General features: G+C 38.1%; 98 protein-coding genes, 1 tRNA gene and 2 riboswitches (2 of these 101 cut by a window edge). Of the genes, 64 read left to right on the top strand and 35 right to left on the bottom strand.

Annotated elements, in window-relative coordinates; translation table 11 throughout:
* The 3 genes from ABXZ36_RS12700 to ABXZ36_RS12710 all read right to left on the bottom strand — a co-directional run.
* Positions 1–139 carry the 5' portion of a deoxynucleoside kinase gene (locus ABXZ36_RS12700; protein WP_354616053.1) on the bottom strand. 476 nt of this gene lie to the left of the window's left edge, so 139 of the gene's 615 nt are visible here — the first part of the coding sequence; it begins with the start codon at positions 137–139; the stop codon falls past the left edge of the window.
* Positions 140–339: 200 nt separating this feature from the next.
* Positions 340–1,026: a response regulator transcription factor gene (locus tag ABXZ36_RS12705; protein ID WP_354616054.1), complete on the bottom strand. Its 687-nt coding sequence runs from the start codon at positions 1,024–1,026 to the stop codon at positions 340–342.
* Positions 1,027–1,030: 4 nt separating this feature from the next.
* A complete protein-coding gene (locus ABXZ36_RS12710; protein ID WP_354616173.1) occupies positions 1,031–1,306 on the bottom strand; it encodes a sensor histidine kinase in 276 nt (91 codons plus the stop codon).
* A 323-nt stretch (positions 1,307–1,629) separates the two neighbouring features.
* Between ABXZ36_RS12710 and metK the strand changes: the two genes are divergently transcribed.
* The 19 genes from metK (at position 1,630) to ABXZ36_RS12805 (ending at position 28,959) form a co-directional block, all read left to right on the top strand.
* Positions 1,630–2,886 (top strand): methionine adenosyltransferase, encoded by a 1,257-nt coding sequence (gene metK, locus ABXZ36_RS12715; protein WP_354616055.1) that lies wholly within the window; start codon positions 1,630–1,632, stop codon positions 2,884–2,886.
* 75 nt (positions 2,887–2,961) lie between these two features.
* Positions 2,962–3,072, top strand: a riboswitch (SAM riboswitch).
* Between the two features lie 125 nt (positions 3,073–3,197).
* Positions 3,198–4,493 (top strand): O-acetylhomoserine aminocarboxypropyltransferase/cysteine synthase family protein, encoded by a 1,296-nt coding sequence (locus ABXZ36_RS12720; protein WP_354616056.1) that lies wholly within the window; start codon positions 3,198–3,200, stop codon positions 4,491–4,493.
* 50 nt (positions 4,494–4,543) lie between these two features.
* Positions 4,544–7,930, top strand: a complete 3,387-nt coding sequence (thrA, locus tag ABXZ36_RS12725; RefSeq protein ID WP_354616057.1) for a bifunctional aspartate kinase/homoserine dehydrogenase I — start codon at positions 4,544–4,546, stop codon at positions 7,928–7,930.
* A 2-nt stretch (positions 7,931–7,932) separates the two neighbouring features.
* A complete protein-coding gene (locus ABXZ36_RS12730; RefSeq protein WP_354616058.1) occupies positions 7,933–9,096 on the top strand; it encodes a trans-sulfuration enzyme family protein in 1,164 nt (387 codons plus the stop codon).
* A gap of 78 nt (positions 9,097–9,174) precedes the next feature.
* Positions 9,175–9,585 (top strand): RrF2 family transcriptional regulator, encoded by a 411-nt coding sequence (locus ABXZ36_RS12735; RefSeq protein WP_354616059.1) that lies wholly within the window; start codon positions 9,175–9,177, stop codon positions 9,583–9,585.
* 189 nt (positions 9,586–9,774) lie between these two features.
* Complete coding sequence (locus tag ABXZ36_RS12740) at positions 9,775–10,038, top strand: DUF2061 domain-containing protein (protein WP_354616060.1); 264 nt, start codon at positions 9,775–9,777, stop codon at positions 10,036–10,038.
* A gap of 37 nt (positions 10,039–10,075) precedes the next feature.
* Positions 10,076–10,702, top strand: a complete 627-nt coding sequence (locus ABXZ36_RS12745) for a phosphoadenosine phosphosulfate reductase domain-containing protein (protein ID WP_354616061.1) — start codon at positions 10,076–10,078, stop codon at positions 10,700–10,702.
* Between the two features lie 93 nt (positions 10,703–10,795).
* A complete protein-coding gene (gene cysD, locus ABXZ36_RS12750; RefSeq protein WP_354616174.1) occupies positions 10,796–11,713 on the top strand; it encodes a sulfate adenylyltransferase subunit CysD in 918 nt (305 codons plus the stop codon).
* Between the two features lie 86 nt (positions 11,714–11,799).
* Entirely contained in the window at positions 11,800–13,047 is a 1,248-nt protein-coding gene (locus tag ABXZ36_RS12755) for a sulfate adenylyltransferase subunit 1 (protein WP_354616062.1), read from the top strand.
* A 110-nt stretch (positions 13,048–13,157) separates the two neighbouring features.
* Positions 13,158–15,248 carry a ferredoxin-like domain-containing protein gene (locus tag ABXZ36_RS12760; protein ID WP_354616063.1) on the top strand — a complete coding sequence of 697 codons (2,091 nt, stop codon included), beginning with the start codon at positions 13,158–13,160 and terminating at the stop codon, positions 15,246–15,248.
* A complete protein-coding gene (gene cobA, locus ABXZ36_RS12765) occupies positions 15,241–16,011 on the top strand; it encodes a uroporphyrinogen-III C-methyltransferase (protein ID WP_354616064.1) in 771 nt (256 codons plus the stop codon). The genes ABXZ36_RS12760 and cobA overlap by 8 nt, the downstream gene beginning before the upstream one ends.
* The gene (locus ABXZ36_RS12770; protein ID WP_354616065.1) at positions 16,008–17,072 is read left to right on the top strand and encodes an NAD(P)/FAD-dependent oxidoreductase; all 1,065 of its coding nucleotides are present in this window, start codon (positions 16,008–16,010) and stop codon (positions 17,070–17,072) included. The genes cobA and ABXZ36_RS12770 overlap by 4 nt, the downstream gene beginning before the upstream one ends.
* 134 nt (positions 17,073–17,206) lie before the next feature.
* Positions 17,207–17,360: riboswitch (SAM riboswitch) on the top strand.
* Between the two features lie 179 nt (positions 17,361–17,539).
* Entirely contained in the window at positions 17,540–18,544 is a 1,005-nt protein-coding gene (locus tag ABXZ36_RS12775) for a homocysteine S-methyltransferase family protein (protein WP_354616066.1), read from the top strand.
* A 16-nt stretch (positions 18,545–18,560) separates the two neighbouring features.
* Positions 18,561–21,284 (top strand): methionine synthase, encoded by a 2,724-nt coding sequence (gene metH, locus ABXZ36_RS12780; protein WP_354616067.1) that lies wholly within the window; start codon positions 18,561–18,563, stop codon positions 21,282–21,284.
* A 203-nt stretch (positions 21,285–21,487) separates the two neighbouring features.
* The gene (gene metF / locus ABXZ36_RS12785) at positions 21,488–22,441 is read left to right on the top strand and encodes a methylenetetrahydrofolate reductase [NAD(P)H] (RefSeq protein ID WP_354616068.1); all 954 of its coding nucleotides are present in this window, start codon (positions 21,488–21,490) and stop codon (positions 22,439–22,441) included.
* 113 nt (positions 22,442–22,554) lie between these two features.
* Entirely contained in the window at positions 22,555–23,655 is a 1,101-nt protein-coding gene (locus ABXZ36_RS12790; protein WP_354616069.1) for an acyloxyacyl hydrolase, read from the top strand.
* 64 nt (positions 23,656–23,719) lie between these two features.
* Entirely contained in the window at positions 23,720–24,481 is a 762-nt protein-coding gene (locus tag ABXZ36_RS12795) for a head GIN domain-containing protein (protein WP_354616070.1), read from the top strand.
* A 97-nt stretch (positions 24,482–24,578) separates the two neighbouring features.
* Positions 24,579–25,661 (top strand): serine hydrolase domain-containing protein, encoded by a 1,083-nt coding sequence (locus ABXZ36_RS12800; RefSeq protein ID WP_354616071.1) that lies wholly within the window; start codon positions 24,579–24,581, stop codon positions 25,659–25,661.
* A 139-nt stretch (positions 25,662–25,800) separates the two neighbouring features.
* Complete coding sequence (locus ABXZ36_RS12805) at positions 25,801–28,959, top strand: WD40/YVTN/BNR-like repeat-containing protein (protein ID WP_354616072.1); 3,159 nt, start codon at positions 25,801–25,803, stop codon at positions 28,957–28,959.
* A gap of 88 nt (positions 28,960–29,047) precedes the next feature.
* On the opposite strand, the gene gldA is transcribed toward ABXZ36_RS12805, so the two are convergent.
* Positions 29,048–29,944: a gliding motility-associated ABC transporter ATP-binding subunit GldA gene (gene gldA / locus ABXZ36_RS12810; protein ID WP_354616073.1), complete on the bottom strand. Its 897-nt coding sequence runs from the start codon at positions 29,942–29,944 to the stop codon at positions 29,048–29,050.
* A gap of 486 nt (positions 29,945–30,430) precedes the next feature.
* Here gldA and ABXZ36_RS12815 point away from each other — a divergent pair, with 486 nt between their 5' ends.
* The 4 genes from ABXZ36_RS12815 to ABXZ36_RS12830 are packed head-to-tail and all read left to right on the top strand — an operon-like array spanning position 30,431 to position 34,361.
* Positions 30,431–31,261, top strand: coding sequence for a prephenate dehydratase (locus ABXZ36_RS12815; protein WP_354616074.1), 831 nt, complete (start codon positions 30,431–30,433; stop codon positions 31,259–31,261).
* Positions 31,258–32,403, top strand: coding sequence for a pyridoxal phosphate-dependent aminotransferase (locus tag ABXZ36_RS12820; protein ID WP_354616075.1), 1,146 nt, complete (start codon positions 31,258–31,260; stop codon positions 32,401–32,403). The genes ABXZ36_RS12815 and ABXZ36_RS12820 overlap by 4 nt, the downstream gene beginning before the upstream one ends.
* Before the next feature lie 4 nt (positions 32,404–32,407).
* Positions 32,408–33,268, top strand: a complete 861-nt coding sequence (locus ABXZ36_RS12825; RefSeq protein ID WP_354616076.1) for a prephenate dehydrogenase — start codon at positions 32,408–32,410, stop codon at positions 33,266–33,268.
* Positions 33,269–33,278: 10 nt separating this feature from the next.
* Complete coding sequence (locus ABXZ36_RS12830) at positions 33,279–34,361, top strand: chorismate mutase (RefSeq protein WP_354616077.1); 1,083 nt, start codon at positions 33,279–33,281, stop codon at positions 34,359–34,361.
* Positions 34,362–34,422: 61 nt separating this feature from the next.
* Here the strand turns inward: ABXZ36_RS12830 and ABXZ36_RS12835 are convergent, their stop codons facing one another.
* Positions 34,423–34,863 carry a hypothetical protein gene (locus ABXZ36_RS12835; protein ID WP_354616078.1) on the bottom strand — a complete coding sequence of 147 codons (441 nt, stop codon included), beginning with the start codon at positions 34,861–34,863 and terminating at the stop codon, positions 34,423–34,425.
* A 105-nt stretch (positions 34,864–34,968) separates the two neighbouring features.
* On the opposite strand from ABXZ36_RS12835, the gene rsgA reads away from it, so the two are divergent.
* The 10 genes from rsgA (at position 34,969) to ABXZ36_RS12885 (ending at position 44,260) form a co-directional block, all read left to right on the top strand.
* Entirely contained in the window at positions 34,969–35,919 is a 951-nt protein-coding gene (rsgA, locus tag ABXZ36_RS12840) for a ribosome small subunit-dependent GTPase A (RefSeq protein ID WP_354616079.1), read from the top strand.
* A complete protein-coding gene (dtd, locus tag ABXZ36_RS12845) occupies positions 35,920–36,372 on the top strand; it encodes a D-aminoacyl-tRNA deacylase (protein ID WP_354616080.1) in 453 nt (150 codons plus the stop codon).
* The gene (locus ABXZ36_RS12850; protein WP_354616081.1) at positions 36,372–36,698 is read left to right on the top strand and encodes a nucleotide pyrophosphohydrolase; all 327 of its coding nucleotides are present in this window, start codon (positions 36,372–36,374) and stop codon (positions 36,696–36,698) included. Before dtd ends, ABXZ36_RS12850 begins: the two co-directional genes overlap by 1 nt.
* Positions 36,699–36,796: 98 nt before the next feature.
* On the top strand, positions 36,797–38,029 hold the full coding sequence (locus ABXZ36_RS12855) for a 3-phosphoshikimate 1-carboxyvinyltransferase (RefSeq protein WP_354616082.1): 1,233 nt from the start codon (positions 36,797–36,799) through the stop codon (positions 38,027–38,029).
* Positions 38,030–38,116: 87 nt separating this feature from the next.
* Positions 38,117–39,166 carry a tRNA preQ1(34) S-adenosylmethionine ribosyltransferase-isomerase QueA gene (gene queA, locus ABXZ36_RS12860; RefSeq protein ID WP_354616083.1) on the top strand — a complete coding sequence of 350 codons (1,050 nt, stop codon included), beginning with the start codon at positions 38,117–38,119 and terminating at the stop codon, positions 39,164–39,166.
* A gap of 89 nt (positions 39,167–39,255) precedes the next feature.
* Positions 39,256–40,299 carry a dual-specificity RNA methyltransferase RlmN gene (gene rlmN, locus ABXZ36_RS12865; protein WP_354616084.1) on the top strand — a complete coding sequence of 348 codons (1,044 nt, stop codon included), beginning with the start codon at positions 39,256–39,258 and terminating at the stop codon, positions 40,297–40,299.
* Between the two features lie 186 nt (positions 40,300–40,485).
* Complete coding sequence (locus ABXZ36_RS12870; protein ID WP_354616085.1) at positions 40,486–41,463, top strand: polyprenyl synthetase family protein; 978 nt, start codon at positions 40,486–40,488, stop codon at positions 41,461–41,463.
* A gap of 210 nt (positions 41,464–41,673) precedes the next feature.
* Positions 41,674–42,240: an RNA polymerase sigma factor gene (locus ABXZ36_RS12875; protein ID WP_354616086.1), complete on the top strand. Its 567-nt coding sequence runs from the start codon at positions 41,674–41,676 to the stop codon at positions 42,238–42,240.
* Between the two features lie 91 nt (positions 42,241–42,331).
* A complete protein-coding gene (locus ABXZ36_RS12880; protein WP_354616087.1) occupies positions 42,332–43,096 on the top strand; it encodes a hypothetical protein in 765 nt (254 codons plus the stop codon).
* A 96-nt stretch (positions 43,097–43,192) separates the two neighbouring features.
* Complete coding sequence (locus ABXZ36_RS12885; RefSeq protein ID WP_354616088.1) at positions 43,193–44,260, top strand: porin family protein; 1,068 nt, start codon at positions 43,193–43,195, stop codon at positions 44,258–44,260.
* An 80-nt stretch (positions 44,261–44,340) separates the two neighbouring features.
* Here the strand turns inward: ABXZ36_RS12885 and ABXZ36_RS12890 are convergent, their stop codons facing one another.
* Positions 44,341–44,538, bottom strand: a complete 198-nt coding sequence (locus ABXZ36_RS12890) for a zinc-ribbon domain-containing protein (protein WP_354616089.1) — start codon at positions 44,536–44,538, stop codon at positions 44,341–44,343.
* Between the two features lie 115 nt (positions 44,539–44,653).
* On the opposite strand from ABXZ36_RS12890, the gene dnaG reads away from it, so the two are divergent.
* A complete protein-coding gene (gene dnaG / locus ABXZ36_RS12895; protein ID WP_354616090.1) occupies positions 44,654–46,633 on the top strand; it encodes a DNA primase in 1,980 nt (659 codons plus the stop codon).
* Between the two features lie 62 nt (positions 46,634–46,695).
* Here dnaG and ABXZ36_RS12900 read toward each other — a convergent pair whose 3' ends face one another.
* Together ABXZ36_RS12900 and nadE are read right to left on the bottom strand one after the other, a co-directional pair.
* Positions 46,696–47,325: a response regulator gene (locus tag ABXZ36_RS12900; RefSeq protein ID WP_354616091.1), complete on the bottom strand. Its 630-nt coding sequence runs from the start codon at positions 47,323–47,325 to the stop codon at positions 46,696–46,698.
* 172 nt (positions 47,326–47,497) lie between these two features.
* Positions 47,498–48,286, bottom strand: coding sequence for an NAD(+) synthase (gene nadE, locus ABXZ36_RS12905; RefSeq protein ID WP_354616092.1), 789 nt, complete (start codon positions 48,284–48,286; stop codon positions 47,498–47,500).
* Positions 48,287–48,378: 92 nt separating this feature from the next.
* Between nadE and gldB the strand changes: the two genes are divergently transcribed.
* Genes gldB through ABXZ36_RS12920 form a run of 3 tightly spaced genes read left to right on the top strand, consistent with a single transcriptional unit; the run spans position 48,379 to position 50,168 of the window.
* Positions 48,379–49,341: a gliding motility lipoprotein GldB gene (gldB, locus tag ABXZ36_RS12910; protein WP_354616093.1), complete on the top strand. Its 963-nt coding sequence runs from the start codon at positions 48,379–48,381 to the stop codon at positions 49,339–49,341.
* 47 nt (positions 49,342–49,388) lie between these two features.
* The gene (gene gldC / locus ABXZ36_RS12915; protein ID WP_354616094.1) at positions 49,389–49,724 is read left to right on the top strand and encodes a gliding motility protein GldC; all 336 of its coding nucleotides are present in this window, start codon (positions 49,389–49,391) and stop codon (positions 49,722–49,724) included.
* 57 nt (positions 49,725–49,781) lie between these two features.
* A complete protein-coding gene (locus ABXZ36_RS12920; protein ID WP_354616095.1) occupies positions 49,782–50,168 on the top strand; it encodes a GTPase in 387 nt (128 codons plus the stop codon).
* A gap of 15 nt (positions 50,169–50,183) precedes the next feature.
* Here ABXZ36_RS12920 and yihA read toward each other — a convergent pair whose 3' ends face one another.
* The gene (gene yihA, locus ABXZ36_RS12925; protein WP_354616096.1) at positions 50,184–50,810 is read right to left on the bottom strand and encodes a ribosome biogenesis GTP-binding protein YihA/YsxC; all 627 of its coding nucleotides are present in this window, start codon (positions 50,808–50,810) and stop codon (positions 50,184–50,186) included.
* A 12-nt stretch (positions 50,811–50,822) separates the two neighbouring features.
* A complete protein-coding gene (locus ABXZ36_RS12930) occupies positions 50,823–51,587 on the bottom strand; it encodes an alpha/beta fold hydrolase (protein ID WP_354616097.1) in 765 nt (254 codons plus the stop codon).
* A 266-nt stretch (positions 51,588–51,853) separates the two neighbouring features.
* Between ABXZ36_RS12930 and mraZ the strand changes: the two genes are divergently transcribed.
* The 16 genes from mraZ (at position 51,854) to ABXZ36_RS13010 (ending at position 69,864) form a co-directional block, all read left to right on the top strand.
* Entirely contained in the window at positions 51,854–52,318 is a 465-nt protein-coding gene (gene mraZ, locus ABXZ36_RS12935) for a division/cell wall cluster transcriptional repressor MraZ (protein WP_354616098.1), read from the top strand.
* Positions 52,305–53,201, top strand: a complete 897-nt coding sequence (gene rsmH, locus ABXZ36_RS12940) for a 16S rRNA (cytosine(1402)-N(4))-methyltransferase RsmH (protein WP_354616175.1) — start codon at positions 52,305–52,307, stop codon at positions 53,199–53,201. The genes mraZ and rsmH overlap by 14 nt, the downstream gene beginning before the upstream one ends.
* 37 nt (positions 53,202–53,238) lie before the next feature.
* On the top strand, positions 53,239–53,556 hold the full coding sequence (locus tag ABXZ36_RS12945; RefSeq protein ID WP_354616099.1) for an FtsL-like putative cell division protein: 318 nt from the start codon (positions 53,239–53,241) through the stop codon (positions 53,554–53,556).
* Positions 53,556–55,562: a penicillin-binding protein gene (locus ABXZ36_RS12950; protein ID WP_354616100.1), complete on the top strand. Its 2,007-nt coding sequence runs from the start codon at positions 53,556–53,558 to the stop codon at positions 55,560–55,562. Before ABXZ36_RS12945 ends, ABXZ36_RS12950 begins: the two co-directional genes overlap by 1 nt.
* Positions 55,559–57,022 carry a UDP-N-acetylmuramoyl-L-alanyl-D-glutamate--2,6-diaminopimelate ligase gene (locus ABXZ36_RS12955; RefSeq protein ID WP_354616101.1) on the top strand — a complete coding sequence of 488 codons (1,464 nt, stop codon included), beginning with the start codon at positions 55,559–55,561 and terminating at the stop codon, positions 57,020–57,022. The genes ABXZ36_RS12950 and ABXZ36_RS12955 overlap by 4 nt, the downstream gene beginning before the upstream one ends.
* A 43-nt stretch (positions 57,023–57,065) precedes the next feature.
* Positions 57,066–58,286: a phospho-N-acetylmuramoyl-pentapeptide-transferase gene (gene mraY, locus ABXZ36_RS12960; protein WP_354616102.1), complete on the top strand. Its 1,221-nt coding sequence runs from the start codon at positions 57,066–57,068 to the stop codon at positions 58,284–58,286.
* Positions 58,286–59,620: a UDP-N-acetylmuramoyl-L-alanine--D-glutamate ligase gene (murD, locus tag ABXZ36_RS12965; RefSeq protein WP_354616103.1), complete on the top strand. Its 1,335-nt coding sequence runs from the start codon at positions 58,286–58,288 to the stop codon at positions 59,618–59,620. Before mraY ends, murD begins: the two co-directional genes overlap by 1 nt.
* A gap of 1 nt (position 59,621) precedes the next feature.
* Positions 59,622–60,821 (top strand): FtsW/RodA/SpoVE family cell cycle protein, encoded by a 1,200-nt coding sequence (locus ABXZ36_RS12970; RefSeq protein WP_354616104.1) that lies wholly within the window; start codon positions 59,622–59,624, stop codon positions 60,819–60,821.
* Positions 60,808–61,899: an undecaprenyldiphospho-muramoylpentapeptide beta-N-acetylglucosaminyltransferase gene (murG, locus tag ABXZ36_RS12975; RefSeq protein WP_354616105.1), complete on the top strand. Its 1,092-nt coding sequence runs from the start codon at positions 60,808–60,810 to the stop codon at positions 61,897–61,899. Before ABXZ36_RS12970 ends, murG begins: the two co-directional genes overlap by 14 nt.
* A 19-nt stretch (positions 61,900–61,918) precedes the next feature.
* On the top strand, positions 61,919–63,271 hold the full coding sequence (gene murC / locus ABXZ36_RS12980; RefSeq protein ID WP_354616106.1) for a UDP-N-acetylmuramate--L-alanine ligase: 1,353 nt from the start codon (positions 61,919–61,921) through the stop codon (positions 63,269–63,271).
* Positions 63,261–63,980 carry a cell division protein FtsQ/DivIB gene (locus ABXZ36_RS12985; RefSeq protein ID WP_354616107.1) on the top strand — a complete coding sequence of 240 codons (720 nt, stop codon included), beginning with the start codon at positions 63,261–63,263 and terminating at the stop codon, positions 63,978–63,980. The genes murC and ABXZ36_RS12985 overlap by 11 nt, the downstream gene beginning before the upstream one ends.
* Positions 63,981–63,983: 3 nt before the next feature.
* On the top strand, positions 63,984–65,315 hold the full coding sequence (ftsA, locus tag ABXZ36_RS12990; protein WP_354616108.1) for a cell division protein FtsA: 1,332 nt from the start codon (positions 63,984–63,986) through the stop codon (positions 65,313–65,315).
* 47 nt (positions 65,316–65,362) lie between these two features.
* Positions 65,363–67,342 carry a cell division protein FtsZ gene (gene ftsZ, locus ABXZ36_RS12995; RefSeq protein ID WP_354616109.1) on the top strand — a complete coding sequence of 660 codons (1,980 nt, stop codon included), beginning with the start codon at positions 65,363–65,365 and terminating at the stop codon, positions 67,340–67,342.
* A gap of 100 nt (positions 67,343–67,442) precedes the next feature.
* On the top strand, positions 67,443–67,892 hold the full coding sequence (locus tag ABXZ36_RS13000) for a GatB/YqeY domain-containing protein (protein ID WP_354616110.1): 450 nt from the start codon (positions 67,443–67,445) through the stop codon (positions 67,890–67,892).
* A gap of 17 nt (positions 67,893–67,909) precedes the next feature.
* Positions 67,910–67,983 (top strand) — tRNA-Arg (locus tag ABXZ36_RS13005).
* 351 nt (positions 67,984–68,334) lie between these two features.
* Entirely contained in the window at positions 68,335–69,864 is a 1,530-nt protein-coding gene (locus ABXZ36_RS13010; RefSeq protein ID WP_354616111.1) for a glycoside hydrolase family 32 protein, read from the top strand.
* Between the two features lie 114 nt (positions 69,865–69,978).
* On the opposite strand, the gene ABXZ36_RS13015 is transcribed toward ABXZ36_RS13010, so the two are convergent.
* The 9 genes from ABXZ36_RS13015 to ABXZ36_RS13055 form a co-directional block, all read right to left on the bottom strand.
* A complete protein-coding gene (locus tag ABXZ36_RS13015; protein WP_354616112.1) occupies positions 69,979–70,956 on the bottom strand; it encodes a YpdA family putative bacillithiol disulfide reductase in 978 nt (325 codons plus the stop codon).
* Between the two features lie 2 nt (positions 70,957–70,958).
* Positions 70,959–71,618, bottom strand: a complete 660-nt coding sequence (gene rpe, locus ABXZ36_RS13020; protein WP_354616113.1) for a ribulose-phosphate 3-epimerase — start codon at positions 71,616–71,618, stop codon at positions 70,959–70,961.
* 128 nt (positions 71,619–71,746) lie between these two features.
* A complete protein-coding gene (locus ABXZ36_RS13025) occupies positions 71,747–72,985 on the bottom strand; it encodes a DEAD/DEAH box helicase (protein ID WP_354616114.1) in 1,239 nt (412 codons plus the stop codon).
* Positions 72,986–73,172: 187 nt separating this feature from the next.
* Positions 73,173–75,371 carry a B12-binding domain-containing radical SAM protein gene (locus tag ABXZ36_RS13030; protein ID WP_354616115.1) on the bottom strand — a complete coding sequence of 733 codons (2,199 nt, stop codon included), beginning with the start codon at positions 75,369–75,371 and terminating at the stop codon, positions 73,173–73,175.
* Positions 75,372–75,807: 436 nt separating this feature from the next.
* Positions 75,808–76,596, bottom strand: coding sequence for a PhzF family phenazine biosynthesis protein (locus ABXZ36_RS13035; RefSeq protein ID WP_354616116.1), 789 nt, complete (start codon positions 76,594–76,596; stop codon positions 75,808–75,810).
* Between the two features lie 40 nt (positions 76,597–76,636).
* On the bottom strand, positions 76,637–79,753 hold the full coding sequence (locus tag ABXZ36_RS13040; protein WP_354616117.1) for a beta propeller repeat protein: 3,117 nt from the start codon (positions 79,751–79,753) through the stop codon (positions 76,637–76,639).
* A 471-nt stretch (positions 79,754–80,224) separates the two neighbouring features.
* Positions 80,225–80,803, bottom strand: a complete 579-nt coding sequence (locus tag ABXZ36_RS13045; protein WP_354616118.1) for a GNAT family N-acetyltransferase — start codon at positions 80,801–80,803, stop codon at positions 80,225–80,227.
* 51 nt (positions 80,804–80,854) lie between these two features.
* The gene (locus ABXZ36_RS13050) at positions 80,855–81,286 is read right to left on the bottom strand and encodes a hypothetical protein (protein WP_354616119.1); all 432 of its coding nucleotides are present in this window, start codon (positions 81,284–81,286) and stop codon (positions 80,855–80,857) included.
* Positions 81,287–81,421: 135 nt separating this feature from the next.
* Positions 81,422–81,934 carry a lactoylglutathione lyase family protein gene (locus tag ABXZ36_RS13055; RefSeq protein ID WP_354616120.1) on the bottom strand — a complete coding sequence of 171 codons (513 nt, stop codon included), beginning with the start codon at positions 81,932–81,934 and terminating at the stop codon, positions 81,422–81,424.
* Positions 81,935–82,056: 122 nt separating this feature from the next.
* Here ABXZ36_RS13055 and ABXZ36_RS13060 point away from each other — a divergent pair, with 122 nt between their 5' ends.
* Entirely contained in the window at positions 82,057–82,371 is a 315-nt protein-coding gene (locus tag ABXZ36_RS13060) for a winged helix-turn-helix transcriptional regulator (protein ID WP_354616121.1), read from the top strand.
* 3 nt (positions 82,372–82,374) lie between these two features.
* Here ABXZ36_RS13060 and ABXZ36_RS13065 read toward each other — a convergent pair whose 3' ends face one another.
* The gene (locus ABXZ36_RS13065) at positions 82,375–83,637 is read right to left on the bottom strand and encodes an aminotransferase class V-fold PLP-dependent enzyme (protein WP_354616122.1); all 1,263 of its coding nucleotides are present in this window, start codon (positions 83,635–83,637) and stop codon (positions 82,375–82,377) included.
* A 328-nt stretch (positions 83,638–83,965) separates the two neighbouring features.
* Between ABXZ36_RS13065 and ABXZ36_RS13070 the strand changes: the two genes are divergently transcribed.
* Complete coding sequence (locus tag ABXZ36_RS13070) at positions 83,966–85,270, top strand: serine hydrolase domain-containing protein (RefSeq protein ID WP_354616123.1); 1,305 nt, start codon at positions 83,966–83,968, stop codon at positions 85,268–85,270.
* 115 nt (positions 85,271–85,385) lie between these two features.
* On the opposite strand, the gene rraA is transcribed toward ABXZ36_RS13070, so the two are convergent.
* The 3 genes from rraA to aceB all read right to left on the bottom strand — a co-directional run bounded on the left by rraA (position 85,386) and on the right by aceB (position 89,256).
* A complete protein-coding gene (rraA, locus tag ABXZ36_RS13075) occupies positions 85,386–85,865 on the bottom strand; it encodes a ribonuclease E activity regulator RraA (RefSeq protein ID WP_354616124.1) in 480 nt (159 codons plus the stop codon).
* A 94-nt stretch (positions 85,866–85,959) separates the two neighbouring features.
* Complete coding sequence (locus ABXZ36_RS13080) at positions 85,960–87,585, bottom strand: isocitrate lyase (protein WP_354616125.1); 1,626 nt, start codon at positions 87,583–87,585, stop codon at positions 85,960–85,962.
* Between the two features lie 72 nt (positions 87,586–87,657).
* A complete protein-coding gene (gene aceB / locus ABXZ36_RS13085) occupies positions 87,658–89,256 on the bottom strand; it encodes a malate synthase A (RefSeq protein WP_354616126.1) in 1,599 nt (532 codons plus the stop codon).
* Positions 89,257–89,373: 117 nt separating this feature from the next.
* Between aceB and ABXZ36_RS13090 the strand changes: the two genes are divergently transcribed.
* The 3 genes from ABXZ36_RS13090 (at position 89,374) to ABXZ36_RS13100 (ending at position 95,151) form a co-directional block, all read left to right on the top strand.
* A complete protein-coding gene (locus ABXZ36_RS13090; RefSeq protein ID WP_354616127.1) occupies positions 89,374–90,852 on the top strand; it encodes a helix-turn-helix domain-containing protein in 1,479 nt (492 codons plus the stop codon).
* Between the two features lie 698 nt (positions 90,853–91,550).
* Entirely contained in the window at positions 91,551–92,387 is an 837-nt protein-coding gene (locus ABXZ36_RS13095) for a GLPGLI family protein (RefSeq protein WP_354616128.1), read from the top strand.
* A 49-nt stretch (positions 92,388–92,436) separates the two neighbouring features.
* Positions 92,437–95,151, top strand: a complete 2,715-nt coding sequence (locus ABXZ36_RS13100) for a carboxypeptidase regulatory-like domain-containing protein (protein WP_354616129.1) — start codon at positions 92,437–92,439, stop codon at positions 95,149–95,151.
* A gap of 541 nt (positions 95,152–95,692) precedes the next feature.
* Here the strand turns inward: ABXZ36_RS13100 and ABXZ36_RS13105 are convergent.
* From ABXZ36_RS13105 to rpsO, 7 genes are all read right to left on the bottom strand, one after another.
* Positions 95,693–96,595, bottom strand: a complete 903-nt coding sequence (locus tag ABXZ36_RS13105; RefSeq protein WP_354616130.1) for a hypothetical protein — start codon at positions 96,593–96,595, stop codon at positions 95,693–95,695.
* A gap of 304 nt (positions 96,596–96,899) precedes the next feature.
* Positions 96,900–97,736, bottom strand: a complete 837-nt coding sequence (locus tag ABXZ36_RS13110; protein ID WP_354616131.1) for a peptidylprolyl isomerase — start codon at positions 97,734–97,736, stop codon at positions 96,900–96,902.
* Positions 97,737–97,856: 120 nt separating this feature from the next.
* Positions 97,857–99,281 carry an amidohydrolase family protein gene (locus tag ABXZ36_RS13115; protein WP_354616132.1) on the bottom strand — a complete coding sequence of 475 codons (1,425 nt, stop codon included), beginning with the start codon at positions 99,279–99,281 and terminating at the stop codon, positions 97,857–97,859.
* Positions 99,282–99,415: 134 nt separating this feature from the next.
* Positions 99,416–100,213 (bottom strand): DUF6090 family protein, encoded by a 798-nt coding sequence (locus ABXZ36_RS13120; protein ID WP_354616133.1) that lies wholly within the window; start codon positions 100,211–100,213, stop codon positions 99,416–99,418.
* A gap of 653 nt (positions 100,214–100,866) precedes the next feature.
* Positions 100,867–101,730: a sigma-70 family RNA polymerase sigma factor gene (locus ABXZ36_RS13125; protein WP_062052792.1), complete on the bottom strand. Its 864-nt coding sequence runs from the start codon at positions 101,728–101,730 to the stop codon at positions 100,867–100,869.
* Positions 101,731–101,917: 187 nt separating this feature from the next.
* Positions 101,918–104,140: a polyribonucleotide nucleotidyltransferase gene (locus ABXZ36_RS13130; protein WP_354616134.1), complete on the bottom strand. Its 2,223-nt coding sequence runs from the start codon at positions 104,138–104,140 to the stop codon at positions 101,918–101,920.
* A gap of 229 nt (positions 104,141–104,369) precedes the next feature.
* The gene (gene rpsO / locus ABXZ36_RS13135) at positions 104,370–104,639 is read right to left on the bottom strand and encodes a 30S ribosomal protein S15 (protein WP_354616135.1); all 270 of its coding nucleotides are present in this window, start codon (positions 104,637–104,639) and stop codon (positions 104,370–104,372) included.
* 174 nt (positions 104,640–104,813) lie between these two features.
* On the opposite strand from rpsO, the gene ABXZ36_RS13140 reads away from it, so the two are divergent.
* From ABXZ36_RS13140 to ABXZ36_RS13150, 3 genes are all read left to right on the top strand, one after another.
* Positions 104,814–105,188: a hypothetical protein gene (locus tag ABXZ36_RS13140; RefSeq protein WP_354616136.1), complete on the top strand. Its 375-nt coding sequence runs from the start codon at positions 104,814–104,816 to the stop codon at positions 105,186–105,188.
* A 90-nt stretch (positions 105,189–105,278) separates the two neighbouring features.
* Positions 105,279–105,500, top strand: a complete 222-nt coding sequence (locus tag ABXZ36_RS13145) for a hypothetical protein (protein ID WP_354616137.1) — start codon at positions 105,279–105,281, stop codon at positions 105,498–105,500.
* Positions 105,470–105,760, top strand: coding sequence for a hypothetical protein (locus ABXZ36_RS13150; protein ID WP_354616138.1), 291 nt, complete (start codon positions 105,470–105,472; stop codon positions 105,758–105,760). The genes ABXZ36_RS13145 and ABXZ36_RS13150 overlap by 31 nt, the downstream gene beginning before the upstream one ends.
* 38 nt (positions 105,761–105,798) lie before the next feature.
* On the opposite strand, the gene accD is transcribed toward ABXZ36_RS13150, so the two are convergent.
* Genes accD through tamL form a run of 3 tightly spaced genes read right to left on the bottom strand, consistent with a single transcriptional unit; the run spans position 105,799 to position 110,418 of the window.
* Positions 105,799–106,665 (bottom strand): acetyl-CoA carboxylase, carboxyltransferase subunit beta, encoded by an 867-nt coding sequence (gene accD, locus ABXZ36_RS13155; RefSeq protein ID WP_354616139.1) that lies wholly within the window; start codon positions 106,663–106,665, stop codon positions 105,799–105,801.
* Between the two features lie 34 nt (positions 106,666–106,699).
* Positions 106,700–107,767 carry a class II fructose-bisphosphate aldolase gene (fbaA, locus tag ABXZ36_RS13160; RefSeq protein ID WP_354616140.1) on the bottom strand — a complete coding sequence of 356 codons (1,068 nt, stop codon included), beginning with the start codon at positions 107,765–107,767 and terminating at the stop codon, positions 106,700–106,702.
* Between the two features lie 59 nt (positions 107,768–107,826).
* On the bottom strand, positions 107,827–110,418 hold the full coding sequence (gene tamL / locus ABXZ36_RS13165) for a translocation and assembly module lipoprotein TamL (RefSeq protein WP_354616141.1): 2,592 nt from the start codon (positions 110,416–110,418) through the stop codon (positions 107,827–107,829).
* 24 nt (positions 110,419–110,442) lie between these two features.
* Between tamL and ABXZ36_RS13170 the strand changes: the two genes are divergently transcribed.
* Positions 110,443–111,162 carry a TrmH family RNA methyltransferase gene (locus tag ABXZ36_RS13170; RefSeq protein ID WP_354616142.1) on the top strand — a complete coding sequence of 240 codons (720 nt, stop codon included), beginning with the start codon at positions 110,443–110,445 and terminating at the stop codon, positions 111,160–111,162.
* Positions 111,163–111,170: 8 nt separating this feature from the next.
* Here the strand turns inward: ABXZ36_RS13170 and porT are convergent, their stop codons facing one another.
* Positions 111,171–111,866 carry a type IX secretion/gliding motility protein PorT/SprT gene (gene porT / locus ABXZ36_RS13175; protein ID WP_354616143.1) on the bottom strand — a complete coding sequence of 232 codons (696 nt, stop codon included), beginning with the start codon at positions 111,864–111,866 and terminating at the stop codon, positions 111,171–111,173.
* A 4-nt stretch (positions 111,867–111,870) separates the two neighbouring features.
* Complete coding sequence (ubiE, locus tag ABXZ36_RS13180; protein ID WP_354616144.1) at positions 111,871–112,599, bottom strand: bifunctional demethylmenaquinone methyltransferase/2-methoxy-6-polyprenyl-1,4-benzoquinol methylase UbiE; 729 nt, start codon at positions 112,597–112,599, stop codon at positions 111,871–111,873.
* Between the two features lie 270 nt (positions 112,600–112,869).
* On the opposite strand from ubiE, the gene trkA reads away from it, so the two are divergent.
* Positions 112,870–114,219: a Trk system potassium transporter TrkA gene (gene trkA / locus ABXZ36_RS13185; protein ID WP_354616145.1), complete on the top strand. Its 1,350-nt coding sequence runs from the start codon at positions 112,870–112,872 to the stop codon at positions 114,217–114,219.
* Position 114,220: 1 nt separating this feature from the next.
* Positions 114,221–115,343, top strand: partial view of a TrkH family potassium uptake protein gene (locus tag ABXZ36_RS13190; protein WP_354616146.1) — the 5' portion only. The gene runs 368 nt beyond the window's last position; 1,123 of the gene's 1,491 nt are visible here — the first part of the coding sequence; the start codon lies at positions 114,221–114,223; the stop codon falls past the right edge of the window.

Here is a 115,343-nt window from a genome sequence, read left to right on the forward strand (position 1 = left end):
CCATTTGATTATAAAAATCGTCCAGATAGGGGTTGTCAACCACGTCCTCAAAATGGGCCTCCCATTTGTAATGTTTGGCTAGTAATCTAGTAAGGGTGGTTTTTCCTGCTCCTATATTTCCAGCAACAGCTATATGCATAGTCTTAATTGTTTGTGATTAGTGCTTAATAGTATCAATTTCCAAAACGTGTTTCGGCGCCACAAGATACAAGATATCGTCATGAAGTGAAAGCCTTTAAGAGAATATACGACGAAAAAAGTGGGATTGTTTCTGATCTTTTTTTGTGGATTTCGAAGAATTCAATTTTAAAAATCAAAAAATAGAATGAATCTAATAACCTAATCCTTGCAAATTAGTTTGTACCCAAACCCCCGAATATTTAATATCTTAATGTTTTCATCTTTTTTTAATTTCTTTCTAAGCTTGCTAATAAATACATCCATACTTCGTGTATTGAAGAAATCATCATCTCCCCAAATTTTCTTGAGTATTAAAGAGCGATCGAGTAAATCATTTCTTTTTTCAGCCAAATGAAATAACAATTCTGCTTCTCTATGAGTAAGTCTTGTGGTCTCATTATTGAAAATTAATTCTTGTTTGATATGATTAAAACCATAGTTGCCAATGGTTATAAATTGGTTGGTTTTTGTAAGTCTTATTCTATCAAGTAAGGAATTAATTCGAACGATTAATTCTTCCATACTAAATGGTTTTTTTAAATAGTCGTTACCACCCTGTGAAAATCCCTCTAGAACATCTTTTGTTTGTGATTTTGAGGTCAAAAAGATAATAGGAGTAGTTTTGTCCTCAACCCTTATTTCGCGCGCAAGACTAAAACCATCTTTTTTTGGCATCATTACATCCAGAACTAAAATGTTTGGTTTTTTTGTTTGATATATATCGAGAGCTACTATGCCATTCTCCGCATATAAAACCAAAAAACCTCTGCTTTCTAGGCTTTCTTTTATAATTGTACCTAAAGCAATTTCATCTTCCGCAAGTAATATTGTTATTTGCTCTGTCATTGGGTTATTTTACCAAGGAAATTTTAAATGTTGTCCATGGTTCTTGTGGCAAAAACTCAAGTGTACCATTATGTTTTAAAATAATATTCAGGGCATAATAGAGACCTATTCCAAAACCTTTAACGTCATGTAGATTACCACTTGGCACTCTAAAAAATTTCTCAAAAATATCAGTTTGATAGCTTTTTGGAATACCTTGACCATTATCAGCAATGTAAACTTCGAAACTAGTGGTTGTTTCTTTTGTCGCTACTTGTATTTCTCTATTACCATACTTAATGGCATTGTCTAACCTTTAGATTCTTATTGGGTATTATGAAGGGAAATCCTTAAACTTTCTAAACTATCTGCCTAAACTAACAATTCAGTTAAATATTCAACCGCATATAATTTGTTGTTAAAGATTTTGCGAAGAATTTGAATTCTCCTACTTTTGCTCCACAATTTGAAGAGGAAGGATTTGACTGATTGCAACCTCGAGGTAGAGAACCTTTCTGAATCCTCAAAAATGCTAAAGCAGTTCCTACTGAGGTTCTTTCAGTATGTCAACTTCTTTATCACATTGCGTCAAATCCGTTACTCAATTAAAAATGATTGAAAGTTATGGCGTATTTATTCACCTCGGAATCGGTTAGTGAGGGACACCCAGATAAAATAGCAGATCAAATAAGTGATGCGTTGTTGGACAATTTTCTGGCCTTCGATTCAGAAAGTAAAGTGGCTTGTGAGACCTTAGTAACCACTGGGCAAGTAATTCTTGCAGGTGAGGTAAAGAGTCAAACCTATTTGGATGTACAGCAAATAGCAAGGGATGTGATCAATAAAATAGGATATACCAAAGGGGAATATCAATTTAGTGGGGATTCCTGTGGCGTTATTTCCTTGATACACGAACAGTCAAATGATATCAACCAAGGTGTGGACAGAGGTTCTAAAGAGGAACAGGGAGCAGGAGACCAAGGGATGATGTTTGGGTATGCCACCAAAGAAACTGAGAACTATATGCCTTTGGCATTGGATATTTCACATAAAATACTCCAAGAACTGGCCTTGTTAAGAAGGGAAAATAAGGAAATCACCTACTTAAGACCCGATGCAAAGGCCCAAGTGACCATAGAATATTCCAATGAAAATGTACCCCAGCGCATTGATACAATTGTGGTATCTACCCAGCACGATCAATTTAATGAGGTAGATGAGGTGATGTTGGATAAAATAAAGAAGGATATCATTTCTATACTAATGCCTAGGGTCAAGGCACAATTACCTGAATCACTACAGGTATTGTTTGATGATCATATAACATATCATATCAATCCAACTGGAAAATTTGTAATTGGAGGTCCCCATGGGGATACCGGTCTTACAGGAAGGAAGATTATTGTGGATACTTATGGAGGTAAAGGAGCTCACGGTGGTGGAGCCTTTAGTGGAAAAGATCCTAGTAAGGTAGATAGAAGTGCTGCCTATGCGGCCCGACATGCAGCTAAAAACTTGGTGGCAGCAGGCGTTGCCGATGAAATGTTGGTGCAGGTGAGTTATGCTATCGGAGTGGTGAAGCCAACATCAATCTATGTAGATACCTATGGTACTTCTAAAGTAGATTTAAGCGATGGAGAAATAGCGAAGAAGGTATCAGCATTGTTCGATATGAGACCTTTTGCAATCGAAGAACGCCTTAAACTTCGCAATCCTATCTATTTGGAAACAGCTGCTTACGGCCATATGGGTAAAGAGCCACGGGTGATTAACAAAGTATTTGAATCACCCTATAACGGCAGGATTGAAAAGGTAGTAGAGTTGTTCACTTGGGAAAAATTGGATGCCATAGAAGAGGTGAAAGCGGCCTTCCAATTGTAATTTTATTGAAAAGATTAGGAAATTTAAATTTTCCGAACCTATATTTGCACACCTAAAGTTCAAACACATATTGAATAGTTATCAAGAAAGGCGGAGGGATTAGACCCTATGAAGCCTTAGCAACCCTTTGCTCCAAAAGCAATGAAGGTGCTAAATTCTGCCTAATTTATTTGGGACAGATGACAAAAACAGGTTGCCCATGGCAACGGTCTTTTCTTTTTAACTTATTTGATTTTACCTATTCGCAATGTCCGCGCAGTAGGGTTTGGCTTTTTTAATTTATCAGTTATAATAATTAAAAAACAAAAATCATGAGTAATCAAAAATTTTCAACAAGTGCATTACACGCAGGCCACGATGTGGCTGCCAATGGAGGAACAAGAGCAGTACCTATTTATCAGAGTACAGCCTTTGTATTTAAAAATTCGGACCATGCCGCCAATCTTTTTGCACTCGCCGAGCCAGGGAATATTTACACCAGAATAAATAACCCCACTAATGATATTTTAGAACAGCGATTGGCTGTTTTAGAAGGTGGCATAGCTTCAGTGGTCACAGCCTCAGGAACGGCAGCCATTTCTACCACTTTATTGGTTTTATTAAAAGCGGGAGACCACATTGTGGCCTCCAATAGTTTATATGGGGGTACTTATAATTTGTTGAATGTTACACTTCCAAGACTAGGAATCACGACCACTTTTATAGATCCTTCCGATCCTACAAATTTTGGCAAGGCAGTTCAGGAGAATACAAGAGCCATCTTTGTAGAGTCCCTCGGGAATCCCAAATTAGATGTTTTAGACCTGTCCGCCATATCTAAGGAAGCCAAAGCAGCTAAAGTTCCATTCATAGTAGATAATACGGTAGCTACACCGGCATTGTTAAATCCAATAGCCTATGGCGCAAATATCGTCATCCATTCCTTGACCAAATTTATCAACGGAAACGGTACTGCTCTTGGAGGGGCTATTATAGATGCAGGTACGTTTGATTGGAGCAACGGGAAATTCCCTGAGTTCACAGAACCTTCCGCAGGATACCATGGCTTGGTATATCACGAAGCCTTAGGGCCAGCAGCCTTTATTGCTAAGGTTAGGATTGAAGGTTTAAGGGATCATGGGGCAGCATTGAGTCCATTTAATGCATTTCAGATTATTCAAGGATTGGAAACTTTGGAGATTAGAATTGCAAAACATAGTGAGAATGCGTTGGCCCTAGCCAAATGGTTGGAGAGCCGAGAGGAGGTTGTTTGGGTAAATTATCCTGGTCTGGAAAGCAGTAAATACAACCATCTGGCAAAGAAATACTTACCAAAGGGACAAAGTAGTATTGTAACCTTTGGAGTTAAAGGAGGGTTTGAATCTGCCAAAAAAATTGCGGATGAAACCAAGATTTTCTCATTATTGGCCAATATTGGGGATACAAAATCTTTGATTATTCATCCTGCTAGTACCACACACCAACAATTAGATGCTGCGGCCCAAGTAGCTACAGGGGTAACTACAGATCTTATTAGGTTATCGGTAGGTTTAGAAAATCTAGAGGATCTTAAGGCAGATTTGGAACACGCTTTCAAGACCATTACGCTTACAAATTCCGTAACCTAGTGCTCAATTGGAACCAAAATAATAGTACCAGTAAATTTTAAGATCCGTTTATGTTAAAGCATTTAAAGATTAACAAATACACCACCTATAGCGGAAGCAGTTTGGATATAGTATTGTCCTATCAGCTATTTGGACCAGAATTGCATACGGCCCCTATAGTTTTGGTAAACCATGCACTCACGGGTAATTCTGATGTCGCTGGAGAGCACGGATGGTGGTCTGCCTTAATTGGAGACGATAAGTGCATAGACACCAAAAAATACACCGTGCTTTGTTTTAATATTCCGGGCAATGGGTACGATGGTTTTGTCATAGAAAACTATAAGGATTTTGTGGCAAGGGATATTGCTAATATTTTTTTAGAGGGCTTGAAATTGTTGGATATTAAAAGGCTGTATGCCTTGATCGGGGGTTCCCTTGGAGGCGGTATTGCTTGGGAAATGTCGGTTTTGAATCCTAAGCTCACAGAGCATTTGATACCGGTGGCTTCGGACTGGAAGTCCACGGATTGGTTAATAGCGAACTGTCAGATTCAGGAACAGTTTTTGGTAAATTCCAAACAGCCTGTTCAAGATGCCCGGATGCATGCCATGTTATGCTATAGAACGCCAGAGTCCTTCAAAGAGCGTTTTAAGAGAAGCACCAATGAAGAACTTAAGGTGTTTAATGTGGAAAGCTGGTTGCTACACCACGGGAATAAGTTGCAAGAGCGGTTTCAATTATCGGCCTATAAATTGGCCAACCAATTATTGAAGACTATAGATGTAACTAGGGGTGGAGACGAACGCTTTATAAAATTGCAGAAGAGTGATACCAATATTCATATCATAGGGGTAGATTCTGATCTGTTCTTTACCGCCAAGGAAAATAAGGAGACCTTTAAACAATGGGCACAGGCCAATAGTAAGGTTACCTATGGAGAAATTCATTCCCTGCATGGTCATGATGCTTTTTTAATTGAGTTTAATCAGGTGCAGGAACTTCTAAAAGGTATTTTTGACCAAAATGGAGATTCCAAGAGAATAAAGGTGCTAAAATTTGGTGGTAGATCTTTGGCCAATGGGGAAGGAATAGAACGAGTTTTGGATATTATCACGTCCAAAGTTACAGAGGGAGAAAAAATAGCGATAGTATTATCTGCGCGAGACAAGGCAACGGATCAACTGGAGGCCATTTTGGAAAAGGCTGCAGAGGGAAAAAATTATGCTCAAGATTTTGAAGCTTTTGAAAAGTACCAAAGACACACATACAACAATGTGGACCTATCTAAAGAATTTTCAGAGTTGGTGAAATTATTCGAAGGGGTTTCCCTCCTCGGAGATTATAGTTCTAAAATCAAGGACCAGGTATTATCTTACGGAGAGCTTATTTCCGCCAAATTACTAACCAAGTTATTGATAGGAAGAGGAATAAAAGCCTTGTTGTTAGATTCAAAAAATTTAATCAAGACCGATGCCACTTTTGGTGATGCCCAGGTTTTGGATGGCTTGTCTAGGGATAACGTGGTCTACGAATTTGGTAAATTAAAAACGGACTGCATTCCTATCATTGCAGGTTTTATTGCTTCCAATACAAATAATGTGACCACTACCTTAGGGAGAAATGGCAGTAATTATACGGCCTCGTTATTGGCCAACTATTTAAATGCCGAGGAATTACAAAGTTATACCCATGTGGATGGAATTTTTACGGCCAATCCGGATTTAGTACCGGATGCCAAAATTATTTCAGAACTTTCCTATGGGGAAGCCAATGAGCTTGCGAATTTTGGAACCACGATTTTGCATGCCAAGACTATTATTCCTCTCATAGAGAAGAATATCCCCTTACGAATATTAAACACCTTTAACAATGATAATAAGGGAACTCTTATTAGTGCGAAAACAGACGTAGAAGGAATCAAATCCTTATCTGTATTTGAGCATATGTCCCTAATTAATTTGGAGGGTCGTGGCCTTTTGGGAAAGGTGGGTGTGGATGCCAGAATTTTTAGGGCCTTGGGTGATAATAAAATTAGTGTTAGTATTATTTCACAGGGATCCTCTGAAAGGGGTATTGGATTGGTAGTTGCTACTGATAAGGCCGTTTTGGCAAAAATGGCCTTGGAAGAGGAATTTGAGCACGATTTCCATTCCCAAGATATCAGTATGATTACGGTAGTGGAACACGTCTCCATCATCTCTATTGTAGGAGAGGATTTGAGCACTTTTCACAAGCCCTATAATGCGTTGATAAAAAACCAGATAGTACCCTTATTATTTAATAATACCGTATCAGGGAAGAATGTGAGTTTGGTATTTAAAAAGACCGACCTGCACAAGGCTCTTAATGTAATGCACGGTCAGATTTTTGGAATTAGCAAGAAGGTAAATATTGCTATTTTTGGGCATGGGAATGTAGGGGGAACCTTGATAGATCAAATATTGCAATCTTCCAAGAAGATTGAAAAAAGAAATGGGATACACCTCAATGTCTTTGCAGTAGCGAATTCCAAAAGAGTTCTTTTTAATGCTAAAGGCATATCCAAGAATTGGAAGTCGGATATAGGTGCCAAGGGCATGGAATACCAACTAAAAGACATTTTCGATTTTGCGAAGAACTATCATTTGGAAAACTTGATAGCCGTTGATAATACAGCCAATCAGGATTTTGTGGCACATTATTTCGACTTCGTGGAAAACGGATTCGACCTAGTATCTTCCAATAAGATTGCTAATACCTTGGGATTTGATTTTTACCAATTATTAAGGGAAGAATTGGACAAACATCAAAAACAATATCTGTACGAAACCAATGTAGGGGCGGGGTTGCCGTTAATAGATACTATAAAATTACTGCATATGTCTGGGGAGAATATCACCAGAATAAAAGGGGTATTTTCTGGTTCCTTGAGTTATATCTTTAATACTTTTTCTGAAGAGAATACTACTTTTTCCAGTATCTTGAAGGAAGCAATGGATAAGGGATTTACCGAACCAGATGCAAGGGAGGACCTTTCTGGTAATGACGTAGGTAGAAAATTACTTATTCTGGCCAGAGAGCTCGATCTGAGCAATGAGTTCTCGGATATTGAGATCCAAAATTTGATTCCAAGCGAATTAAGAAACGGGAGTGTTTCAGAATTTTTGCAGCATTTGGAGATATTGGATGAAAAATTTGAGATCATCAAAAAACAACAAAAACCAAATCATGTCCTGCGGTATGTGGGAGATCTTTCAGGGGACTTACAAAAAGAAAAAGGTGTATTGCAAGTAAAATTAGTCTCGGTACCCAAAGAAAGTGCCTTGGGACAAGTGAAGGGTTCTGATTCTATCATTGAGATTTACACGGAATCCTATGGTGAAAAACCTTTAGTAATTCAAGGAGCGGGTGCAGGTGCAGCGGTAACTGCTAGAGGGGTATTTGGAGATATATTACGTATTATTGAGAAAAGTTGATTATGGAAAAAAAGTTTGAAACGGAAGCTATACGCACCCAAACGAAACGAAGTCAGTATTTGGAGCATTCAACACCTATGTATCTGACCTCAAGTTTTGTTTTTGAGGACGCAGAAGATATGAGGGCTTCTTTTGCTGAGGAAAAAGAAAGGAATATTTATTCTAGATATAGTAACCCAAATTCGTCAGAGTTCATAGAAAAGGTATGTAAAATGGAGGGAGCAGAAGAAGGTTTTGCTTTTGCATCGGGAATGGCAGCTGTATTTTCGACTTTTGCTGCCCTTTTGGAAAGTGGAGACCATATTATTTCTTCTCGTAGTATTTTTGGTTCTACACACAGCCTTTTTACCCAGTTTTTTCCGAAGTGGAAGATTGATACCACTTATTTCAAAATTGGGGAGGAAAAAACCATTGAGAGCCTCATCACTTCAAAAACTAAAATTATATATGCAGAATCCCCAACCAATCCAGGAGTAGATATCTTGGATCTTGAGGTGTTGGGCGTAATTGCCAAAAAGCATAATTTGATTTTTATAGTAGACAATTGTTTTGCCTCTCCATATTTACAGCAACCCATGAAATTTGGAGCTCATTTGGTTATACATTCTGGAACAAAACTGATGGATGGTCAGGGTCGTGTAATGGCTGGTATCACCGTGGGAGGTAGGGAGCTAATGGACAAGGTGTACCGTTTTTCCCGCATAACAGGACCGGCTTTATCTCCCTTTAATGCCTGGGTAATATCTAAAAGTTTAGAAACCTTATCCGTAAGGGTAGACCGTCATTGCGAGAACGCTTTAAAGCTTGCCCAATTTTTAGAAGATCATCCTAATGTGAATTGGGTGAAATATCCATTTTTAAAGTCGCACCCCCAATATGAAATTGCTAAAAAGCAGATGAAAGCAGGAGGTTGTGTCGTTGCCTTTGATGTGAAGGGTGGGGTAGAGGCTGGTAAAAAATTCTTTGATGCCATAAAATTACTTTCCTTATCAGCTAATTTAGGTGATGCACGGAGTATTGTTACACATCCAGCATCTACGACCCATAGTAAGTTGACTAGCGAAGAGCGATTGGGTGCGGGGATTACAGATGGCATGGTAAGGGTTTCTGTGGGATTGGAACATATAGATGACATTATTGCTGATATAGACCAAGCACTTAGGTAGAAGCTGGGGTTATAATAGACTAGAAAAACTGAAAATTACCGCCTAACAAGCAATACCAAATTTTGCTATATTCGTATTATGCTTTCTAAGAAAACCAAGTACGGATTAAAGGCGCTCACCTTTTTGGCAAACCAAAGAGATAGGGAGCCCGTTCAAATTGCTGAAATAGCGAATCACGAGAATATTTCCCAAAAATTTCTAGAAAGTATTCTACTAACACTTCGTAAAACTGGTTTTTTAGGTTCTAAAAAAGGAAAGGGTGGAGGTTATTACCTTATAAAAGACCCCAAGGATATTTCAATGACCACCATTATGAGGGTTTTGGAAGGTCCTATAGCCCTAATCCCTTGTGTAAGTATTAATTTCTACGAAAAATGTAGTGACTGTCCCGATCAGGAAGCTTGTTCTGTTCATAAACTTATGATTCAAGTTAGGGATAGTACGTTGCAGGTTTTTGGCAACAATACCCTTGCCGATTTAATGTCCTAAGCCCAATTACTTAAAATGTCTTCAATTATTTAATAAGGATTTCTCAAAAAATAGACTTCGTTTCAATTAATCTATTAAAACTATAGGGTAAAAGTAGTATTTACGATTCTTTTTCATCTATATATAAAAATAAATTTTATTTTTGCTTACTCTACTAAGTCCATAGGATTATAGTTTAATAAATTTCACATGATAGCAGAACAATTGATATTAGGCAAAAAAGCAAGTAGTACTAGCTATAAGTCGGATAGGAAAACAGAGCAACCAAAAAGGAGTATTGTTAAATCTATTAGCTGGAGACTCATAGGTACCATCGATACAATTTTAATTTCTTGGATGGTGACAGGGACGGCAAAAGTAGCCTTTTCTATAGGTTTGGTAGAATTGTTTACGAAGATGTTATTGTACTTTTTTCACGAAAGGGCATGGAACGCCATTAACTGGGGCAAGTAATTTGAGATAAAGTTAAAGCACATCAAATTAAGAAAAAATGAAATTTACGGAACAACAAATAAAGGATCTTAACGCTCAATTCAAAGGGATCCCCCCAGAAGAGATTATTTCTTGGGCCTTTCAATATGCTAAAAATGCTGTGGTAACTACAAATTTTCGTCCTTATGAAGTAGCCATACTTCATGCGGTCACGGATGTTGAAAAGGATGTACCAGTAATCTGGTGCGATACGGGTTATAACACCCCCAATACGTATAGACATGCCGAAGAGCTGATTGCTAAATTGGACTTAAACATAAAGTTATACGTTCCAAAGCAAACAGTAGCGCATAGAGATGCTGTTATGGGTATTCCAGGTATTGAGGACCCTACTAAGCATGATATTTTTACAGAACAGGTGAAATTGGAGCCTTTTAAACGGGCTATGGTTGAACATAAGCCAGATGTATGGTTCACCAATTTAAGAAAGGGTCAGACTGCACTGCGCAATACCCTAGATGTTTTGAGTCTGAGTAAGGATGGGGTCCTTAAGGTGAGTCCATTTTATCATTGGAATGATGTTCAGTTGGATGCTTACCTCGCACAGCGTGGTCTGCCCAATGAACATAAATATTGTGATCCTACCAAGGTGTTAGAAAACCGTGAATGTGGTTTGCATAACTAATAAAAAAGACAAAAATCAACTTTTCTAGATCCTGTTGGGTTAGGAAAATTTAAAATAAATAGTTTGGAAACAGCAATATTAGGTTCACAAAGAATATCAAAAAGTTCAGAAACAAGGGTTTTGCAAACCAATGCCTTAGAAAATGAGGCTATTTACATTTTTAGGGAAGTAATGGCTCAGTTTGAAAGACCTGTGTTGTTGTTTTCTGGAGGTAAGGACTCTATTACCTTGGTTAGACTGGCACAAAAAGCATTTTTTCCTGCAAAAATTCCCTTTCCTTTAATGCATATTGATACTGGTCACAATTTTCCTGAAACCATAGAATTTCGCGATAGATTAGCTAAAGAGTTGGGTGTGGAGCTGATCATTCGTAATGTTCAGGACTCCATTGACCAAGGGAAAGTAGTGGAGGAGTCCGGTAAATATGCTAGCAGGAATATGTTGCAAACCACAACGCTTTTAGATGCTATTGAGGAATTTAAATTTGATGCCTGTATAGGTGGTGCCAGAAGAGATGAAGAAAAGGCAAGGGCAAAAGAACGTATTTTTTCTGTCCGTGACGACTTTGGCCAGTGGGATGAGAAAAATCAACGTCCTGAATTGTTCGATATGCTAAATGGAGAAATCGAAATTGGTCAGAATGTGAGAGTTTTCCCTATCAGCAACTGGACAGAATTGGATGTGTGGAGCTATATCCAAAAGGAAGATATTGAAATACCTTCTATTTATTTTGCTCATCAACGTCATATTTTCGTGAGGGACGGACTGATCTGGTCCGCCGAAGACGGAGTAGTTTTTCGTGCAGAAGATGAAAAGGTAGAGGAAAGAACAGTGAGATTTAGAACCGTAGGGGATATGTCCTGTACGGCTGCCGTTTTATCCCATGCAGATACCATTGATAAGGTGGTTGCTGAAATACGGGAATCAAAAATTTCTGAGCGAGGAGCCCGTATAGATGATAAACGGTCCGAAGCGGCCATGGAAAAACGCAAGCAACAAGGATATTTTTAGACTTAATCCATAATTGGGAGCGTGCAAACCATAATCAAGAGACAATAAAATAATAAATCCTTTCCTCAAGAGAGGTAAATAAAGAAATGGAAGTACTAAAAATAGCAACGGCAGGAAGTGTAGATGATGGGAAGAGTACCTTAATAGGAAGGTTGCTTTACGATACAAAATCACTCACAGATGATAAGCTGGAGGCCATAGAACGAAGTAGCAGGCAGCGAGGCTATGATTATTTAGATTTCTCTTTAGCTACGGACGGACTAGTGGCAGAAAGGGAACAGGGCATTACCATTGATGTGGCCCATATCTATTTCTCTACTCCTACCAAGAGTTATATTATTGCCGATACCCCTGGGCACGTAGAGTATACTAGGAATATGGTTACTGGCGCATCTACCTCCCAAGTTGCCATTATTCTAATAGATGCCAGAAAAGGGGTGATTGAACAGACCTATCGTCATTTCTTCATCAATAACCTTTTAAAGGTAAAAGATGTCATCGTTGCGGTCAATAAAATGGATCTGGTAGATTTTTCAGAAGAAGTGTTCAACGATATCAAAAGGGATTTTGAAGCCCTGAATGCGAAAAGCACCTACCAAGAGCAACATGTGAGCTATATTCCTGTAAGCGCGCTTAAAGGGGACAATATCGTGGTAAAATCTGATGCCATGGCTTGGTACGATGGAAACACGATACTGGGGCATTTGGAAAATTTACAGGCTGTAGATGTATATGAAAAAGGGCAGGTACGTTTTCCGGTTCAAACGGTCATCCGACCCAAAAAAGATGAATATCATGATTTTAGAGGCTATGCCGGTAAAATTTACGGTGGTAGTTTAAAAGTGGGCGACAACGTAACTGTTTTACCTTCCTTGACACAATCCAAAGTAAAGGAAATCTACTTTTTTGATAAAAAATATGATGAAGCTGTTGCTGGCAGTTCTGTTAATATCACCTTGGAAGATGATATCAATATCACTAGAGGGGATATGTTGGTAAAGAGCAATGAACTGCCAAAAATAGATAAGCAGATTTCGGCAACGGTATGTTGGATGGATAGTAAACAATTACAACCTGGAACCAAATACTTAGTACAACATAATACCAATAAGGTGCTTTCCAAGATTGATGCCATTAATAATGTGGTGTCTACGGAATATACTGGGGTGCATGATGCCAATAATAAATTGGCTTTGAACGAAATAGGGGAAGTGATTATCAAACTGAGTAGACCTATTTATTTTGATGCCTACAAAGACAACAAATCCAACGGGTCATTTATTTTAATAGATACCCAATCTAATACAACGGCAGGGGTTGGTTTTATAAACTGATTCCCTTAGTAAATTATTAAAGTGAGATCGTCCTTTTAAATTTATCCTACTAAACACATAGAATAAATAGGGATATTAAAAAAAGCTAATATTAAAAGAGAAGCATTCTTATGCAGAGTTTTAGAACCGAAATAGAAGATCCCATAGTACAAAAGGACATCATTGATTTAGAGTCCAAAATACGCCAGTTCCATGAAGGGAAATTGGATGAGGAAAAGTTTAGAAGCCTTCGATTGGCAAGAGGTGTTTATGGGCAACGTCAGGAAGGGGTACAAATGATACGTATCAAATTGCCTTACGGAAAAGTTTCCTCCAACCAATTGAGAAGGATCTGTGATGTTTCTGAAGAATATTCTACAGGGCGACTTCATATTACCACAAGACAGGATATTCAGATTCATTATGTAGATCTTAACCGTACTCCTGAACTATGGTCCCAATTGGAAAAGGATGATATCACATTGAGAGAAGCCTGTGGGAATACAGTTAGAAATGTAACCGCTAGTGAAACAGCAGGGATAGATACGGAAGAACCTTTTGATGTATCCCCTTACGCACACGCCTTGTTCCAATATTTTTTAAGGAATCCCGTCAGTCAGGAAATGGGAAGGAAGTTCAAAGTTTCTTTTTCTGCCAGTGATGCGGATACGGGACTTTCTTATATGCATGATCTTGGTTTTATCGCCAAGCTCCAAAACAGAGTTCCCGGTTTTAAAGTAATGTTGGGTGGGGGTTTAGGTTCCCAACCACGTCATGCCGATGAATTGTTCTCCTTTTTGCCATCAGATCAGATTATTCCTATGATGGAAGGTGTGGTGAGGGTATTTGACCGATACGGGGAACGTAAAAGTAGGGCCAAAGCGAGAATGAAATTCTTATTAAAGGACTTAGGACTAGATGGCTTTAAGGAATTATTGGAAGCTGAACAAAAGGCTGTTCCCTTTACAACCTATCCAATTGATGCCACAGCTTATCCGCAATCAAAAATTTCTGAAGTAAACGCACCTGAAGTAACCATAGTAAACAAGGAAGCATTTGAAAATTGGAAAGGAACTAATGTTGTACCCCAGAAACAAGAGGGTTTTGTAGCTATTGGAGTGAAGGTGAAATTGGGCGATTTCTATATAGACAAGGCACGTGCTTTGGCAGATGTCGTAGAGAAATACGCTGCAGGTGAAATTCGTCTTTCTCTACGTCAAAATATCCTCATCCCATATGTAAAAGAAGCCTTACTGCCATTTTTTTACACGGAGTTAGAAAAACTTGGATTTGCAGAAGCTGGCTATAACAAAGCCTTGGATATCACCGCTTGTCCTGGAACCGATACCTGTAACCTAGGTATTGCTAGTAGTACAGGTATTGCAGCAGAGTTAGAGCGAGTGATAGCTGCTGAATATCCGCAGTACATTAAAAACCCCGATGTGGTAATAAAAATTAGTGGTTGTATGAATGCCTGTGGACAGCACAATATGGCCAACATAGGTTTTCAGGGTATGTCTATTAGAACTAAGAATAAATTAGTAGCACCAGCATTACAGGTTCTTTTGGGTGGTGGAAATAAAGGGAATGGAAGAGGATTGTTTGCAGACAAGGTGATTAAAGTGCCCAGCAAAAGGGGACCACAAGCTTTGAGATTAATCTTGGACGATTTTGAAGTCAATGGTAACGGACAGTCTTTTATGGATTACTATGTGGAGAAGGGCCAAATCTATTTCTACGACTTTTTGAAACCCTTGGCAGATACTGAGAATTTGACCCAAGATGATTTTATTGATTGGGGTAACACTGATGAATATGTCCAAGCTATTGGTGTTGGGGAATGTGCAGGAGTTGTTATTGATTTAATCGCTACTTTATTGTACGAGTCCGAGGAAAAAATCGCCAATGCGCAAATAGCCTTGGAGGATAAAAAATGGGCTGCTAGTATCTATCATTCCTATGCCTCTATGGTGAATTCAGCGAAAGCATTATTGACATCAGAAAATCATAAAACGAATACACATGTCGGAATTATCAAAGATTTTGATACCGTTTTTGTGTCTTCGGAAAAAATAAGCTTAGATACTTCATTTGAAGTCTTGGCATTGCAATTGAATAAGAATGAACCTACTGAGGATTTCGCTAAAGCATATTTGAAAGATGCGAACACATTTTTGAAAAAAGTGGCAGTCTACAGAAAATTAGAGTTGGAAAATGTATAGGGAGCCTAAATTAACAGTAGTGGGGGCAGGGCCTGGTGATATAGAGTTGATTACCTTAAAGGCAATCAAAGCTTTGGAGTCTGCCGATGTTGTCCTGTACGATGCCTTGGTAGATTCAGAGTTGTTGAAGTATGCCAAGAATTCGGAACATATTTTTGTAGGTAAACGCAAAGGATGTTACGCTTATCAGCAGGACCAGATTAATGAACTTATTGTCAGCAGGGCTTATTCCCACGGACATGTGGTACGCCTAAAAGGCGGTGATCCCTTTGTTTTTGGTAGGGGAGCCGAAGAAATGGAATATGCTGTAAAGGCTGGATTAGAAGTTGCCATGGTTCCAGGAATCTCATCTTCTCTGGCTGTGCCGGCATCCCAAAATATACCCGTTACCAAGAGGGGTGCGGCAGAAAGTTTTTGGGTAATTACAGGAACCACCAAGGAGCATAAGTTGTCTACCGATGTTGCCTTGGCTGCAAAGAGTAATGCTACTGTGGTGATATTGATGGGGATGTCCAAATTGTCCGCAATAGTGGAACTATTCAAGCAAGAAGGTAAATCAGAATTGCCCATTGCAATTATTCAAAATGGTACCCGGCAAGATGAAAAAGTAGGCGTTGCCACTATAGCCACAATAGAAGCGGAGGTGGCCAGACAAAATTTGGCAAATCCAGCGATAATAATAATTGGAGAAGTAGTTAAACATAGGGCGGCTATTTTAGAGGTTGCCCAAGAATATAAACAAGTAGAAAGTCAGACAGTATGATAAAGACGGATATACTAATAATTGGAGCGGGACCTACGGGATTGTTCACTGTTTTTGAAGCAGGATTATTAAAATTAAAAACACATTTAATAGATGCATTGCCTCAACCAGGCGGACAATGTTCTGAGATTTATCCAAAAAAACCTATTTATGATATTCCGGCATTTCCGGAAATCTTGGCAGGCGATCTTGTAAACAACCTAATGGAGCAAATAAAGCCTTTTAATGCAGGCTTTACATTGGGAGAAAGAGCTGAAACCTTAGAAAAATTGGATGATGATACGTTCATCGTTACTACGAATAAAGGAACGAAGCATCATGCTCCTGTAGTGGTTATAGCTGGAGGATTGGGATCCTTTGAGCCAAGGAAACCATTGATTCCAAATATTGCTAATTACGAAGACAAAGGGGTTTCTTATATGATCAAGGACCCAGAAGTATATCGCGATAAAAAGGTGGTGATTGCTGGAGGTGGTGATTCTGCTTTAGATTGGGCCATATTTTTGGCTAATGTAGCTTCAGAGGTTTCTTTAGTACACCGCAGAAATGAGTTCAGAGGTGCCTTGGATTCCGTTGAAAAAGCGGCAGAATTAGCAAAATTGGGTAAGATTAGATTGTTTACAGAAGCAGAGGTGGTTTCGGTTCAAGGATCTGAAACCTTAGAGGCAGTATTAATCAAGCACAACGATACCTCGAAAGGAGAGACCTTTTTGGAAGTGAATGAATTTATACCACTCTTTGGTTTGTCACCAAAACTAGGGCCTATTGGGAACTGGGGATTGGAAATTGAGAAAAATGCAATTAAAGTAGACAATTCATATGATTACCAAACCAATATCCCGGGGGTCTATGCCATTGGCGACGTTAATACTTACCCAGGCAAGCTTAAGTTGATCTTATCCGGATTCCATGAAGCTGCCGTAATGTGCCAAAGTGCCTATCAACGCATAAATCCAGGAAAGAGATATGTAATGAAGTATACCACTGTTGGCGGTGTTGAAGGATTTGATGGCACCAAAAAAGAAGCCAAAAAAGAAGTTGTACAAAGCATATTAGCTTAAGATATACTTGAATTAGTCTAAAAACCTTCCAGAAAAAATGTAATCTTTTTGGAAGGTTTAAAAAAAGCTTACTTTCCTTGTTTTTAATCATGCTGTGGTGTTACTTTGTACCTAGTTCATTATAAAAACTGTAACCGTTATCAAGAAAGGCGGAGGGATTAGACCCAATGAAGCCTTAGCAACCCTTTTTTCAATACCCTTTCCTATAGGGATGAACAAAGAAGGTGCTACATTCTAATCCACGTATTCTTCCTTTTTTGGAATGTTTAGTACGGGAGTAGATAACCTAAAGAAAGACAACATTGTCTGCACCTTTCCTTACTTGATAGTATAATTTTAATAGTCCTTTCGTAATTACGATCTGGGCTCTGACCTGTTCATTGTCTTTTGTTGTAACGAAAAGACAAGAATTACCATTTATATGACCCATTGGGGTTGGATGTTTGGTTGAACACAAAGTGAAGAATATGAAGAATATAAAAGAAATATTAAAAGAGCGTATTCTGATATTAGATGGTGCTATGGGAACCATGCTCCAACGCTATAAATTTACCGAGGAAGATTTTAGGGGCGAACGCTTTAAAGATTGGGGCCATCCCTTACAAGGGAACAATGACTTACTTTCATTGACCCAACCCGATGCCATAGCTGAAGTACATCGCAAGTATTTTGAAGCTGGGGCCGATATAGTAGAGACCAATACATTCTCCGGAACTACCATTGCCATGGCCGATTACAATATGGAGGCATTGGTTTACGAATTAAATTATGAATCGGCCCGTATTGCCAAGAAAGTAGCCGATGAATTCACGAAGAAGAATCCCAATAAACCGAGATTTGTGGCAGGGAGTATTGGACCTACCAATAAAACGGCTAGTATGTCTCCAGATGTCAATGATCCTAGTTTTAGGGCAGTTTCCTTTGATGACCTGAGAATAGCATATAAGCAACAGGTGGAGGCATTATTGGATGGGGGTTCCGATCTTTTATTGGTTGAGACTATTTTTGACACCCTCAATGCAAAGGCAGCCCTTTTTGCGATAGAAGAGGTAAAAGAGGCAAGAGGTATAGATGTGCCTATTATGGTAAGTGGGACCATTACAGATGCCTCAGGGAGAACTTTATCAGGGCAAACGGCCGAAGCTTTTTTAATATCTATTAGTCACATCCCTATCCTTTCGGTAGGTTTTAACTGTGCTTTGGGTGCTAGTCAATTAGTGCCTCATTTGGAGGTGCTTTCTGGAAAGTCAGAATTTTTTGTTTCTGCCCATCCCAATGCCGGGTTGCCCAATGCCTTTGGAGAATATGATGAAACACCTGACCAGATGGCTACTCAGATAAAGGAGTATTTGGAAAAAGGATTGGTAAATATAGTAGGTGGTTGCTGCGGGACCACCCCAGCACATATAAAAGCTATAGCTGAAATTGTAGAGAATTTTAAGCCCAGAAGGTTGTTGGTTGATAGTATATAGTTATTAGGACACGTAAATGAGCATTATAAAAACAAAATATTTAAAATTATCGGGTCTGGAACCCTTGGTCATCACCCCCGAGAGTAATTTCGTGAACGTAGGGGAGCGAACCAATGTGGCTGGATCTAAAAAATTTCTCCGACTCATCAAAGACGAAAAATTTGAGGAGGCCTTGGATATTGCCCGAGACCAAGTGGAAGGTGGTGCCCAGATCATCGATATAAATATGGATGATGGACTCATTGATGGCAAAGAGGCCATGGTAAAATTCCTGAATCTAATAGTTGCCGAACCCGATATTTCGCGTGTGCCCATTATGATTGATAGTTCCAAATGGGAAATCATTGAAGCCGGGCTTCAGGTAGTTCAGGGAAAATGTGTGGTGAACTCCATCAGCTTAAAGGAAGGGGAAGAAGAATTTATCCATCACGCCAAACTGGTAAAAAGGTATGGGGCAGCAGTAATTGTTATGGCCTTTGATGAGAAAGGACAGGCAGATAATTATGAGCGCAGGTTGGAGATCAGCAAACGTTCCTATGATATTTTGGTAAACAAGGTAAAGTTCGCTCCTGAGAATATCATTTTTGATTTAAACGTTTTTCCTGTCGCCACCGGAATGGATGAACACAAGCGAAATGCCCTAGATTTTATTGAGGCTACCGCTTGGGTAAAAAAGAACCTTCCACATTGCAGTGTCAGTGGGGGTGTAAGTAATGTATCCTTTTCCTTTAGGGGAAACAATCCAGTAAGGGAGGCCATGCATTCCGTATTCCTCTATCATGCTATAAAAGCCGGGATGAATATCGGTATTGTGAACCCTACCATGTTGGAGGTATATGATGATATTCCAAAAGATTTGTTGGAGCGAGTAGAGGATGTTATCCTGAACAGGAGGGATGATGCTACAGAGCGCATGTTAGATTTTGCAGAAACCGTTGTTGGTTCTACTAAAGAAAGCAAGGTAGACCTCACTTGGAGAACAGAACCCCTACAAAATAGGATTACCAGAGCCTTGGTAAAGGGCATTGACCAATACATCATAGAGGATGTGGAGGAAGCCAGACAGAGTGTGGACAAACCCATCAAGGTGATTGAAGGCCATTTGATGACAGGGATGAATGTGGTTGGGGATCTTTTTGGAAGTGGTAAAATGTTTTTACCACAGGTTGTTAAATCGGCTCGGGTAATGAAAAAGGCCGTAGCGTATTTGTTGCCTTATATAGAGGAGGAAAAGTTAAAAAATCCCTTAGCGGAAGGAAGTAGTTCCTCAGCAGGAAAAATACTGATGGCCACCGTAAAAGGCGACGTACATGATATTGGAAAGAATATTGTGAGTGTGGTATTGGCTTGTAATAATTATGAGATTGTGGACCTAGGGGTCATGGTACCTCCAGAAAAGATTATCAATGCTGCAAAGGAACACAAGGTTGATATCATTGGTCTTAGTGGCCTGATTACTCCTTCCTTGGATGAGATGGTTTATTTGGCCAAGGAAATGGAACGTCAGAATTTTTCTGTACCCTTATTAATAGGGGGAGCCACTACCAGTAAGGCGCATACAGCAGTTAAGATAGACCCACAGTATAAAAATGCAGTGGTTCATGTGAATGATGCTTCTAGGGCGGTGACCGTAGTGGGGGATCTGTTGCAAAAAGACACATCAAAGACTTATAGGGAATCCATAAAACTAGATTACGAGGAATTTAGAGTTCAATTTGCTAAACGTGGAAAACGAAAAGAGTATTTGTCTCTATCGGAAGCACGTATCAATAAATATAAAATTGACTGGAACCAAAAGGACATCGTAGTGCCAAAAGAATTGGGAATTCAAGTTATTAAGGATTTAGAGCTTCGAAAATTAAAAAATTTTATCGATTGGACCCCATTTTTTAGAAGTTGGGAACTGCATGGAAAGTATCCTGCGATCTTAACCGATGAGGTAGTGGGTAAGGAAGCGAGCGAACTTTTTAAAGATGCACAGGACCTATTGGAAAAGATCTTTGATGAAAAATTGCTCACCGCTAAGGCTGTATTCGGGCTGTTTCCAGCAAATAGTATTAATGACGACGATATAGAGGTGGTAGTGCCACCTGGGCATCATGGCAAAAAGCATCAAAACAAAAAGAAATTTATTTTCAGGACTTTGCGCCAACAATTGAAAAAATATGAGGGTAAACCTAATTTTGCCCTTGCGGATTACATAGCTCCAAAGGAATCTGAGTTACAGGATTATTTGGGCTTCTTTTGTGTTTCTACTGGGTTTGGGACTGCTGAGTTGGCAGCTGCCTATGAGAAGGATTTAGATGATTACAATTCCATTATGATCAAAGCATTATCAGACCGTTTGGCTGAGGCTTTTGCCGAATATTTGCACAAGGAGGTCAGAACGGATCATTGGGGCTATGCTTCCGATGAGCGATTGACCAATGAAGAATTGATTTCAGAAGCTTATAAAGGCATACGACCGGCACCAGGATATCCCGCTTGCCCTGACCATTTGGATAAATTGACCCTTTGGGAATTGTTAAGGGTAAAAGAGCGCATAGGTGTAAAACTAACCGAGAGCCTAGCCATGTGGCCTGCGGCGAGTGTAAGTGGCTACTATTTTGCCCATCCCGAAGCCCGGTATTTTGGGGTTGGTAAAATTAAAGAAGACCAGGTGTATGATTTTGCCAGGCGTAAGGGGATAAAAGAAGAAATGGCCGAAAAATGGTTGGCGCCAAATATTGCAGATGATTAATAGAGTCTTTAGGCAAACTCAATTTTTGAGTTAGGGATAGGAGCGGTATCATTTTTATGAAGGTATAGGTTGCGGAAATAATGAAGAATATTTCTATAAAAATAGTAGGCGGATAGCGCGTTAAAAAGCTCAAAGAGAATTAGGAACAAAGAAAAATAGCCCTAAAAAGCCTTATTTTAGAAAGCAAAGGCAGGGGAAAGGATATGAAAGTAACAGATCACATTGCAAACGCAAAAGGAGAAACCTTATTCTCATTTGAGATTATTCCACCAGTTAAGGGTAAAAATATTCAGGAACTATATGACAACATAGATCCATTGATGGAATTTAAGCCGCCCTTTATAGATGTGACTACCTCAAGGGAGGAATATGTGTATATAGATAGGGATGGCCTTTTGGATAAAAAACTGACCCGTATGCGTCCCGGAACTGTTGGAATTTGTGCGTCTATAAAGCACAAATATGATGTGGATACGGTGCCTCATGTGCTCTGCGGAGGGTTTACAAGGGAAGAAACAGAATATCTTTTGGTAGATTGCCATTATTTGGGAATTCAAAATGTAATGGCCTTAAGGGGAGATGCCATGAAAGAGGAAAAGTATTTTAATCCTATTCAGGGAGGGCATACCTATGCGACTGATTTGGTAAAACAGATCTATAATTTAAACCAGGGGAAATATTTGCATGAAGTAATTGAGACCGATGATTGTGCCGACTTCTGTATAGGGGTGGCTGGGTATCCGGAAAAGCATTTAGAGTCCCCCTCCCTTCAATCCGATTTAAAAAGGTTGAAGGAAAAGGTGAATGCAGGCGCGGACTATGTGGTGACCCAAATGTTTTTTGACAACCAGAAATATTTTGAATTTGTTGAAGCTGCAAAAGCTATGGGCATTAATGTCCCAATCATCCCGGGGATAAAACCCATTGCCATAAAAAGACATCTGCAACTACTACCACAGGTATTTAGGATAGATATTCCACAAGACCTAATAGACGCTATTGATGATTGTAAAAACAATGCTGCTGTACGTGAAATTGGGATAGAATGGGCTATTAAACAATCTAATGAGCTTAAGGCAGCTGGAGTGCCCGTACTACATTATTATTCCATGGGAAAATCGGATAATATTAAGGCGATAGCGAAGGAGGTATTTTAAAGGAAGCTATTTTTCAACAAAGGGTCATACGAGGAGTAGAAATTTGATTCTTTTATATGAATTGGTATTTTCAATGTACAACGACTAAAATCTATTTCCTATTTTTACACCCCATGAATCGAAACCTTATTCTCTCCTTCTTTTTAATTGGTACCCTTTGTTTTTCGCAGACCGATCCTGCCTCTGAAAAATATACAATAGATGTAAATCAGTTTTATGGTTCCATAATTTTACATAATCCGGATATCTCTCACCTGATCTCTGCCCACCCAGGGGGATTGATTCTTGGGGTGAATAGGAAAACCTATGGGTATGAAGAATGGGAGGCAGAGTTCAATTATCCAGACGTGGGTTATTCCTTCATCTATCAGGATATGAACAATAGTACCTTAGGGAAGAATTATGGATTGTATGCGCATTATAATTTCTATTTACTTAACAGAAATCTCCAATTCCGACTGGGACAGGGAATTGCTTACACTTCGAACCCTTATGATAAAGTAGAAAACTTCAGGAATAATGCCTATGGATCAGATTTTTTAAGTTCCACCTATCTTATGCTAAACTACCATAAGGAAAATATTTTTAAAGGTTTGGGATTTAAGGTAGGACTGTCTGTGGTACATTACTCCAATGCCAATTTTAGGGCTCCTAATACCTCTACTAATACTTTGGCCTTTAATGCTGGCCTGGTGTATGACCTTGATGGAGGGAAAACTATAGATTACCTCCCAGCCGTAGAGAAGGAAAAAATAAAAGAACCAATTCGCTATAATTTTGCCTTTAGGACGGGACTAAACGAAAGTGATGTGATCAATTCAGGACAATATCCTTTTTACATTGTTTCTGCCTATGCAGATAAAAGATTGGGAAGAAAAAGTGCACTTCAATTGGGAGGAGATGTATTTTTCTCCAATTTTTTAAAGGAATTGATCAGGTACCAATCCATAGCGTTTCCAGAATTGCAAGTTTCAGCGGATGATGATTATAAAAGAGTGGGGTTATTTGTGGGTCATGAACTTTTTATTAATCAAATTTCTGTGATCTCACAGTTGGGGTACTATGTCTATTATCCCTTTGATTTTGAAGGAAGGGTCTATAATAGAATAGGACTAAAACGATATTTTGGGGATAAATTATTTGCAGCCATCACCTTGAAATCGCACGGAGCGAAAGCAGAAGCTGTAGAATTTGGTGTTGGGATACGATTGTAATAGTAGTCCCTGTATTTTTTAGGTTTAAAATAAATAATATTCGATATCAGTAAAATCAAAAATGATGTTCAAAATATTCAAAGTAGTATCTTTTTTGTTGTTGGTTCTCCTTGCCTCTTGTAACAATGAAAACGCACCCGATTGTTTTCAAAATGCAGGAGATTTAGTATTGGAAGAAGTGTCTGTTCCTGAATTTAACAAAATAACGGTCTACGATAATGTTGAATTGATTCTTAAACAAGGTGATGTTACCATGGTAGAAATAGAAACTGGAGAGTTCTTGCGTAATGAGGTTACGGCTGAGGTAGTAGATGGTAGATTGCTCTTACGGGATACAAACGATTGTAATTTTACCCGCGACTATAACCTCACAAAGATATTTGTTACAGCTCCAAATATTGTGGAGATTAGAAGCAGTACAGGGTTCCCGATATCTAGTGATGGTGTCCTTAATTACCAAAGTATAGCACTACTTTCAGAGTCTTTTACAGTACCAGATGCAGAAAACACAAGTGGTTCTTTTGATTTGGAATTAAATTCCGAAATTGTTCGTATCGTTTCGAACGGAATTTCATTTTTTAAATTAAGGGGAAATACCGTTAACTTCAATATTACTTTTGCTGCTGGGGATTCCCGTTTGGATGCCAATGAATTGATATCGGAAAATATCAGTCTTGATCATAGGGGATCCAATGATATGCTTTTACGTCCTACCCAGTCCTTAAGGGGGACCTTGAGGGGTACGGGAGACGTTGTTAGTTATGAACGCCCTTCCTTAGTGGAGGTTGATGAAATTTATAAAGGTCGACTCATATTCCTAGATTAGGAGATCGCCATCAATCTTAAGCTTCCTATTGTTAATCTAATTAACGCACTTGCATGTAAAAATAGTTTTGATAGGATATACGTATATTTAATGCTATATGACATTTCCCCTTTTTACATATCTCAAGAATTTTTTTGTTTCTAAAAGATTATTAGGAAGAGGAATAGTTCCCGAAAACTTGTTCCAAGCAGATATTTTATTGAAAAGACTTTTTGAAGAAAAAAAGACCCCAGGTTTGGCTATTACGGTTTTAAAAGAAGGGAACATCATTTTTCAAAAAGGGTTTGGGTATGCAGATCTGGACACTAAAAAGCGGATAGACCCAAAGAAAACTATGTTTAGGATTGCCAGTGTCTCCAAGCCCATTGCTGCCACAGCCTTGGCTCATATGGTTGAAGACGGTATAATAGATCTCGACACTTCATTTTATAGGTATGTGCCCTTCTATCCGAAAAAGGAATATGATTTTACCATTCGTCAATTAGCAGGCCATACAGCTGGCATAAGAGGGTATCAAGGCAAGGAACACGGTTTGAACAAGCCCTACTCCATTAAGGAAAGCATTGAAATTTTTAAGGATTCAGAACTGCTCTTTGAACCCGGAACCAGTTACCATTATACGAGTTACGACTGGGTATTGGTATCCCTGGCCATGCAGGAGGCGAGTGGGATTCCGTTTGATGAATATGTTAGAGACAAGGTGCTACATCCTTTAAAACTGCAAAACACATTCCCTGAAGTTGCCCATAAAAGGTATCCCAAGGCGGCAACCTTCTATTCTAAGAATAGACTAGGTTTTAGAAAGTCAATCCCTGTGAATAATTGGTACAAACAGGCAGGAGGTGGTTTTCTTTCCACCTCTGATGATATTGCTAATTTTGGAAATGCCTATCTTCAAAAAAAAGCAGATAGACATTCTTGGTGCCAATTTATTAACACTGAAATGGTGAATGGTAAGCCCACGTATTATGGGTTGGGATGGCAGGTGAGTATGGATAAAAAAGGGAGGCATTTTTATGGGCATATTGGCAACGGAGTAGGAGGTTATTCTAATTTTTTTGTGTATCCAAAACAGCAAGTGGTATTCTCTATCTTGGTGAATTGTACAAATCCGAATATTCAGCAAGAGTTGGATGAGATCATAGATGAAATATTAAACACGCTGTCTCTTCTTGAATAGGTTTTAGCATTCTGGCATTCTAGCCAGATGACTTTCTTACATTCCTCCGAAAAGTTTCTTTATATTTATGCAAACCGACCAAAATGAAATATTTTTTTCATTTGTGTCGTGTAAAATTTATCAATCCAACTAAACTAATATGATACACACCGTTCGTTTACTCCTATTTACCTTTCTTTTATTGCCTTTGTTTTTATATCCTCAACGCAATAAAAAGAAAAACTCCGTACCAGAAACCATATTAATCGATAAAGATTTTAATCAGCTTAAATGGCGAAGTATAGGACCATTTAGAGGGGGTAGGAGTGTTACAAGTACAGGTGTGGTAGACCAGCCAATGACCTATTATATGGGTTCTACCGGAGGTGGGGTTTGGAAAACTGTTGATGATGGCATTACGTGGAAAAATATTTCCGATGGTTTCTTTACGACGGGAACAGTTGGTGCCATGGCTGTTGCCGAAAGTAATTCCAATATTGTGGTCGTGGGTATGGGCGAACATGCCGCTAGAGGGGTGATGACTTCAATGGGTAATGGTGTTTATAAGTCCATGGATGCAGGTAAAACGTGGAACCACATCGGACTAGAGAATAGCAGGCATATTTCTGATGTGGTTATAGATCCCAAAGACCCTAATATTATATTTATTTCCGCCCAAGGGGCGCAATACGGAGCTTCAACGGAAAGGGGTGTTTATCGGTCCAATGATGGTGGTGCTACATGGAAAAAAGTACTTTACGTGAATGATCTTACAGGGGCTTCCTCTTTAAGTATGGATATGAATAACCCTTTAATCCTCTATGCTAGTATGTGGGAACACCAGCGGTTTCCATGGACTATGGTTTCGGGGGGAGAAGGTTCTGGACTTTATAAATCCACGGACGGCGGTACCACTTGGGAAAAGATGAAAGAAGGATTGCCAAAGGAAATGGGTAAATCTGGTATTTCGGTATCACGTGCAAATTCTGAAAGGGTGTATGCAGTTGTGGAAGCCGAAGGAAAGCAAGGTGGGGTATATCGTTCGGATGATGGCGGTAAAAAATGGAAACAGACAAGTAAGGATAGGATCAATATTGCAAGGTCTTGGTATTATATGGAGATTTTTGCGGATCCCCAAAATGAAGACTGGGTGTATGTCCTAAATGCTCCTGTGACTAAATCCATAGACGGCGGTGCAAATTTTAGTCCCATTTCCACACCTCATGGCGACAATCACCATTTGTGGATACACCCAAAAAATCATGATATCATGATCAACTCCAATGATGGAGGTGCCAATGTTTCCAATAATGGAGGCAAAAGCTGGAGTACTCAAGAAAATCAGCCAACGGCACAATTTTATAGGGTCATAACGGATAATTTGGTGCCTTACAACATTTATGGAGGGCAACAGGATAATTCTTCCGTATCCATAGTGAGTAGAACTACAGATAATGGTATCGATTGGAAGGATTGGCAGCCAGCTTCGGGTTGTGAAAGTGCTTATTTGGCCTTTGATCCAAATAATCCGGATGTAATTTACGGTGGGTGTTATCAAGGAATTATTGACAAATTTCACAAGGCTTCCCAGCAATCAAAATCCATTAAAGAGTACCCAGAATTAGGGTTGGGGGTGGCGCCAGCCGATTTTAAGTTCCGCTATAATTGGAATGCCCCAATCATTGCCTCCCCTCATGACTATAATACCATTTATCATGCTGGGAACGTCGTTTTTAAAACCATGGATGGCGGTACTACCTGGGAGACTATTTCTGGTGATCTTACCAGGAATGATAAAAGCAAACAAGGACCGGGTGGCGGCCCTTATACCAATGAAGCTGCAGGGGGAGAAAATTACAATACCATCATGTATTTAGTGGAATCAACTCATGAAAAAGGAGTGCTTTGGGCCGGTTCGGATGACGGACTTGTGCATATTACCAAAGATGGTGGTACTACATGGCAAAATGTGAGTCCACCTGATTTGGGCGAGGGTATTGTAAACCATATTGAGGTTTCCCCACATAATCCTGCTATGGCATATGTGACCGTTATGAAATACAAGTTTATGGACCTTGCTCCTTATATTTATAAAACATCAGATTACGGTGCTACTTGGACTAAGGTGGTTAATGGTATTTCTGACCCACATACCTTCGTACGGGTGGTTAAGGAAGATCCAAAGAAACCGGGACTGCTTTATGCAGGGACAGAAACTGGTCTTTATATTTCCTTTAACGCAGGGGCTAATTGGCAACCTTTTCAATTGAATCTACCGGTGGTGGCCATTAATGATTTAACAATACATGACAATGATCTGATTGCTGCCACGGCAGGAAGATCGTTCTGGATCTTGGATGACCTTAGTGCCCTACAAAATACCGATTTCAATAGGGAAAGTATGATGTTGTTTAAACCTAAGGATACCTATCTTCTTTTTGGTGGTAGCAGTGATGAGCCAGTGCCTGGAATAGGACAGAATCCTAAGGAGGGTGTTACGATGGATTATTACCTGCCGATGGCAGCGGATAGTGTAGATTTAAAATTAGAAGTATTTAGAGGAGATAAGCTCATAAGGACCTATACCAATAAAAAGGCAAAAGATTTTAAATCATGGCCTGGAGGTCCGTCCAAACCTGAAGTGCTTTCCTCAAAAAAAGGTTACAATCGTTTCACTTGGGATTTTAGGACAGAAGATCTATCCGTTGTAGATAAAGTATTTTCATTGGGAGGGAATAGTGGCTACCGAGTGGGACCTGGGGCGTATTCCTTAAAGCTTACGATGGAAGGAAATATTTCCGAAACTTTGGTAACCATTATGGCGAATCCAAATATAGAAGCAAGCACTGCTGATTATGTTGAGCAGCAAGACATATTGGCCACTATAGATAAGACCATTCAGGACATGCATGAAGCTGTTAATCAAATGCGCTCCGCCAAAGGTCAAATTCAGGCCTATAAAAACTTACTAGAAAAAAATAATTCGATATCAGGCACCAAAGAATTGGTAGTATTGGGAGACTCGCTGGTAAACCGTATTGAAATGTGGGAAGAGAACCTTATACAGCCAAAACAGGAAACGTTCCAGGATGTTATCAATTTCAACAATAAATTAAGTGCGCAACTATTGCATTTGAAGGGGTATATTGATGAGGCCTATCCTAAAGTGACCCAGGGTGCGAAAACTAGATTGACGGATCTATTAGGAGAATGGAATTCCTTTAAAAAAGAGCACGATTCAATCGTAGTTGCCAAAATGAAGGCGTATAACGAGTTGTATAAGACATTGGAAATCCCCGCTTTGATTATGGGCAAATAATATTTTTTATAAGGGCATATGAATGCATAGTGAATAAAAAGAGCCTCTTCTGGAGGCTCTTTTTATTTTAAGCTTAGTGATTTTATTTTTAATTAGTTGTCAATTCTGTGAATAGACTTTCTAGATTTTTGTTCTTTCTACTTAATTGTAAGGTCTTAAGCTGATTGTCATGCGCAAAATCAAAAACAATGGGTCGCATATCTATAGAAGTGTTAAAAGTAATATCATAGACAAAGCCCATAACGTTTTTAACATGTACAACATTAGGCAACTTTAGCAAGAAGGCTTCCTCCACCCTATAATCAAATTCAACTTCTATAATTTGCTCTTCCTCAGATCTTAATTCCTCCAATTTTTTATCGGCAACTATAACTCCTTTGTTGATGATAATGACACGGTCACAAACGGCTTCTACCTCTTTCATAATATGGGTGGAGAGTAGGATGGTTTTTTCTTTTCCAATCTCTTTTATTAGTTTACGAATCTCTAAGAGTTGATTGGGATCTAAACCTGTGGTAGGTTCATCTAAGATTAACACTTTTGGATCGTGCAATAAGGCGGCCGCAAGTCCCACTCTTTGTCGGTACCCCTTGGAGAGTTGCCCAATTTTTTTATGGGATTCTGGTGTTAGGCCTGTTTGGTCAATCACAGTTTCAATTCGGTCTTTCCTAACCTTATAAACGTTGGCATTAAATGCCAAGTACTCCTTTACATACATATCTAGATAAAGTGGATTGTGTTCCGGTAGGTACCCAATACTTTTTTGCACCTCTTTTTTGTTGGTTTGCACGTTAAAAGAATTTACGGCAGCTTCCCCGCTATCTGCTAGGCTGTATGTGGTAAGAATTTTCATCAAGGTAGATTTTCCTGCACCGTTAGGACCTAAGAATCCAACAATTTCACCTTTCCCGATGGTAAAGGATATATTTGACAGTGCTTTTTGAGAACCAAAACTTTTAGAGATGTTTTTGACCGTTATGGACATAAAAATAATTTTAACCAAAAATAAAGCAAATTAACGAAACAGAGATTTCTAAATACAACTAGATAGCGTTTGTATGCGTTGGTGTTTGTGGTTAAAGAATTCATACCTGTGGTAGGCTTAGTGTTCGTTCAATCATTTTGAGATTCCATTATTCGTAATTAAAGTTCTTTTTTAGGGGCTTATACGTGGCGATTGTTTAATTAATTAGAATATTTAAAAAAAGAATCTCATAAAAGCTGAATTTTAAATATAATATTTACCTTAGCTGAAGATTATATAGGAAAATGACAAAGCAATATATCTGGAACGGTTTTTATTTCTACTTCTTTTTTAAGAGAAGTACGGGACTGTTCTAGCATATTTTAAAAATATAGATAGCAAAAAAGTCCCGTGAAAACAGGGACTTTTTTTTTGGCCCAAACTTAAGCGGTGTTCTTTTTTTATATTAATAAATATTCCCTTGTAAAATAGGGTAGGACAATCATAATGGCATTGAGAATAGCAATACAGGGAATAAAAGGATCCAACCACCACCAGGTGGCTAGGGATTACTTTGGTGATGACATAAACCTGGTGGAATGTATGTCCTTTGATGGGCTGGTAGATCAATTACTCCAAAATAAAGCGGATAAGGGCGTAATGGCCATAGAAAACTCTATCGCAGGCTCCATCATTCCTAATTACGCTTTGGTGTATAAAAATAACCTGCACATTATTGGGGAGCATTATTTAAACATCCACCACCATTTAATGGTGCTCAAGGGACAAAAAATGGAGGATATCCAAGAAGTGCATTCTCATCCCATGGCTTTGTTGCAATGCAAGGAATATTTTAGAGATTATCCTACTACAAAACTAGTGGAGGATGTAGATACTGCAGAAACAGCCAAGAGAATTCAGGAGGGACAATTAAAGTATATCGCTGCGATTGCTCCTAAAGTAGCGGCAGAACTATATGACTTGGAAATTATCGCTTCTGAAATACAGACTATTAAAAACAATTCAACAAGGTTTATCATTGTCAAAACACAAAATAAGGTACTCCCTGAAGAAGAAATAAATAAAGCTTCCCTCAGGTTTTTGACCGATCATAAAAGGGGAAGTTTGGCGGCGGTATTAAATGTGATGAGCGACTGCAACCTTAACCTAACAAAAATTCAATCCTTGCCCGTAATAGAACGTCCTTGGAAATATTCCTTTTTCGTGGATGTCACTTTTGATTCTTATGCACATTACGCCAAAGCAAAATCGCTTTTAGAGATTATGTCTGAAGAATTTAAGGTTTTGGGGGAATATAAAAATGGAAGAAACTTATGATTGCTGCAGATAGATTAAAATCAGTTGAAGAATACTACTTCTCCAAAAAATTAAGAGAGGTTAGAGGATTGATGGCCGAAGGGAGGCCTATTATTAATATGGGAATAGGTAGCCCAGACCTTGCTCCTTCAAAGGAAGTTATTGAGGCTTTGCAGGAATCTGTGAATGGTGCCAATGCGCATCAATATCAAAGCTATCAGGGACTACCAGAATTGAGGGAGGCGTTTGCTTCATTTTATCACGCAAAATTTGGGGTCACTGTGAACCCGGCTAACGAGGTGTTGCCATTGATGGGATCTAAGGAAGGAATTATGCATATCAGCATGGCATTTTTGAACCCAGGGGATGAAGTATTGATTCCTAATCCAGGATATCCTACCTATTCTTCAGTCACCAATTTAGTAGGGGCCACACCCAGATATTATGATTTGGTGGCGAAAAATGAATGGTTTCCCAACTTAAAAGCACTAGAAAAGCAAGATCTAACAAAAGTGAAAATTATGTGGACCAGTTACCCACATATGCCTACGGGTGCTACAGCATCTGAAGATCAGTTAGAAGATTTGGTAGCCTTTGCCAAGCGGAATAATATTCTTTTGGTAAATGACAATCCTTACAGTTTTGTGCTCAACCAAAGGCCTATCAGTATTTTAGGAGTGGAAGGTGCTATGGAAGTAGCAATGGAACTAAATTCTTTAAGTAAGACCTTTAATATGGCCGGATGGCGTGTAGGGATGGTATTGGGTAGCAAGAATCATATAGATGAGGTTTTAAAGGTGAAGAGCAATATGGATTCTGGTATGTTTTATGGCATACAGAAAGGGGCAATTGCTGCACTCGAAAGTAGTGATGCTTGGTTTGACAAACTGACGCAAGTATATAGTTCCAGAAGAAATTTAGTTTTCCAATTGGCAGATAAGCTAAGCTGTACTTATGATGATCAAACTGCAGTGGGTATGTTTGTTTGGGCAAAATTACCTGCAGGTATAAGCTCAGCAGAAGCATTTATTGATGAGATATTATATGACAAGAATATATTTATAACCCCTGGGACCATTTTTGGAAGTAATGGAGAAGGGTATATCAGGTTTTCACTTTGTGTTACAGAAGATAAAATTAAGGAAGCAATAAGTAGATTTTAAAGAGATGAACGTATTTATAATTGGTATAGGATTAATCGGTGGTTCCATGGCCAAGGATATCAAAAATTTTGATCCAGAGGCAAAAATATATGGGATAGACACTAATGAGACCCATTTGGAAGAGGCATTATCACTAGGTTTGATAGATTATAGTGCCACATACCAAGATTTGTCTATAGCAGATGTGGTCATTGTTTCTATTCCTGTTGATGTTATGGTTTCAGAGCTTCCCAAAGTGTTGGATGTCGTAAATGATGATGCAGTGGTGTTGGACGCAGGTTCTACAAAGGCTTTAATTTGCAGTACGCTGGAGCATCATCCTAAAAGGAGGAATTTCCTGGCATGCCATCCTATTGCTGGAACTGAGTTTTCAGGACCTTCGGCAGCTATTAATGGATTGTATGAAGGAAAAACGAATATAATTTGTGAGGTAGAAAAAACAGCTTTTAAGTTGCAGGAAAGAGCCTTAGAAATATTTCAAAAATTAGGAATGCGGATCCGGTATATGAATCCAGAAGCGCATGACAAACATATTGCCTATGTCTCCCACCTGTCGCATATAAGTGCATTTATGTTAGGAAAAACGGTAATTGAAAAAGAAAAGAATGAGCGGGATATTTTTGACATGGCTGGGAGTGGATTTGAAAGCACAGTGCGCTTGGCAAAAAGTTCTCCGGCAATGTGGACGCCAATTTTTAAGCAGAACAGAGAAAATGTAATTGAAACTTTGGAAGAATATATCCTTAATTTGGAAGCTTTCAAGAAGATGATTGAAGAGGGTGATTACGAGGGCATTTATAACGAAATGAGTAGTACTAATAGAATTAAAGAAATACTGAACGGAATACCCCTAAATAAAAATTAGAATACAAAAAATGGAAAATTCAAAACAAATGAGAACATGGTTGGACGATATGAAATTGGACCATCCGTTAGTAATCGCTGGACCTTGTAGTGCGGAGACTGAAGAGCAAGTATTAAAAATTGCACATGAGTTAAAGGATAGTGATGTGAACTATTTCCGCGCAGGAATATGGAAGCCAAGGACCCGTCCAGGCATGTTTGAAGGTGTTGGGGCCATAGGCCTAAAGTGGTTGAAAAAAGTAAAAGAAGAAACGGGTATGAAAACTGCTACGGAAGTAGCTAATAAAGCCCATGTGGATTTAGCCTTGGAGCACGATGTAGATTTGCTTTGGATAGGGGCACGCTCAACCGTGAGTCCTTTTATCATGCAGGAAATAGCAGATGCTTTGGAAGGCACCGATAAAATAGTATTGGTGAAAAACCCAATCAATCCAGATTTGTCACTTTGGCTGGGAGGCATCGAAAGATTATATACGGCCAACATTAAAAATTTGGGTGCAATCCACAGGGGTTTTTCCACGTACGAAAAGACGAAGTACAGAAATATTCCAGAGTGGCAATTGGCGATTGAATTTCAAAACAGATTTCCCGATTTGCCTTTAATCAATGATCCATCACACATTACAGGGAAGAGGGACATGATTTTTGATGTGTCACAAACTGCCTTGGATCTAAACTTCGATGGTTTAATGATAGAAACGCATTATGATCCTGATAATGCATGGAGTGATGCGGCACAGCAAGTGACACCAACGGTTTTGAAACAAATAATGAGGGATCTAAAAATTAGAAAAGAAACTAATTCAGAGGAGGATTATACCAAAGAGCTAAGCAATCTTAGGGCTCAGATAGACGTTATTGATAATCAGTTGTTAGATATTTTAGGGAAAAGGATGAAAACTTCCGATGGCATTGGAGCCCTGAAAAAGAAGAAGAATGTTGCCGTTCTTCAGTCTACCAGATGGAATGAAATTTTGGGCAAAATGATCTTGGAAGGAGAATCAAGAGGATTGAGTGAGGAGTTTGTGCTAAAAATGTTCAAGGCCATCCACCAGGAATCTATTAACCATCAGGAAAAGATTATCAACGGGTAATTTAAATTTGATATAAAAAGAGCCCCGCACTTATGGCGGGGCTTTTTTATGTCTAAAAATATTATTTTTTAAAGATGTATCGAGTTATAAAAATTCCTTGGCCATCACCTTTTCCGCCTTCACTTTCAACTCCACTGGTCACAAAGGCAAGTTCCCAACCTTCGGCAACCATGGCATTTATTTTTGAGGTGATCAAAGCATCATTGGCGGCAATATTCTGGAAACGGATCCCTCCAATGTTGAAGAAGTTTAACAATTTTGTTTCTTCAAAATTCTTCACTCGAATCTCGCTACGATCTGACTTGTTTCTTGTATTGTCGTCTTCAGTTTGTTCACTTGTGTATTCCCTATAATCCTTTTCTTCGGTGGCACTGATAATTCTGGATCGTCCTAAACCGTTCGGTACGATTGATTCTACACTGGTGATTACCTTAAATTGTTGTGCACTTACTTCTGTTTTGGCCATAAGGACCAAACATGCGATTACCAATAGTTTATTCATAATATATTAAATAGTTGGTTTATAATAGATTATGAAACGCCATAAATCCATGGGTAGTATAAAAGGAATGTCGTTTCTTTGTAAAAATTAAAACCGTAAAATTGAATGTTAGGAATCGTTTATAAATCTACAGGGAGTTGGTATACCGTAAAGGCCAATGATGGTGAGTTTTATGAATGTAAGATAAAAGGAAAATTTAGGATCCAAGGGATCAAAAGCACCAATCCAATTGCTGTTGGGGATAAAGTAAATTTTGAGGTGGAGCATATTGGAGATGAGACCATGGGCATCATCTCTGAAATTTCTGATAGAAAGAATTATATCGTCCGTAAATCTGTAAACCTCTCCAAACAGACCCATATTATTGCTTCTAATTTAGATCAGGTATTTCTTATGGTCACCCTGAACAATCCAACTACTTCCACCAGTTTTATAGATCGTTTTTTGGTTACCTCAGAAGCCTATCAGATCCCTGCCGTTATACTTTTTAATAAAATAGACACCTATGCCGAGGATGAATTGGGAGAGGTTAAATATATGGCAGCGGTTTACAGGGAAGTAGGGTATACCTGTTTGGGTATTTCTGCTAAAACCGGAAAAAATGTGGAAGAGGTCAAAGAAATGATGAAGGGTAAAACCAGCATGTTTTCTGGCCATTCCGGTGTGGGTAAATCTACTTTGATCAATGCCATAGATAAGGACTTGGATCTGAAAACCGCGGCAATATCTCTACAACATCTACAAGGTCAGCATACCACTACTTTTGCTGAAATGTTCGATATGGATTTCGGAGCTAGGATCATAGACACTCCTGGAATAAAAGGATTTGGTATCGTAGACATGGAGAAAAGCGAGATCGGAAATTATTTCCCAGAATTCTTCAAGTTAAAAAACCAGTGCAAATTTAATAATTGCCTTCATTTGGATGAGCCCAAATGCGCGGTAAAGGAGGCCTTAGATAATGATGAGGTTTCTTGGAGTAGGTATAGAAGTTATGTGCAAATGGTAACCGGGGAAGAAGAAAATTACAGAACGGATATTCATAGTAAAAAATAAATGAGGGCTATAGTACAAAGGGTCTCCAAAGCGAGTGTAACTGTTGACGGGGAAGTGATTTCTAAAATCGACAATGGCCTATTAATTTTATTGGGCATCGAGGACGCAGATGAACAAGAAGATTTGGAATGGTTGTCTAGAAAAATTGTCAACCTGCGGATTTTTAACGATTCGGAAGGCGTAATGAACCAATCCCTAATTGAAAATGGTGGCAATGTCATTGTTGTGAGCCAATTTACCTTGCACGCTTCCACAAAAAAAGGGAATAGACCCTCCTATATCAAAGCTGCAAAACCAGTAGTAGCGATTCCCTTGTACGAAAAGTTTGTCACCCAAATGGAGCAGGATTTAGGACAAAAAGTTGGGACAGGCATATTTGGTGCAGATATGAAGGTGGAACTTGTTAATGATGGTCCGGTGACCATTGCAATCGATACAAAAAATAAGGAATAATGAACATACAAAATTCACAAAAAGCGGTAGACGAGTGGATCAAGGCCCATGGGGTGCGTTATTTTAATGAGCTTACCAATATGGCTCAATTGACGGAAGAGGTTGGGGAAGTGGCTCGCATTATTGCTAGGCGTTATGGCGAACAAAGTGAAAAGGAATCCGACAAGGATAAGGATCTCGGGGAGGAATTGGCAGATGTTCTTTTTGTGGTTCTGTGTTTGGCCAACCAAACAGGGATAGATTTGCAACAATCTTTTGATAAAAAGTTAGATCTCAAGACCAAGAGGGATCATGACCGCCATCATGGCAATGAAAAGCTGAAATAGTTTTATATTCACGGTACATTTTTTCGGGATACCTCAAGTCTACGGTCTACATTGACCATGGCCTATGGCAAACCCTAAATCTTTTAAATATTAGTATATTGAGGCTACATCTATCTGCACCTGCGTCACGTAAAATAATAACGGGTATCAAAATTACCGGCTCCAAAAGTGAGTCCAATCGCTTATTGTTGTTACAGGCTTTGTTTTCAAATATTGAAATAGCTAACATTTCCAATTCGGATGACGCCCAAGTCATGCAGCAGGGTTTGAAAATCTCCGAAGGGGAAGTTGATATCCATCACGCTGGGACCGCCATGCGGTTTTTAACGGCCTATTTTTCTACTCAAGAGGGTAAGGAGGTTGTGCTTACAGGTTCTCAACGGATGACCGAAAGACCTATAAAGGTTTTGGTAGAGGCGCTAGAGAGCATAGGTGCTGATATTTATTATGTTAAAAATGAGGGATATCCCCCAATAAAAATTAAAGGGAAGACCCTTGAAAAACATAAAGTGAGCTTACCAGCTGATATCAGCAGTCAGTACATTTCTGCATTGTTATTGATTGCTCCCAGTCTAAAAAATGGCTTGGAGTTAGAATTAATGGGGATGATAACTTCCGTTCCCTATATTAAAATGACCTTGGCCTTATTATCACAAGCTGGGATAGAGAATTCTTTTGAAGGGAATACCATTGTGGTGAAACCTAAAAAGGTAGTTTCTAAAATGAAAATGGTAGTGGAGTCCGACTGGAGTTCAGCATCTTATTTTTACAGTATTGTGGCCCTTTGTGATGTGGGCACGGAAATCACCTTGTCTGCTTATAAAGAGGACAGTTTGCAAGGGGACAGTATTCTAGCGCAGATTTATACCCAATTTGGCGTGGAAACAATATTTGATGGCCATGAAATTTGCCTTAAAAAAAATAAAAATATAACTAAGGGCTCATCCATAACCTTGGATCTGGCTAATGCCCCGGATATTGCTCAAACTATTGCTGTAACTTGTTTTGGGTTGGGAATGGCCTGTTACTTAGAAGGGCTACATACCTTAAAGATAAAGGAAACGGATAGGTTAGAAGCATTACAAACGGAATTGTCCAAGCTGGGTGCCTCCATTTCGGTAACCGATAAATCACTGACATTGAAGACGTCACATGAAATCCAAAAAGATGTGGCCATAAACACCTATAATGACCATAGAATGGCGATGGCATTTGCCCCTTTGGCATTAAAACAGAACCTCTTTATCAATAATGCGGAAGTGGTTTCCAAATCCTACCCCGACTTTTGGAACGATCTTAAAAAGTTACAATTCGGCATCAAAGAATCTTAATTTACATTTAAAGAGGCATTTACTTGACAACGCCCCTTTCAGGGTTGTATATTTGCATCCGCTAAAAGCGTCACTAAAAAATTATCGATGAAATTATCACATTTTAATTTTGAGCTTCCAAATGAATTATTGGCGGAATATCCTTCGGAAAATAGGGATGAGTCCAAATTGATGGTAGTTCATAGAGAGACTGGAAAAATAGAGCATAAAATGTTTAAAGACCTGATCAATTATTTTGATGAGGACGATGTAATGGTGCTTAATAATACCAAGGTTTTTCCAGCCCGTTTATATGGGAATAAAGAAAAGACCGGTGCTAGGATTGAAGTATTCTTGTTAAGGGAATTGAACGAAGAACAACGTCTCTGGGATGTTTTGGTGGACCCTGCGCGTAAAATAAGAATTGGAAATAAGCTTTATTTTGGTGATGATGAAAGCTTAGTCGCAGAAGTTATAGATAATACGACCTCTAGAGGTAGGACTTTACGTTTTTTATATGACGGATCCTATACTGATTTTAGAAGGAAATTAAGGGAATTGGGAGAGACACCACTTCCTAAATATATCAAGAGAGCAGTAGAACCTGAAGACGAACAGCGTTACCAGACCATTTATGCCAAGCATGAGGGTGCGGTTGCGGCTCCAACTGCTGGTTTGCATTTTTCCAAGCACCTATTAAAACGATTGGAGATAAAGGGTATAAAGTTTGCTGAGGTTACCTTGCACGTTGGTTTGGGAACTTTTAACCCTGTTGAGGTAGAAGATCTGTCCAAGCATAAAATGGATAGCGAAGAGCTCATCATAGATGAGAAGTGTACGGAAATTGTGAACAACGCCAAGAAAAAAAAGCAAAGAGTCTGTGCCATAGGTACTACTGCGATGCGTGGATTGGAGAGCGCAGTATCATCCAACCATACATTAAATACATTTGATGGATGGACAAACAAATTTGTTTTTCCACCTTATGAATTCAGCATTGCAACAGCTATGGTCACCAATTTTCATTTACCTAAGTCAACCTTGTTGATGATGGTATCGGCATTTATGGGGCATGACCTAATGAAAAAAGCTTATAAGGAAGCCATCATGGATGGTTATAAGTTCTATTCCTACGGGGATGCTATGTTGATTATATAATTTTTTCATAAAGAATGGAGGTCCCGTCTTTTCCTTGCACTACTTAGGGATAGACGGGATTTTTTATAAAATAGTATTGCTGCAAAGAAATGGAAATGGTTAAAAAGAAAGACATACGGGCACTCACCAAGGAACAGCTAAGAGATTTCTTCGTTAGCGAAGGTGACATGGCGTTCAGAGGCAACCAAGTTTATGAATGGCTATGGCAGAAGGCGGCACATTCTTTTGAGGCTATGACCAACATTTCTAAAGAGACCCGCCAAATGATGGAAGCTAATTTTGTGATCAACCACATTAAGGTAGACCAAATGCAGCGCAGTAGTGATGGGACCATTAAAAACGCTGTACGACTTCATGATGATCTTGTAGTAGAATCAGTTCTTATTCCCACAAAAACACGCACAACGGCCTGTGTTTCTAGTCAGGTGGGTTGTAGTTTAGATTGCAAATTCTGTGCTACGTCACGTTTAAAACGTATGCGAAATTTAAATCCGGATGAGATTTATGATCAGGTGGTGGTCATAGATAATGAAAGCAGATTGTATTTTGATAGACCATTGAGCAATATTGTTTTTATGGGTATGGGAGAGCCTTTAATGAATTATAACAATGTTCTTAAGGCCATAGAAAAGATAACTTCTCCAGAAGGTTTGGGGATGTCGCCAAAAAGAATCACCGTTTCTACCTCTGGGGTTCCTAAAATGATTCGGAAAATGGCCGATGAGGAAGTGAAATTTAAGTTGGCAGTTTCCCTTCATTCGGCAATAGATGATATCCGAACTTCGATTATGCCCTTTAATGCCACATTTACCCTAGCCGATTTAAGGGAGTCCCTGCAATACTGGTATAGTAAAACCAAAAGCAGAATTACTTATGAATATGTGGTATGGGAAGGAATTAATGACCAACAGAAGGATGTGGATGCCCTTGTTGATTTTTGCAAATTTGCACCATCCAAGGTCAATCTAATAGAGTACAATCCTATTGATGATGGGGAATTTCGTCAGGCTTCAAATAATGCGATTGAGCGTTATGTCCACACTTTAGAGCGAAATGGGATAACGGTCACGGTGCGCAGGTCTAGGGGAAAGGATATTGATGCAGCTTGCGGTCAATTGGCCAATAAACAATAGCCCCGTAATTATCCTGCTAGGTATTATTTAGGGCTAAAAAGAATTGATTTAAGATCAATTGGTTGCAGATAACCGCCAATTTTCATTTTTTCTAACCGATTATCCAAGTTGTGGTGAAAGCCTTTTATTTTTACTTAATTTTACTGCGTCAAATCTATTCCAAACCAAATTGGAAAAAAATACTTTGTGAAAGTTGTAAACCAGATTAGGGAGCCAATCAATCAAGAAATGGAACTTTTTGAAAAAAAGTTCTATGAATCTATGTCCTCTAAGGTGGCCTTGCTTAACAGAATCACTTATTATATAGTGAATAGGAAGGGGAAACAAATGCGTCCTATGTTTGTTTTTTTGACCGCCAAAATAGTTTCTGAAGGGAGTATTAACGAGCGCACTTATCGTGGGGCTTCTGTTATAGAATTAATCCATACCGCCACCCTTGTCCATGATGATGTAGTTGATGATAGTAATAAGCGACGTGGTTTTTTCTCCATCAATGCCCTATGGAAAAATAAGATTGCGGTTCTGGTTGGGGACTATCTCCTTTCCAAAGGCCTTTTATTGTCTATAGATAACGGTGATTTCGATCTTCTTAAAATCATTTCGGTAGCAGTGCGGGAAATGAGCGAAGGGGAGTTATTACAGATAGAAAAGGCAAGAAGGCTAGATATTACTGAGGTCGTATATTACGAGATTATCAGACAGAAAACCGCCACTCTTATTGCGGCTTGTTGTAGTCTGGGAGCCTGTTCTGTAAAACCAGAATCTGAAGAAGTGGAAACTTTTAGAAAATTTGGGGAATTGATAGGAATGGCCTTTCAGATCAAAGACGATCTTTTTGATTACGGTACGGAGCAAATAGGAAAGCCTACTGGTATTGACATCAAGGAACAAAAAATGACATTGCCCCTGATCCATGTTCTCAATAAGGTGAACGAAAAGGACAGAAAGTGGTTAATAAACTCTATTAAAAACCACAACAAGGATAAGAAACGTGTAAGAGAAGTCATCGCTTTTGTGAAATCGAATGGCGGATTGGATTATGCGGTTGAAAAAATGCTAGACTTCAAAACAGAAGCCCTGGATCTCCTAGAGTCGTATCCAGACTCCCCATACAAAACTTCACTCGTGCTTATGGTGAATTATGTGGTAGAGCGTAAAAAATAAATTGTAAACTTATTTAGTAGTGTAATTTTGACAGACTATCTTCTTAAAGAGAATGGTCTAGCAACACAATGATAAAATTTGATTATTTTATAGTGACCTAACTATCTATAAATGAGGTTTTTTAAAATTAATTAACTTTTTTAACTCCTCCTAGGCAACCTTTTTTCATTTTAACTCGTCTATAGAAATAGAAATCAATACTAAAGCGCTTTGAAAATAATAACCTTTTACACTAACGAAAAATTGCTGATTAAAAAGGCGGCATCAGGTAAGCGAGAGGCACAGCAATGGTTGTATGAAAAACATGCTCCAAAAATGCTGAGTGTGTGCAGGCAGTATATTAGAGATCTTCATTTTGCTGAAGATGTAATGGTTCAAGGATTTTTAAAGGTTTTCACCCATTTGAATAAGTTTAAGTTTGAAGGTAGTTTTGAAGGTTGGATTAGAAAAATAATGGTTAGGGAATGTATTTCCTATCTAAGGAAACGCCATCCTATCATTTTTGACGGGGAGATTCTTGAAAATCATGTACAGGATTATGTTTCCATTGGGTCAGAATTGGAAGTTGAGGAAATACAAACTTTAATAGACGGATTGCCAGAAGGATATAAATTGGTCTTTGGACTCTATGCATTGGAGGGCTACAAGCACAGTGAAATAGCAGAAATGCTTCAAATATCTGAAAGTACGTCAAAGTCACAATTGTTCAAAGCAAGGAAAAGATTGCAGGAGGAACTAAAAGCTTTAGAATTGTCCGAACGAACACATTCACACTAGTTTTTGGACAGTGGAAATTTGAGAATTTATTTGACAAAATTTCAAAGCTTATGCTAATCCCATAGGGTAGTTAAAAAATAAAATAATAATTATGGCACCAATGAAGTTTGAAGAAAAGATGAAAGAAAAGCTCGATCAGCGCACTATAAGGCCATCGGATAAGGCTTGGGAAACAATAGTCTCCCAATTGAATTCTCACAAAGGGTCTAGTAGAAAGAATTCGCTCTTATGGTATGGCATAGCCGCTGGTTTTACTGGAATTATTTTCGTTTCTGTCATCTATTTTATAAATCAAGATCCTTTACCCATTGATCAATTTAATGTGGTGGATATAGAGAAATTGACGGTCCCTACAGAAAAGGTACCACTCGGAAAAAGTGATGCGGAGCAGCAAATGACCCTAGGATCAAAAGAAAATTCAGTGTTGAAAAACGAACCGAAAAACACTATAAGTAACGCTGTAATGAATGTTAAGAACAGTAAAAAGGACTATTTAAATAGTAGGTCTAATTCAGATAGGGCCATGGACATTGCCCAACAGGCTAAAAAGGAGAATCTGTCAGCTCAGACCAATGAGGTCATCAGCGGCAAAATAGTCCAACTGGTGGAGCAAATGGAATTACTAGAAAAAAATCAAATGGAGGTGACCAATGCTGAAATAGATTCCCTATTAAGAAGGGCTCAACAGGAAATAATTCAAGAGCAGCTATTTCAAAAAGGCAAGACCGTGGATGCCTATGCTTTGCTAACGCAGGTGGAAGGCGAAATGGACCAGTCCTTTAGGGACCAGATTTTTGATGCCCTACGCGAAGGATTTTTCAAGGTGCGTACTGCTGTAGCCTCTCGAAACGAATAAAAGTATACTAAAAAATTCATCAATCATTAATCAAGTGCCTCTATCAACCCATTCCAAAAGGGATGGGGATGGAGAGGTGTGCAAATCAGAACAATTATGAGAACATTAAGCATGTTATTAGCAATGATGGTCATGTTGATCATTACAGAAAGTACAATGGCCCAAGAAGTCCGAAAGGATAAGGTTGCGATATTGAAAAATTCTAAAACTAAGGTTGCTGAGCAGGAAAAGGAAGCCTTAAAGGGAGAGATATTGGAGATCATCAAACGCTTCGAGGCTAAAGAGATTACGGAAGTAGAAGCTCAAAACCTAAAAGAGGAGGCAGCAAAGAAAAGGGCGTTGAATATAGAAAATAGATTGGCTATCATTGAGAATGAAATAGCGCTTCTAGAGCGAAATGCTGAGGGGGGGTATCCCATGGTGTCTTCGGATACCTTACGATGGAAACTCAGTTTAGGGGTTGATTTTGATGATAAACCCTTATTGTCCATCAGAACAAAAGAAAAGAACGATATCCCAGAATATGATCGTCGTACCTATTCAGATTTCGTAATGGCCGTAGGTTTGAACAATGCATTAACTGATGGGCAGGGATTAGAGGATACTCCATATAAGATAGGTGGAAGTCGATTTTTTGAGTTAGGCTGGGCATGGCGTACAAGAATTTTTGAAAATTCAAATTTTGTAAGATTGCATTATGGATTTTCTTTTCAATTTAATGGCTTGAAACCAAATGATAATAGCTATTTTGAAACTAATGGAGATCAGACCAATTTAGAAGTATTTCCGTATGACCTTAAGAAAGCTAAATTGAGAATGGATAATCTGGTTTTTCCAATTCACTTGGAGTTTGGACCTTCTAAAATCAATAAAACAGAGAATACCATTCGCTACTCCTTGGACAAGCAATTTAGAATTGGAGTGGGAGCCTATGGTGGGGTTAATATGGGGACTCGTCAGAAATTGAAATACGAAATTGAGGGAGATGATGTGAAGGATAAGCTTAAAAGAGGGTATAACACCACTAATTTTATTTATGGTTTAAGTGCCTATACTGGTTTTGGGGGCACCTTACTCTATCTGAAATATGATTTAAATCCCATTTTTAAAAATGCGGAGGTAGAGCAGCATAACATTTCTTTAGGATTAAGGTTTGATCTGTAATATGAAATAGTTTTTAAAACCCAATGGCGGGTTAATTGCTGTTGATGGCCCGCCTTATTTCTGCGGTAAATTCATTCTCATTATAGGCTTTTTTTGCAGTGGCAGCATTCTACAAAATGGGTGGTATTGATTTTAAAGATGGATATCCAGAAGAGATGAAAATAGGTGGGGATTGAAATAGCGGTTAGGGTATTGGTTTGATGGCAATAAGAAGAAGAAACACCTTTTAACACGTTGGTTTCCCCTGTGCCAGTTTTGGTACCTAGAAATAAAATCATTTATGATTAAAATTTATATAAATGTTCTGCCGAACTAGCGTAAAGTTATGGAATAGATTTATCTTTCAAAAGCGCTCCTATTTTGTTACATTTAACCCTTCTATAAACTACAGCTTTGATTTCAAAATCTACCATAGACCAAGTATACGAAACTGCTAGATTGGAAGAGGTAATTGGAGATTTTGTACAGCTCAAAAAATCTGGTTCCAATTTCAAGGGCCTTAGTCCTTTCACAGATGAAAGGTCACCTAGTTTTATGGTCTCTCCCGTAAAACAGATATGGAAAGATTTTTCCAGTGGCAAGGGAGGGAATGTTGTGGCATTTTTAATGGAACACGAACATTTTACGTATCCAGAGGCTATAAAATATTTGGCTAAAAAGTACAATATTGAAATTGAGGAGACCGAACAGAGCAATGAACAGAAAGAGGAGGCCAACGAAAGGGAAAGCATGTACCTGGTCTCTGAATATGCTCAAAAATATTTCACGGAAACCCTAAAGAAGACAGAATTGGGTAAGGCCATAGGCCTAAGCTATTTCAAGGAGCGGGGTTTTACCGATGAGATCATAGACCAATTTGGTTTGGGGTATTGCTTGGATCAATGGGATGCCTTTACACAAAATGCCTTGGATAAGGGTTATCAGCTGAAATATCTAGAAAAAACAGGGCTCACTATCGTAAAGGAAAATGAAGGTAGTGGAGAATCCAAAAAATTTGATAGGTTCAAGGGAAGGGTCATGTTTCCCATTCATTCTATGAGTGGACGGGTTTTAGGATTTGGAGGTCGAATCCTGACCAATGATAAAAAAGCAGCGAAGTACTTAAACTCACCTGAAAGCGATATCTATCATAAAAGTAAGGTACTCTATGGGATATTCCATGCCAAACAGGCCATCGCCAAAGAGAATAATTGCTATTTAGTTGAAGGATATACTGATGTGATCCAATTTTACCAACGCGGAATTCACAATGTGGTTGCATCAAGTGGAACTGCACTGACGCCAGATCAAATTAGATTGGTGAATAGGCTTACCAAAAACATCACTGTTTTGTTCGATGGTGACGCAGCTGGATTGCGGGCATCTTTGCGTGGAATTGATCTTATTTTGGAACAGGGTATGAATGTAAAGATCTGTACTTTTCCTGAAGGGGAAGACCCAGACAGTTTTTCTAAAAATAATACTTATGAGACTGTTATTACTTACCTGCAGGACAATTCTAAAGACTTTATACAGTTCAAGGCATCGCTTCTGGTTAAAGAAGCGGCCAATGATCCCATAAAAAGAGCTGATACGGTAAGGGATATAGTCAATAGTATTTCTAAGATTCCTGATCGGATCAAAAGGGAAATCTACATTCAGGAATGCGCCAGTATCATGAAAATCTCGGAAGCAGTGCTCTTTAATACTTTGGCGCAGATTGGGAAAAAAGATAGTGCTGAGGCGGCCAAAAACGCACCTCAAAAACAAAGGGCTTTTGAGGTTGTTAAGAACGATAAAAAGGATATTGTAAAGGTAGATGTGCAATATGAGTTGGAACGTAAACTGATAGAGCTCTTGTTGTTATATGGTAACCAGAAGCAAAAGTTTGAAGATTTAATCCTTAAGGAGAATGAGTTCGGGGATTTAGTTTTGGAACCCGAAGTATCCGAGGCCAAAGTGTATGAAAAAATATATCTAGATCTTCAAGAAGATGAGATAGAACTTACCCATGAGCAATTTAAAAACATCTATTACAAATTAATAGAGGGCCTTAATGAAAAAGAGGATTTTGCCATCAATAGTTTTATGGCAGAGCTAGACCAAGAGCTAGTATCCGAAATTTCTTCTATATTAATGGAAGAAGAAAAGTATATGTTGCACGATTGGGAACGAAAGGATATTTATCCTAAAGAGAAAGGAGTAGGGGTTGCACAATTGGTTAGTGAAACCATACTTACCCTTCGTTGTTTTTTGATCAAGAGAAGAATAGACGTCCTACAACAAAATACCCAAAATATGGAGGAAGACCATAGAGAAATTCTTGAAGAAATCATGAACTACTTACAATTGAACAAGTTGTTGAACAAAAAACTCAACAGGGTGCTTTCTTAATTTTTTACATTAAAAAAAAGCCATGGTTTCCTATGGCTTTAGAATATCTATTTAGTGCAATCCTAATAAAGCTCCAAGGCCTTTGCTTGTTGCAGTAAATCTACAAGATTGTCTACATTTAATTTCTTCATCAATCTAGCTTTGTAGGTGCTAACCGTTTTTTCGTTGAGGTTTAAGCCTAATGCCACATCCTTATTTCTTTTACCACTCGCAAGTAATTTTAAGACTTCAACTTCTCTAGAAGATAGTTTTCTGAAAAATCTTCTGGGTTTTTGGGTGCCTTCGTCAAAAGCTAGTCTCTGTGCTAATTCATTGGTAATAAACATATTGCCTTTACTAACCTTTCTTGCAGCTGAGATAATGTAATCTATATCGGCCATTTTTGATAAATAACCATAAGCGCCCGCCCTAATGGTACTAAGTGCATAAACATCCTCTGATTGTCCGCTGTAGATCAAAACTTTAACATCAGGAAAATCCTGTTTTATTTTTCTCAAAGCGGCAATCCCATTGATTTCAGGAATATCCATTTCAAGGATAACCACATCAGGAGTAACTTTTTCTAATTTCTCAAATAATTCAGTTGTACTCGAAACGTCATCAATGACTTCAAAATCTGAAGTAGCATCTAATACGTGTTTGATGCCCATCCGGACAATAGGATGATTATCTGCAATTAAAACTTTTATCATTATGCTTTGTTTTATAGATCTTAACATCTATTACTTCATCACGCCAAAAAATACTGACAAGTAATGTAAGGTTAAAATTTTTAATTCCTTAAACAAATGTTAGTTATTTTTAACAAATCACCCATTTTTTAAGATTTTATTCGTCTTATTTACTCTATTTTCTGCTAAGCGGCTATTTTAGGGCAATGGGTATCTCACAAACGGGTATAGGAATCATCTTATGCCAATTTGCTGAATTAAATTTATTAAAGATACGGAAAACCTCTTTTTCTCTGCCGTTAAAATCACCTTCTTCTTTTCCTTCTTCCTTCATTTTCATAACCCATTCCAATTCAGGGTATGATGCCCCAATTTGGTCCTCATCCGTTCGGTCGTCTCCCCAAAGTCCGTCTGTTGGTGCTGCTTTTATTATTTCTTGATTAATTCCAAGCACTTTTGCAATGTCGTAAACCTCGGTCTTTAACAAGTCTGCTATTGGGCTGAGATCTACCCCACCGTCGCCATATTTGGTATAGAAACCAACACCAAAGTCTTCCACTTTATTTCCAGTACCTGTTACCAGATATCCTTCAAGGGCTGCAAAATAATATAAGGAGGTCATACGCAATCTTGCACGAGTATTGGCCAAAGACATAAACCGATCCTCTTCATTATTCACAGGGGGCAGTGATTTAATTAGTTGATTAAAAACTGGCGTTAGGTTTACGCTATGACTTTTTACATTCGAAAAATCTTGTTTTAGCCAAGAGATATGTTTGGAAGCGCGTGTTACTTGACTTTCCGCTTGATGTATGGGCATTTCTAAACAAAGGAGGTCTAGTCCAGTTTTTGCGCAGAGGGTTGAAGTTACGGCGGAATCTATTCCTCCGGAGATGCCAATCACAAATCCCTTGCATTTTGCGTTAGTGGCATAATCTTTTAGCCAATTTACGATATGATCTATTACTTTTTCAGTTTGCATAGCAGTCCTTTTTAAGTTGAAAACAATTAACTTTGCTCCGTAAAAATAAAGCGTAAGCGCTTAATAATAAAGTGTAGCGGTAATTACTTTAGATGAAAAATTCAATTGTATTCATTTTAGGACTCTGTTTTATAGTTATTAGCTGTGGTAATGACCAAAAAGTAAAGGAAGAGGTTCAGAAGATTAATGTTAATGTAAAGGTATTGCGTTTTGATAGGGATTTTGCTGAAGCAGGGCCTTTGGATATTCCAGTGCTTAAAAATGCATACCCTTATTTATTTCCTGCCCAGTATCCGGATAGTGTTTGGGAAGCCAAATTGAAGGATACCCTTCAAGTTGAGCTACTGTATGAAGTGGGTCAGGTTTTTCCAAATTTTGATAAAGAAACTCATGATTTGGAATTGTTTTTTAAACATGTAAAATTTTACTTTCCAAACATAGACATTCCAACTGTTGTGACCATTACTTCTGATGTAGATTATAATAATCGTGTGATATTGGCCGACTCATTACTGATTATTGGATTAGACAATTATTTGGGGCGAGATCATAAATTCTACGGTGGTATTCAGAAGTATATTTCGTTTAGTTTGGACAGGGATTATGTGGTAACCGATGTGGCTTCAGCATTTGCTAAAAAGGTAAACCCTTCTCCGAGTGATCGTACCTTTTTATCGCAACTTGTATACTACGGAAAAGAGCTCTATTTGAAAGATAAACTTTTACCATTAGAAACCGATGCAAAAAAAATTGGATACTCCCAAGAAGAGTTGGATTGGGCAAAAGCTAATGAGGAAATGATTTGGAGGTATTTTATTGAACGTGAATTATTGTACAGTACAGATACTAAATTGGCAATTCGATTTTTGGATCAGGCGCCATTTTCAAAATTTCAGTTGGAGTTGGATAATGAGTCGCCAGGAAGAATTGGGCGGTTTATTGGTTGGAAAATAATAAGGTCTTTTATGGAAAAGAACGATGTTACTTTACAGCAATTGTTAAGCCTTCCTGCCGAGGAAGTTTTTAAAAGGTCTAAATACAAGCCTAGTAAATAGAGAAAAGCAGTAATGTCAAAGTAATTAATGGAATAAATAGTATTTAAATGTCAAAATTAGAAACATCAGAGATCATCTTAAGGGTTGCCGTAGATGAAAATAGGGTTCCAGAAAAATTGAGCTGGTCCGCACAAGATGGAGGTATAAACAATGAAGAGGCTAAGGCGATGTTGCTTTCCGTTTGGGATAGTAAAAATCAAGAATCCTTAAAAATTGATTTATGGACCAAGGATATGCCCGTGGATGAAATGAAGATTTTCTTTCATCAGACGTTGGTATCGCTTTCGGATACTTTTATGAAAGCCACTCAGGATGAAAAAATGACGGCTACTATGAAGGATTTCTGTGATTATTTCGCTGAGAAACTAGAACTTAATAAATAGGGTTAAATCAACTGCTAGTCGTAAGGATTTCTACTTTGGGAGGACTAATTGTGTACTATGGGAAAAAGAGTGGGAGTAACTCCGAAAGAAAAATTGCTTTTTGTGTATAATGCAAACTCCGGAAAAGGAAATTCCTTCATGGATACTGCCCATAAAATTTTGAGTCCAAAAACGTACGATTGTAACCTGTGTGATATAACTTTTGGGGTATTTGCAGAGAACAGGATCTGGAGAAAGTTTAGGAATGAGTCTTCTTTAGAAATGGAATTTTTACATAAAGATGAATTTTCTAAAGCCTATGCCTCTAAATTTGGGCACAAATTTACATTCCCTATCATTCTTGCTGAAACGGATAATGGATTGGAAGTCTGTGTGGGTACCGAAGAGCTAAATGCACTCAATACACCTGAAGATTTAATCGGTATTCTTCAAAAGGGAGGATAAAGGGGATATAGATCGTTACACTGTGCTATTTTGTATTTCCTTGAAGAATTTTTCGTTAAGGTCATCAATGAAATGCAATAGCTCTTCCCTTCCTACTTCATTAGATGACGAGGTTACAAAATACTGTGGCGCTTCTTCCCATATGCCTGCCAACAAATCCTTTAGGTAAGCCTCAATATGGTTTTCAATAGCCTTTGGTCTTAGTTTGTCTGCCTTGGTAAATACAATGCAGAAAGGGATGGCGTTCTCGCCCATCCATTCCATGAATTCTAGGTCTACTTTTTGGGGTTCGTGTCGGATATCCACCAATACAAAAGCACATACCAGTTGTTGGCGCTCTAAAAAATAATCCGTTATATATTTTTGGAAAGTTTTTTTATCCTTTTTAGAAACTCTAGCGTAGCCATAGCCCGGTAAATCTACCAAAAACCAGTTATCATTGATTTTAAAATGATTGATCAGTTGTGTTTTTCCAGGTGTGCCCGATGTTTTGGCCAAACTTTTCCTTTGGGTTAACATGTTAATCAAGGAGGATTTCCCTACGTTAGATCGACCAATAAAAGCATATTCCGGCAATGGATCTTTAGGGCAAAGGGTCACTTTGGAATTGCTCATTACAAAGTTGGCCGATTTAATTTTCATTTCAATCTTTCTTTAGAAGTTGCGCTTGCTTAACCAAGAGTCCAATAGTGCATTAAATTCTTTGGGATGTTCCATCATGGGGGCATGTCCACATTTTTCTATCCAATAAAGCTCGGAGTCTGGCAATAGTGCGTGGAATTCATTGGCTACATTGGGCGGGGTTACATTGTCATTTTTCCCCCAAATGATACATACAGGCGTGTGCATGTTGGGAAGGTCTTTGGACATGTTGTGGCGTATGGCACTCTTGGCAATAGCCAAAGTTTTTACTAATTTTATCCTATTGTTTACCGTGGCAAAAACTTCATCAACTATTTCTTTGGTGGCCACCTCTGGGTCGTAAAAAACGTCTTGAGCTTTCTTTTTTATGAATTCATAATCTCCGCGCTTTGGATATCCATCGCCCATAGCGCTTTCATATAGGCCAGAGCTTCCCGTGATAACAAGAGCTTTTACCATTTTGGGATAAAGCTTTGTGTGTAGTAGGCCAATGTGGCCACCAAGCGAATTTCCTAAAAGAATAACATCCTTCAACTCTTTGAATTCAATAAAACTTTCTAAGAATTTAGCGAAACTCTTGACATTGGTTTTTAGTAGCGGCATGTCGTAAATCGGCAGCTCTGGAACAAGCACTTTATAACCCTTTTTTGGGAAGTGGTTCATCACGCCGTGAAAGTTGCTTAAGCCACCCATTAGACCATGTAATATAATAATGGGCTTTCCTTCACCCATCTCAATATATCTAAATTTCCCTTCTTTAATTATCTGTTGTTCCATTTAAGGATAGCTTCTGGTCTTAATTGACAAATATAGACAATTCCACATAATGGCAATGCATTTGCGCGAAATGTAAAGCCTGTAATAACTCGCTGTTTTATAGGTGGTTTAGAAAAAGCTACCACTTTTTTTTACGCTATTTATCAGGATGTTACGGTCCAATTTAATTCTAAAAATAAGAAATTTATTAACAATGTGGTAATTTGTGGTAAATAGTGGTAATAATTTCTATATATTTGAGTTATATAAATAAACCGACCTCTTTTGTGATAAGTTTCATAGGGACATACGAGTGTAAAGCCGATGTTAAGGGCAGGATAATGATGCCTGTTGCTCTTAAGAATCAGATGGCCCCTATGCTCTCCAATGGTTTTGTTTTGAAACGATCCGTTTTTCAGCCTTGTTTAGAATTGTATCCCATGGAAGAATGGAATCTTTTGATGGAGCAGATGAACAAAAAAAACCGATTCAAAAAGAAAAATAATGACTTTATCAGACGGTTTTCTGCTGGGGTAAAGGTTGTTGAGGTGGATGCTACGGGTAGGCTGTTGATTCCTAGGAATTTGGCTTCCATAGCTGGTATATCCAAAGATGTGGTGTTGAGTTCGGCAATCAATATCATTGAGATTTGGGATAAAGATAATTATGAAAAAGTAATTGATGAAACTGCAGAGGATTTTGCGGATTTAGCAGAAGAAGTAATGGGGGGTGATGGAGATGAGTTATCATAATCCGGTATTGTTGAAGGAGTCTGTGGATGGACTCAATATTAAAGAGGACGGAGTGTATGTTGATGTTACGTTTGGTGGTGGTGGGCATTCTAGGGAAATACTGAGTAGGTTGGGCAAGAAGGGCAAGTTGTTTGCTTTTGATCAAGACGAGGATGCATTGGAAAATGCCTTGGATGACGAGCGTTTTCAGTTGATCCACGAGAATTTTAGGTACATGACCCAATTTCTGAAGTTCTATGGTATAAGAAAGGTAGATGGTGTTTTAGCCGATTTTGGCGTTTCCTCTCACCAGTTTGATAAGGCAGAGCGCGGATTTTCAACCCGCTTTGATGCGGACTTGGATATGAGGATGAGCAAAAAGAATACAATATCTGCCTATGACGTGGTAAATAAGTATTCCTATGATGAGCTAAGAAGGGTTTTGTTCGAATATGGCGATCTAAGAAATGCCAATGCCATGGCCAAGGTGATTGAGGTTGCTAGATCGGAAACTCCAATACAGACGACAGATCAGTTGAAGGGAGTGTTAAAGCAATTTTTGCCGCCTTCAAAAGAGCATAAAATATTGGCCCAGATTTATCAGGCCATTCGTATTGAAGTGAATCAAGAGATTGATGTAATCAAGGAGTTTTTGACCCAGATGCCTGGAATATTGGAAGTGGGCGGGAGATTGAGTATGATCAGTTACCATTCTTTGGAAGATCGTTTAGTGAAGCGATTTATTAGAGCTGGACAGTTTGACGGAGAGCCTGAGAAAGATTTTTATGGAAATATAGATGTTCCCTTTAAAAAAGTAGGAGGATTGATAGTTCCTTCTAGGGGGGAGATAAAATTGAACAATAGGGCGCGTAGTGCCAAGTTGAGGATAGCGGAAAAGACGTAAACGGTTTGGATTTTTTGGATCAAGTGTATATTAAGGTATGAGAAAAGGAATTTTGGATATTTTAAAAGGTAAGTTTTTGGTGAGCGGAGACGCGCCCAAGAATTGGCTTTTTATCATTTTCGCTTCTTTTTTGGCCACGGTAATGATTGCGAGCTCACATAGCGCGGATAGTAAGGTGCATCGCATTGCGAGTTTAAATGAGCAAGTAAGGGAATTGAGGAGTGAATTTGTAGATGTACGTTCCGATCTGCAAGGATTGAAACTGGAATCGACCATTATGGGATCCTTAGAACTAGACGGATTATATCCATCCGAAACTCCACCAAATAAAATAATAGTAAAGTCGAAAGAATAGTGGCTACAACGGAAAAAAACATATTGACCCGATTGTACATAGTAGTGGGATTTTTCTTCCTATTTGCTATAGCGGTTTTGGTGAAGCTGGTCAGCATCCAAATGGTAGATGGGGACAAGTACCGACAGCTCGCTATGGATCGTACTGAAAAGATGTTTACCATTGCCCCGAATCGGGGCAATTTGTATTCTGATGATGGGAGTTTGTTAGCGACCTCCGTTTCCAGGTACTCCATTCGTTTTGATGCGGAAACAGTGAGCGACAAGGATTTTGAGGAGCACGTAAAACCTTTATCTGATGCCTTGTCTAAAACCTTCAATAAGTCTTCTTCTTATTATCAGCAGTTATTCCGTAAGGCAAAGGCCAACAAGAACAGGTATAAATTAATAGCTCGTAATCTTGATTATTCAGACTACATAAAAGTAAAAGAATTTCCATTGTTTAACAAAGGTCCATATAAGGGCGGGCTAATTGTAGAGCAAAAGACAGTGCGTGAGCATCCATTGGGGAAAATGGCAGAACGCAGTGTTGGTTATGAAAGGGTAGATGAAAATGGCTATTATACCCGTGTGGGGCTTGAAGGAGCTTTCGGAGAATATTTAAGAGGTGTAGAAGGCAAGCGATTAAAACAGAAAATTGCCAAAGGGCAATGGAAGCCTATAGGGTTCGATAATATTGTGGAACCACAGGATGGGTATGATGTGATATCGACAATAGATATCAACATTCAGGATATCGCTCACCATGCACTTTTGGGACAATTAGAAAAATACAAGGCAGATCATGGTTGTGTCATTGTAATGGAGACTAAAACTGGGGAGGTTAAGGCTATATCTAATTTAGGAATCACTAGTGACGGTAGATATTACGAGCGTTTAAATTATGCCGTAGGAGAATCTCATGAACCAGGGTCTACTTTTAAATTGATGTCATTGGTTGCGGCGTTGGAGGATAAGGTTGTGGATACGAGCACTGTGATTGATACAGAAAAAGGTCAATGGCGTATTTATGATAGGACGGTTAGGGATTCAAAATGGGGAGGTTATGGTAAGATATCAGTAGCGAAAGCGTTTGAACTTTCATCTAACACAGCTTTTGCTAAGATGATCCATAATAATTACAAGGATAATCCGGGAAAATTTGTCAATCGGTTAATGAACATGGATCTCCATAAAGAATTGGGTTTACCTATCAATGGGGAGGGCAAACCAGTTATAAGATATCCTGGAGACAAAGGATGGTCTGGAATTTCTTTGGCATGGATGTCACATGGATATGAGGTTTCGCTTACCCCATTGCAGACATTGTCCTTCTATAATGCAATTGCCAATGATGGTGAAATGGTAAAGCCCAGATTAATCAAAGAGGTTAGGGAATGGGATAAAACAATATTAAAGTTTGAGAAGGAGGTTATCAATCCGTCCATTTGCTCCAAAGAGACCGTGAACAAGGTACAACAACTTTTAAAGGATGTTGTGGAAAAGGACTATGGTACTGGCCACAGCTTGTATTCTCCTAATTTTTCAATGGCTGGAAAAACAGGTACTTGTCAAAAAGATTATGTATCCAAGGATCCTAACAAGCTAAAGTACATTTCTACGTTTGCCGGTTATTTTCCTGCGGATAATCCAAAATACTCCTGTATCGTGGTTATTCATGAGCCAGATAAAAGTGTGGGATATTATGGGGCAGATGTATCTGGACCAGTATTTAAGTCCATAGCCCAAAAAATCTATGCTACAAATCCATTGACAGATGAGATTGAAGATGTAAGGCCAGAGGAAGTACAGTTGGATAAAAATTACGAACAATACTATGCAAAAGCGCAGCGAGATTATAAGATTCTTCCAAATGTAAAGGGCATGAGCGGTATGGATGCTGTGGCACTTTTGGAAAATTTAGGGATAGAAGTAGAGGTAAAAGGGTATGGTAAGGTGAAGACCCAGTCAGTAACCCAAGGAACAGAATTGATTAAAGTAAAGAAAATAATATTGGAACTTTCATGATGTTGTTAAAAGACATATTGTATGGGGTTAGCCTTTCCGCCGTTAGCGGCAGTACCAATGTTATGGTAAATACTATTGTTTTTGATTCCAGAAAAGTGCAGTTAGATGATGTTTTTGTGGCCATTAGGGGAACGGTAACAGATGGTCATAAATATATCGGACAGGTTGTTGCGGCAGGCGCTAAGGCAATTATTTGCGAGGAGCTTCCCTTAGATATGGTAAATGGTGTTGTTTATGTGGAGGTTGACAATGGCAATAAGGCATTGGCAATAATGGCTTCCAATTACTACGGCAACCCATCTAAAAATCTCAAATTAATAGGGGTTACCGGTACCAATGGTAAAACAACCGTCAGTAGTCTTTTGTATCAGTTGTTTAAAAAGGCCGGTTTTAAAGTAGGTTTAATTTCTACTATTAAAATAATGGTAGATGAGGAAGTTTACACGACCAGCCATACAACTCCAGATGCGTTGACCATTAACTATCATATGTTTTTAATGAATGAGGTGGGGGTTGAGTACTGTTTTATGGAGGTGAGTTCCCATGGGATTCATCAAAAAAGAACAGAGGGCTTGGTGTTTGCCGGTGCTATTTTTACGAATCTCTCTCACGACCATTTAGATTACCACAAAACCTTTGCGGAATATAGAAATACCAAAAAAATATTGTTTGATAAGTTGCCTAAAACGGCTTTTGCCCTTACCAACATAGATGATAAAAATGGGTTGGTAATGCTTCAGAATAGCAAAGCCAGAAAATTTACTTATGCATTAAAATCTTATGCGAATTATAGAGCACAGATTTTGGAGAACCAATTTCATGGCCAATTGTTAAAGATTGATGGTGATGAAGTCTGGTCTAGGTTAATAGGGGATTTTAATGCTTACAATATGTTGGCCATCTATGCCACGGCTGATCTTTTGGGATTGCAGAAATTAGAGATATTGAGGTTGATGAGTGAATTGGAAAACGTTGATGGCCGGTTTCAATATTTTATATCAAAAAATAAAATAACAGCAATAGTCGATTATGCCCATACGCCGGACGCATTAAAAAATGTACTTATTACGATAAATGCATTGAGGACTGGAAATGAAAAAGTCATTACCGTAGTGGGGTGCGGTGGTGACAGAGACAAGTCTAAACGTCCGGTTATGGGTTATATCGCTACAGAATTAAGTAATCAGGCAATCTTTACCTCAGATAATCCTCGTACGGAATCGCCTGCGCGGATTATTGAGGAAATGGAGGAAGGGGTAGAAGCGCAAAACCTACACAAGGTGCTTGCCATTGAGAATAGGGAGCAGGCAATTAAAACAGCCTGTCAATTGGCAGAAGTCAATGACATTATTTTGATAGCTGGCAAAGGTCATGAGACCTATCAGGAGACCAATGGGCTGCGTGTAAATTTTGATGATTATAAGAAAGTGAAGGAATTATTAATGGTTTTAAATAAGTAGCATTTCCATTTTCTTTTGGGAAAGACGAAAATAGAAAAGATATATGTTATACTACCTTTTTGAATATTTAGAAGAACATTACCAAATCCCTGGAGCGGGACTGTTCCAGTTTATCACTTTTCGTGCGGCAATTGCGGTATTATTCTCATTGATTATTGCTACTGCTTATGGAAAGCGCATTATACTTTTTTTGCAGCGCAAGCAGATAGGTGAAACAGTTAGAGATTTGGGATTGGATGGACAGAAGCAAAAAGCGGGGACTCCTACTATGGGAGGCTTAATTATTATCATAGCTACTTTGATACCGGTGCTATTGTTTGCCAAACTAGATAATATTTACGTCATCTTATTGATCATCACGACCATATGGATGGGAATTATTGGGTTTATAGATGATTATATAAAAATTTTCAAGAAGGATAAAGAAGGGTTAAAAGGAAGGTTTAAAATAATAGGGCAAGTGGTATTGGGGCTAATCGTTGGTGCAACCCTTTATTTTCATCCACAAGTGACTATGAAAGAGGCGAACAGGACAGTAATAACTGAAAATTATACCGTTGTGGCCCAATCTGGGAATGAAATTAAATCCACAAAAACTACCGTTCCTTTTTTTAAGAATAATGAGCTCGATTACAGTGTGTTTATCACTTGGGCCGGAGAAGGCTTGAAATCCTATGCGTGGTTGATCTTTATTCCTATCATTATTATAATAGTTACAGCTGTATCCAATGGGGCTAATTTGACTGATGGGATAGATGGCTTGGCGGCGGGAACCTCGGCAATTATTGTATTTACCCTAGGTATATTTGCTTTCGTTTCTGGTAATATCGTTTTCTCAGACTATTTAGATATCATGTTTATACCCAGGGCAGGGGAGCTGGTAGTTTTTGTAGCGGCCTTTTTGGGCGCCCTAGTAGGATTCTTATGGTATAATGCCTTTCCTGCACAAGTATTTATGGGAGATACGGGAAGCCTAACAATAGGTGGGGTGATAGCGGTTATTGCCATTATAGTCAGAAAAGAACTCCTAATTCCTGTTTTATGCGGAATCTTCTTCGCTGAATCAATTTCAGTTATGTTACAAGTAGGGTATTTTAAGTATACCAAGAAAAGATTTGGGGAAGGAAGACGTGTTTTTTTGATGGCGCCACTTCATCATCATTATCAGAAAAAGGGATATCACGAAAGTAAAATAGTGACCCGATTCTGGATTATAGGAATTCTCTTGGCAATTGTTTGTATCGTAACCTTAAAAGTACGCTAATGAAGAGGTTAGTCATATTAGGTGGTGGAGAAAGCGGAGTTGGTACTGCCATTTTAGGTAAGAAAATGGGATATGATGTCTTTGTTTCTGATTCAGGGAAAATAAAGGAAAAATATAAAAACGCTCTTGAAAATCTTGGAGTCGATTGGGAAGAGGAGAGACATACGGAGACTAAAATACTGATTGCAGATGTGATCATGAAGAGTCCAGGAATTCCAGATACTGTTTCCTTGGTAGTGAAGCTCAGGGAAATGAACATTCCCGTTATTTCAGAAATAGAGTTCGCCTCTCAATATACCCAAGCAACCATTATTGGAATAACGGGAAGCAATGGAAAGACCACAACCACAATGTTGGTCTATCATGTATTGAAAAATGGAGGATTGAACGTAGGGATGGCAGGTAATATTGGAGACAGTTTTGCGAAAATGGTGGCAGAGCAGGATTTTGATTATTACGTATTGGAGATCAGTAGTTTTCAATTGGATGGGATTGTAGATTTTAAACCGCATATCGCTATCATAACTAATATTTCACCTGACCATTTGGATAGATATGATTATAAGTTTGAAAATTATATTGCTTCCAAATTTAAGATCGTACAGAATCAAACCGCAGCGGATTACCTTATTTATGATGCTGATGATGAAGTACTGTTAAATTATTTGGGACAACACAAAATACCATCAAAATTGATTCCTTTCTCTTTGGAGAAAGAATTTATAGAAGGAGCATATATGAAAAATAATAAAATACAGATTACAACTCAAAATAACACAATGGAGATGGAACAAGACACTTTGGCTTTAGAAGGCAAGCACAACCTTAAAAATACTATGGCGGCATCTACTGCGGCAAAGTTGGTGCAGATCAGAAAGCAAACTATTCGAGAAAGTGTCCAAAACTTTCAAGGGGCTGCGCATCGTTTGGAAAAAGTATTAAAAATTCATCATGTGCAGTACATCAATGATTCCAAAGCTACCAATGTAAATGCTACATATTATGCATTAGATAGCATGAAGACTCCTACGGTTTGGATTGTGGGAGGATTAGACAAGGGGAATGATTATCTGTCTCTAATGCCCATGGTTAGAGAAAAGGTCAAGGCCATTGTGTGTTTAGGATTGGACAATTCTAAAATAAAGGACGCCTTTGAAAATGCCGTGGATTTAATGGTAGAGACTTTTTCTATGGAAGAGGCCATAAAGGTAGCTTACAAAATAGCCGAGCGAGGCGACACAGTTTTGTTGTCACCAGCCTGTGCTAGTTTTGATTTGTTTAAGAATTACGAAGATCGAGGAGATCAATTTAAGGAAGCGGTAAAAAACCTATAGTGTGGTAGATTTTTTGAAAAATATAAAAGGAGATAAGGCCATTTGGGGGGTAGTCGCCCTCTTGGCCCTTTTTTCTTTTTTACCGGTCTACAGTGCCAGCAGTAATTTGGTATATGTGGTGGGTAATGGCACTACAGCAGGACATTTGTTGAAACATGCCATGTTATTAGTTCTAGGGTTTGGTGTGATTTATGGTGTACACAAGATACCGACACACTTTTTTAAAGGGCTATCCCTTATTGCGATGCCTATAGTATTATTATTGTTGGCATATACTCTGGCACAGGGAACAACCATTGAAGGTGCCAATGCTAGTCGCTGGATACGGCTTCCTTTGGTTGGTTTTACATTTCAAACATCAACGTTGGCATCTGTAGTTTTGATGATCTATGTTGCTAGATATCTCACTAAAATCAAGGATAAGGATATACATTTTAAAGAGAGTATTCTGCCCTTGTGGTTACCCGTTTTCCTAGTAGTAATACTAATCCTGCCTGCGAACTTTTCCACAGCAGCCATTATCTTTTTTATGGTGTTGTTACTATGTTTTATGGGGGGGTATCCTATGAAGTATTTAATGGGCATAGTGGTCACGGGATTAGTTTCGCTCACCTTGTTCGTTTTGGTGGCCAAGGCCGTCCCAGATGTGTTTCCTAATAGAGTAGATACATGGATCAGTAGGGTAGAAAGCTTTTGGAATCCTGAGGATACCGAGGCTGATTACCAGATAGAAAAGGCTAAAATAGCAATTGCTACTGGCGGTATTGTAGGTAGTGGCGCCGGGAAAAGCGTAATGAAAAACTTTTTGCCCCAAAGCTCTTCAGATTTTATCTATGCCATTATTGTAGAGGAATATGGACTTATTGGTGGTTTTGCTATTATGTTCTTTTATCTGTTGTTGCTGTTTAGAATAGTAGTTGTTGCTAATGGTAGTTCTAGTGTTTTTGGTAAGTTATTGGTCGTTGGGGTTGGTTTGCCCATTGTCTTTCAAGCCTTGATTAATATGGCTGTGGCTGTAGAATTGTTTCCGGTTACGGGGCAGACCCTGCCATTGATTAGTAGTGGAGGCACCTCCATTTGGATGACCTGTCTTGCCATAGGAATTGTATTGAGCGCAAGTAATAAAAATATAGAGGAGGAGGAAAATGCCTCAGAATTAGATGAAACAAACCCTTTAGAAGTATTAAGTGGACAATTATAGATTTATACTTTCTGGAGGCGGAACAGGTGGACATATATATCCGGCAATAGCCATAGCGAATGAATTAAAAGTGAGGTTTCCAAAAGCAGAAATTCTGTTTGTAGGTGCCAAGGATAGAATGGAGATGGAGAAAGTTCCTCAGGCGGGATATGAAATTAAAGGATTGTGGATTAGTGGGTTGCAGCGGAAATTGACTCTTAAAAATTTAATATTTCCTATAAAATTGATTAGTAGTTTGATGAAAGCGAGAAACATAATAGCAGAATTTAAACCCCACATGGTCATTGGAACCGGTGGCTTTGCTAGTGGTCCGCTTTTGAAAATAGCTTCTGGCAAAGGGATTCCTTGCGTATTGCAGGAGCAGAATTCCTATGCAGGGGTCACTAATAAGATGTTGGCTCAGAAAGTAGAAAAAATTTGTGTGGCTTATGATGGGATGGACAAATTTTTTCCAGCCGATAAAGTTATAAAAACTGGAAATCCAGTGCGTAGTGATTTAATGAAGGTCTCTCTTGATAAAAAAACATCAGTTGAATTCTTTGGCTTAGACGTTTCAAAGCCAGTTTTGTTGATTTTGGGTGGAAGCTTAGGTGCTCGTAGAATCAATCAATTAGTAGAAGAGAAGGTGAGGTTTTTTGAATCATTGGGATTACAAGTGGTGTGGCAATGTGGTAAGCTGTATTATGAGGAATACAAGAAATATGATTCAGAGTCGGTAAAGGTATTTGATTTTCTAAACAAAATGAATTTTGCCTATGGGGCAGCAGATATGATCATTTCTAGGGCAGGTGCTGGATCGGTATCTGAATTGTGCATCGTGGGGAAACCAGTAATTTTTATCCCTTCTCCCAATGTTGCTGAAGACCATCAAACAAAAAATGCACAAGCCCTGATTTCAGAAAATGCCGCAGAAATGGTAAAAGAAAAAGAATTGAATACGCATTTTGAAGTGGTTTTTAAGGAGATTTTCAATTCCAAGGAGCGTCAGGAGAAATTTAGTGCCAATATAAAAAAATTAGCAATGCCCAATGCTACTAAGCATATCGTGGATGAGATAGAAAAATTATTAAAGAACTAAAGCTCTACATAGCATATTAATGAATATTAAGGATCTACATAGCGTTTATTTTATAGGAATCGGAGGTATAGGAATGTCCGCTTTGGCCCGCTATTTCAAATTTATTGGAAAAAATGTAGGGGGATATGACAAGACAGAGAGTCCACTGACCAAAGAATTGGCAGAGGGAGGCATGGAGATTCATTATGAGGATAATATAGATCTGGTGCCTCAACATTATAAAATTCCAATAGGAACCTTGGTGGTTTATACTCCAGCAGTTCCTATAGATCATAGAGAATACCAGTATTTTATAAAGGAGGAATTTGAAGTTAGAAAAAGGTCAGCTGTTCTAGGGTTGGTTACTAATCATAGTTTTTGTTTGGCGGTTGCAGGCACCCATGGTAAAACCACCACTTCTTGTATTTTGGCACACTTGCTAAAGGAAGCAGGCATGCCAATAACCGCGTTCTTAGGGGGAATTTCTGAAGATTTCAATAGTAATTTTTTGTTGGAAGGAACCGAAGTATCAGTTGTAGAAGCCGATGAGTTTGATAGGTCTTTCCTTCAGCTTACTCCAAATGTGGCTTGTATTACTTCTATGGATGCGGATCATTTGGATATATATGGTACAAGTGAGGCTTTGGTGCAGTCCTTTAAGAATTTTGCAGGTAGAATAAAGCCAGAAGGCAAGCTCTTTGTTCGTAATGGCCTACCGTTGGATGGTATTACATACGGTATAGGGGATAATTCAGATTTTTGTATTGAAAATCTTGAAATAGAAAATGGCGCCTATATTTTTAATCTAGTTACCCCAGAAGAAACTTTTAGAGGAGTTAGATTCAGTAAGCCAGGCAAGCATAATTTACTAAATGGCTTAGTAGCCTTTGCTATGGCTTTACAAACAGATGCTCCAAAACAGCGTTTGGTGGATGCTATGGGAACCTTCAAAGGGGTGCAAAGAAGATTCTCGTACCGAATAAAAACTGATGATTTTGTTTTTATTGATGATTATGCCCATCATCCTACAGAAATAAATGCGGTATACGAGGCCGTTGCAGAAATGCATCCGAACAAAAAAGTATTGGCAATATTTCAGCCTCATCTGTATTCTAGAACTAGGGACTTTATAGATGATTTTGCCAAGAGTTTAGAGAAATTTGACAGCGTGCTCTTATTGGATATTTATCCTGCAAGGGAACAACCTATTGAGGGAGTAACCTCGGACTGGTTGTTGCAAAAAATAAACAATTCAAATAAAAAACTGATTACAAAATCAGGGTTGTTGGAAGAGATAAAGAAACAAGCTCCAGATGTTCTGGTAACTATGGGAGCTGGTGATATAGGTTTAGAAATTGAAAAAATTGAAAAGGAATTTACCCATGAAAATTAATTGGAACTATCTGAAATTGCTACTACTACTACTTTTGGTAACGGGTCTTTACGCGTTTTCCAACCACAGGAGCAACGCCAAATCAGTGAATGATATTGACTTGCAGTTTTTGGGAGACGAGAATCTTTACACCACCCACGAGATGGTTAATAAATTGTTAATACAAAAATATGGGAACCTTAAAAACGTGCCTAAAGAAAAATTAATTTTGAATACCATAGAAAAGGTTATTGAGACCGATGACATGGTGAAAAGTGCCCAAGTGTATCTTACTGTAGATGGGAAACTTACGTCGAAAATCATTCAGCGGAGGCCAATCGGAAGAGTTGAGGGGGATAAAAAATATTATGTAGATGATGAGGGAAAGCGCATGCCGTTCTCTAAAATTCACTCTGCAAGGGTGCCTATAATTACAGGTAGCATCACTGGAAAAAGTTTGGAAGATATATACGTGATCCTCGAATATATCAATACGGATAATTTTCTAAGAAAAAATATCATCGGGATCCATGTGGGTGTCGATGGAGATTACCAGCTAAAGTTTCGTATGGAGAACTTCGTGGTGAACTTAGGGGGCGTTGAAAATTTAAAGGAAAAGTTCAACAACTTTATGGCCTTTTACAACAAGGCCACCAAGGACAAGACACTGAATCATTATGATTTAGTGAGTTTAGAGTATAATAATCAAGTAGTGTGCACCAAAATTTAGGGTATGGAACAAGGTAGTTATTCGGTTGGATTGGATATTGGAACCACCAAAATAGTGGCCATTATAGGGAAGGAGAACGAGTACGGTAAGATTGAGATTCTAGGTATCGGAAGATCCAAGAGTCTTGGTGTGCATCGTGGTGTCGTTAATAACATTACTCAAACCATTAAATCCATCCAACAGGCCATTGAACAAGCGGAAGCGAATTCGGGGTTAAAGATTAGTTCTGTAGTGGTAGGGATTGCTGGTCAACACATCAGGAGTTTGCAACATAGTGATTACATCACTAGGATAGATTCTGAAGAGGTGATCAATGAAGATGATTTGGACAAACTATGCAATCAGGTATACAAATTGGTGATGTTGCCCGGAGAAGAAATCATCCATGTATTGCCACAAGAATATAAGGTTGACGGCCAAGCTGAAATTAAACAACCCATAGGGATGTACGGTGGAAGGTTGGAGGCTAATTTTCATGTGGTGGTAGGTCAGGTATCTTCCATAAAAAATGTGGGAAGATGTATTAAGAGTGCTGGCTTGGATCTTGGAAGCATTACCCTAGAGCCACTTGCATCCGCAAATGCGGTATTGAGCCAGGAAGAAAAGGAAGCAGGGGTTGCCTTAATTGATATAGGTGGTGGAACCACTGATTTAGCCATTTTCAAGGACGGCATCATTAGGCATACGGCGGTTATCCCTTTTGGAGGTAACGTTATTACCGAGGATATAAAAGAAGGATGCTCTATTATTGAAAAACAGGCGGAGCTATTAAAAATAAAATTTGGATCGGCTTGGCCAGGAGAGAATAAGGATAATGAGATTGTGTCCATCCCAGGACTTAGGGGAAGGGAACCCAAGGAAATTACCCTTAAAAATCTTTCAAAGATCATACATGCCAGAGTTGTAGAGATCATAGAACAGGTCTATGTGGAAATACAGAATTATGGTCATGAGGATCAAAAGAAAAAATTGATTGCAGGTATTGTATTGACAGGTGGAGGAAGCCAGTTGAAGCATTTAAAGCAATTGGTGGAATATATCACGGGCATGGACACTAGGATTGGATACCCCAATGAACATTTGGCAGGTGATTCAGATGAGGAAATAGCCAGTCCCTTGTATGCCACTGCAGTAGGTTTATTGATGAATGCCATCAATACTAAAGCAAAGGTAAAAGCCATTGAAGCCTCTCAAAACGAGGTGGAATCTGAAGTTATTTACGATGAAGGGAATGGACAGGCTACTAAGGAGCAGCCAAAAGCAATAAGAGAACGAAAATCCATATTTGACAAATGGTCCGAAAAGTTGAAAGACTTCTTGGATAATGCGGAATAGGGCATAGTATAGAGAACACATATCGTATAACCAGTAATACTAAAAGAATGAGCAAGAACACTGAATTTGAAAGTATAGCTTTTGATTTGCCCAAGAATCAAAGCAATGTGATAAAAGTCATAGGTGTAGGAGGTGGTGGTAGTAATGCCATCAATCACATGTTCCAGGCCGGAATTAACGGAGTGGATTTTGTGATATGTAATACAGATTCACAGGCATTGGATAATAGTCCAGTTCCCAATAAAATACAACTAGGGGTCTCCCTAACTGAAGGATTGGGCGCTGGTGCAAATCCTGAAGTAGGGGAGCAAGCCGCCATTGAGAGCATGGAGGATATTAAATCCATGTTAGGGACCAATACAAAAATGGTATTTATTACTGCAGGTATGGGTGGGGGAACAGGTACTGGAGCTGCCCCTGTTATTGCCAAGCAAGCCAAGGAATTGGATATATTAACGGTTGGTATAGTGACCATTCCTTTCCAATTTGAAGGAAAAATGCGTTGTGAGCAGGCCCATGTGGGAATGGAGAAACTGCGAAGAAATGTAGATTCATTAATTGTAATCAATAATAATAAGCTTAGGGAAGTTTACGGTAATTTGGGCTTTAAGGCAGGTTTCTCGAAAGCTGATGAAGTGTTGGCAACGGCAGCAAGAGGAATTGCAGAAGTAATTACACATCATTATACACAAAACATAGATTTACGTGATGCCAAGACAGTATTGTCCAATAGTGGTACTGCCATTATGGGATCTGCTGCGGCATCTGGGTCATCAAGGGCCCATGAAGCGATTACGAAGGCTCTGGATTCCCCACTGTTGAACGATAACAAGATCACTGGTGCTAAAAACGTATTGTTGCTCATCGTTTCTGGATCACAAGAGATTACCATTGACGAGATCGGGGAGATCAATGACCATATCCAAATAGAGGCAGGACACGGTGCCAATATCATCATGGGTGTTGGTGAGGACGAAAGTTTGGGAGAGGCCATCGCCGTAACGGTGATAGCTACGGGTTTTAATATAGACCAGCAGGATAATATAGTGAATACGGAATCCAAGAAGATTATACACACTTTAGAGGATGAGCAAAAGGCCGAACAGGATTTGATGCTTACTACGCGTAATGTTGTGCGCCAATTGGAATTGGAACAAGAGGAAGAGGCAACTCCAACTCCCGAGCTGGTCGTTAAACATGAATTAGTAGAAGAAGAGGAAGAAGAAGAAATACAGGCGAAAGCCCCTGTGAAATTAATGGATTTGATACCTACTACAAGTTATATCAAAAATTTCAATGTTTTTTATGAGGAGGTCATCGCAGAGAATGTAGAAGAGGATTTTATTGTCATAGACTCCAAGGACAGTCTTAGTGATATTGAAGTGGTAGAGCCAGAATATGTTTCTTCCAGAAGTCAGGATGAGGACCAATTTACACTAAGTTTTGATATGCCTTTTAGTCAATCCAAAAGAAATTTTGAAGAGGAAGAGGAAAAAGAGCATACTATTACCTTTAGTTTGGATGAGGTAAGGGAAATAGATGTTAGGGATCATATTGAGGTTGTTCCTGTATTGGAATACAACAAGAACGGGGAGAAAAGATACAGCTTGGATGACTATATGGAATTGGAGCAAAAACTGACAGGTGCAAAATCTAAAGCAGAAAAATTTGAACCTAAAATTTTAGAGAACGAATTGGTTTTTGAAAAAAAGACAGTTCAACAGGACGAAGTTTCACCAATGGACGACACCAAAGAAATCAATCCAATGGATACTCCTCTCGAAGAATTGTTAAAGTCTAGGGCCGATGAGCGCAGAAGAAAACTGAAAGACTTTAATTATAAGTTTCAAAATAGTATGAATAAGATCGATGAGATCGAAAAACAACCCGCCTATAAAAGACAAGGGGTGAACCTAAATGAGGTTTCAAGGGAAAATAAAGTCTCAAGGACTTCGCTTAGTGAGGATAGTAATGATGAGATCCAATTGCGTTCCAACAATTCATTTTTACATGATAATGTGGATTAAAGGGAATGTTGTTTCTTTCATTTTATAATACGTTTAAACCCGAAAATACAAGTTGTTTTCGGGTTTATTTTTTATCTTCGCACTGCTAAATTATTTGGATATGAGCTTGCAAAAACGTGTAATGGAAGAAATGAAAATAGCTATGAAAGCTAGGGATACTGTTGCATTGGAGTCACTCAGGGCTATTAAATCAGCTTTGTTGATGGCTGCGACCGAAACAGGTTCTGGTGTCGGACTTACTGAAGAAGATGAAGTTAAGTTGGTGCAAAAACTGGTAAAACAGCGCAAGGATAGTGCAGCTATCTATGGAGAACAAGGTAGGGCCGATTTGGCAGATCCAGAATTAGCTCAAGCTGCTATCATAGAGAAATTTTTACCAGAACAACTCACCGAAGAAGAAATAGAGAAAGTTGTTGTACAGACCATAGATGCTGTTGGTGCTTCAGGAATGAAGGATATGGGGAAAGTTATGGGTCTTGTGTCTCAAGAATTGGCCGGACAGGCAGATGGGAAAACTATTTCCAACATTGTTAAAAGAAAACTTTCGTAAATTTGTAACGTATTACTGGCCTCGTGGCGCAATTGAATAGCGCATCAGATTTCGGCTCTGAGGGTTACAGGTTTGAATCCTGTCGAGGTCACGAATAAACCACAAAAAAGTGGATATGCAAGCGAGCTTCAAAAATGAAGCTCGCTTCTTTTTTGGAGTAAAGCGAAGTTTATCTTTTTATGGTTTTCAAAGCGGAGCTTTGCAGGAAGGGCACAGTAAGAATTTTTTGTATTTTAATACCATTTCAATACATTATTTTATCTTCATTTTTATTTAAGTTTACGTAAGGGCATAAGTTTGTGTAATGATAAATTAAAGAATAAAAAGTAGCTACTAAATTATAAGGTTCATGAATAAACATGTATTTAAGATATGTTTTTTGATGATAGTAAGTATCAGCTTATTATCATGTAAAAATAAAACTGATAAATCAAATGATTCAATGAATACGAAATTGGAGGTGCTTTCCGAAGAGGTTCTATATCGACCAAACTTTCATTTTACCCCCATGACGGGTTGGATGAATGATCCTAATGGAATGTTTTTCTATAATGGGAATTATCATCTTTATTTTCAACACTATCCTGATGGTAATAAATGGGGTCCCATGCATTGGGGACATGCCACAAGTATAGATATGGTCACTTGGAAAGAACAGCCCATAGCCTTATATCCGGATGAGATGGGTTATATTTTTTCAGGAAGTGCAGTTGTGGATATTGATAATACCTCTGGTTTTGGTATGGACGGAAAAGTTCCTGTCGTAGCTATGTTTACCTATCACAACATGGAGATTGAAAAGGCAGAGGGCATAGATGTGGAATCTCAGGCGATTGCTTATTCTTTGGATGAAGGTATTACTTGGACAAAATATGAGGGTAATCCAGTGATAAAAAATCCTGGAATAAGGGATTTTAGGGATCCAAAAGTTTTATGGGATAATTTGCATAAGAAATGGATCATGATTTTGGCAGCCCAAGACAGGACAAAGATTTATGGATCCAAGGATTTAAAAAAATGGGAAGAACTATCTGATTTTGGAGGAAATCTTGATAAGGCTGTTGGTGCTCATGGTGGGGTTTGGGAATGCCCTGACCTTTTTACATTGCCAATAGAAGGGACAGACGAAGTAAAATGGGTGCAATTGGTAAGTATTAATCCTGGAGGCCCAAATGGAGGTAGTGCTACCCAATATTTCATAGGAGATTTTGATGGAAAAACCTTCACGATGGATAAGGATTTTGAAAAGGAATTAAAGGAAAACCACAATTTTTGGATAGACTTTGGTAAAGATAATTATGCTGGGGTCACTTTCTCCAACATTTCATCAGCCAAGGGAGGTAAGTTCCTAATGGGTTGGATGTCTAACTGGCAATATGCTAATGTAGTGCCTACAGAAACTTGGAGAAGTGCGATGACCGTATCAAGAGAGATCAAATTGATTAAAAGCGCCAATTCTTATCGATTAGCTTTTTCTCCAATAGAGGAGCTTAATGCTTATAAAGAAGTGAAATTTAAAGAAGAGAAAATTGAAGTTTCAGGGGAATTAGAAATTATTTCTTCTGAACAGTTGGATCTAACACAAGCACAGATCAAATTCAATATTTCCGAAGTAAAGGATAAATCTCTTTCTTTTAAATTGTCCAATTCTTTGGGTGATGAACTGTTATTTGGTTTCGACCCAAAGGATAATAATTTTTATGTAGACCGAAGAAAATCTGGGAAAGTGAATTTTGAGAATAGATATGCTTCAAAAATTTCTACGGCAACTCGAATATCTTCCAATCCTTCTTTGAATGGAACCATACTGTTGGATAAGACTTCAATTGAATTGTTTTATGATGATGGTGAAATGGTAATGACAGAAATATTTTTTCCCAATGCTCCTTTTGAAAGACTGTCCTTGGTATCAAAAAACGAAATATATATATTGGATTATATAGAGGTGAACCAATTAAACTTCAATGACTAAAAAGGGTGTAGTACTATTATCCCAAAATAAAAACCCTATTTAGCGTTCAGTTTCTCTACTTCAAAGATCATAATGGACATGAACAATTTTACGATTATGGATAACTAATAATACTTAATTCGCTGCTACTTTCTTGCCAAGAATGGAATTGATGATCATTTTGGCATGGACTCTGGAGTTTTCTATAAACCACTTATGGGTTTCCATACCGCCACAGATGACTCCGGCTAAATACAAACCATTCACATTGGTCTCCATCGTATCTTCATTATAACTGGGTAATTTCTTTTTGTCATCGGAAAGGTGGATGCCTAATTTTTCTAGAAAACTGAAATTGGGCTTATATCCCGTAAGTGCCAACATATAATCATTTTCTATGCTTTTGGTGCCTTCAGGAGTATCAAATACAATACTGTCTTCCTTAATTTCCTTTACATTGGCGTTGTAATAGGCTTTAATACTTCCTTCTTCTATTCTATTGATGATATCGGGACGAACCCAGTATTTTACTCGCTGACCCACTTCTTCGCCTCGTATGATTAAACTTACATCGGCACCTTTTCTATAACATTCCAAAGCAGCATCAACGGCAGAGTTACTAGCGCCTATAACCGCTAACTTTTGATTGGCATAAAAATGGGGTTCCTTATAGTAATGGGATACCTTATCCAAGTTCTCACCGGGAACGTTCATATAATTCGGAATATCGTAGAACCCTGTAGCAATCACTACGGAACCAGCTTTGTACGTTGCCTTATTGGAGATTATTGTAAATATATCCTGATCTCTAGAGATATGATTTACTTTTTCAAAGAGATTGATCTTCAACTTATTGGTGGTTACGATTCTTCTGTAATACTCTAAAGCCTCATCCCTCTTGGGTTTGGCTTCCTTGCTAATAAATGGGATCTCATCTATCTCCAATTTTTCAGAAGAAGAAAAGAACTGCATGGTCATGGGATAGTTATATATAGAGTTGACGATGCATCCTTTCTCGATGATTACATACTCCAACCCTTTTTTCTCCGCTTCCAGGCCGCAGGCTATGCCAATGGGGCCTCCTCCAACAATTATAACATCAATCTGCTTCATTCTTATCCTACAATTTCTTTTAACTCTTTTATGGTTTGGGTAGGGTTACTTGAACTAAACACAAAACTACCAGCCACCAAAACATCGGCTCCGGCGTCTATCAAATCTTTAGCATTATCGGCATTTACGCCCCCATCTATTTCAATAAGGGTATGTGCCTTTTTTCTATGGATCAATTCCTTAAGGGCTTTGATCTTGTCATAGGTATTTTCAATAAAGGATTGTCCGCCAAATCCTGGATTAACACTCATCAAACATACCAAATCAATATCATTAATGGTATCTTCCAATAAATTGATGTTTGTATGAGGGTTAAGGGCAACCCCAGCGGTCATTCCTTCTGCCTTTATGGCCTGTAGTGTTCTATGCAAATGGGTACAAGCCTCATAATGTACTGTTAGATTATTTGCACCCAACTCGGCGAAATCTTTAATAAACCGATCTGGATCAACAATCATTAAATGTACATCTATTGTTTTGTCGGCATATTTGGTGATAGCTTTCAAAACAGGCATCCCAAAAGAGATATTAGGGACAAATACGCCATCCATAATATCGATATGAAACCAATCGGCCTCACTCTTATTAACCATTTCTATGTCTCTTTGTAAATTGGCGAAATCCGCTGCCAATAGGGAAGGGGCAATGATTTTTTTGTCCATATGAAGTAACTACCTAAGTTTTCACAAAGATAATGAATTGTTATGGTACTTAAGAAAGTCCAAATTCTACAACGGATATGGATTGAGAAAGATGTGTAGGTGTTTAATGTTGCTAAATCGGTTCAGATCTACTTATACCAACGTTTCTTGTTCTTTTTGGACGCTACTGATTTTCTTCCCTTTTTATGTTTGCTTCCCTGTTTCTTATGTACTTCGGGTTTTGCCTTGGGATCTAAAGGATAGGGATGGTTGTCTTCTACTTCCAATTGGGTGAACAATAATTTTTGGATACTGGCTAAGTAAGGTTTTTCATCCGCGGAACAAAAAGAATATGATTTACCAGAATGTCCAGCTCTACCTGTCCTTCCAATTCGGTGTACATATGTTTCTGGAACGTTGGGCAGATCAAAATTGATGACGGCGTCTAATTGATCAATATCCAAGCCTCGGGCCGCAACATCCGTAGCAATTAAGATGGCTGCCTCCTTATTCTTAAAATTATTATAGGCTTGTTGGCGTTCACTTTGTGATTTGTCTCCATGCAGACTTTCTGCCTTATAGTTATTTCTGATAAGGGTCTGCTCAAGTTTATCGACTCCAAATTTAGTTCGCCTAAAAATAATGATATTTCCTTTTATGGTATCTCTTAAAAGGTGCAAGCACAATTCAATTTTCTTTGGTTTTGGCACATAGTACAACAGTTGTTGTACGTTTTCGGCTGCTGAGGAAATAGGAGCTGCTTTAACCGTTTCTGGATCCTTTAAAATAGCGCTTGCCAATTGGGTTACCTTATACGGCATAGTTGCCGAAAAGAGCATTACTTGTTTATTCTTAGGGCAAAGGCGTTCTATTTTCTTCACATCATCAATAAAGCCCATATCCAACATTAAGTCGGCCTCATCCAAGACCAAAGTCTCTACATAGTCCAAATTGACTACATCTTGTTTATGAAGGTCCAATAGGCGTCCAGGAGTTGCTACTAGGATATCAACACCTTTTTTAAGACTTTCAATCTGAGGTTCTACAGAGGTGCCACCGAAAACAAGGGCCGTGGTAAGGTTAGTATATTGCGCATACGCTTTGAAGTTATCGGCAATCTGAATAGCCAATTCCCTTGTTGGGCTTATGATCAATGCTTTTGCCGTCTTGGCTTGATTAGTGGCATCTTGTCTGTCATATAATTGCTGTAAAATAGGAAGGGCAAAAGCAGCGGTTTTTCCCGTTCCCGTTTGTGCTGAGACAATAATATCCTTTTTTTCCAAAACCAAAGGGATGGTCATCTCCTGTACGGGAGTTGGTTCATCATAATTCATTTCAGCAATGGCCCGTAGAATAGGTCTGTTCAGTTTAAGGTCTTTAAATGACATAGGATAAAGGATAATGGTCTTAAATAATAAGACAAAGGTAGGTTAAAAAGGACATTCCGAACTGAAATACCAAGTAAGGCCTTACATTTCATAAAGAACATCAAATTGTTCAAAACTAAAATACGCTGCGCCCATTTTTTTAGTCATAAGAGTGGAACTAATAAATTTCGGAAAAAGGCCATCGGATTTAGACCGTTAGCAAACCGGACTCTCTTAAAGATTGCACTGGCTTGGAAAACCAAAATAATTCAAAATCCTCAAAATGGGTTTCAAAATCGGCTTTTATCTGACCAAAAGTAGCAGTGTTTCCAGTATGCACAGAAATTTTCTCTAAAGCATCCAAAAACCATTCCCCTTCTTCTTTAGGAACGGTGATTTCTTTGCTCTCCATTTTCCCATGGAAGGAGAGTTTTAGCAATTCCCAGGTCTGTCCCTTTTTGGATTTGCTGCTTACCGTGGCCATAGGTCTCCCGCCTAACCATATGATTTTTGCATTTGGTCGTACCGAAAATTGCGGTTGTGATTCCAGTGCATGGGAGATATAATTCTTTTCGATGGTGGTTTTGGGGATCTTAAAATCGAACCACTGCTGCAGTGCGAAGTCAAACCCAATCCCGTGCATAAAATTAAAAAGAGATTTTTTGAGGCCGTAGCTAAACTGGTCATGGTCTATCCCCGTTGTATCTGTAAACTGTATGTCGTTATTGGCAAAAGTGATGGGCTGATAATCGGGGATAATGTGGTAATCCTGCGGGTTTAGACCTACAGGACTATGGGCCGTTAAGGCAAATTGATGCCAAAAACCAGATTGAAGAATTCCCACTTCAAACATCTGCCTTACCATTTCAAGGCTGTCCACGGTTTCCTGAACGGTTTGGGTGGGGTAGCCGTACATTAAATAGCAATGGACCATGATTCCCGATTCAGTGAAATTCCGGGTTACCTGTGCCACCTGTTCCACGGTGACCCCTTTTTGGATCAATTTCAACAATCGGTCCGAGGCCACTTCCAATCCACCAGAAACGGCAATACAGCCAGAAGCCTTAAGAAGAATACAGAGATCTTTGCCAAAATTTTTCTCAAACCTAATGTTGGTCCACCAGGTTACGATTAGCTTTCGTTTGATGATTTCCAGGGCCAAGGCACGCATTAGGGCAGGAGGAGCAGCTTCATCCACAAAATGGAACCCCGTTTCCCCTGTTTGTTCAATAAGTTGTTCCATGCGGTCCACCAAAAGTTTCGCGGCAATGGGCTCGTATATTTTTATATAATCCAGGGAGATGTCACAAAAAGTACATTTGCCCCAATAGCAGCCGTGTGCCATGGTCAGCTTGTTCCATCGGCCATCACTCCATAGACTGTGCATGGGATTGGCAATTTCTATGACGGAGATATATTTGTCGAGAGGTAGGTCTGAATAATCTGGAGTCCCTACGTCACTTTGCTTGTAATCAGCTTTTGGTGATAGGTTGTTGTAAAATACCACATCATCCTTTTTTAAAAAGGTCCTCTTTAATATGGTGGTACCATCATTGGATTCTGTATCCACAAAATGTGAAACCAAAAGTTCAATGGGTAGTTCCCCATCATCAAGGGTTATAAAATCAAAGAAATCAAACACCCGTGTATCGGAAACAGATCGGAGTTCCGTGTTGGGAAAACCACCACCCATAGCTATTTTAGTTTTTGGGTATTTTTGTTTGATGAACTGTGCACATCTAAAGGCACTGTATAAATTTCCAGGAAACGGAACCGAAAAACAAACTAGTTTTGGTTTTACTGTTTCAAGGCGTTCTTCTAAAATAGTTAAAGTGATTTTATCTATATGGGTTGGCTCTTTCTGTAGGTGGCCATATAATTCATCAAAGGAGTTGGCGCTTCTTCCCAAGCGTTCTGCATATCTGCTAAACCCGAAATTTTCATCCAAACATTCAACAATAAAATCAGAAAGATCTTCTAGGTATAAGGTGGCTAAATGCTTGGCTTTGTCTTGAACACCCATAGAGCCAAAAGCCCAGTCCATGTCATCTAACTGCTCAAATCTGGATGCTTGGGGTAAAAAATAAGGAGTACAAATCTGTCTGCCAAAAGTGGCATTGTGTCCCTGTAAGAACAAAACGATGGGTTCTATGGTTTGGAGGTACTCTTCTTTTAAGGCATAGATCCGTTGACTGTTGGGACTATTTATTGTTTTATTCGCAGATGCAATTTCAAAGATATCCTGAAGCCCTTTTTTGGAAAACAATTTTAATATTACCTCTATCCCTAAGTCCACCTGAAAGGCACCGATGTTTTTAGTGTTTAGAAATCCTTTTAAATAGGCCGTTGCCGGATAGGGCGTATTCAGCTGGGTAAAAGGAGGCGTAATGAGAAGCAGTTCTTTCAAATAATTCTGATTTTTGTAAAGGAGGACTACGGATAGTCTTTATATCCTCCGTGCAAAAGTAAAGGAAATATTGGAGGTATCGACTGCTTTTATAGGTAGGATTACTTGAGGGAGAAGTAGGGAATAATAAAAAGGCGGGTCAAGAATTAAAATTCAATGAACCGCCTAAAGTAATGAAATTAAGATGTCTTTATTTGGACTTTTTCAGTCGCTTTTCTTCTTTTTTTTCCTTGACAGTTTTAGCAGGCGCTTTTTTGACATTTTTCTTTGAGTCTTGTGATTTTGCCATATTCTGATGAATTAAATATATATATATATATATATATATATAATCTAAGATAGTTACTTTCTAATTAAGTACAGAAGAGATTGTCATTTTTAAATGAATTCTTTTTAACATTGTAAATATTTAATTTAAAAGACCTAAAACTTACTACTAGTTCAAATTAATACTTCCAGTGAGATATAGGGCACACTGACCGCTGATCTCCACCCTGTCTTTTAGGTAGGTACATTTTAAATATCCTTTGCGATCGGAAAGTTGAATTGCAGTCATATCTTTCTTGTCCAATACTTTGGACCAATAGGGCGTTAGGGTGGTATGTGCAGAACCTGTAACCGGATCCTCGTCTATGCCGGATTGAGGGGCAAAAAATCGGGACACAAAATCTACATGTTCTCCCTTGGCTGTTACAATTACTCCTCGAACGGGTAGTTTTGCTATTTCCTCTAAATTTGGTTTCAAAGAACGAATGTCACTTTCCAAATTATAGACCAATAGATAATCTGTTTTGCCTTTAAATGTTGCCGTAGGCGGATAATTAAAGCAGTTGGTAATGGCTTTGGTACGTTCTATTTCTTGGATTGCATCCGTAGGAAAATTTAAAGTCAATAATTGAGAATGCTTTACCACGGTTAATCTCCCACTTCTTGGTGAATGAAATTGAATTTCAGAACCCTTATGCCCTTCATAGTTAAATAAAACAAAGGCTGTGGCCAAGGTAGCATGTCCACAAAGGTCTACTTCTACCTTAGGCGTAAACCACCTAAGTTCATATTGATCTTGTTTTTTGACATAAAATGCTGTTTCTGCAAGGTTGTTTTCCTTGGCAATTTTATGTAACAATTCGTCTTCTAACCAATGATCCAAAGGACAAACCGCGGCTGGATTACCAGCAAATACTTGGTCCGTGAAGGCATCTACTTGATATATTTTTTGTGTCATTAATACATATTGTCTAATCCTTTTTTAAAATTCCCTACCCTTATTCGATCTCAGCTTTCCCTTCACTTTTTAAAGTACTATTTACTTTTGGTAGGTGAAGTTGTAAGGTCTGTTCAAGATCATTCAATAAGCCATCTAATTCCGCAGATAATTCTTTGTAAACGAGATATGCACCATCTGTTGGTTTGGCATCCCCATCTTCCAAACTTCTTCGTAAAGAAGCCAATCTATTATTTAGTTTGATAGGGAAATTTAGCGGATCTTGACCAGATTGGTTTTTTACCTGATAGAGTTCCTCTTCTATTTCTGATATTTTAGATACTAAAGGATCTATGGTGCTTTTAAATTCTGTGGAGCTCAATTCATCAGTATAGGTTTTGAGCTGTTTTTTTATTTTGCGTATGTGAATGACGGCTTCATTTGCTCTACTGGTGTTGTCCTTGATTTTTGTGGACAACTCAAATTGCTCCTGAAGGTCTTCAGCAGTAATGCCTTTAAGATTGGGGTCCATTTTAATGGCGAAATCATAAATCTGTTCTACATCTCCCACGTTCATCCGCACCTTATAATTTCCCAATGGTGCCTTTGGCCCGCGTTGTGGGCTTGCACTCCATATGATCATACCATCAAAAGTGGTTGCACCTGGATACCGTAAATCCCAAGTAAAAGTATTGATGCCCTTAGCCGTAGTGGGTTTAGAGGAGCCTCCTCGTTCCCACCAAGAGATATTTGGGTCTACTTTATATTTTGGCTTATTCCCTGAAAAGGACGAAATAAGTTGATCCTTGGCATCTAATATGTCAATGGTAATGGTGTCTAATTCCGATTTAAGATAGTACTGAATTTGTGCATCATAGATGCCTCTTATGGCATCCGCGGGCTGAAAAAGAACCGCAGTTTGGGTCTTCATGTTGTCTTTGTACTGTCGAAAGGGCTGAATATTGTCCAAAATCCAAAATCCACGGCCATGAGATCCTAGGACCACATCATTGTCTTTTATAACCAAGTCGCGGATGGGAGTGTCTGGTAACTTCAATTGAAGGTTTTGCCATTTGGCACCATCGTTCATGGAGAAATACACCCCGTGTTCTGTGCCTAAAAACAATAGCCCTTGCCTTTTCGGATCTTCCCTCACGGCGCGGGCAAAATGCCCATCAGGGATACCGTTGGTGATTTTAGTCCATGTTTTTCCGTAGTCATGGGTCTTGAATACGTATGGTTGTCTATCATCTACTTGATATCGGTTTGCAGCAACAAATAGTGTTCCAGGACGATGAACAGATTCCTCAATAATACTTACTCTAGAGAATTTAGGAAGGTCCTTTGGGGTGATATCTGCCCAGTTTTTACCGCCGTCTCTGGTAATATGAATTTTTCCATCATCGGAACCAGCCCAAATAGTATTTATATCATGGTTAGAAGGTGCTAGGGCAAAGACCGTAGCGTATATTTCGGGTCCGTTCATATCCATGGTGATTACTCCTCCTGTCTTTCCAAGGGTTGAAGGATCTGCATAGGTGAGATCTGGACTTATCTTTTCCCAGGTCTGACCATCATTAGTCGTTTTCCAAACATATTGGGAACACGTGTACATCACCGTATCATCTTGTGGGGCAAACATAATAGGGAAGGTCCATTGCCATCTTTCCGGAAGGGCACTGGCAGGTTCTCCTGAAAAGAACCTTGGGTATACCTGTATGTCCCTAGATTGTCCATTGCTGCGATCATATCTGGTTAGTAATGCGCCCTGGCTCCCTGCATAAAAAATGTTCGGTTTGCTTGGGTGTTGGGTGATCCATCCACTTTCGCCACCACCAACAGCATAATACCAACCGTGGTTGGGTCCTCTGCCCATCATATGTTCCCATCCGTCGCTTGGTACAGCAATGGTGCTATTGTCCTGTTGTGCCCCGGCCACATGGTAAGGCACATCGCTTGTGGTCATTACATGGTACAATTGTGTGGTAATATAATCCTGTTCTGTCCATGTTTTTCCGCCATTGATCGTAACGTTTCCACCGCCATCATTAGCATTGATCATACGATCTGGGTTGTTTGGGTCTATCCATAGGTCGTGGTTATCCCCATGGGGAACGTCTATGGTTTTATCAAATGTTTTTCCGCCGTCGGTCGACTTATAAAGACCGGTGTTCAATCCATAGACTGTTTCTTTGTCCCACGGATCGGCATAAATTCTAGAATAATAAAATGCTCGTTGGCGTAATTTTCGTTCATCATTAGTGCGTTCCCAAGTCTTTCCTGCATCATCGGAGCGAAAAACACCACCTTCATTGGCCTCTACAATGGCCCAAACCCTATTGGAATCGGCAGGGGAGACGGTTACACCAATTTTGCCCAAAGGTCCTTCGGGCATTCCAGGGTTTTTTGATAGATCGGTCCATGTGTCACCACCGTCTACTGACTTCCACAGTTTACAATCGGGACCACCACCCCACATTTTCCAAGCTTTACGTTGTACCTCCCAAGTGCTGGCGTAGATAATTTTAGGGTTGTTCCTATCTAAGATGAGGTCTACAGCTCCCGCCTTTGGTCCTACATACAATACTTTTTTCCAAGTAATTCCTCCATCGATACTTTTGAAAACACCGCGTTCTTCATTATCTCCGTATGGGTGTCCCAATGCCGCCACATATACAATATTAGGATCGGTAGGGTGTATGCGGATACGGGCAACGGCCTGCGTATCTTTCAATCCCATATGTCGCCATGTTTTTCCTCCATCGGTGGTTTTATAAACCCCATCGCCCTGCGTTATGCTGCCTCTTAACTGTACTTCTCCCATACCGATGTAAACGATATCAGGGTTGGTTTCTGCTACTGCTACAGCCCCAACAGAAGAGCTAGTCACCTGTCCGTCTGTTACCGGGAACCATTCGGTGCCTCCGTCCACAGTTTTCCAAAGTCCACCTCCGGTAGCTCCAAAATAATATTCATTGGGCCTTCCAGGACTTCCTGCTGCACCCAAAGATCGGCCACCACGATAGGGGCCAATATTGCGCCATTCTAATTGTTCATAAAAATCCTTCGGTATGGATGTGTCTGCTTCAGCCGTGCTTTTAACTTTACGCTGGGCAGAGGTAGAAAAAATAGAAAATAAGAAAAGGGTCAAAACTGCGGCTTGGTAAAACGGCTTCATACGTGATGTTTTAGTTTGGTGGTGGACTTCAAAAGTTCTAGGTGTTGAAGATAATAAAATCAATAAAATTGAACACTAAAGAAGGGATAAACAATTTCAGATTAATAAATCTTACTAGGGTCTATGCTTGCTTAATTCTTTGGTATAGTGACCCAAAATTTCATAAAGCCTTGATTTTTTCAATACCTAAGATTATACTATTGTTTGCCAGGAAGAGGTAAAGAAACAATTCTAAATGACCGAAGCTTATAAGATATACCGATTCTGGCCATTTTTAATATAAAACCAACATCCCAAGTAGGGTGAATGATCTTCACTGTGTGCAAAGGAGGGTAGAACTGGCACCACCCCAAAGGATGAATTTAGGAACTGTATGTAGAATTTCTTAGACCGCATATTTTTTTTAAACCAAAATCTATCAAAAATCATAATCACTATATCTTAAGATCCTGAAATAGCTGATTGAAACTTCTATTGATTTATGATAAGATGCTCCCCTTTAATCTGTAGATGATCCAATTGATGACCAAGCAACTTCTTTTTGCCTACGCTAGCAAATCCCATTTTTAGGTATAGTTTTTTTGCGTTGGGGTTATTTTCATTGACAAGTAATCCTAAGGTCTGTTTCTTATTGGCCATGTATTCATTTATCAAATGTTGTAACATTTGGGAACCAACTCCATTTCCTTGTTCGTTGCTTTTAACTGCAATGGTATCAATATAATATTCCCCTTTTTGTGTTTCATCTTCAATATGCAGGTCAGTAGCGTAATGTTGATCAATATATTCCAAAACGGGTTGTCTTAATTGTTCTAAGTCCGAGCCATTATAAAGGTTTGCCACCCCAATAATTTCATCATCACGTTCTGCAACATAACAGTTCTGGTAGGAGTACTGATTATTCCCTCTGTTTAGGAAGTATATTAAAAATTCTTTTGCTTTGGTGTAGTCATTTTCACCTATGAATGTATAGACTATTTTTTCCAAAACCAGCAATAAAATAGGAGCAATGGAATCTACATCATTAGTGGTAGCTTTTCTAATTGTCATTTAAAGTTGGGTATTTTTGAGAATATAAGGTTTACTCAGAAGATTTTATTCCTATTCTGTTCTAAAAAGTTCCAAACCTTTGATCGTTGAAATTTCAGAGCTATAGAAAATTATAGATTCTTTAGTGATTTTATTGGATATGTCCCTAGGTGATTTACGATTAATCCTTGCTTTGGTATTGTTGAAATTCATGGTATGTGTTTCGTCCAAATCATCCTTTTCATTGGTAGTAAAGTAGATGAGACTTTTTTCAGATTTCCATGTTCCTTTACCGTAAAAGTTTTCTTCAGAATAAATATCACAATTAAGGTTGCGGTAGAAATTATATAAAAATGTCCCATCGGGATTCAGTGATAACGTCCATTTAATATTCACTCCAGTGTCAAGTGGTGGATTTAAACCATAAGTACCGGCATTCGAATCTATTTGGGAATGTACTTTAAGGCTACCTGCAAAAAAAATAAATATTAGTAAATATTTCATGCTATTCTTAGGTTGGTTTTGTAGTATTAATGGATCATAAATCATGCCATATCAAGTTACAAAAACAGCAGAATAATCAAAATATCCCAAGATGAAACTCTTGTCCTATTTTCTATAATCATCGTTTATTAATTGTTATTTAGCGTAGGCTCCAGAGGAATAAGTGAGTTCATAGCTGTGGGTGTACACTTCAAATACAATTCCGAAAGGATCTTCGACATAACACATTTTATAGGGCTTATCGTTAGGATAGTACTCTCTGATCGGCATTCTTTGCTTACCTCCGGCAGCCACAATCTTTTCAACTAAATTTTCAATTTTTGGATCTTGAATACAAAAATGGAAAAGTCCGGTATTGAAAGGATTAAATTCAGGGGCCCCCTTAATTCCGTGAGGAAAGGAGAACAATTCTATACCAATGCCGTCCGAAGTGGAAAGGTGTGCGATTTCAAATTCGGTCCAATCTTCACCAAAAACATCAATACACATTTGTCCGATCGCTGTATCCCTTTCTTTTTTGACTGTAGAAGGTTCCATAATGATGTACCAGCCCATCACTTCCGAATAGAATTTTACGGCTTCCTTTATATTGGGTACCGTAATCCCTATATGGGAAAAGGATTTTGGATAATTAGTGTTTAATTTCATAGTGTTCAATTTAAATTTGTTGTTACAAATTTAAATTATATTTGCATTAATGGCAATAACTTACCAAAAAGTAAGATACTTACTTAAAAGAGTAAAATATTGATATTAAGTAATATATAATTATGAAATTGAAAAATGAATATGATTGTCCATTACATTTAACGATGGATCTTATTGGGAATAAATGGAAGCCTCTGTTATTGTTCCATCTATTAAACGGACCATTGAGATCAGGGATTTTGCAAAAAAAGATTCCTGGAATATCGAACAAGATGTTTACCCAAACCGTAAGGGAATTGGAGCGCGATCAACTTTTGAGCAGAAAGGTGTACCCCGTGGTGCCACCCAAGGTGGAATACGAATTAACAGAGACTGGAAAATCGCTAGAAACTATTTTGAGGGATTTAGATGCATGGGGAAAACAGCGGATGCTTTAAAATTTATGTCGCCATTTGCTTCAATGCGCTTACAAATACGTCAAGCTCCTCAGTTGTTGTAAATACATTTGGTGTAATTCTACAACCATGGACATTGGCATATTTAATGGCAACTGTAAAAATTTGATATTCTTCGAGGAGTTTTTTTGCCATAGTTTCAGGTTCTATTCCTTCAATTCCAACATTGGCAATACCGCATGCCCTTTGGGAATCAACAGGTGTATTCACTACTATCCCTTTATGATTTCTCACTTTTTGGGTCCAATATTCCTGTAAATATCGCAATCGGGCTTCTTTTCTGGCCCCACCCAACATATTGTAATAATCTATGGCACTTTCTATGGTTAAATCGTGATATACAGGTATTGTTCCCGTATGGTTTAATCGCGAAATATCACCTGGCTCCCTCTTATCCTCTGCAAAAATTGGCCAAACGGCATCTATATTTTTATCTGCGACATACAATAAGCCTGTGCCCAAGGGAACTGCCAACCATTTATGCAAACTAGAACCATAGAAATCACATTCTAGGTTTTTAATATCAAATTCAAAATGACCCACGCAATGTGCCCCGTCGACCATAACCTTAACACCTTTACTATGTGCCATTTGACAAATCTTTTTTATTGGTAATATTTGGCCTGTTATGTTTATCATATGACATACCATCAACAATTTTGTCTTTGAGGTAATTGCCTTTTCGTAAACCGAAACAATTTCCTCATCAGACTTTGGATGATTGGGTACTGAAATTTCTTTGTTTATTATGCCATATCTATTTGCGACTTGTTCAAACATAACTTTCATGGCCCCATAATCCTGAATGGCATATACAGCTTCATCTCCTGCAACCCAATTCATACCATTTATAATCATATCCAATGATTCTGTTGTATTTCTTGTAATAATGACATTCTTTGAGGTAGATCCAATGATATTGGCAAGTTTTTCCGACATCCGTTTTTTGTTTTCCCATTGAACAGTTCGCATGTAATAAGAACCTTCATAATTAACCATATCTATATTTATATGAAGGGCGTTAAGCGTCGGGGTAGGGATGATGTTGTAATAACCGCTTTCTAGGTTGATATAATCTGGTTTTAGTTGATAATCCTTGCGGACCTTTAACCAAAAATCTTCATTGTAGGCTACTGTGCTTGCTGGTATTTTTGCTATACTATCTAGAGAAATAGCCATAGCGCTTCCATAAAATGGTGCCCCTATTGCGGCTAACGAAATGTTTTTCAGGAAATTACGTTTATTCATTTGGAATCCATTTGAATAAAGATACAGAAATATTAAATGTGTCTTTGGTCAGGAATTTGCCTTATGATTTCTAGAATATTGGGTATAAAATCTAGACATGGCATCCCTTCCTTTTTAAAAAACGTATTTAATAGATTGGTTTATCGTGATCAAAACCGGGAGTAAAGGAGGGAGGTCCCGTATTTTTCTTATTTAATAAACCTCATTATTTAATTCAAAGATTTTTACACAAAAGAAAAATGCATTAAAATCATGTATTTCAACGTTTAATATTGTATATAATCCTATATTCATCTTTTTTTAATCGAAACTAAATTATTGTCGCCCTATGCGCAGATTCAAAATTTTAGTAGTACCTACACTTTTAATTCTTGCGCTTTTTGTTTTAACTTATATTGTTCCAAAATCTAGTTCTACGCCAGAGGCCAGTAAGTCAATTTCTACCATAACACCAATAAAAACTTTAATTAGTCAAAAAGAGGTCCTACAGTATAAATTACATCAACAAGAATTGAGAGATGCCGTTAAAGCCTATTTTGAAAAGGCCATTGCATCGGGTGAAATTGTAGGCGCGGGGGTTAGTATAGTCATGCAAGATTCCATTGTTATTTTAGATGGTTTTGGCAAAAAAAATATTAATCTAAATGATGGTATTGACGGGGAAACTGTTTTTAGATTGGGATCCCTTTCCAAAGGATTTGCAGGAATATTAGCAGCCAATTTAAAGCAAGAGGGTATATTAGATTGGAAAGATAAAGTCAGTGATTATCTACCTGATTTTCAGTTGGGTGATAGAAATAATACAGACAAAGTTACTTTGGCTACTATATTGTCTCACACCTCTGGTACACCCTATCACAGTTACACCAACCTTGTAGAGGCTGGGTTGTCATTAAATGAAATTGCAGGGCGTTTCAAAAAAGTAAATCCTATAAGCAAACCAGGACTCATGTATAGCTACCAGAATGCCATGTTTGCCTTATGTGGGGAAATTATGTACAAAGCTACTGGGCAAAAAATCTCTGCATCATTGGAGAACAGGTTCTTTACGCCTCTAGGCATGTGTTCAACTACTATGGATTATGAGACCTTGGAACATACAGAAAATGTAGCCTTACCGCATTCACAAGGACGCAATAGTTGGAAAACATTACCACTTAACCACAATTATTATAACGCCATTGCGGCAGGCGGTATTAATGCCAATGCCCATGATATGGGAAGATGGATGCGATTTTTACTTGGACATAATCCAGAGTTAATGGATAAGCCTGCTTTAGCGGAAGCTTTTAACCCTTTTGTGGAAATAAAGGGTAACAGTAAATATTATCAGCGTTGGCCTGGTCATTTAAGCTCTTATTACGGCTTTGGTTGGAGAATTCACAAATATAGAGACGATGATTCTAGTCAAGAAAAAACCATTTGGCATCATGGAGGAAGTGTAAACAATTATAGAAATGAAATTGCCGTATTTCCGGAAGCCGATTTAGGTATATGTGTTCTTCTGAACAGTAATTCCAAACTTGCAAGAATAGTGATACCTGACCTGCGAAGGATCGTAAAGGAAATTTATGGAAGATCCACTCCCAAAATAGTTCATAGTTATAGTGCTGATCTTAACCCTAATTTATAAATCTTGTAATCAGTCTCTTTTAATTAGCGTGTATTCGTCTAAAACCGTTAAGTTCTGTCCGACCTATTCGATGCTTAGTATATATACATTGCAGACCATACGCTTTAGTGATATTTTATTTTAATACGTTACGTTCACTCACAAGAATTCCATCTGTATCCACATAGATATAATGCCCTGAAACAAAGGTAACATCGCCGAATTTAACTGGAATATCTATCTCGCCAGTATCGCGCTTATTGCTTTTAACAGGAGACGTATTTAGTGCCCTTATGCCTAAATCCATAGAATTAATAATCTGACTATCGCGAATACTTCCGTTTACGATAATGCCATTCCACTTATTTTGTATTGCCAGTGCAGCTAATTGATCACCTACTAATGCGCAACGTAATGAGGCGCCACCATCTATTACAAGTACTTTTCCTTTGCCGCTAGATTCTAATTGTTTCCGTACTAACGAGTTGTCTTCAAATAACATTAGTGTTGTTATTTCTCCTGAAAAGGCTTTTTTAGTTCCAAATGAACGAAAAATAGGAGCAACACAGCTGAATAGTTCGCCATGCTCATCCCAAAGGTCTGCCGTTGTAAACATAGTTACAATAAATGTTTAAAATTATGATATTTGAAAAGGCAACACTCTTACATGTTGCCCTTTTCAACAAATAACAAATAAAAAATAAAAAAAATTATTTATCCAGAACAAGTTCTCGCTTTGCTACATGTTCATCAATTTCGAATTGATTACTCGTATTCTTCTCTCCTCCAGCTTTTAAGGCTTTGTCTCCTGCAAAAAATGTTTTATGGTCATCACCAAGATTTGAACCCGCCATTCTTTGATGTTTTACACAAGAAACACCTTTTCTAATTTCTTGTCTCTGAACACCTTTAACATAAGCCAACATGCCTTCTTCTCCAAAATATCCTTCGGTTAAATTATTCATATGAAGTGCTGTAGTATGATAGGTTGGTAATGTAATTAAGTGATGGAATACACCGGCATACCTAGCAGCATCAATTTGAAAGGTCCGAATCATTTTGTCTGCACGAAAGCATAATTCTGTAGTATCGTATTCCGCAGCCATTAAATTATTTCTATCGTAAGCTGTCATATTTTCTCCTTCAGCAAGCATTTCTTCAAAAGCTTGATTACGGAAGTTTAATGTCCAGTTAAAAGATGGCGAGTTGTTGTAAACCAATTTAGCATTTGGCATAACTTCTTTTATTCTGTTTACCATATGAGCAATTTGCTGCACATTTGGTGTTGGAGTTTCAATCCATAACAAATCCGCTCCGTTTTGAAGACTAGTGATACAATCCAAAACGACCCTATCTATATTGGAACCATTTTTAAATTTATATAACCCATTGGCTAATCTTACAGGACGCACTAATTTCCCATCCCTTTTTAGCAGAACATCATCTTCTTTTGCATCATATATAGCTATTTCTTCTGCTTCAACAAAGGCTAAATATTTAGAAGCTAAATCTCCAGGTTCTTGACTAACTGGCAATTTTTGGGTTAAACTTGCACCTTCAGAATCTGTTCTTGCTACTATAATGCCGTCATCAACTCCTAACTCTAAGAAAGCATATCTAATTGCATTTAGTTTGGCAATAAAATCTTCATGGGGTACTGTAACTTTGCCATCTTGATGACCACACTGTTTGGCATCAGATACCTGATTTTCAATTTGAATAGCACATGCACCAGCTTGAATCATTTTTTTTGCCAATAAATAAGTTGCTTCTTCATTGCCAAAACCGGCATCGATATCTGCTATAATAGGAACAACATGTGTTTCATAATTATCTATTTGATCTTGTACGTCTTCACCTTTTTCAAGTTTTCTGAATAAATCATTCAGCTCAATAGCATCAGCCTGACGTAAAAAATCATAAATTTCAGCTATGAGCCCAGAAACGGCGGTTTTTTCATGCATAGACTGATCTGGTAGTGGTCCAAATTCTGAACGTAGTGCGGCTACCATCCAACCAGAAAGATACAAGTATTTTTTGCTAGTGGTTTTGTGATGCTTTTTAACGGCTATCATTTTCTGTTGTGCCACAAAACCATGCCAACAACCTAGGGATTGTGTGTATTTGGATGAATCTGCATCATACGCTGCCATATCTTCTCTCATAATGGCTGCTGTATATTTAGCGATATCCAAACCTGTTTTAAAACGATTCTGAATAACCATTCTAGCTGCGTTTTCAGTGCTTATCGTATTCCAAGTTTTTCCGTACTTTTCTTTAAGGTTTCTTACAGTCTGTAATGCAGAACTGTAATTTGATTGTGGTAAATTTTTCATAATTTTGTAATAAGTTATTTATTATTAATAATTAGATCCTGCAGATTGTGTCCGCAATCGCAGGATCGTTTTTTAAATGTATTGATAGGCAGGAAGGGTAAGGAATTCCTCAAATTTTTCTGATAACACTAATTTGTCAAAAAGCTCAAAGGCTACTTTAAACTTGGTGTTATTTATAGTCTCTTCTCCAACTTCGGTAATAATCTTTTCTACTTCATCATCAAATAGTTCCATATAAAGCTCAATAGTGAATTTCCTTCCATCTTCAAGTTTCACCTCATTCTTTAGCCATTGCCATACTTGAGTTCTGGATATCTCAGCCGTTGCGGCATCTTCCATTAGATTATATAGGGCTACAGCTCCATGACCACGCAACCAGGCTTCCGTATATAAAATACCAACATTAATGTTCTTTCTAATTCCGGCTTCGGTAACGGTACCCTTTGGAATCTCAACCAGATCTGCTTGGGAAATTTGAACATCATCCCTTGTTACGTGTAATTGATTTAATGTTGGCATGTACTTGTCAAATTCTGACATGGCAATGGAAACCAAAGCAGGATGGGCCACCCAAGTTCCATCATGGCCATTTGTTACCTCACGCTCCTTATCCTTTCTTACATTTTCTAAAGCGATAGCGTTGGCATTTACATTATTTTTTATTGGAATTTGAGCGGCCATACCACCAATAGCTAGAATGCCACGTTTGTGACAACGTTGAATAACTAGTTTGGAATACGCATCCATAAAAGGTGAGGTCATGGTTACTTGGTCTCGATTTGGCACTACGAAATTCGAATGGTTTCTGAATTTTTTGATGTATGAAAAGATATAGTCCCAACGTCCACAGTTTAAACCAACGATGTGCTCTTTTAATTCATAAATGATTTCATCTAATTGAAAACTCGCCGTAATGGTTTCCACTAAAACAGTGGCTTTAAAAGTGCCTTGAGGAACTTCAAGATAGTCTTGGGCAAAAGTAAATACCTCATTCCACCAACGTGCCTCCAGATAATGCTCTAATTTTGGAAGATAAAAATAGGGAGCAGTATCGTTTTTCATTAAGATCTGGGTATTATGAAATACATACAGACCAAAATCTACCAAGCTCCCTGACGTTTCTTCTTCATTAATTAGGATATGTCTTTCGTTTAAATGTAGCCCCCTTGGCCTAACCATTAAAACAGCCGTTTCTTCGTTGAGGTTATACGATTTACCGCGTATTGAATCTACCAATGAAATGGTTTTATTATTGGCATCAATCAAGTTCTTCTGACCTTCTATAGTGTTGCTCCAGGTAGGGGAATTACTATCCTCTAAATCGGCCATAAATGTTTTGGCGCCAGAATTCAGGGCGTTTATAATCATTTTTCTATCTACTGGACCTGTAATTTCTACACGTCTGTCTTGTAGATCGTGTGGAATAGTAGCAGCTTTCCATTGCTTGTCCCTTAGATTTTTTGTTTCCTTCGGGAATTCTGGAAATTTACCCTCATCAAAGACCTTTTGTTGATTTGCTCGCTTTTCTAAAAGCAGCAATCGTTCAGCATTAAATTTTTCATGAAGTAGGGTAATAAAAGCCAAAGCTTGATCTGTAAGAATTTCTGGATAGTAATTATCTACCTGTCTAGAGAAATTAATTTTGGATTGTTTTAAAAGGGTTTGTGCCATGATGATTTGTTTTATTTGACAATGATAAAAAAAAGATTTATATAAAACAAGCGAACGTTCGCTAAAAAACATTATTCGCGAAAAATAAGTATTCGCAAAAAAGCCTATATTTGTTTTATGGAAGAGGATTATATCAAACTTATATTTGGGTTGAAGCTAAAGCAGATAAGGACTGATAAGAATTTGTCCCTATTTGGATTGTCTAAGCTTTCTGGTTTGTCAAAGTCGTATTTAAACGAAATTGAAAATGGTAAAAAATATCCCAAACCAGATAAAATTGCCTTACTTTCAGATAAACTAGATGTCCCTTATGACCAAATGGTATCTTTAAAGTTAGATAAGAATTTGGCGCCAATTGGTGATTTATTACGATCTAAAATATTAAAGGAAATCCCCCTAGACCTCTTTGGCATTAAAGAAAGTAACTTAATAGATATAGTTGCCAATGCACCTGCCAAGGTGAATGCCTTCATAAGTACCATTATTAAAATTGCCCAACATTACAATTTCAGAAAAGAGAGTTTTTACCTTGCTTCGGTCCGCTCTTTCCAAGAAGCTAATAATAATTATTTTGATGAGTTAGAACAAAGTGTTCTAAAATTTGTTAAAGCGTATCATATAGATCTAAATCAAGAGATTTCTTCCAAGGAATTAGAAGAAATATTGGTAGAAGAATATGGATACATTGTTAAGGGAAATGAATTAAGTAAATATGAAGCTCTAGGTACCTTACGATCTGTATTTGTACCAAAAACAAAAACGTTGTTACTTACAAATGAGATTGACGAGTCACAACGTACCTTTATTTATGCCAAAGAACTAGCTTATAATTATTTAGAGTTTAAAGAGCGTCTTTATACATTTCCTTGGATTAAGTTTGACACATTTGACCAAGTTCTAAATAATTTTTATGCCTCATATTTTGCCGGGGCTTTAATCATACCCAATGCTAAAATAACAGATCGGTTAAATGAAATTTTTGAGAAGGATACTTTTGATACCAAATTATTTCTCAACGCTATAGATACTTTTAATGCATCGCCAGAATCTTTTTATCAGCGTTTAACTAATATCTTACCTAAAGAATTCAACATTCAGAATTTATTTTTTTTAAGGTTTACATATAAAGCTGGTAGTGAAAAATTTCACCTTAAAAAAGAATTGCATTTATCGCATCAACATTCCCCACATGCCAACGAAACTAATGAACACTATTGTAGGCGCTGGGTATCCTTAAAAGTATTGAAAGATTTAAGTGAAAATAAAAAAGACCATGAATTTGATATTCAGATTTCCGATTACCAAAATGATGGTATGAAATATTTGGTATTGTCATCTGCAACTAAAGATCCTTTTAAAGAAAATTATTATAGAAGTATAAGTGTAGGATTACTGATCAATAAACAACTACAACGCAAAATAGCTTTTCTGGCAGATCCCAACATTAAAACTCAGGATGTTGGTGTAACCTGTGAGCGATGTGCTATATCGGGCTGCGCGGAAAGACAAGCCCCTTCGGTCCTTTTGGAGAAAGATGCTAAAAACAAAAAGATAGAAATGATTGTGGACGAATTGAACACTAAGTTTGGTAATTAATTAAGCTGTACAATCGGTTTTCTGCCTTTTAAACCTTACTAACTTTTTTGGATTTTTATAGGTACCCTTAATTTGGTTTAATCCATTTTGCTCCAAAAGCCAATTTTAATATAGAATAATTTGATCTTAAGAGTGCCTGTCTCCCAATTTGGAATTTTTGCTTCTATCATAATATGAGTATAGACACTACCTAATTATGACAAGTACAGTAATAATTTTAATGGTATTACTATTGTTTACTTGGCAGAAGTAAATACATCCAATACCCCATAGGTAGATTGAAATTAAACCTGTAATCTTTGTCCTTTTAGATATTTTATTCATGAAACTGTGTAGTGCTTTACATCCTTACTTTGATGTTGATTCTAAAAGCCAGTTACGCTGACCAATACTAAATTGGTAAAAAATAATGCCTGAAAAATACCATAAATTATAGGTTTAGACGGCAATCTGAGAACTGGTCGGATACTATGTTGGCCCGTCCGAAATATTTTTTTAGTAGTACTCGTTTTTATTTTTGTTAAAGATTAAACTATTGCCTTTTTATGTAGTCAAAGGTTTAAGTATAAAATTGAATTATAACTATTAAGCGTTCAACGTTGATCTTGAATACAATGTTAATGTTTTGATAAACAACAAAAATATGTTTAATGTTTACTTATATTCGATAAACAAATAATTATTTTTAGACACCAGCCATGAAATCAATTCTCTTTACTTTTATTTTCATCCTCACTCTAACAATGTCATCGTTTAGGCCAAATGTCCAAGAATTTCAAGGTCAGGCTTTCTATTTTTCTAAAACGAAAATGGATCTTGGTAATTGGGGAGCAAGAATGAGTGAAGCACAAAAAAAGCAAATGCAAGTTCGTTTAAAGGATAGGTTGGAAAAAACGTATGTGTTAAATTTCAACAAGGAAGAATCTGTATTTAATGAAGAAGACAAACTTGATGCTATATCAGGTGCAACAGATTCTTGGGGAAAGAATTTTTCACAGGGAGAGCAATATAAGAACGTAAAAGAAAATGCCTTGGTGCAAAGTCAGGAATTCTATGGCAAGCAATTTTTGGTAAAGGATAAATTACAAGCTATAGAATGGAAGATGGGATCGGAATCAAGGCAAATAGGACAATACACTTGTTTTAAAGCCACCGCCTCGATACCAACAGCAGAATTAACATGGTATAACTTTTCATGGAATGATCTAAGAGCAGATGCGGAAACCAAAACTGATTCTACTGTTGTAGAAGCAACAGAACCTGAAATAAAATTGACTGAAGTTGAAGCGTGGTATACGCCACAAATCCCCGTGAGTCACGGACCAGGTGAATATTGGGGGCTTCCTGGACTTATTCTAGAAGTAAGTGCAGATAATACAACCATGTTGTGTTCTAAGATAGTTATGAATCCTAAGGAGAAAATTAAGATCGAAGCTCCAGATAAAGGAAAAGAAATAACCAAGAGTTTATATCAAGAGACCATCCAAGGTAAAATGCTGGAAATGAGAAATAATCGAGGAAGAAGAAGAGGTTGATATTCGCTGATTAAACAATGACGACCTAACAACCAACTTACACAACATCATGAAAAAAATATGCTGTATTGCGCTACTTCTTGTAGCATGTATCTCCCATGCTCAAATTAAACTTGAGGGCGTAGTTAAAGACACCTTTAATATCGCTTTGGATTTGGCAAATGTAATCGCCATAAATCAGCAAACTAGTGGTTTAGAATCCTATGGTATTACAGACGAAAAAGGGAAATATAGGCTAACATTGGGAAAGAATGGCACCTATAAAATACAGATCAGCTATGTAGGTATGAAGACTTTTGAAGAGATCATTTCAACTAAAGAAAGTGATATTGCAAAAGATTATACGCTTCAACCCGAAAACGCCTTGGATGAGGTAGAACTTATCTACGAAATGCCCGTCACTGTAAAAGGAGATACTTTAGTGTATAATGCCGATTCATTTCAGAACGGGACTGAACGCAAGTTAGAAGATATTCTAGAAAAGTTACCTGGTGTGGAGATTAATGAAAATGGCCAGATAGAAGTGGAAGGTAAAGTGGTTAGTAAGTTGATGGTGAATGGAAAAGATTTTTTTGACGGTGATACCAAATTAGCGACCAAGAATATACCGTCTAAAGCAGTAGATAAAATACAGGTATTACGTAATTATTCTGAGGTTGGCCAGTTAAGTGGAGTAGGCAACAACCAAGATAATGTAGCCCTAAATATAAAGCTCAAAGAAGGAAAAGAAAACTTTTGGTTTGGTAACGTGACAGCTGGAGCTGGAGCTTCACCAGATGGCGAACTTTATTTACTACAACCAAAGCTATTTTATTACAATCCTAAATACAGTCTCAATTTCATAGGAGACATCAACAATACAGGGGAGTTAGCATTAACACGAAGGGATATCAGAGCCTTTGGTGGTGGTTTTAGGGCGCCAAGCAGAAGCAGCGGAACGAGTATAGATCTAGGGGATAATGGTCTTAATTTCTTGACAAATCAATCCAACGCTCTGGAAATCGAGAATAAATTGGTAACAGGCAATTTTAGTTATTCTCCAAATAAAGCACTGGATTTAAGCGGATTCCTTATTTTTAATAGTAGTCGTATACTTTCTAGAGAAACTAGCTTTGTCCAATATACGGATCCAGAGTTAGGTATACCTGATGAAGCTACGGATCAATCTGGAAATGAACGTTCCGATCAAGCTTTGATGAAATTAAGTGCCTCCTATAAGCCTAATTTTAGTAATCAATTGGATTATGACATCTTGGGTCGTGTCTCCAACGATTCACAAAACCAAAATATTTTTTCTTCTGTTATAGGAAATACGGAGCAGTTAAATGAGGTAAAACCTTACAGTATTAATCAAAATATAAATTATTACTATACCCTTAATGAAAACAATATTTTCGCTTTTGAAGCTCAGCATTTATTAAAAAACGAAGATCCTTTTTACAATGCTCTATTAGTTAATAATCCCAATGGTGCAGATGCCTTCGATACCACGGCTGAAGCTTTGGGTCTGGATACTTCCCTAACCAATTATGACCTTGGTCAGAACAGACGTATTAAGTCCAATCAAGTAGATGCCAAATTAGATTATTACAATATTCTGAATGCAAAAAGCAATATCAATTTTACATTTGGGACTATCCTAAGTCGCCAAGAATTCAATTCTAATATTTTTCAGTTCTTAAGCGATGGATCACAGTTCAACCCTACACCAACCTTCAATGATGGAAAGGCCACAAACGATATAGAGTACAATTTTAGTGATGTGTATTTGGGAGTACATTACCGACTGAAATCTGGTATATTTACAATCACCCCCGGATTTTCTGTACATGCATACGGAAACAAGAATAGTCAATTTGGTGTCATCTACGAGGAAAATTTCTTTAGATTTTTGCCAGATTTTGAAACGCGAATACAGCTAAAAAAGAGCGAGGCCTTGACCTTTTCCTACGATATGCGAAATCAGTTCACGGATATAACCCGACTAGCTGAAGGACTAGTGCTTAATAATTACAACAGCATACAATTTGGACAGCCAGATTTACAGAATGCCTTATCCCATAATGTGAGCTTGCTTTACAGTAGTTTTAATCTCTTTAATTATACCAATGTTTTTGCTAGGGCTGCCTATTCTAGCAATATAGATCAAGTACGGAGCTTAACAAATTTTGAGAATGTAATTCGCACCAATACTTTTTTCAATTCTAATTTTGCAGATGAAAATGTAAATGTCTTTGGACGGGTGCAACGAACCTTTGGTAAGTTAAGAGCTAGTTTAAATACCAGTTTTAATTATAGCAAAATAAATCAGTTCATTCAGGGACTACAATCACTAAATGAAGGGTACACCCAGTCTTATACCCCAGAACTTCGTACGAATTTTATGGAGGCTCCAAACGTTAGCTTGAGGTATCGATATAGTGTGACCAACAACAATCAGGGGAGTCGTAAGACGGAATTCGTCACGAATGCACCATCGGTTGAGTTTGATGCATACATTTGGAAAGCGGTTACCTTCCGCACCAATTACACCTATACTCAACAAAATCTTGGAAATGGGGAAGCACAGTCTTTTCAAAATTGGGATGCTACGCTTTCTTATAGAAAAGATAGAGATGCCAAATGGGAATATGAGATTAAGGCTACCAATATATTGGACATCGATTCTCAAGTGCGAAACAGTGCCAATAACTTGTCGGTGTTTACCTCGGAAACTTTTATACAGCCACGATTCGTAACCTTTAGATTTGTATATACTCTGTAAGATACGGAGCGATCTTTAAGGGGTATTCACAAATATTTTTTGTTCTATGTTAACTAAAAAACAGATTGTGTAAATACCTTCCGGGAGTAAATGTAAACCCTCCTGCAATCACGATAGCACCAAAGTATAATAGTATCATTTTACGTTTATGGGCTTTGACATTTCCTTTTTTAATAAGTAATAGGAATGTTCCAATTAAAAAGCAAGGTATCACAGTTGTTAAATGGATGTACATTAATCAAAATATGTCATTTCTATTGCTTTAAGTCTTAAAAAATTGTTTGTATAGTTTTAGATAGAAATAGGGGTTTGTCTTCGATTTCCCTCAGTTCGGTTTTGAGGGCGTGGTAAATGGGGTGCAGGAAAGGGTGTTTTTTTACTTTCGTAGCTATGGGATTACGGTACTTTTTTGTTTTACATTCTACTTATTAAATCAAAGGGTCTAAACTATTTATTTTATTATTTTGATTTTTAGTGTTTGACAGTTAACTGATTCTTTTTTAGGGATTTTTGTTTGACTCAATGAGAAAGTTTTCTTCTTCTAATATTCAGCCCCAGATAATTTATTTTTTTCGTATTTGTTATGAATTGTAATTATGGCCAGACCAAAAAGAACGGCTACTACAATTAACACCGTATTAATTAACCCAGTCACACCAAACGATATTCGGATTAGAATAGTGGAAATAATAAAACCAGAGTTTCTAATAATCTTATGAAATTCATGGGTGTAAAAGAAGGAAATCAATAGCAATACAACGTCTACCAAAATCAAAACCGTAAAGAATTGGTCAAAAAATAGATTATTGATGCTTTCAAATGAAGGCAGGGTGTCCGAAGAGAGCGAAATTCCCATGGACCAATTTATAAGTGTATACAAAGCCATGAGGAAAAAAAGTGGCACCAGAATAACTGCTATCAATTTTTTCTTCTTTACGAATCTTTCAATAGTGGGGTTGATACTCGCTGATGGATCAAATTTACGTTGTCCTTGTTTATGAAATAGAAATATGAAATAGAAAAGTAATAAAGATGCCACCAAATCGTAAGTAAATTGTAGATCTCCTTTAATTTCGAACCAATTTGATGAAAGTTCTAAAGATGATAAATCTTTAAATAATTTACGAATTATAATCAGTGTAATGATCTCATACTGCTTTATAATATAGGTCGTAAACGATTTGGGTAGGTAGTAAATTAATAAATAGACTTCATACACAAGAATAAAGGAAAAGGGGGTGTAAATGGCAGATATTGGATTCTTAAGTAATTCCGAGTTTGGCTGAAATTCAATTAGATCAAATTTCAAAAAGTAGATTACCGCTAAATGAATAAAAAAACTAAAGAGTGCGACATTCAGAATAACTTTTTCAGCTTTATCGCTTGTGCTTTCAGAAAGAACATAATTGTAGAGTATTGGTAAAATATTCTTTCTTTTGACCATACAGACATATTTTGCCTAACTTTTAAGCTAGGATTTGGTTTTTAAAAGTTTGATAATATCAAATTAAACTATGGCATAGGGCCGTTTTAAAAATACGAAAATTTTCTTCATCATAGCCTATTTATAATTATCCAAGGTGCACCATGTAAATTACATATATATGGGTACACCTTTGGATAATAAAAGCTGTCTAAAATCTTCCTTATTAAAAATTATATTTTAGATTAACCCCTCCATAAAATGTCTCGAGGATTCATTTAATAATTCCTCTTGAAAAACTGAAAATAGCTAGACTTTTACCTTTTTATTGCAGTGACCTTACGGAATGAATTCTTACGTCCACGGCAGGACGGTCGCTTGTTACGGTGGGAACGGATGCGATAGAATCTAACACCTCTAGACCTTTAATCACTTCTCCAAAAACCGTGTAATTTTGGTCAAGATGAGGTGTGCCTCCTATAGTTTTGTAGGCTTGGCGGTGAGACTCGGGAATAGTATACCTTTCAAAATTCCCATAGTCTTTTGCCATTTTGGTAATGCTGTCATTAAGCAAAGTATACTGCTTAGAATTTTCATTTTCCATAGCTTTTTCTAAGGAGTTCACTAGGGGTTTGTTTATTGGATCTTTCTTAAAGTAGTATTCCGCTAGCCATCCATTGATGCGTGTTTCGGCAATAGTGAGTAGGCTATCATTAGATACTTTTCCTTGTACTATATAAAATTGCATACCACTCGAAGCTCTTTTGGGGTTGCCATCTCGAGCAGCAGCCAGTGCGCCTTTTTTGTGAAATAAATCCTTATTAAATTCAGCATTTACTACGTAAGGCACAGCGCCATTGCCAAGTTCATCATTGGGCTGTGCTTTTCTGCTATCTGGGTCACCGCCCTGAATCATAAATTCATTTATAACCCGATGAAAAAGTAAACTATCGTAAGCATTATTATTGACTAGATTGGTAAAATTATCTCTATGCAAAGGTGTTTCATTATACAATTCGATAATCATAGTCCCATAATTAGTAACCATTTCTATCTTTTTTCTATTTTCTTGCTCAGAATTTAATGATTTAGGTTCCTGTTTACAACCCAAGAATAACAGAATAATTAATACAGATAAAGAGAATTTAAGTATGGATTTCATTTTTTGTCTTTTAGGTTAATGAGGCACAAAAGAAGCGATATGTTCTACCCGCTGTTGTGCTTGCTTTATTTTTTCACAAGATTCCAAAGTAAAATAGCACCACTGTAATGTATAGTATTTTCAATACAGTCCAACCTTGCCATTCACGGAAGCAAATATTTTTTTAGAATCAAAACCAATTCCATTCTTGAATATAAGTTCCATTTTCCTAATAGCCGTCACATCTTTAGATAGGTCGCCGTCAATTAATATTAAATCGGCTTCTTTGCCAACTTCTATGGTACCCGTTTCTTTTTCTATTTGTAAATATTGTGCTCCGTTTAATGTTGCTAATTTAATGGCTTCCTCTATATCTAAACCGGTCTCTATTAGTAACTCAATTAATCGCTGGTTGGAATAGCCTGCAATTGTTTTTCCGCTCCCTGTAGGGTCTGTGCCTACTGTGATTTTACCTCCTAGAGAATGATATTTTAATACTCGCTTCATCTCTTTTTTAAAGCTAAGTAGGCGTAGGGAATCTCTTTTAGTATTGATTGACTGATCATAAATGGCTTGCATTTGTTCCAACAAATAGGGTGCGAGCGCAGCTTTTCCTCCCCCAGGGATTACTTCTCTATTGGTAAATGGTTCAAAAACGGTTGGCGTATAGGTTAGGGTTACATTTTTTTCGATCAAAAAATTCATTAAATCCAATAAGTTAGGATCGTTTTCATCTAGCCCATTTAAGGATGGTTCGCCAAAAACGCATTTATCTTCGGGCTTGTCCGAAACAAAATCTGTAGAAGCCATAAAGCTGTGCTCTAAATTGTCAATGCCCAATTCTGCAGCTTCCCTATAGGTAATGGAACATAAATGACCTGTAACTCTAATGTTTCTTGCGTGTGAAACTTTTATAATTGTGCTTAAATCTTCTTTGGTAATGTTGTTGTAAACTTTTACAGAGGTAATGCCCTTATCGAACCAATAGTTCATCCAGTTTTCAATATTTTCATCTCCATAAAGTGATTGGAGTTGAGGTATAAAACCTTCCCGTTCAATATGAGGGGTAGAAACATCAATAGTTGGCCCCAAGGATCTTCCTCGATCTATTAAATTTTTTACATTCAAATCTGCATTTGCTTCTAAACTCCCTGCGGTTCTCAGGGTGGTAACTCCACCTGCCAAATACAGCTGAGGAAAGGTATTTGTCATATGGGTTCCCTTATAGTTATTGTCAAATGGTTTTGCATAAAATAAATGTTCGTGGAGCATTATTAATCCTGGAATTAAAGTTTTTCCGCTGGCATCAATAGTTTTTGTATTCTTAGGAAGAACGATTTTTCCAGTATTTCCAATGGCAGTTATCTTATTGTTATGAATTATAATATCTTGATTGTATTTTATGGGTCCTCCTGTACCATCAATTACAGTTGCGTTTCTAAAAACCACCATAGAATCCTGAATAGCTATAAAATCACTGACTTGCTTTGAAAACTCCTGTGAATGGCCGAAGGGCTGAAAAATAAAAAGGAATAAACAAAAATGGAATAGTTGGTTTTTTTTCATGATGTCATTTTATAGTATGCCTAATTTGATATATTATAAATAGCAGTAATGGTACGCTGATAGTTCGGTTTAACTCAGCGTTCTTAATGCAGTAAGGGACATTTTTTAATTCACGTAAGTGCTTGTTTATTTAGTTACCGTTTAATGGTTTTGTTCAATGCTCTTTCTAATTTTGTCAATACTTCCTGTCTTGTTATGATCTTACCAAGAGCGGTATAGCTTCTTCCCATATCTCCGATTAAGTAATTTTCTGTATTAGGAGTTTTTAGGATTATTTCATAATCATAGGTGATTTTTCTATTATCTTTTATTGAAGCTACTTTATTATAAAACTCTTGAACATCTTCTTCATTTATTACTAACATACCTGTATCTTCTGACATATACCCTTCTGGCAATTTGTACATTAAGGGTTCAAACTGATTTTCGACAAATCTTGTTATAGAACTAAATGAATTTTCTAGTTGTACAAAATCGGCATAGTATTGTGAAAGATCCTTTACTAACTGCTTTTCTTTAAAATTGTTGAATTCTCCCATAGACTTTGCGGATTCGAAAGTTGTCTCATAGCTAGTGGGCGCTACAGTATAAAATAGGGGCTCTGTGTACATTCCAAATTTTTTAATCCCCATAGTCTTATTTGGATTTCGAACATAGGTGAGTAGGGTATCTAAATATGTTATCCTTTTTGTGTGGAATTTTTTATAATAGTTCAGATTTGCATTATCTTTTTTTAAGTCCAAAAGCACATCATAAAAGAAATTATCTTCTACTTTTTGTGCTTTACGTTCATCATTCCAAGTGTTGATCTGAAGTGCAATTAAAATACCAAAAACCACTAACACTATTTCGCCAATGGCATAAATGAGATATTTGCTAAATTTATTTTCAGTCAGCAATCTTTGGCGAATATTCCTGAAGAATTTTATCATTAGGTATTGTGATAATTCTTCTAAATATATGGTTTTAAATTAAGTACGGATTTAATATTATAAAGTTCTTCAGAAATTTATTTATTGAAAGTAAAGAAGTAGAATGTTAAGGATATGATTAGGTTGTGGAAAATGCCGAAGTCCCTTCTAAGGTTGAAATCAAGTTGGTTACAAATAGAATAACCTTTTTTTAAAGCACAAGGCCACACTTTCGTTTCAAACACGATGCTGTCTTTAGGATAGTTTAAAATAGATTTTAAGCAATGAGTAGCGGTAAGTGTTGGCAATCCGTATAAATCCATTTCAATTTCTGGTGTAAACCATCGCGAGGGATTTTATCACCCTTGTCCACAAAAGGGGCAGTTTCAGAAGCTGCATTTTTGGTAGTGATTTTTAACAATAGGGTATCAGGTAACCAATTGGGTAAACGGACAATAGAGCCGCGGGCTATGTCAAGGAAAGTTTAATAATCATTAGATTAGGTAAGAAGAAGAAGGTAGATGCTCCTAAATTAAAAAACTCCGGTAATCAGCCGGAGTTTATTCATCAATCAAAAAACGAACAGTCATGATAACTGTTGTTACGGTATGCAATTTACAACTTAATTACCAAGACACCAATAGGGCAAGATAGGATTGTAACTTTGCGGTGGGCTAGCCCAAATAAGTTTTTAAAATTTTACTTCTAGAGGTGTGTTTCAACCTTCTGATCGCCTTTTCTTTAATCTGGCGAACTCTTTCCCTTGTAAGGTCAAAAGTTTCTCCAATTTCTTCTAAGGTCATGGAATGTTGTCCTGCAAGACCAAAGTACAAACGGATCACATCTGCTTCCCTTGGGGTTAAGGTTTCCAAAGCACGCTCAATTTCTGTACGCAAAGATTCGTGCAATAATTCCCTGTCAGGGTTAGGAGACTCCCCACTACGCAATACATCGTAAAGGTTAGAATCTTCTCCATCTATTAAAGGGGCATCCATGGATACGTGACGGCCAGAGTTTTTCAAAGATTGTTTCACATCCTCAACGGTCATATCCAATTCTTTTGCAATCTCTTCTGCAGAAGGCTGTCTTTCATGAGCCTGCTCCAAGAATGCAAAGGTTTTGTTGATCTTGTTGATAGAGCCGATCTTGTTTAAAGGCAAACGTACAATACGAGATTGTTCTGCCAATGCCTGTAATATAGACTGACGAATCCACCATACAGCGTAGGAGATAAATTTAAAACCCCTAGTTTCGTCAAAACGTTGTGCAGCTTTAATCAACCCCAAATTACCCTCATTGATCAAATCGGGTAGGGTAAGCCCTTGGTTTTGATATTGCTTGGCAACAGAAACGACAAAACGAAGGTTTGCTTTGGTCAATTTCTCAAGTGCGGCTTGATCACCAGCCTTGATACGTTGTGCCAATTCTACTTCTTCATCCGCTGTAATAAGGTCTACTTTGCCAATTTCTTGCAAGTATTTGTCCAAGGAGGCGGTTTCCCTGTTGGTAACCTGTTTTGTAATCTTAAGCTGTCTCATTTAGGTTTTTCCTTTCTAAAAATTAGATGCGCAATACAAAGATTGCAAAAGGTTATACGTTGAAAAAAAGGAAATGTTACAATTAATTGATATTAATTTCATATTTCGGTCAAAATACCTCTTTATAACAGTAAAAAGCCCCAACGAATCTCGTTGGGGCTTTTTTAATATATAAATAGATGGAGTATTAGTCCCTTCTTGGTTTGCGATCTCTATCGCTGCCTCTTCGGTCACTTCCTCTTCTATCGTTCCCGCGATCTTCGCGTGGTGGTCTTTCTTTATACCCTTCAGGTTTTGGCAATAATGCCTTACGGGAAACCTTATCTTTTCTGGTCCTAGGGTCCAATCCAAAATATTTAACATCAAATACGTCACCCATGTTTACCACATCGGATACATTTTCTGTGCGTTCCCAAGCCAATTCGGATACGTGTAACAATACTTCGTTCCCTGGGGCATCCAAATATTCTACAACAGCACCAAAGTCAAGCATCTTTATAACTTTTACTTCGTAAACGCTATCTACAGTTGGTTTGAACATCAACGAATCAATTTTTGCCAATACAGCATCAATTCCTTCCTGATTTGTTCCTAAAATTTCTACAATTCCTTCTTCGGTAACAGGATCTTCATTGATGACAATGGTACAGCCAGTTACTTTTTGAAGTTCTTGGATCACTTTTCCACCAGGTCCGATCAAGGCACCAATGAATTCGTTTGGAATGGTACGCGTGATCATTTTTGGAGAATGTGGTTTCACATCTGCATTTGGTGCGGCAATAGTTTCGGTAAGCTTACCAAGGATATGAATACGACCGGCTTGTGCCTGCTTTAATGCATTTACAAGAATTTCATAGGATAATCCTTTTACTTTAATATCCATCTGGCAAGCGGTAATTCCGTCTGCAGTTCCGGTTACTTTAAAGTCCATATCCCCTAAGTGATCTTCATCACCCAAAATATCGGAAAGTACAGCATATTTACCTGTTTCACCACCAGAAATCAATCCCATTGCAATACCAGATACTGGTTTTGTTAGTTGTACCCCAGCATCCATTAATGCCATTGTACCAGCACAAACCGTTGCCATGGAAGAAGAACCGTTAGATTCCAATACCTCGGAAACAACACGTACGGTATAAGGACAATCTGCAGGGATCATTCCTTTTAAGGCACGTTGAGCCAAGTTACCATGTCCAACTTCTCTTCTTGATGTACCACGAAGTGGTTTAGCCTCACCGGTACAGAATGGAGGGAAATTATAATGTAAGTAGAAAGTCTCCTCACCTTCGTAAGATGGCATATCTATCTTATTGGCTTCTCTTGAAGTACCTAAGGTTACCGTGGCCAATGCCTGGGTCTCACCTCTGGTGAAAATTGCAGAACCGTGCGTAGAGGGCAAATAATCAACCTCACACCAGATAGGTCTAATCTCATCTGTTTTACGACCATCTAAACGCAAACCTTCATTTAAGGTAAGGTCACGAATGGCAGCTTTCTCTGCTTTTGAATAATATTTAGAAACTAAACCGCCGAAATCCTGAAGTTCCTCTTCGGAAAAAGTGGCTTTTATTTCTTCTTTGATCTCTTGAAAAGAAGCACTACGCTCATGTTTGGCAGATCCGGCTTTAGCTACTGCATAAACCTTATCGTAGGCCAAATCATGAATCTTCTTAGCCAATTCCTCGTCTTCCCTTTCGGTAACGTACTCACGTACTTCTTTCCTGCCAAAAGCTTCGGCAAGTCTAAGTTGGGCAGCACATTGTAATTTAATGTGATCATGGGCAAACTTAATGGCTTCCACCATATCTTCTTCGCTAATTTCCTTCATCTCACCTTCTACCATCATTACCGAGTCTGCAGAAGCACCAATCATCATATCGATGTCAGATTCTTTTAACTGTGCTCTTGTTGGGTTGATGACGAATTCTCCGTTGATACGACCTACTCTTGCTTCAGAGATGGCACATTCAAAAGGAAAATCTGAAAGTTGTATTGCCGCTGAAGCTGCCAAACCGGCCATAGCTTCTGGCATAACGTCATCGTCATGAGACATTAATTGAATCATCACCTGGGTCTCAGCGTGGTAATCTTTTGGGAACAAGGGACGAAGAACACGGTCAACCAATCTCATGGTCAATACCTCTCCATCACTTGGTCTTGCTTCTCTTTTGAAGAAACCTCCTGGATAACGCCCAGAAGCTGCGAATTTTTCGCGATAATCTACGGTTAAAGGTAGAAAGTCAAGATCGCTTTGTTTGTAGTTGGAAACAACTGTACATAATAACATACATTTTCCTGATTGGACAACCACAGAACCATGGGCCTGTTTTGCCAATTTTCCAGTTTCGATAGAAATTTCCCTACCGTCACCAAGGTCTATGACCTCTTTAAAAACTTTTGGAATCATAAATTTTAATTAGAACCTGCGAATTACAGATTAGTTAAACAATGGTCTTTTCGTCTTACCTAGACGGACTGTGTTGTTGTGTTGTCGTTGTGTGTTGGACCAATGAAAAACTATGTGCAAGCTTTTTGTTTTGCCTCAAAAAATTGATTTTGAGGATTTTGTAATCGGTTTTCTTCGATAGTGAAGTAAACCTATAAAAAAGGGGGAAGCTTAGCTTCCCCCTTTAAAATTATTTTCTGATGTTCAATTCTTTGATGATAAGACGATATCTTACAATATCCTTTTTGATCAAATAATCCAATAGACTTCTTCTTTTACCTACCAACATTACTAAGGAACGCTCAGTGTTGAAATCCTTGCGGTTTCTTTTTAAGTGTTCCGTTAAGTGGTTGATTCTGTAAGTAAACAAAGCGATTTGTCCTTCTGCAGAACCTGTGTTCGTTTCAGTTTCGCCGTGTTTTTTAAAGATCTCGGCCTTTACTTCTTTAGATAAATACATTCCAATATTGTTTAATGATTTTTATGTATGTGATTGATTTTCAATCAGGGCGCAAAGATAGGATTTTTTTTAGAATCTGTCTACATCCAAAATATTTTTTAAGGCACAGATTAAACTTTTTGAAGTAACCTAGGTCATAATATAGAACGTTAAAGAATTGTTATTATAAAAAGAGTGATAAACGATCGTACCATTAAGCTAGCTAATGAATCGCCAATTATAGATGACAAATGTGAAACAATTAAATTTAAACAGAAGAAAAATAGTCTCAAAATCTCAAATGTAACAGGCGTAGTGCTTATGGCATTATTGGTATTGGCTTCCTGTGCCAAGGATGAATCTCCTATTATTGTTGACGAAGCAACTTTTGATGTGGCGGAGCTTACCAGCAGCGATGAAGCGGAATTAATTTCTGAAGAAATAGCCAATATTAGGGAAGACGTTTACGCTACAGAGGAAACTAATGCAATCTCTAAAGTTGATTTTACTTCCAATTACTTGCCCGATTGTGTTACCGTAACTACTGTGGTCACCAGTACCACTAAGTAAACCACTATTGATTTTGGTGAGGGTTGTGAACTTCCAAATGGCAATCTTCTACAAGGTATCATCTTTTTAAGCTACGCCAAGGATATGGAAATGGCCACCAAAACCATAAATCGTTCCCTGGAGGACTTTACCTTTAATGGCGTGGCTGTGGAAGGAAGTTCTAGGCTAGTAAGAATGCGTTCTAATGATAATGGAAATCCGCAATCCGAAGCCGTTGCTAGTTATAGTGGGTTATGGCCCGATGGCGGTACCGCCAGCTTTACGACCAATAGGACTAGGGAGTGGTTAGAAGGCTATGGTTCAGGTTTTTGAGAGATAATGTGTTTTTAATTTCGGGCCAGGGTACCTATACTGGAAAAATCAGGAACGTCTGTGCCAAAGAAATTGTCACCATTTTGCGCAGGGAAGCGTCCTGTAGGTTTATTTTAAGTGGTGTATTGGCGATTTCCAAAAATGATGCTACCGCGAGTCTAGATTTTGGCGATGGTAGTTGTGACTCCAAAGGGCTGCTTACCTATTCTAATGGCGATATGAGGGAAATTTTCTTAAGAAGGTTAATAGGAATTAAATAGAATAAAAAAGCCCTGATGGAAACATCAGGGCTTTTTTATTATGCTTGTTTTCTGATTGGATTGTTTTGAATCAAATCTATATAATTATTGATCTTTCTTTTTAGATCTCTACGGTGAACAATGAAGTCTAAAAATCCGTGTTCTTTGAGAAATTCTGCAGTTTGGAAATCTGCCGGTAATTCTTTTCCGGTGGCTTCTTTAACTACTCTGGGGCCTGCAAAACCAATTAATGCACCAGGCTCCGAAATATTGATATCTCCCAGCATGGCATAGGATGCAGTGGTCCCTCCCGTTGTGGGATCTGTGCATAAGGAAATGTAAGGTAGTCCGGCTTCTGCCAATTGTGCTAGTTTAGCCGATGTCTTGGCTAGTTGCATTAAAGACAGGGCGGCTTCCATCATACGAGCACCACCAGACTTGGAAATCATAACAAAAGGTAATTTATTTTTGATGGAGTAATCAATTCCCCTTGCTATTTTTTCTCCTACCACACTCCCCATGGATCCACCAATAAAGGCAAAGTCCATACAGCAGATCACAACTTCCTTCCCTAAAGATTTACCAACACCAGTCCTAACAGCATCGTTTAGTCCTGTTTTGGCCTGTGCGGCTTTCAATCTTTCAGAATATTTTTTAGTATCCTCAAAATTTAAGGGATCCTTGGATGTTAATTTTGCATCTAATTCTTTGAACTTGTTGTCATCAAATAAGATTTGAAAATATTCCTTGCTGCCAATTCTTACGTGGTAATCATCTTCGGGGCTCACATAAAAGTTTTTGGCCAATTCATCTGCCTCTACAATTTTACCCGTGGGAGATTTGTACCATAACCCTTTTGGGGTATCCTTTTTCTGATCGGTGGCGGTCTGTATTCCTTTTTCTTTTCTTTTAAACCAAGACGACATAGGCTGAATATTTAAATAAGACGGTTACTGGGTCTTATAATGTGTTAACGTTATTTAAATCTTCGAAAGCTTTCTTCAATCTTTCTACAAATGTTTTTTCGCCTTCGCGTAACCAAACTCTAGGGTCGTAATACTTTTTGTTAGGCTCGTCTGATCCGTTTGGATTTCCAATTTGAGATTGTAGGTAGTCTTTTTTATCTTGTATGTAATCTCTGATCCCTGTTAGAAACGCATATTGCAAATCTGTATCAATGTTCATTTTGATAACCCCGTAACTAATACCTTCACGGATTTCTTCTACGGTAGATCCAGAACCGCCATGGAAAACAAAATCAATATGATTGTGCCCTACATTGTATTTTTTAGAGATATACTCCTGTGAGTTCTTCAAAATTTTTGGGGTCAGTTTTACGTTTCCTGGTTTGTAAACACCATGAACGTTACCAAAAGCAGCTGCAATGGTAAATCTTGGGCTTATTTTAGAAAGCTCTTCATAAGCATAGGCAACCTCTTCTGGTTGAGTGTACAATTTAGAATCATCTACATCCGAATTGTCAACACCATCTTCCTCACCACCTGTGATTCCCAATTCAATCTCCAAGGTCATTCCTATCTTACTCATTCTCGTAAGATATTTTTTGCAGATTTCAATATTTTCTTCGATTGGTTCTTCGGAAAGATCAATCATATGAGAGCTGTACAATGGTTTTCCGGTTTCAACGAAATATTTTTCACTGGCATCCAAAAGCCCGTCTATCCAAGGCAATAATTTCTTGGCGCAATGATCTGTATGTAAGATTACGGTAGCTCCATAGGCTTCAGCCAATTCATGAACGTGCTTTGCTCCAGCTATAGCACCTAATATGGCCGCTTTTTGTCCGTCATTTGACAAACTTTTACCAGCGTTGAACTGAGCACCTCCGTTAGAAAATTGTATAATAACAGGGGCATTTAAACTGGCAGCAGTTTCTAATACACCATTAACAGTGTCAGAACCAATTACGTTTACTGCGGGTAATGCAAACCCTTTTTCTTTTGCGTATTTAAAGATTGCTTGGACTTCATCACCCGTAGCAACTCCTGGTTTAATATTATGAGCCATAATTTTTTATGTATTTGTTTCTATGAATCGAATCTACAAAAGTAAGAAAATTATTAGGTCTAAAAAGGATAATTTATACCTATGTTGAACACGGCGTTGCCAAAGTTATAGTCTCTGAACCATCTTTTGGAACCTTCTTCCGCTGGATTATACGTTTTAAAACCAGTGTCTAAGCGAAAAACAAAGTATGTGAAATCGTAACGAAGTCCAAAACCAGTTCCAAGGGCAATATCAGCGAAAGATCCTAAATTGTTAAATGTAGCCTCCGGATTTCCTACGTCATCAAAAACGTTCCATATATTACCCGCATCGGCAAAAAGAGCACCTTTTACATCCCCTGCAATGGGAAAGCGATATTCCAAGTTAAAAGCTAATTTTAAGTTAGCCTCGTTAAAGTCATTTAAATTTTCTGTGGTACCAGGTCCAAGGGAATATGCGTTCCATGCCCTATTATCGTTAGATCCCCCAGCAAAATAACTACGAACAAAAGGGATGTTACTAGAATTACCATAAGGCACAGCCAACCCAAAAAAGCTCCTAAAAGCAATTACATTGGATCGGGAAATATCCCAATGTTTGATGTAATCGAATTCTGTTTTTATATATTCGGAGTAGGGTACCCCAAAAACCAAATTTTGTCCATTGTCATTTTGATTGAAGGGTATTACATTTTCCAGGGCAGACAGTAAAGCACCCGCACTCTCAAATTTCATCCTGAATTGATAAAATTCGGTATCGCTAATGCCCTGTTTGTTGTTTTTGGTGAACGTATAGTTGCCGGCAAAAATGAGGTTGTTTTCTGTAAGCCTTACCCTGCGCTCTTCTAAGCTTCGTACATCACTGAAGTCCGTGGAAGATTGGGGGGCCAGTCCGTTTTCCAATATAGCCTCGGTAAAACCTGTTGTTCCGTCTGGGATGGCCAATTCTAAGTTATCGTCATTATTTGGGTCCTCAAAAAAAGTGGCCAAACTAGGATCCGATTCATAGTTATCTGCAATGTTATCCAAGAGTTCATAACTGTTGTTGTAGACATTGTAGTACCTATCTGGGTTCAAATTTCTAACATATTGTATGTTGAGCAGTTCAATGTTGTGATTTTTAGTTTCAGAAGGGGACCAGTTATACCCGTAAATAGTGTTCAGGGTTTGTTTGTCCAACCCAATATTCTTTTGAAAACTGGTTCCAATGGTTATTTTGGTCTGGGGCAACATATAATAAGGGATGATCTTTTTGGTGCTTACAAAGGGCAACCAAAGCCTTGGAAAATTAAGATTGATATCACCGCCAATTTCTGTAACGTACTTCTCATCAGATAGGGAGGCGTCGCTTAAAAGACCTACTGATCCCCTAGCTGAGAAGCTCAAGGTTTCTGCACCTCCGAATACGTTTCTCGTCACTAGGGAGGAACTAAATGCCAAGCCAGCATATTGAATATTGGAATGAGTAACATCCGTATCCAATTGTAGGGAGTATTTGGGCCTTGCCGAGAGATAGATGTTGGCATCTATCTTACTCTGAGTACTGTCCACAATAAAATCAATATTGGGGTATTTAAAAGTATTCAGGTTTGCAATTTGCCTATAGGTACGTATCCTGTCCAATTCTCTATAAATACTGTCTTTTTTGATGAATATGGCATCTGTGAGCGCCTTAGGTTTGTACCGCAACTTCCCTTTGTAATAAATAGTGTAATTGTTGTAATCTATAGACTGTAGAGAATCTTCATCCGTATTAAATAGGTAATCAGCATAAATGTTGACCTTCTTGAACCTATGCACATAATATTTGGAAGTGGTCACCGTGTTTTCGTCTCGTTTTCTGAGATCTTCGATACTCATTGCTACATTTAATTTTTGGTCACCGCTGGCCTTGGTGGTGTCCCTTAGTATCTCATAAGAAATGGAGCTTTCCTGAAAACCGTATATCCCAGTATTTCTGAAGATATTGGTGAGACGTTCCCGCTCATTGTTAAAATCTGAAATATTGAACTGCCTCCCACTTTTTACTAATGAACCCTTGCCATTTAATTGGTAGATGGAATCTATTGCTGTAGAAGATATATTTTTTGAAAAGGTGTCAATCATAAATGGGTCTCCCAAAGTTAATTGGTAATCTATAGCCGCGCGCTGTTTTCTTTTGCTACTGTCCAGAACATAGGTTGCATTGGCGTTAAAATATCCTTTGCCCCCATAATAGGCCTTTAGTCGCTCCAAGGATTTTCGGGTTCTAGAGGTGTCTATGATCACCGGGGCTTCCCCTATTTGTTTTAACCATTCACTGTACCCTTTTACCAAAAACGATTCCCCAAGTTTGGTCACTTGTTTTTTGGACAAAAGGTTGTTAAGATGTTCTTCCCTTTTATCATTTTTATGTAACCAAACCTGATAGGAAGAATCGGGATTTTTTTTTGCTAGATTATAGAGATGTAATCGCAAAGGATATTTTAAAAGGGTGCTATTCGGTTTTTGTACGATAAGGCTTTGAGCATCTTCACTAGAGACTTTTTCTCCATCGGCATGAATGGTGTTTCTCGTCAATAAAAGCTCATCTTCGGCCACCCTTTTAAGTGCATTACAGGAGGTAATTGCGATACCTAGCAATAATAAACCTATTTTTGCGCTGTGATTTTTTAAACTAAAAAGGGTCTTCATAGAGATCAAAAATACATTATTTGTATGGTTGTTAAAAGCCAAATAAAATTTATAAAAAACCTACAACAAAAAAAGTACCGAAATGAACATCAGTTGTTTGTTGCAGAGGGTGTAAAGTTAGTGAGGGAGCTATTGGAATCAGATTTTGGGGTATATGGGATTTATACTACCGATCTTGGATTGGTGAAGAAATCGGAGTTGGTGCATCTGATATCCGAAGTTGATCTACAAAAAATGAGCGGCCTAAAGTCACCTAATAAAATTATTGGTGTATTTCACTATCCCAAAGAAAGGGATATACTTATTACTGACTGGGTAGTGGTTCTGGATGATGTGCGGGATCCTGGTAATTTAGGGACCATAATTAGATTGTGCGATTGGTTTGGTATTGATCAATTGGTGTGCTCCTTGAATACAGTGGATTGTTTCAATCCAAAAACCTTGCAAGCAACAATGGGGTCTCTTGGCCGAATGAATATCTTTTATACCGATGTGATCCATTTTCTGAAAAACACCACCTTGCCTATTTATGGGGCGTTTATGAATGGAACAACTGTTTATGAGGAACAGTTTCCAGAAAATGGTGTTTTAGTTATGGGTAACGAAGCAAATGGTGTAAGTGCAGAGGTTGAAGCCTTGATCGCTAAAAAAATCGCCATTCCTCAATTCGGGAAAAGTAATACCGAAAGTTTGAATGTTGCCACGGCCACGGCCATACTTTTAAACGAAATAAGAAGAAGATAATGTAAGCTCTATTCAAAAGTAAAATTCACAAAAAGGCCTCTAGTTTTCATCGATTCAATATTACCTGTCCAAGGGCTGTTAGGGTCGTTATCCCTAATGAGTTCATCTGTGAGACCAAACACACCCCTGATAGATGGGGTGAATTTAAAATACTCGGTATAAAATTCGATTCCAAAACCCATTTCATAGGCATAGGTGTTTTTTTTCATTCTAAAAGTACCACCGCTATTATCATCCAAGCTCGCCTCATTACTGCCTAAATTTAAGGAAGAGGAAACACCACTAATTAAAAAAGGTTTCCAGTTCCCTAAGCGCTTAGTACTAACCTTTAATAATAATGGAAAGTTTACGTAAGTAGATTTCACCTCCCTGATGGCATCATTTTCACTAGTGAATCCCGGAAATCCTAAAAGGCGCGAGGTATAGGTGAGTCCAGGTTCGAATCTAAGGTCTAAAAATTCATTGATACGGAATTCTCCAATAAGTCCTACATTAAAGCCTATGGATTTTTGGACTAAGACATCGCCAAGGTCATTTTTGTAATCGAACTTAAAATCATATTGATTAAAGCCAAGGTAGTACCCCCAGTTTAATGGGTGTTTATCTTCGTTTTCCAAATTCAGTACAGGTTTTTCATTGAACTGAGCCCTAGAGGCGAAGCCGCATAGAATAACTCCTAGAAAAAGAAAAAATTTAATTTTCATACGCCTATTTTGTAGCAATATAGATGGATGCGACCCCAAAGGTTTGGGGTTTATTCGCTACTCCTATAAACCCAATTTTTTCTAAAATATTGTTGAACTCCTGGCCATGTGGAAAAACAGCAGCCGATTCGGATAAATAAGCATAGGCAGAGTCGTCCTTAGAGAACAATCGTCCTATTTTTGGAAGGATATTTTTTGTGTAAAAATAATAACCTTGTTTAAAAGGGGTTTTGGTAGGGACTGAGGTTTCCAAGACGACAAAGGTGCCTCCAGATTGTAAAACCCTATATATTTCTGCCAAGCCTTTTTCTAGATTGTCAAAATTTCTTACGCCAAAAGCTACAGTAACCGCATCGAAGGTGTTTTCCTGAAAAGGCAGATCTTCACTGTCTCCTACCACCATTTCTATGGTATTCGTCAACTTCTTCTCATTGATCTTTTTTTTGCCCACCTCTAGCATTCCCTTAGAAATGTCCAGGCCTACTATTTTTTTTGCGCCGGTCTCCACTAGGTTAATGGCCAAATCTCCTGTTCCAGTGGCAATATCCAATATGTTTTGAGGTTGCTTGGCCTTTAGTATAGCAACCACACGTTTTCTCCATTTTATGTCGATCCCAAAGGAGATAACCCTATTGAGGCCGTCATAATTCGCAGAGATTGTATCAAACATTTTTGTAACCTGTTCCTTTTTTCCAAGTGGAGAATCCTTGTATGGGGTTACTTTTTTGCTCATAACAACATTTTTTTGCAAAGATACTATAAAGACGCAATCTAGGAGGTAGATCGTTTAGTTTATCCAATAAACCGATACCGTGTTCGTATTTCCTTGATGAATTAAATAGGATGAGTATAAATTTATGTAATTTTGCAGAGCAGAATTTGTAAAAATTTTATCAAAAAAGTTAAATAATAGCTAAAGCATAACTTTTTAGAAAATTTCTTTTTACTGTAATTTATACTTCAACGTTTACTCGGATTTATGAAAAAACAAGGTATTTAACGAATGAAAATTATAATTGCGGGAGCAGGTGAAGTAGGTTTTCATTTGGCAAAATTACTCTCATACGAATCTCAAGATATTACTTTAATAGACACCAACAAGGACAGTCTGGCCTATGCAGACAGCCATTTAGACATTCGCGTTCTTAAAGGGGATGCCACTTCCATAGCGGTATTAAAGGATGCGCAAGTAGATCGCTCCGACCTTGTTATTGGTGTAACGGCTTCGGAAACTACTAATCTTACCTTGTGTCTTTTGGCAAAGCAGTTGGGGTGTAAGAGAACCATAGCTAGAATTTCCAATGCGGAATTTATTCACAATAAAGATGCTATCAAGTTCTCAGAACTCGGTATAGATGAGTTAATATCCCCAGAAGCCTTGGCTGCAACAGAAATACAGTTGTTGCTAAATCAATCAGCTTTTAACAACACCTATGAATTTGAGGACGGCGCCTTGATTATGGTTGGTGTTTCTTTGCCAAAACAAGCGCCCTTTGTAGGGAAAATGGTAAAAGATGCAGCAAAGATATTTCCAGAGCTTCATTTTATGCCTATTGCCATACAGCGCACAGGTACGCAGTATACTTTGATTCCTAGAGGGGATACCGAGTTTAAATCGGAAGATCAGGTATATTTTATTACCTCAAAAGAGGGGGTGGATGAGTTGTACAAATTAACTGGGAAAGAAAAGACAGAAATTAAGAATGTAATGATTCTTGGAGGGAGTAAGGTTGGTTATAAAACAGCTAGAGACCTTTGTATAAATAAGTTCAACGTAAAATTGATAGAAAAGGATAAGGAAAAAGCTTTTGATCTTGCCGATGAACTTCCCAACGCCCTAATCATTAATGGTGATGGAAGGAATGTAGAATTGTTGGAAGAAGAAAACCTAGAGGCTATGGATGCCTTTGTAGCGGTTACCGGTAACTCAGAAACCAATATCATGTCTTGTTTGGTTGCCAAATCCAAAAACGTAAAAAAAACCATAGCCTTGGTTGAGAATATGGATTACTTTCAGCTATCGCATTCTATTGGAATAGATACCCTCTTAAATAAAAAGTTGTTAGCAGCTAATAATATTTTCAGGCACATACGAAAAGGGGAAGTTGTAGCTCTTACACGTCTTAATAATCTTAATGCTGAGATTCTTGAATTTATAGTAAAACCTACTTCACAGGTTAATGGAAAGATAATTAGAGAACTCGATTTTCCAAGAGAAGCTACTATAGGAGGTGTTATAAGGGAAGGAAAAGGAATTATCGCATTGGGTGATTTTAAAATTGTTCATGGGGATAGGGTAGTGGTATGTTGTTTGCCAAGCTCCATTCCAAAAATTGAAAAGCTGTTTTTATAAGATGGCTTTAAACTCAAAAATAATCGTTCACCTCATGGGACTGCTATTGCTCTGCAATGGTTTTTTTATGCTTATTGCGGCTTTTGTGAGCGGTATCTATAAAGATGGGGTGACCTTGGATATTACCTTAGCGGCCATAGTAACCATGTTAGTGGGAGTGGTTTCTATGTTTTTTACTAGGAGCCATAAGAAAGAGGTCAAACGCAAAGAGGGATACATCATTGTAACCTTTGGTTGGTTGGTGATGTCTATTTCTGGTATGTTGCCCTATTTGTTTTCAGGTGCAATCCCCGATATTACCAATGCCTTTTTTGAAACCATGTCTGGGTATACCACTACGGGTGCATCCATTATGGATGATATAGAAATTATGCCAGAAGGTATTTTGTTCTGGCGTAGCCTTACCCATTGGATAGGAGGAATGGGGATCATTGTTCTTGCCATAGCTATATTGCCGCTGTTGGGTATTGGAGGAATGCAGCTATTTGCTGCCGAAGCTCCGGGTCCAACGGCCGATAAACTGCATCCAAGGATTACCGATACTGCTAAAAGATTGTGGCTTATTTATTTTGGTTATACAATGGCTGAAACTATTTTATTAAAGTTAGCAGGGATGTCTTTTTTTGATGCAATTAACCATTCTTTAGCTACCATGTCCACTGGAGGCTTCTCCACAAAAAATGCTAGCCTAGCGTATTGGAACAATCAACCTCTTATTCAATATATTGTCATCTTATTTATGTTTTTGGCGGGAAGCAATTTTGTGCTTAGTTATTACGCCTTTAAGGGTAAGGTGCAGAAGGTTATTAAGGATGAAGAATTTAAGTTTTATCTCATTTTTGTAATAAGTTTTACGATAATTTCGGCTTTGGTCATTTATTTTAAGGCAAACGTTCCTTCGTCAGAATATCATCCTATGGTATTAGGACCTGCTGAAGCGGCTTTTAGGCATTCTCTTTTTGCGGTAATTACAGTTATTACTACCACAGGATTTGTCTCTGCAGATTTTACGAGTTGGACACCCTTTTTAACCATTATGTTTTTTGGACTATTTTTCTTGGGAGGCTCGGCGGGTTCAACTGCAGGAGGTATCAAAATAATGCGACATTTATTAATCATTAAAA

Origin of the sequence: Sediminicola arcticus (assembly GCF_040566695.1) — a bacterium.
Lineage (GTDB): Bacteria > Bacteroidota > Bacteroidia > Flavobacteriales > Flavobacteriaceae > Sediminicola > Sediminicola arcticus.

What these genes read in the sequence shown, in the direction of transcription:
- ABXZ36_RS12705 (WP_354616054.1), bottom strand. Translation starts at nt 1,026, where the DNA reads ATGACAGAGCAAATAACAATATTACTTGCGGAAGATGAAATTGCTTTA.
- metK (WP_354616055.1), top strand. Translation starts at nt 1,630, where the DNA reads ATGGCGTATTTATTCACCTCGGAATCGGTTAGTGAGGGACACCCAGAT.
- ABXZ36_RS12720 (WP_354616056.1), top strand. Translation starts at nt 3,198, where the DNA reads ATGAGTAATCAAAAATTTTCAACAAGTGCATTACACGCAGGCCACGAT.
- thrA (WP_354616057.1), top strand. Translation starts at nt 4,544, where the DNA reads ATGTTAAAGCATTTAAAGATTAACAAATACACCACCTATAGCGGAAGC.
- ABXZ36_RS12730 (WP_354616058.1), top strand. Translation starts at nt 7,933, where the DNA reads ATGGAAAAAAAGTTTGAAACGGAAGCTATACGCACCCAAACGAAACGA.
- ABXZ36_RS12735 (WP_354616059.1), top strand. Translation starts at nt 9,175, where the DNA reads ATGCTTTCTAAGAAAACCAAGTACGGATTAAAGGCGCTCACCTTTTTG.
- ABXZ36_RS12740 (WP_354616060.1), top strand. Translation starts at nt 9,775, where the DNA reads ATGATAGCAGAACAATTGATATTAGGCAAAAAAGCAAGTAGTACTAGC.
- ABXZ36_RS12745 (WP_354616061.1), top strand. Translation starts at nt 10,076, where the DNA reads ATGAAATTTACGGAACAACAAATAAAGGATCTTAACGCTCAATTCAAA.
- ABXZ36_RS12755 (WP_354616062.1), top strand. Translation starts at nt 11,800, where the DNA reads ATGGAAGTACTAAAAATAGCAACGGCAGGAAGTGTAGATGATGGGAAG.
- ABXZ36_RS12760 (WP_354616063.1), top strand. Translation starts at nt 13,158, where the DNA reads ATGCAGAGTTTTAGAACCGAAATAGAAGATCCCATAGTACAAAAGGAC.
- cobA (WP_354616064.1), top strand. Translation starts at nt 15,241, where the DNA reads ATGTATAGGGAGCCTAAATTAACAGTAGTGGGGGCAGGGCCTGGTGAT.
- ABXZ36_RS12770 (WP_354616065.1), top strand. Translation starts at nt 16,008, where the DNA reads ATGATAAAGACGGATATACTAATAATTGGAGCGGGACCTACGGGATTG.
- ABXZ36_RS12775 (WP_354616066.1), top strand. Translation starts at nt 17,540, where the DNA reads ATGAAGAATATAAAAGAAATATTAAAAGAGCGTATTCTGATATTAGAT.
- metH (WP_354616067.1), top strand. Translation starts at nt 18,561, where the DNA reads ATGAGCATTATAAAAACAAAATATTTAAAATTATCGGGTCTGGAACCC.
- metF (WP_354616068.1), top strand. Translation starts at nt 21,488, where the DNA reads ATGAAAGTAACAGATCACATTGCAAACGCAAAAGGAGAAACCTTATTC.
- ABXZ36_RS12790 (WP_354616069.1), top strand. Translation starts at nt 22,555, where the DNA reads ATGAATCGAAACCTTATTCTCTCCTTCTTTTTAATTGGTACCCTTTGT.
- ABXZ36_RS12795 (WP_354616070.1), top strand. Translation starts at nt 23,720, where the DNA reads ATGTTCAAAATATTCAAAGTAGTATCTTTTTTGTTGTTGGTTCTCCTT.
- ABXZ36_RS12800 (WP_354616071.1), top strand. Translation starts at nt 24,579, where the DNA reads ATGACATTTCCCCTTTTTACATATCTCAAGAATTTTTTTGTTTCTAAA.
- ABXZ36_RS12805 (WP_354616072.1), top strand. Translation starts at nt 25,801, where the DNA reads ATGATACACACCGTTCGTTTACTCCTATTTACCTTTCTTTTATTGCCT.
- gldA (WP_354616073.1), bottom strand. Translation starts at nt 29,944, where the DNA reads ATGTCCATAACGGTCAAAAACATCTCTAAAAGTTTTGGTTCTCAAAAA.
- ABXZ36_RS12815 (WP_354616074.1), top strand. Translation starts at nt 30,431, where the DNA reads ATGGCATTGAGAATAGCAATACAGGGAATAAAAGGATCCAACCACCAC.
- ABXZ36_RS12820 (WP_354616075.1), top strand. Translation starts at nt 31,258, where the DNA reads ATGATTGCTGCAGATAGATTAAAATCAGTTGAAGAATACTACTTCTCC.
- ABXZ36_RS12825 (WP_354616076.1), top strand. Translation starts at nt 32,408, where the DNA reads ATGAACGTATTTATAATTGGTATAGGATTAATCGGTGGTTCCATGGCC.
- ABXZ36_RS12830 (WP_354616077.1), top strand. Translation starts at nt 33,279, where the DNA reads ATGGAAAATTCAAAACAAATGAGAACATGGTTGGACGATATGAAATTG.
- ABXZ36_RS12835 (WP_354616078.1), bottom strand. Translation starts at nt 34,863, where the DNA reads ATGAATAAACTATTGGTAATCGCATGTTTGGTCCTTATGGCCAAAACA.
- rsgA (WP_354616079.1), top strand. Translation starts at nt 34,969, where the DNA reads ATGTTAGGAATCGTTTATAAATCTACAGGGAGTTGGTATACCGTAAAG.
- dtd (WP_354616080.1), top strand. Translation starts at nt 35,920, where the DNA reads ATGAGGGCTATAGTACAAAGGGTCTCCAAAGCGAGTGTAACTGTTGAC.
- ABXZ36_RS12850 (WP_354616081.1), top strand. Translation starts at nt 36,372, where the DNA reads ATGAACATACAAAATTCACAAAAAGCGGTAGACGAGTGGATCAAGGCC.
- queA (WP_354616083.1), top strand. Translation starts at nt 38,117, where the DNA reads ATGAAATTATCACATTTTAATTTTGAGCTTCCAAATGAATTATTGGCG.
- rlmN (WP_354616084.1), top strand. Translation starts at nt 39,256, where the DNA reads ATGGAAATGGTTAAAAAGAAAGACATACGGGCACTCACCAAGGAACAG.
- ABXZ36_RS12880 (WP_354616087.1), top strand. Translation starts at nt 42,332, where the DNA reads ATGGCACCAATGAAGTTTGAAGAAAAGATGAAAGAAAAGCTCGATCAG.
- ABXZ36_RS12885 (WP_354616088.1), top strand. Translation starts at nt 43,193, where the DNA reads ATGAGAACATTAAGCATGTTATTAGCAATGATGGTCATGTTGATCATT.
- ABXZ36_RS12890 (WP_354616089.1), bottom strand. Translation starts at nt 44,538, where the DNA reads ATGATTTTATTTCTAGGTACCAAAACTGGCACAGGGGAAACCAACGTG.
- ABXZ36_RS12900 (WP_354616091.1), bottom strand. Translation starts at nt 47,325, where the DNA reads ATGATAAAAGTTTTAATTGCAGATAATCATCCTATTGTCCGGATGGGC.
- nadE (WP_354616092.1), bottom strand. Translation starts at nt 48,286, where the DNA reads ATGCAAACTGAAAAAGTAATAGATCATATCGTAAATTGGCTAAAAGAT.
- gldB (WP_354616093.1), top strand. Translation starts at nt 48,379, where the DNA reads ATGAAAAATTCAATTGTATTCATTTTAGGACTCTGTTTTATAGTTATT.
- gldC (WP_354616094.1), top strand. Translation starts at nt 49,389, where the DNA reads ATGTCAAAATTAGAAACATCAGAGATCATCTTAAGGGTTGCCGTAGAT.
- ABXZ36_RS12920 (WP_354616095.1), top strand. Translation starts at nt 49,782, where the DNA reads ATGGGAAAAAGAGTGGGAGTAACTCCGAAAGAAAAATTGCTTTTTGTG.
- yihA (WP_354616096.1), bottom strand. Translation starts at nt 50,810, where the DNA reads ATGAAAATTAAATCGGCCAACTTTGTAATGAGCAATTCCAAAGTGACC.
- ABXZ36_RS12930 (WP_354616097.1), bottom strand. Translation starts at nt 51,587, where the DNA reads ATGGAACAACAGATAATTAAAGAAGGGAAATTTAGATATATTGAGATG.
- rsmH (WP_354616175.1), top strand. Translation starts at nt 52,305, where the DNA reads ATGAGTTATCATAATCCGGTATTGTTGAAGGAGTCTGTGGATGGACTC.
- ABXZ36_RS12945 (WP_354616099.1), top strand. Translation starts at nt 53,239, where the DNA reads ATGAGAAAAGGAATTTTGGATATTTTAAAAGGTAAGTTTTTGGTGAGC.
- ABXZ36_RS12955 (WP_354616101.1), top strand. Translation starts at nt 55,559, where the DNA reads ATGATGTTGTTAAAAGACATATTGTATGGGGTTAGCCTTTCCGCCGTT.
- mraY (WP_354616102.1), top strand. Translation starts at nt 57,066, where the DNA reads ATGTTATACTACCTTTTTGAATATTTAGAAGAACATTACCAAATCCCT.
- murD (WP_354616103.1), top strand. Translation starts at nt 58,286, where the DNA reads ATGAAGAGGTTAGTCATATTAGGTGGTGGAGAAAGCGGAGTTGGTACT.
- murC (WP_354616106.1), top strand. Translation starts at nt 61,919, where the DNA reads ATGAATATTAAGGATCTACATAGCGTTTATTTTATAGGAATCGGAGGT.
- ABXZ36_RS12985 (WP_354616107.1), top strand. Translation starts at nt 63,261, where the DNA reads ATGAAAATTAATTGGAACTATCTGAAATTGCTACTACTACTACTTTTG.
- ftsA (WP_354616108.1), top strand. Translation starts at nt 63,984, where the DNA reads ATGGAACAAGGTAGTTATTCGGTTGGATTGGATATTGGAACCACCAAA.
- ftsZ (WP_354616109.1), top strand. Translation starts at nt 65,363, where the DNA reads ATGAGCAAGAACACTGAATTTGAAAGTATAGCTTTTGATTTGCCCAAG.
- ABXZ36_RS13000 (WP_354616110.1), top strand. Translation starts at nt 67,443, where the DNA reads ATGAGCTTGCAAAAACGTGTAATGGAAGAAATGAAAATAGCTATGAAA.
- ABXZ36_RS13010 (WP_354616111.1), top strand. Translation starts at nt 68,335, where the DNA reads ATGAATACGAAATTGGAGGTGCTTTCCGAAGAGGTTCTATATCGACCA.
- ABXZ36_RS13015 (WP_354616112.1), bottom strand. Translation starts at nt 70,956, where the DNA reads ATGAAGCAGATTGATGTTATAATTGTTGGAGGAGGCCCCATTGGCATA.
- rpe (WP_354616113.1), bottom strand. Translation starts at nt 71,618, where the DNA reads ATGGACAAAAAAATCATTGCCCCTTCCCTATTGGCAGCGGATTTCGCC.
- ABXZ36_RS13025 (WP_354616114.1), bottom strand. Translation starts at nt 72,985, where the DNA reads ATGTCATTTAAAGACCTTAAACTGAACAGACCTATTCTACGGGCCATT.
- ABXZ36_RS13035 (WP_354616116.1), bottom strand. Translation starts at nt 76,596, where the DNA reads ATGACACAAAAAATATATCAAGTAGATGCCTTCACGGACCAAGTATTT.
- ABXZ36_RS13040 (WP_354616117.1), bottom strand. Translation starts at nt 79,753, where the DNA reads ATGAAGCCGTTTTACCAAGCCGCAGTTTTGACCCTTTTCTTATTTTCT.
- ABXZ36_RS13045 (WP_354616118.1), bottom strand. Translation starts at nt 80,803, where the DNA reads ATGACAATTAGAAAAGCTACCACTAATGATGTAGATTCCATTGCTCCT.
- ABXZ36_RS13050 (WP_354616119.1), bottom strand. Translation starts at nt 81,286, where the DNA reads ATGAAATATTTACTAATATTTATTTTTTTTGCAGGTAGCCTTAAAGTA.
- ABXZ36_RS13055 (WP_354616120.1), bottom strand. Translation starts at nt 81,934, where the DNA reads ATGAAATTAAACACTAATTATCCAAAATCCTTTTCCCATATAGGGATT.
- ABXZ36_RS13060 (WP_354616121.1), top strand. Translation starts at nt 82,057, where the DNA reads ATGAAATTGAAAAATGAATATGATTGTCCATTACATTTAACGATGGAT.
- ABXZ36_RS13065 (WP_354616122.1), bottom strand. Translation starts at nt 83,637, where the DNA reads ATGAATAAACGTAATTTCCTGAAAAACATTTCGTTAGCCGCAATAGGG.
- ABXZ36_RS13070 (WP_354616123.1), top strand. Translation starts at nt 83,966, where the DNA reads ATGCGCAGATTCAAAATTTTAGTAGTACCTACACTTTTAATTCTTGCG.
- rraA (WP_354616124.1), bottom strand. Translation starts at nt 85,865, where the DNA reads ATGTTTACAACGGCAGACCTTTGGGATGAGCATGGCGAACTATTCAGC.
- ABXZ36_RS13080 (WP_354616125.1), bottom strand. Translation starts at nt 87,585, where the DNA reads ATGAAAAATTTACCACAATCAAATTACAGTTCTGCATTACAGACTGTA.
- aceB (WP_354616126.1), bottom strand. Translation starts at nt 89,256, where the DNA reads ATGGCACAAACCCTTTTAAAACAATCCAAAATTAATTTCTCTAGACAG.
- ABXZ36_RS13090 (WP_354616127.1), top strand. Translation starts at nt 89,374, where the DNA reads ATGGAAGAGGATTATATCAAACTTATATTTGGGTTGAAGCTAAAGCAG.
- ABXZ36_RS13095 (WP_354616128.1), top strand. Translation starts at nt 91,551, where the DNA reads ATGAAATCAATTCTCTTTACTTTTATTTTCATCCTCACTCTAACAATG.
- ABXZ36_RS13100 (WP_354616129.1), top strand. Translation starts at nt 92,437, where the DNA reads ATGAAAAAAATATGCTGTATTGCGCTACTTCTTGTAGCATGTATCTCC.
- ABXZ36_RS13105 (WP_354616130.1), bottom strand. Translation starts at nt 96,595, where the DNA reads ATGGTCAAAAGAAAGAATATTTTACCAATACTCTACAATTATGTTCTT.
- ABXZ36_RS13110 (WP_354616131.1), bottom strand. Translation starts at nt 97,736, where the DNA reads ATGAAATCCATACTTAAATTCTCTTTATCTGTATTAATTATTCTGTTA.
- ABXZ36_RS13115 (WP_354616132.1), bottom strand. Translation starts at nt 99,281, where the DNA reads ATGAAAAAAAACCAACTATTCCATTTTTGTTTATTCCTTTTTATTTTT.
- ABXZ36_RS13120 (WP_354616133.1), bottom strand. Translation starts at nt 100,213, where the DNA reads ATGATAAAATTCTTCAGGAATATTCGCCAAAGATTGCTGACTGAAAAT.
- ABXZ36_RS13125 (WP_062052792.1), bottom strand. Translation starts at nt 101,730, where the DNA reads ATGAGACAGCTTAAGATTACAAAACAGGTTACCAACAGGGAAACCGCC.
- ABXZ36_RS13130 (WP_354616134.1), bottom strand. Translation starts at nt 104,140, where the DNA reads ATGATTCCAAAAGTTTTTAAAGAGGTCATAGACCTTGGTGACGGTAGG.
- rpsO (WP_354616135.1), bottom strand. Translation starts at nt 104,639, where the DNA reads ATGTATTTATCTAAAGAAGTAAAGGCCGAGATCTTTAAAAAACACGGC.
- ABXZ36_RS13145 (WP_354616137.1), top strand. Translation starts at nt 105,279, where the DNA reads ATGGCCACCAAAACCATAAATCGTTCCCTGGAGGACTTTACCTTTAAT.
- accD (WP_354616139.1), bottom strand. Translation starts at nt 106,665, where the DNA reads ATGTCGTCTTGGTTTAAAAGAAAAGAAAAAGGAATACAGACCGCCACC.
- fbaA (WP_354616140.1), bottom strand. Translation starts at nt 107,767, where the DNA reads ATGGCTCATAATATTAAACCAGGAGTTGCTACGGGTGATGAAGTCCAA.
- tamL (WP_354616141.1), bottom strand. Translation starts at nt 110,418, where the DNA reads ATGAAGACCCTTTTTAGTTTAAAAAATCACAGCGCAAAAATAGGTTTA.
- ABXZ36_RS13170 (WP_354616142.1), top strand. Translation starts at nt 110,443, where the DNA reads ATGGTTGTTAAAAGCCAAATAAAATTTATAAAAAACCTACAACAAAAA.
- porT (WP_354616143.1), bottom strand. Translation starts at nt 111,866, where the DNA reads ATGAAAATTAAATTTTTTCTTTTTCTAGGAGTTATTCTATGCGGCTTC.
- ubiE (WP_354616144.1), bottom strand. Translation starts at nt 112,599, where the DNA reads ATGAGCAAAAAAGTAACCCCATACAAGGATTCTCCACTTGGAAAAAAG.
- trkA (WP_354616145.1), top strand. Translation starts at nt 112,870, where the DNA reads ATGAAAATTATAATTGCGGGAGCAGGTGAAGTAGGTTTTCATTTGGCA.